Raw genomic sequence first — 115,343 nt, 5'->3', positions numbered from 1 at the left:
ACGGTCGAATCGCTTCTGCGCACCCAGTCGAACGCCTTCGATGCGATCGTCTTCCATCGTCTTTCCAACGCATCGCGCTACCTCGCCCTCGCCAGTCTTTACATGCCCGGCGCACGACTGGTTTCCAGCGTGGCGGATCTGGCCTCTCTTCGGCTTGAGCGTCAGTCTGTCGTTGAAAACCGTCCCGAACTTCGGACAGCGGCCGCACAGGAAAAGGTGCGCGAGCATATGGCGGCATGGGCCTCGCACGCGACCATCACCCATTCACCTGTGGAAGCCGATCTGCTGGGCACCGCCGTGCCGACCGCCAGCATCCATGTCGTTCCCTGGCATATTCCTCTTGCCCCCGCTCCACGCCCTTTCGCGGACCGCAGCGGCATCGCCTTCGTGGCGCATTATGGACACGCTCCCAATCTTGACGCGGCAAAATGGCTAGTGGAGGACATCCTCCCGCATTTGCGCAACCATGCGCCCGAGGCTGAAATTCTGCTGGTGGGAAGCGCCATGCCGGATTCCATCATGCGCATGAACGAGATTCCGGGCGTGCAGGTGCTGGGACACGTTGCCGATCTTGCCGAACTGCTGCGCTCGGTGCGGCTGACCATCGCACCGCTGCGATTTGGCGCCGGAATCAAGGGTAAAGTGCTCGAAAGTTGGGCGGTCGGTCTTCCTTGTGTGGCCACTCCCGTCGCAGTCGAAGGCCTTCACCTTTCTGACGAACTGAAAACCGCTGTCGTGGCGGGGGCGGCTGGTCTCGCGCGCGTCGCCGCAGATTTTTATCGCAACCGGGACAAGGCGGACGCCATTGGTGAGGCGGGCCGTGAATACATTCGTATTCATCAGTCTGAGGCCACCGTGTGCGCCGCCCTTGGCCGCGCATTGGGTCTTGGGCCCCGTGCCCTGCTGGGACATCCGCACCGGCAAACGACGGAATAACTCTCTAAAGCGTTTTCACCTCGCGCGGATGTCATCCCTACGGTTGCAATCACGTCCGATGCCCTGCATCTTCCCGCCGCAATACGACGCACCGGACAGGCGGGGCATTCGGCTTTTCCGAACGCATGAAACAGCCACACCCTACCTTGCCGGCCCGACGGAGAACGGTCGCCCACACGATGATGTATTACAGCCGGATCAAACTGCTCTCCGTGGTGGCGGTGTGCCTTCTCGGCGCCCTCCTCTGCGTGCCTAATTTCGTGCGCAAGCCCGCCCTCAATATCCCATGGCCCCAGATTCACCTTGGTCTCGATCTGCGAGGCGGCTCCTATCTGCTGCTTCAGGTGGATCTCGATTCTCTCACTCATGACCGGCTTCAGAGTCTGTCGGACAACATGCGTCAGGCACTGATCTCCGCCAATCTTGGCTATCGCAACATCAGCATCGACCAGAAGGGGGCCTCCCTCAGCTTCCAGCCGCGCGATCCGTCTGAAAAAGATCGAGACGTGAAGGTAGTTGAAGGCCTTCCTCGTCTCGTTCCCAACGAATTTGCCGTCACTTCACGTGGTGATGGGACGATTGTTCTCGCACTTTCCCCAGATGCGACCCGCGCCCGAGCGCACGACGCCGTTTCGCAGGCAATCGAGATCGTTCGTCGTCGTATCGACGCGACCGGAGCGGTCGATCCGCAGATCACCCGCCAAGGTGAGGATCGGATCGTTGTCGAACTCCCCGGTATCAGCGACCCGGAACGCATCAAGGCGCTTCTCGGCACCACGGCGCGGATGACGTTCCGGCTTGTCGACGAGATGCCTCCGGGCACAGCCGTGGCCCCGCCGGGTGACACCATGCTGCCGCTGGCGGATCATCCAGACCAGACACTGGCCGTGCGTGACCATATCGACGTGGATGGTGCGGACCTGACGAACGCCGGGGCCACCACTGACGAGCAGACCGGTGGCTGGGCCGTGAGTTTCTCGCTCAACTCGATTGGTACACGTGCTTTCGGTGATGTGACGCAGGCCAATGTCGGGCGCCGCTTCGCCATTGTGCTCGATAACAAGGTGATCGAAGCGCCCGTCATTCGCTCTGCCATCACAGGCGGCAACGGCATCATCACCGGTAATTTCGATGCCCATCAGGCGACGGATCTCGGTCTGCTGTTGCGTGCGGGCGCCTTGCCCGTGCCGCTGTCGGTGGTGGAGGAACGCTCCATCGGGCCGTCTCTGGGAGCTGACTCCATTCGTGCGGGTGCCATGAGCCTTGCCGTCGGCTTTGGGCTCGTCATTGTCTTCATGGCGCTGTTTTACGGTCTGTTCGGCTGGTATGCGAACGTGGCGCTCTTTGCCAATCTCGTGCTGATGCTGGCCATTCTCTCCCTGTTCGGCGCGACACTGACGCTGCCCGGCATGGCCGGCATGTTGCTCACCCTCGGTATGGCGGTGGACGCCAACATCCTCATCATCGAGCGTATCCGTGAAGAACTGAAACGCGGCCGCACGCCACTGGCCGCCATGCAGGCCGGTTTCGAGCGCGCCACCTCCACGGTGCTGGACAGCAACGCCACGGCTTTCCTCGCCCACGTCATGCTGTTTGTGTTTGGAACAGGGCCGGTGCGCGGCTTTGCCCTGACTATCACCATCGGCATTGCGACCACGCTGTTCTCCACACTTTTTCTCTCTCGGATGCTGATGGTGCGCTGGTACGCCCTCACCCGTCCTTCCACCCTTCCCGTCTGAGAGGCACGCGACATGTTTGGACGTCCCCTGCTGCGCTTTGTCCGCAATGACACGCATATCAACTTCATGCGCGGGCGCTTTGTCGGGCTGGCCACATCGGCCGTGCTCTCGCTCGCCTCGCTCATCCTGTTCTTCCATCCCGGCCTGACGCTCGGTCTCGATTTTCGTGGCGGTATTGTGGTGGAGGCGAAAACCAGCGGTCCTGCGGATTTCGGAAAAATCCGCTCCGCGCTGGCGGCGCACAATCTCAAGGCCGAAGGTGTGCAGGCCTTCGGCGGTCCGGACGACGTGTTGATCCGTCTGGACGCGGACGAGACAACCAACACCAACGCTGTCGTCGATGAGGTCCGCCACGCTGTAGCGGAGGCTCAGCCGGGTGCCACCATCGTTCGGGCGGATGCTGTCGGAGCTTCGGTCTCTGCCGAACTTCTGCGCAACGGCCTGCTGGCTCTGGGCATCAGCCTGCTGATGATCCTCGCCTATATCTGGTTCCGGTTCGAATGGGAGTTCGCGCTCTCGGCTGTCATCACACTGGTGCTGGATCTGACCAAAACGGTTGGGTTCCTCGTGCTCACGCATATCGAGTTCGATCTCGTCATGGTGGCCGCCATCCTGACTATTCTGGGCTACTCCACCAACGACAAGGTGGTGGTTTATGACCGCGTGCGCGAAAATCTGCGGCGCTATCGCACGATGCCTCTGCGTGAGCTGCTGGACCTATCCATCAACGAAACGCTGAACCGCACGCTCGGCACCTCCTGCACGGTCTTTCTGGCAGCACTTCCACTGGCCATCTTCGGAGGCGCGAGCCTGTCCGGGTTTGCCTGGGTGATGCTCTTCGGAATCGTCGTGGGAACCTCTTCCTCCATCTTCATTGCCGCCCCGCTGTTGCTGCTCATGGGCGAAAAGAGGCTGCGCAAGGACACACGTCCGGCTGTCCAGCAGGAGGTCTGAGCCTCCTCCGTCAGGGAGTGAGAGGCGTCCGCGGCGGTGCGGGTGCCTGCGGCTTTCCATCGATGGGCTGCGTGAGTGCCAGCAGCCGTATGATGGCGTCATTGGCGGCATGCATGTTCTCACCGCTCGGCTCGGCCATTTCATGGGCCACGGCCAGCAAGGCGGCATGATCCACAACGATCAGTTCCATGATCTGGCGTGGCGTCATACCGCCTGACATCACAGCACCTCGCGCCATGCCGTGCGCCATCATGTAACTGTAAATGAGACTGTGCGGCGTCGGCCTGAGACTGATAGCCGGAGAAGCCTGACAGGCTGCCAGAGCAAGACATAGCGCAACCGCGCGAAGGCGGTTTTTCCATTGTCTGCGTGGCGTTTCGGTCGCTGTTTCGATGCCGTCTCTCGCGACCGCCATGCCTGCTCCTGCCTCTATCTTATGCGTTTTGCCTTCTCCCTATCAGCCCCAGCATGTCTTGACCAAATGGCCTTACCGCCGAACAGCCCAGAGAATCACTGAAAGCAGCACACTTGCGATCAGGCCGGTCATGAGAGGCGCATAGAAGGTGACGTCACCACGCCGGATCAGAATATCACCCGGAAGACGACCGATTGGCAGGCGAGAGAGCCACGGCCACAACAGCCCAACTATCACCAGCGCCAGGCCGATCGTCACCAGTGTGCGTGTCATCCTACTCGCCTACAGCCTTGCGCACGGAAAGCCCGATCCGCGCATCCACCATCAATAACAGGAATAGCGTCAGAGACGCCCCGCCCACCACCAGCATCAGGGCCGGCGGCAGTCCCTTTCCAAATACACCCGCCAGATGATGCTGGATCAGCGCATTGCTGGCCGCGATCAGATTGCCGAGCTGATAGGCCACTCCGGGGAAAGTGGCTCTTACGGACGCGGGCGAAAGCTCGCTCAGATAGGCTGGCACTACACCCCATGCTCCCTGAATGCAGAACTGGATGCATACGGCTCCAACCGTCAGCCACAAGAGAGAATGTGGGAGTGTCCACAACGGCAGGATCGGCAGCACGAGAAGAGCTGCCAGCATGATGGTGCGACTGCGCCCAAGACGCTGCGAGAGCCAGCCGAAGAAGAGACCACCACTGATGGCCGCAATGTTGTAGCACACCACGATCATGGTCACGTGGTCATGCGGAATATGCCGCTCGATAGCGAGAAACAGCTTCGGATACAGATCCTGAGAGCCATGGCTCATGAAGTTGAACATCGTCATGACCGCCACCGCGAAGGCGGACAACGCCATATGACCTCGCACCACCGTCCACAGGCCCACCGGCTTTTCCGTGCGACTGCGAGCAAGCCATTCGGGACTTTCAGGGACACGCAGCCCCACATAGATTGCCGAGACGATGGCGACACCTCCCAGGATGAACAGCCCCCGCCAGCCCAGAACGGGCAGCAGCAGGAACATCAGGGAGGCGAGCAGATAGCCCGCTGGATAGCCTGCCTGAAGAAGCCCCGACGCCATGCCGCGCCATGATTTCGGCACGCTCTCCATGACAAGCGACGTGCCCACACCCCACACGCCGCCCAGCGCCACGCCGAACAGGGCACGACAGGCGAGAAAGACGCCGATCGAAGGCGAGAAAGCCGACATCACCTCGATCAGAGAATAGACCACGATTGTGCAAATGAGCGTGGGCTTGCGTCCGAATCGATCCGCGCTGCGCCCGCAGAGAAACGCGCCGATAGGACGTGTCATCAGCGTGAGTGTGGGCGCCCAGAGTACATCTTCCAGCGGCACGCCGAATCCGTCCGCGACATTGTCAAGCGTGAAAAGGACGATGAAGAAATCGCAGGCATCGAGCATCCATGCGAGAAAGGAGGCCGCCAGTACATGCCGCGCCGTGCGGACATCCACTTCTCTCGTGGCTGAGACGCCAGCCACGCTTGTTCCATCACTCATGCACAACTCCAGATCCCCTCAGGTCTTGCAGCATCAACAACCGCTCTGGAGAAAGGTCGCCAATCACGATCACGCCATGCCACTGTTTCCTATGCGGAACAATATGTAAGCTCGCCTGTTGACGGTCGTTTTCCCGGCAGGGTATCGCCGTGCCATCTCCAATCGGCGGACAGGAAAACCCGGAAACATGACACGCTCGGCACCCGTCATCGCCGTGGACGGCCCGGCCGCCGCCGGCAAAGGCACTCTCTCGAAACGACTGGCCGAGGTTCTGGGGCTTCCGCATCTCGACACCGGCCTGCTCTACCGTGCGGTTGCCCGTCGGATGCTGGATGCCGCCATGGACCCAGCTTGCTCATCAGGCGAAACTGTCGCCCGCGCGCTCGTTCCCGATGACCTCAAGCGCACCGATCTGCGCACGCCCGATGTCGATGCCGCCGCCAGTCTGGTTGCACGCGATCAGGGCGTGCGGCAGGCTCTCGTGGACATGCAGCGCCTTTTTGCACGCGCGCAGGGCGCTGTACTCGATGGCCGCGACATCGGTACTGTCATATTCCCCGACGCGGATGTGAAGCTCTATATCACCGCGTCCGCCCGCACACGCGCGGTGCGCCGCTATATGCAGAATGGCGGCTCGGAAACGGCTCCTGATCGGGAAGCGCATATCTGTGAGATCGAGCAGGCGCTGATCGCCCGCGATCATGCAGATAGCACTCGAGCTTCCGCTCCTCTACGCATGGCGGACGACGCCGTGAAAATCGAAACCGATGCGCTCAACGCCGCAGAGGTACTGGCGGAAGCCTTGCGTATTACGAAGGCTGCATTGGAAAGGCAGAAAGCGTAGGATACGTGGCTCCGGTCATTACCCAGCGCGAAAGCCTTTCATGACTTCCTCTTCCCACGATCATGATCACGACCATTCTGCTCACGCGGATCACGGACATGGCTGTGCTCACGCTCATGAGCATGATGAACATGGTCATGGAGAGCAGGGATGCGATCACGGTCATGGCCTCTTTGGCCATCATCATCACGCCCCAGCTTCTTTTGGAACGATCTTTGCCGTCGGGATGGCCATTAACACGCTGTACTTGGTGATCGAGGCGGTCTGGGGCGTGCTGGCTCACTCGCTGGCCCTGCTGGCCGACGCCGGACACAATCTCTCCGATGTGCTGGCGCTGGGTGCTGCGTGGCTCGCGCATAATCTGAGCCAGCGCGCACCTTCGCAGCGTTTCACTTACGGCCTTCGCCGCTCCTCGATCCTTGCCGCTCTTACTAACGCCGTGATCCTTCTGCTCGTCACGGGCGGCATCGCGTGGGAAGCGATTCTGCGTTTGTTCCATCCCGAACCCGTTGCGGGGCGAACTGTCATGATCGTCGCCGCCATTGGTATTCTGGTGAACGGTGCGACGGCGCTCATGCTGATGAAGGGTCAGAAGGAGGATCTGAACATTCGGGGAGCCTTTCTCCACATGGCAACGGACGCCCTCGCGTCGTTTGCCGTTGTGGTGACGGGCGCCATGGTGCTGCTGACAAATCTCACATGGCTCGATCCGGCCATCAGTCTCGCCATTTCCGTTCTCATTGTGGGGGCAACCTGGGCACTTTTGCGGGATTCGTTGGACATGGCGCTCGATGCCGTTCCCCGCGATGTAAATCCCGGAGAGGTCGAGCAGTATCTGCGGACATTGCCGGGTGTGACGGAGTTGCATGACCTGCACATCTGGGCCATGAGCACCACCGAAAACGCACTGACTGCGCATCTCGTCCGGGCTTCCAGCACCGACAACGACCGTCTGCTTGAGACGGTCGGAGAGACGCTCCGCTCCCGGTTCGGAATCGTGCATCCCACGATTCAGATTGAAACTGCCCGCTGCGATGCGGGCTGCACCCTACAAGGAAGTGGTGTTGTCTGAGACCCTTACCTCCTCCACCGCGACCACCATAGAAAACGCCCATCAAAAGCATCTCGTTGCCTGGGTCAGCCTCGGGGTCAGCATCGTTGCACTCGGCCTGAAATATGCGGCCTGGCATGTCTCAGGCAGCGTGGCCCTGAAGTCCGATGCGTTGGAGACGATCATCAACGTAGTGGCGGCTGCCGGTGGCCTGTGGGCTATCCGACTGGCCGAGCGTCCGGCGGACCACAATCACACTTATGGCCACTACAAAGCCGAGTATCTCTCCGCCATCATCGAAAGTGCGATGGTTTTTGTCACTGCGCTGTTGATCGGCAAGGCATCGTGGGACGGCTTTCAGCATCCGCACAACGAAATGGACTCGCCCTGGCTGGGCATCGCGCTCAATGCTGCGGCTACAGGTGTAAATCTTGCTTGGGGGCTGACGCTTTTGCGCATTGGACAGCGCATGCGCTCTCCCGCTCTGGTGGCGGGCGGCCAGCATGTTCTCTCGGATGTCTGGACCGGCATCGGGTTGGTCGCAGGACTATCACTCATTCCATTGACGGGCTGGCACTGGCTCGATCCGGCCATTGCGGCGTTGATCGCCGTGAACGTGCTGCGTGTGGGTTGGGAAATGCTGCGTCAGTCCGTTGCCGGCCTGATGGATGAAGCGCCGGATTCCGCAACACTCGAAAAACTGCATGACGTGATCGCAAGTCACGCCACGGGTGCGATCGAAGCGCATGACATCCGCATCCGTGAGGTGGGAGCCATCACATTCATTGAGTTTCACCTCGTAGTGCCCGGCACCATGACGGTCTCAGTGGTGCATGACATCTGTGACCGGATCGAAGCGGGACTGCGTGAAAATCTTGGCCGTTGCGTCATCCACATCCATGTGGAGCCGGAGAATAAGGCCAAGAGCGAAGGAATCGTGCTGGCGCACCCCGCGCAAATCCATTGATGGAACCGGACAATTTCACAAAACATTCCATTTTGTGTTGGAATGACGGTGTTGCGGGCGTAGCGTAAGCTGGGTCATGCGCATTTCGCATGAACTGCAAGACGTTCACAGGTTGCAGATCATTCCAACCCGCCAAGGCATCATGTCCTCCACAACGACCGGCCGTATCCGTCATTTTCGTGAAACCGCCCGCATGACGACGGTCGAATGGCGACGAAAGCTTATCGTGTGGACCGGCTCCATCATGGTTGGGCTTGTGGCGGTAGCTTTCGCCGAACTGGCTGATGACGCCGCGCATCTGCGTTCGCATATTCTCAAAATCAGCCCCTGGTTGATGCTGTTCATCACACCGGCGGGCCTCGCCCTGTCCATCTGGCTGACACGCACCTTTTTCCGGGGCGCACAGGGTTCGGGTATCCCACAGGCCATCGCCTGCATGCATTTGTCCAATCAGGTTGTCGTGGACCGCATCCTCTCCCTGCGGATTGCAGCCGCCAAGATCGCCCTCACCTGCCTTGGTCTTCTCGCTGGCGCTTCCATCGGGCGTGAAGGGCCAAGCGTGCAAATCGGTGCCGCCATCATGAACGCGGCGGGACGTTTCCTGAATCTGAGCGAAACGATTTCGCGGCGGGCGCTCGTGCTGGCAGGTGGGTCCGCCGGTGTGGCGGCGGCTTTCAATACACCGCTGGCCGGCATTGTGTTCGGGATCGAGGAACTGGCTCACTCCTTCGAGCAACGTACAAGCGGCGTGATGCTAACGGGCGTTGTGCTCGCCGGTGTGACCGCCATCGCCCTGACGGGAAACTACACTTATTTCGGCCATACCGATTCAGTGGTGCCGCTGGGCGTCAGTTGGCTGGCGGTGATTGCCTGCGGTCTTCTCGGAGGTGTTGCCGGTGGCTCCTTTTCCGCAATCCTCATTCGTGCGTCGAAGGGACTGCCGGGGAGTGCTGGTCAGTTTGTCGCGCGGCGCCCCATTGCTTTCGCTGCGCTGTGCGGGTTGGCTCTGGCCATTATCGGCCTTGCTTCAGGTGGGATGACGTATGGCACCGGCTATGCTCAGGCCCGTTCCATCATTCAGGGTGAAGAACACTATCCCGCTTCCTATTTCGTGCTGAAATTCCTCGCCACTATCATCTCCTATTGTTCCGGCATTCCTGGAGGACTGTTTGCGCCTTCGCTATCGGTCGGTGCGGGTATGGGAGGCTGGATCGCGCAGTTCCTTCCCCACACCACACCCGGAGCCGTGGTGCTACTTGGCACGGTGGCCTACTTCGCGGCGGTCGTGCAGGCGCCTCTTACAGCCACCGTCATTGTTATGGAAATGTGCGATAACCAGCAGGTGACACTCGCCCTTCTGGCCAGCGCGTTCCTCGCCTTCGGTGTCTCACGTACCATCTGCAAGCAACCGCTTTACGGTGCGTTAGCCGAGCGTTTCCTGCGAACGGTGTCATCGTCCAGCCCGCCGCCAGAACAGCCTACTGAGATTTCGCCGAAACCCGAAAGCCTGACACAACGTAGGAGCAACCTTTTTATGCGACAAGAGACCCACAGGCTGAGCTTCCGCACGCATGGGAAAGGATTGCTACCTGTAACCCGCCCTGTGCTTGAGTGGGTGCATCAGACCGGCATTTCCACCGGTCTGCTGACGTTATGGTGTCCTCACACCTCCTGCTCTCTCACCGTGCAGGAGAACGCCGATCCCAGCGTGCGCGAAGACATCGTCCATTACTTCGAGCATCTAGTTCCGGAGGAGAAAGGCCTCTACCGCCACACGGACGAAGGGCCGGACGACATGCCGGCCCATCTGCGCACGATGCTCACTCAATCGGGTCTTAGCATTCCGGTTCTGGAAGGAGCGCCTTCACTGGGTGTCTGGCAGGGCATTTACCTGTTCGAACATCGGCGCATGCCTCATCACCGCGAGATTGTCCTGCATCTTCTAGGTGAATGAGGAAGGCTGCTCCTACGATGTTTTGGGAGCCTGCTGTGCGTTTGCAGGTTCGTTGACGGAAATGACAGCCTCATCGGAAATCGACACCACATCCGTTGGACGCTCGCTGTTGGCGCGTTCCTGTTGGGCGATGCCTGCCGTCGTGTTGCGCAGACGCGCCATTTCTTCACGGACATCGTTGAGGATTTCTATCAGGGCCGCATGGTCTTCCGCCGCCCTCTGATCGCTGCCCCGCGCAAGAATGGCGCTGCCCACCATCAGCGCCGGTAGGGCGACAAGCTGGATGCAGTTGCTGATATAGAGCAGCGGTCCCTGCCAGTCCGGCTTCAGAATGGGGATGAGCGAAAACAGGAAGAAGGCGTAAACACACCAGATGCTGCCAAAGATGATCGTCATGCGTACGGCAAGACGATCATTGAACCGGTCCACCAATCCCGGCGTGGACGGAGTGTCGTCATTCCGATGGCGGTCACGGTAGAACCAGCTAAGCGGATGCCAGATATTATGATGGTTTTTCACGAAACAAGAACCTGACTGTCAAAATTGCAATTCTCTTGTGAGAGTGAGCACAGCAGGAGGCAGGGTCAACCATCCCTGCCCTCATGTCAGGTCATCGTCTCAACCTGTCAGGCATCGGCCTTGCCGGTCAGACGGCGATACACCGCCAGATAATCCTCCGCCATGCGACGAGCGGTGAAGCGCCGCTCGAACTCACGACGGATCACCCCCCGATCCAGCGCCTCCACCGCCGGATACGCTGCGATCGCTTCGGCTTCGCTCGTGACAATCGCCCCCGTCAGACCGTCTTCCAGAATCTCCGGCACCGAGCCGTGCCGAAAGGCTATGACCGGCGTTCCGCATGCCATGGCCTCGATCATCACCAACCCGAAGGGTTCCGGCCAGTCGATGGGCATTAGAAGCGCTCGCGCTCCCGAGAGAAAAGCCGGTTTCTCCGCGTCTCCGATCTCTCCGATCATTTCCACGCCTTCTCCCAGCATGGGAATAATTTCACGTTCGAAATACTCTGCGTCAGCCTTGTCCACCTTGGCAGCGATTTTCAGCGGCAGCCCCACGGCCCGAGCAATGCGGATTGCCTTATCGATGCCCTTTTCGGCGCAGATACGCCCAAGAAAGGCGAGATAATGACCCGGCCCCTGTTGCGGTGTCAGCAAGTTCTCAGGGAGGCCATGCAGGACGGTCGCCGCGTAGTTGGCCTGAGGCAACGGGCGACGCTGGCTGTCCGAAATAGAGACGATGGGCACTTGTGGAAAAGCATTGAAAACGGGCTGAAGCTCCGGCAGATCAAGCCGCCCGTGCATGGTGGTGACAAAAGGCACGGACTGACGGCTGAAATAGGTGAACGGCCAATAATCCATATGAAAATGCAGAACATCGAACTCATGCGCGCGGCGCGCCACGTGCTCCATGAGCAGCATATGCGGGGCGATCGGGTCGCGAATTGTCGGGTCGAGGCGCAGTGCGCGCGGCCAGACCGCATCCAGTTCCGCCGAGGTCACACTGTCACCACTTGCGAACAGCGTCACATCGTGGCCCATTGCCGTGAGTTCGTCCGTGAGGAAGGCCACCACCCGTTCCGTTCCACCATAAAGTTGCGGTGGAACCGCCTCGTGAAGAGGTGCAATCTGGGCAATACGCATGGACCGGTTTCTCCGCGTTCTTTTTTGTATTTTCAATGCACGACAGAACGGGTGCCATCCCCCGAAAGCTGGAGAAAGTCCACCGCCGTCCCAACACTTCGGATGACGTGACGAGCACAGACTGTGCGAATTTCTTCCCACTTCACCAAACGCCTATACTCCCTGAAAAGTTGACAGGCTCATGACGCATGGACAGTCCCGCTTGAAACGTGACGAGGATATGACCATTCTCGACAGCGAACTCCCGCGCTATGCGGGCCATCCTGTCCGTTTCCTCTTCCGCTATATCCGCCATCGCCTTGCTCCACACGTCGTGGTGTTTGGATTCGTAGCGCTGGCCGTCGGGTGCGCTGTGTTCGCCTCCTCCGCCATCCGGCATCTGGTGGACATCATGAACAGCCATCCGCACGGCCCTTATCGCCCGGTCTGGATGGCCGTTGCGTGGCTTGCCGGGGTGATCGCGCTCGACAATCTCTCATGGCGCGTCGCGGGATGGTACGCCGCCAGAACCTTCGTGGCCGTGACAGGCGATGTAAGACGCGACCTGTTCCGGTTTCTGACCGGTCATTCCGCCGGCTATTTCTCAGACCGGATGCCCGCAGCCCTTGCGTCACGCATTTCCACCGCCGGTGCCGCCACGTTCACTCTTGAGAGCCTGCTGGCGTGGAACATTCTGCCGCCCTGTCTGAATGTACTGCTTTCCATCGGACTGATGGTGAGCGTCAGCCCTCTTATGGGCAGCGTCATCAGTTGTCTGGCGTTCGCTCTTGCCGCTGTAATGTTTCGCATGGCGCGCGCGGGGCGAAAACTTCATGCGGCCTATGCTTCTTCCGCGGCCGGTGTGGATGGAGAGATTCAGGACGTCATCGGTAACCTACCACTCGTCCGCACTTTCGGGATGCTGGGTTATGAGCGCAGCCGTCTGGGACGTATTCTGGATAGCGAAATGGGGGTGCGGGGCGTCTCCTTGCGCAACATGGAAAAGCTGCGCCTCGTTCACGCTTTTCTCACCGCCGTCCTGACGGCGGGCCTGCTCGTATGGGTGGTGACACTCTGGCAGCACGGCAGCGCCACCGTGGGCGACGTGGTGATGGTCGTAACGCTCGGCTTTCTGATCCTGCACGGTACGAGAGATCTCGCAGTGGCACTCGTGGAGACGGTGCAACACACTGCTCGTCTCGGCGAGACGCTTTCCACCATCCTGCTGCCCCACGAAATGGATGACCACGCCGACGCCCACGGTTTCCCGCAGGCCCCGCAGGGTGAAATCTGTTTTCGCGACGTGACGTTTCACTATCCAACAGGCCCGAACGTGCTGGAGCACTTCAATCTGCACGTCACACCCGGAACGCGCGTGGGGCTTGTCGGGCGCTCCGGCTCGGGCAAGAGCACGGTTCTCGCCCTGCTTCAGCGGCAGCGTTATGTGCAGGGTGGCGCGGTGCTTATCGATGGACAGAACATCAACGACCTGTCCGAAGAATCCTTGCGCGGCTGCATGTCCGTAGTGCCTCAGGATGTCTCGCTGCTGCATCGCTCGGTGGCCGACAACATTCGCTATGGCAAACCGCAGGCCACCGAAGAGGACGTACGAGCAGCCGCCGACGCGGCGGGCTGCACGGACTTCATTCTTGCCCTGCCGGAAGGTTTTGCGACACAGGTGGGCGATCGTGGAGTGAAGCTTTCGGGTGGGCAGAGGCAGCGTCTGGCCATTGCCCGCGCCTTTCTGCGCAACGCACCGATCCTGATTCTTGATGAGGCCACCAGCGCACTGGACAGCGAGAGCGAGCATCATATCCAGCTAGCGCTGCATCGACTGATGAAAGGACGCACCGTGATCGCGGTGGCGCATCGTCTCTCGACACTCAAGGATTTTGACCGGATTGTCGTGATGCAGCAGGGCCGTATCGTGGAGGACGGCTCCCCCTTCGCGCTGGAGCGGCGTGAAGGCCCCTATCGCGAGTTCCTCTCGCTTCAGGCGTTTGACATTCCGCCTCTGTGATTTCCGGTCATGGAAAGCCCGCCCATCTTGCGACGGGCGGGCTCCAGACTGGATGCACAAAAAGAAACGACGTTTCAGAAAGCGATATGAGCGCGGTTGCCCGAAATGGTCGGGCGAGGTGTGCCGATCGGCAGGATCGGATGACCGAGTTGGGCTTCCAGCACTTCCGCCATCGCGAGATAGAGTGCGGACGCTCCGCACAGGAGTCCTTCAAAGCCGGCAAAGCGGGTGATCGCGATGTTGCCCGTGAACTCTCCGGCCGCAAGCAGCCCGAACAGCACCACCAGTGAAGCGAACACGAATTGCAGCACACGGTTAGAGCGAAGGGTTCCGATGAACATGAACGCCGTGAAAATGCCCCACAGCGAAAGCCATACGCCCATCCCCATGGGATCGGCTGCAGCGATCAGACCCAGTTTCGGCAGGAAAATGAGCAGCACCAGCGAAATCCAGAAGGCGCCATAGGATGTAAAGGCCGTCATCCCGAAGGTGTTGCCCTTGGGATATTCCAAAAGGCCTGCACACATCTGCGCTATGCCCCCGAACATGATCCCGGTGGCCAGTACTGAAGAGTTCAGCGGCAGAAAACCCGCGTTACAGACATTGAGCAGAATGGTTGTCATTCCGAAACCGGCAAGTCCAAGCGGTCCGGGATTGGCGAACTGACCCATGATGGATTCTCCCCTTCAGATGGGGTTGAAACAGCGGGGAAAGCCAGTCGAGCCAGCACCCCTTGCTGCAATCCTTCCGCTTTGATCGCCAGTTAATCAACAATAATGATAACTGAGATACGATATTATAATATCACGTTTCCGTGTCGGTTCAGGGCGTAACGGCGCCGGTATCGATCAGCGGCACGGCGGCCCCTCCTCGCCCATAATTTGCCAGTGCCTGCACACCAAAAACCGTCCACCCGCCGTTCTGTCGCCCCAGAAGAGGCGCGCCGCTGCTGCCGCGTGTCGCATCGCAGTCATGATCGATCAGGACATGACCGTTTGTCGTTCGATTTATCCCGAGAATCTGACAGTTCAGGTCAGAGCGCACGACCTCGCTGAAGTCCTGTTCATAACCACCAAGAACCACGGCTGAACCCGGCACCGGCAGGTTTTGGGCAACGGGCAGAGTCTGCGCGCGGGTGGCTACAGGCGCTTCAAGAAACAGCGTGGCGCGATCGAACGCGGCGGTCGCTGCTTCACGGCGGGGATCGTATTCCGGCGGAACGAGAAACCGGATAGCTCGGGCGTGAGCGGCGTAGTGTCCCCGATCATAGGCACGAAGGAAATGGACATCATGTGGCCGAATGAAGTGACCAGTCCGAGCGATGAACAGACAATGCGCAGCCGTTTCCACGACATTCGGTGCAATCAGGAAGCCCGTGCAACGTCCGCCAAGTTCTGTCTGCACCCGCCCGATCGCGCTCCACGGCAATTGGGACATATCCACCGATTGACGTGCATCGCTCGCTCCGATCCCTGGTCGAAGCGGCATGACCTGAGCCGTGGCGGGTGTCTCTGTCACCAACATGACGGTGAGAACCAGCCCAATAAAAGAAAATCCTTTTGCCCACTTCGTCATTATTTCACGACAGGAGCAGTCTGTAACAACGTCGTCGGACCGAAGCTGTCTGGCAACAGTTCCGCCAATGTGCGCACGAGCAAAACCCGACCTACCGGATCGACCATACGCACCCTTAAATCCGGCTCTCCAAATTCACGCAATTTCTGGCGGCAACCGCCACAAGGTGCGCAAGGTGCCGGTCCAGTCCCGCACACCACGACTTCATCGATCCGTCGCCCGCCCGCTGCCACCATTGCCGCAATGGCGCCACCTTCGGCGCAGATGCCTTCCGGATACGCGGCATTCTCAACGTTGCAGCCTGAAAACACGCGCCCATCGTCACAGCGCAAGGCCGCCCCTACGGCAAAGTGCGAATATGGTGCGTAGGCCCGTTCCCGCACGGCCACCGCCGCAGCTATGAGTGGATCGGCGGGCGCTGCCGTCATGGCTCAGGCGCCGTAACCCTTTGGATGCGTCTTGCGCCATGCAAGAGCCGTCTCCACCGTTCGGTCCAGATCGGTGAACTCGGGCTTCCAGCCAGTCGCCGCCATCAGGCGTGCGGGGCTTGCAATCAGACTGGCGGGATCACCCGCACGGCGTGGGCCTGCTTTCCACGGCACCGGAAGACCGCTCACACGCTCGACGGCACGAATGACTTCCAGATTGGAATTGCCGCGTCCGGTGCCCACGTTGAAGGTCACACTACGATCAGTCAGCAGTGGTAGAACCGCAAGATGCGCCTGCGCCAGATCGGTGACGTGAATGTAGTCGCGCACGCAGCTTCCATCCGGAGTGGGATAATCGTCCCCAAACAGGGTCAGAGCCGGGCGACGCCCCAGTGCCGCGTCAATCACAAGCGGGATGAGGTGAGTCTCGGGGCGATGATCCTCGCCCGCGCGGCCTTGCGGGTCCGCTCCGGCGGCATTGAAATAACGCAGGCATGCGCTACGCAGACCATGAATGCGATCCGCCCAGTACAGTGCACGCTCCACAACGCGCTTGCTCTCTCCATAGGCCGAGCCGGGATCAACGGGCGTGTCTTCGTCGATTGGCCCATCTCCTGCCGTTCCGAACAATGCAGCGGTGGAGGAGAAGACAAAGCGCTTCACGTCATTACGCACGCAGGCGTCGATCAGTCCGAAACCCAACCCACCATTGGCGGACATGTACATCATCGGATGTTCCATGCTTTCGCCCACCAGTGAGAGCGCCGCAAAATGGAACACGCAGTCCCATGGACCATCGCCCAGCACACGGTCCAGAAGCGGCAAATCCGCCAGATCGCCTTCAATAAAACACGCGCCAGCCGGCACAGCCGCACGATGACCTGTGCGCAGGCTGTCGAACACCGTCACTTCATGTCCAGCGTCCAGAAGCGCCAGCACCATGTGGCTGCCGACATAGCCGGCGCCGCCGGTCACAAGAAAACGACTTGCCATGATCTCACCTTAATCCTTGATCTCTGACCGGCGCTCAGCAGGCCTTCTGTCGGACTTTAATGACGTTTTACGTATCACATTGTTTCGTCGTCATTAACCTTCAAATGCCCGCAAGACCCAACCGTTTCCCTTTCGGATCGATCTGCTCTAACCACCGATAGCTTCTGCTCCTTCCGGAATGTCCCCTCGTGTCGTCTTCGTCAGTCCTATCACGTCATGATCGCTGCCCGGCCGGGTCCTATGGCTGGCCTCCGTTGATCGCAACGGCCGCGCTCTTTTTCCTCATCGGCTTCGTGACATGGTTGAACGGTCCGCTCATCGCTTTCGTGAGAGTGGCTTTTTCCCTCTCCGACACGGGCGCCTTTCTGGTTCCGTTCGTCTTTTATCTTTCCTATCTGTTTTTTGCCCTACCCGCCGCGTGGATCACCGACAAAATGGGACTCAGGCGTGGACTGGCACTCGCTCTTGCCATCATGAGCATTGGCACCGCTCTGTTTGGACAGTTCGTGGCAGCACGCTCCTATAGCGGGGCATTAGCCGGACTGCTGGTGCTTGGCTGCGGCCTTACCCAGCTTCAGGTCACGGTCAATCCGTATGTGAGCCTTCTCGGCCCGCACGATCGGGCTGCACAGCGCATCGCCATCATGGGGTTGTGCAACAAATGTGCCGGCATTCTTGCTCCCATCGTGCTGGCGGCCCTTGTCATGCGCGACATCGGCGGCGTGGTCGAGGCTGCGCAGAACGCCCCCTCTGCAGCCGCGCGGGGAATCATTCTTTCCGGGTTCGCGCAGGCCATCTACCTTCCCTATCTCATCATGGCGGGCACGCTTTTTCTCGCATCTCTGGCCGTCGCCTTTTCGCAGTTACCGGATCCGGTGTGCCCTGACGGAAACGCTCTTTCGTCCAGTCGCTTTTCCATGTCTCCGCGCCTGACATTCGGCATACTCACAACTTTTCTTTATGTCGGCGTAGAAGTGTTGGCTGGCGACGCCATCGGGACATATGGACAGGGTTTCGGGCTGCCACTCGAACAAACACGGTTTTTCACAGCCTTCACGTTGACCGGGATGATGGTAGGTTACGTGCTAGGTCTTGTCTGCGTGCCCCGGTTCCTCTCCCAGCAACACGCGATGATGCTTTCCTCTCTGGCTGGCGTGTTTTTTGCCCTGACAGCCCTCTTCACTCATGGATATCTTTCCGTGCTGTGCGTGGCCTTTCTCGGTCTTGCGAACGCCATGATCATGCCAGCGCTTTTCCCTATGGCCATTCGGGACAGTGGTCCGCATGTGGCACGGGCTTCTGCGCTTCTGGTGATGGCTTTCTCAGGCGGTGCTTTTGTTCCGCAGATATTCGCGTTGCTGAAGCCCTTGATCGGTTTCCAGGATGCGTTCACGGCGCTCGCTCTAACTGCCTATGTTATTATTTTGTTTTATAATCTTATATTTGGAGGCGAAAAAATATGATGGTGCATGATGTAATTTATATAATACATTGTTTTTAAAATATATTTTTATCAAATAACCAACTGCGTATTTTTCGTGGACGATTTTTATCTCAGATATGGCCTTACATTTCTTATTTAACAAGTTGATATTAAAACATTCTCAAAGAAAGAGACGATGTTCCTTCGGCAACTGACCTATCTCGTGGCGCTGGATCAATACCGGCATTTCTCCCGGGCTGCCGAGCATTGTGGCGTGTCTCAGCCCGCCCTTTCCGCGGCTATACGGCAGCTGGAAAACGAACTCGGACTCACTATCATCCAGCGTAACCGACGCTTTCAGGGGTTCACGCCCGCAGGAGAACGTGTGCTGGCCTGGGCACATGAGACCTTGGCCGATCTGGGAAATCTCAGACAGGAAGCGTCCTTTGCTCAGGATATCGCGGGAGGCTCCATCAGCCTGTGCGCCATACCGCCCACCGTGCTCGTCCTGCCTCTATTGCTGGAAAGTTTTCGGGCAGTGCTACCCGCTCTGCATGTGAACGCCACCATCTGTCCCAATGCAGACGCCTTGCATCATCTTCAGGAGCACCGCAGCCAACTGGCTCTGATGTATCTCGATCAGGTGCCATCCGGTGGTCTTTTCGACACTCATCCTCTCTACGATGAACAGCAGGTTCTCGCTGCGGCTCCAAGCGTTGCTCTTCCCGGCACACGGCATATTGGCTGGGAGGATTTGAGCGACCTGCCGCTGGGGCTGTTGAACAACGATATGCGCTGCCGCCAGTTCGTAAATGCAGCCTTTCAGTCAGCCGGCATCACACCCACCATCACTCTTGAAACTAATTCCGTGACGCTTCTGCATGCGGAACTGCTCAACGGACGGATTGCCACGATACTGCCAATTGCCGCCCTTCCACTTCAGGCGACACCCGATGGCCCTCTCCAGATAAGAAAACTTGCACCGACCAACGGAAGTACGATCGGTCTCGTCAGATTGGCCCGTCCGATGCAGACCGCACTGACAACCCGCATGTGGGAAATTGGCTGCCGGCTTTCACTGGATGATGTTTTCACCCTCTGACGCCCTTCATAAACAATGCTTATGAAGACATCACAACAAACGCTTGGACCCGGACGGTCTGTGTGAGGCACCGGGGCCATTGTCATGCCCGCTCTCTCCAGCCGCACCTTTTTTCATTTCAACACATGGGAGTGGCTACTCGCCCCGACCTTTCCCTCCTTCGTGTTTGCGATACGGACGTCTTTCGCCGCCGCCATCTCGCTTCTTATCGCCATGTGGATGGAGTTGGACAGTCCGGCGTGGGCGCCACTCACCGTATGGGTTGTCGCTCTTACTTCCCGGGGAGAAAGTCTTGCCAAGGCCCGGTGGCGTGTTGTGGGAACTGTCATCGGTTGTATGGCCGCCATGGCGCTGATTGCCGCTTTTCCCCAACAGTCCGGTCTTTTCTTTCCTGTCCTCGCACTCTGGGTGGGCACATGCTGCGCTACCGCCACCCTGCTGGACGGATATCCAACCTACGGTCTTTTGGTGGCAAGTTTCACCTCCACCATTGTGGCCACAGGTGCGGCCAGCAACCCCGACACAGTGTTCGATGTGGCGGTGTCTCGCGGCACCTACATTATCCTCGGCGTGCTTTGCGAGACGCTTCTGGCCATTCTCTCCATGCCCAATTTGCAGGCAAAAGCGCACCTTCGTCTGCTCAACCGGCTTTACGCTCTCCGTTCCTCCGTAAGCGAGATCATTCTCCATGCCCGTGAACGGAAGGATGACCCGACCGTCCGCTTCCAGCTTTTGGGAGAACTTGCGCAAGCCAATAACCGCTTGACCTATGACGCTATGGAAATGGGGCCACATCTTCGCGTGGCAGATCATGCGCGGGCCGCCCTCGCCTGTCTCGTGGCGCTACTTGCCCGAAGTCGGGTGGAGGTTTTGGCTGGAGAGCCCGCCGAAAACCACTGGCTTGCCCATGATTGGAACAGGTTGGAGGAACATATTCACGCCTGCGAAGTGCCGCGCCACGGTGACCGCTTCCGCTTTCGTGTGTTCTCCCGGCGTAGCTTCAACGACGCACGCGACAATGGACTTCGTGCCTGTGGCGGTATTCTTGGAGCATGGCTCATCTGGGAAACCACAGCGTGGCCAGCAGGACTAAGTTTTGTTTCGTTCGTCTCGCTGGTCTATGGCCTTCTTGCCACCCGAGAAAATCCTCTGCTGGCATCATCCAGTTTTCTTGCAGGAGGCATCTTCAGCGTGGCGGCGGCCACCCTGTGCGCCTTTCTTCTCGTTCCGGCTGTCACATCCCCGGAACTGCTTGTCGTTGTGCTGATGCCCTTCATGGTCGTCGGCGGTCTCGCGGCCACACGTGCGGAAACGTCAGGCTACGCCTTTTCCTTCAACATGTTCCTGCCTGTGCTGATCGGTCCCTCCAATCAGGGACGTTACGACGAAATCGGTTTTCTCAATGGCGCAATGGCTTTTCTGTGCGCCATCCTGTTTGCTCGCTGGACCTACCGCAGCATCATGCCATTCCAGCTCGACCACCATATGCGCAGCACGGAGCGCTGGATCGGAAGCCAGTTGCGCGCTTTGGCACGTAACAGCAATCGGCTCGATCCGCATGAATGGCTAGTACAGAACGCCAACAGTCTGGTGCGTCTGACACGCGTGGCCTCGCGCATCCCCGCGCCAGCACTCCTGCCCTATATGGAGCGCTCTCTGACCATTTTAGAGCGTGGGTTGATCCTTATCACTCTGCGTGACGTCCAGCGTGCGCAAGAGACCTCTCCCGCCCTCAAAAATGCGCTTACTCTCTTTCTGCACCACTGGCAGAAGCATGGGTTTCGTGAAGCCGATGTTCGCGCGCTTCTGAACGCCTCTTCTCCAACGAGCCGCGCGAGAGATATCGTCACCTCACACTGTAACGCCCTGCTGGCCAGCAGCCATGCCTCTCAGAACGACTTGAGCAGTCGGTCCAGATAATCGAGTTCCTCTTTCGGGCGTGTGCGGTCGGAGTCACGACGGCGCAGTTCTTCCTCGATTTCATGGGCCCGTTCACGCGACAGCGTATCGGGCAGCTTTCCTCCCTGATCGACGGCTGAGTCCTTGCCCTCACCCGTTGCCCGGCCCAGTGGGTCACGATCGGTCTCCTGATCGCGCTCTGAACCTCCATCATGTCCAGAGGTGTTGTCCTCGTCTCCGCCGCCCTGCTGTCCCTCGCCTTCCTGACCCTGCCCTCCGAAAGAAGGCAGAAACGTCGTGGAGCCAGATCCGCCCCCGCCATTGCTCTGCAACGCCTGCTTCATTTGTCCGCGCCCCTGCTGCAGAGCCTTGAGAGCCGCAGATTGTGCTTGAGAAGCCGCCTGATCGTCTCCTTGTGCCAGAGCATGCCGTGCATCCTTCATGGCTTTCTCAGCCGTGGAAAAGGCTGGGACATCCTTGCCGGAAAGCTGCTTAAACTCGCTGCCGAGTTCCTGCGTGGCACGTGTCAGAGCGTGCTGCGCCGCTGCGTCATTATGCGTCTGTTCCGCAGATGCCTCTTTTTCCTGCTCCGATGATGGAGGGGGCGGAGGTGTCGGCACCTGTTGTGTGGGCGCAGGCGAACTCCCAGCGTCGGGAGGGACAAGTCCCAGTTTCTGCAAAAGTTCGGTCGTGGACATGCTTCCCATGTCCTCTTCGCCGCCACCCTGCGACGGCTGCCCTTCCCCTGCCTGACGTCGCGCTTTGTCCAGACGCGACTGGGCATGATCGAGCAGGCCGGACTGCTGGCGCACCAGATCGTCCAGCCCGGCCGCCTGCTCACGCAGTTTCTGTTGCGCCACCATTTGCTGGGCGAGCTTGGCCATGTCCTGCGGCGTGGCGTTACGCATCTTCTCGATGGAATCCTCCAATTGCTGGAGTTTCTCCATCGCATCGCCCCCATGCCCCTCAGCGGCGTCGTTCTGCAGCCGCTCCATCAGCTTGCGGAAAGCCTGATCCCCCGATTTCGTGAGACCCGGCAGATCGGGAATTGCAGAGCCATTGCGAATGGCCTGTTCGGCCAATGTCTGCATCTTGCGCGAAATGGCGCTCCGCAGATCATCCATCCGCTTCTTCAGTTCCGCCTGATCCTGCTGTCCATGCGCATTATCCTGACGCATATGCTGCAACTGCTGCGACACGGCTTCTTGGGCCGCCCGGACATCAATCGACGCGAGCGCGGCTTCACGTCCCCCGTGCAACTGATCCTCAATGTCGAGCGCCAGATCCCACAGGCGGCCGACCGCTTCATCACGGGCCGCTGGATCGTCCACATCCGCGTTGTTCAGCAGGGCTACGATGGCCGCCAGATTGAGAAAGGTTCCGGTGTTCTCGGCAATGGGACCGGGGGTGTCACCCAGTGCGGCCAGATCCTGCGCTGCTTCGGACCGACCTTCTCCACCCAATGCAAGACGTCGCCGCAGATCCAGCACAGCCCGCGCAACGGGAGAGCGGAATGTCCGCGATCCCAACCGGAATGTCGCAGCGTTACTGCGCGCCTCCTTGCCACTGACACTCTTTGCCACCAGTACGCCAACCACCTCTTCCCCTGCCCATGGATCGTCCGAGAGATCGGGGGTGAGCGCACCTTTCGCTTCCAGAGGATGACCGGACAGAGGCACGGGAACCTTGAAAACACGTGAGCTACCCAGCAATCCGGGATGGGCAAGCCGCATCTCAACCGTCAGCGTGTCGAGACCGTAGGCATGGGCCGCCCGATAGGGCAGCCGCGTCCGACGTCCTCCTTTTTCACCGCCCGGATGCCCGCCCCATGCGACCTGCGGCATCCGGTCAGGCGCTACATTCAGTTGCCATGACGCGATGGTACGTCCCCGGCTGGTGAGCGCTAACGAACCGGATCCACTCAACACGGCCTGCACACGCCACGACTGGTCTCCCAGTGGTTGCGTAACCAGATTACGAAAATCGCCGCACACCCGCGGTGCTGCCGGCAGTCCGCTGATCGTCGCCACAAGCATAGAACTTTCCGGCACGACACCAGAAGGTGCCCCATCTTTCCCAAGAAACACGGGAGCCGAGGGCGCGTAGGAAGGCGGCGTGATCCACGCTTCGACACGTGGCAAGGGCACATCCGGGTCGTCGATACCCGGAACAAGAGCCGCCACCAGCCGTCCCGGAGCATGAGAACCCGCGAGTACACCGGCGCCCGCACAGGCAAGCAGCACGATCGCAGCACTGCTCGCTCCTTTGAGGGATGCGAGCCGCACCCCGCCCGTTCGCAACGGACCGAGAGCGGCCAATATTCTTTGCTGATGAACGCCCCACAGACCTTCCGCACCGATATGTGCTGGATGATCGGCCAGTGCTTCGAGAGGACGATTTTTCAGGTCGGAGGCCATCTCAATACGTCGATCGGTAACGGCACGCGATGGTGGCACAAAGCCACTCAGCCCCCGCCGCACCAGCCACACGACCACTCCAGCAGTTCCGATTTCCACACACGCATGCAGCCAGTCCGGCAAGGACTGGGGAACACGCAGGAGCCCCGAAAGACCATAAAGACCGGCAACGGACACAGCAGGGGACAACCTGACAATCAGACGCTCGCCTGCAACCAGACGCCGAGCACGCTGCCGCACGGCTGCCAGTCCTGCCTCCCGTGGAGGCGTGAGTGTTGTCGCGTTTGTCAGATGCTGCGGTCCGGCTTCACTCATGCCACCTCTTCAGAACCATTTGGAAAGCGCTCGTTCCCCCACAGTTCCTCAACCGTCTGCCTCGGGCGGATCACGCTCCATGTGTGACCGTCCACCAGCACCTCTGCCGCCAGGGGACGGGCGTTATACGTGGAACTCATCACTGAGCCATAAGCTCCCGTATCGAGAATGGCCACATGCGCGCCCCGCTGAAGATGAGGCAGCAGCCGTGCCTGCGCAAAGGTATCCCCGCTTTCGCACACCGGCCCGACAACGGAAACCATTTCCGGCTTTCCCATGGCGTCATGGGCTGAGAGAGGCAGAATTCCATGCCATGCGTCGTACAGCGAAGGTCTCAACAGATCGTTCATTGCGGCATCGAGCACGAGGAAAGACGCCCCTCCCGTAACGGCCTTGCGCAGCACGACACTCGCCAACAGCACACCTGCAGGAGCGGCTATCCAGCGTCCCGGCTCAATGGCCAGTCGCACGTCCAGATGACCCAGTTCCGCACGGATCGCTCCTGCCCACGCATCTGGCGATCCCTCGCCCTCGTCACGGTAGCAAATGCCCAGTCCACCGCCACAATCCACGACCGAAACAGCCAATCCTTCCGCTCGTGTGGCGCGCACCAGTTCGGCGATCCTGGCGTAGGCGGCCCGATACGGCGCAACCGTGAGGATCTGGCTCCCGATATGCACGGCATAACCAACAGCTTTCACCCCCGGCAATTTCTGCGCACGGCGATAAAGCGGCAGTGCCTCATCATAAGGGATGCCGAACTTGTTGCCCGCGACGCCCGTGGTGATTTTGGCGTGTGTCTTGGCGTCCACATCCGGGTTCACGCGCAGAACGATATTGATCTCGCGGTCCATGCTACTGGCCAACGCGGAAATGATTTCCAGTTCCTCAACGCTTTCAACATTGATCTGGGCGATATTTTCTTCCAGAGCCAGTCGCAGTTCCACGTCTGTCTTGCCCACACCGGAAAAGACTATTTTCGACGCCGGAATCCCTACCTTGCGCGCGCGCAGAAGCTCACCTCCACTGACCACGTCCGCACCAAGCCCACATTCCGAAAGAATGCGAAGCACGGCAAGGTGATCGTTGGCTTTGACGGCGAAATGCGCTGAAACGGAGAGACCTGCGGCCTCCATCGCACCAAGAAGCCGCGCGGCACGCTTGCGCAATGTGCCAGCGCTCATCACCCAGCACGGCGTGCCGACATGGTGGGCAATCGCCTCCAGTGGGATCTGTTCAAACAGAAGCCCATCATGCGCATCCAATGAGAGATCTGGATGCGTTGCCAGCAATTTCTGAACACTCGGGTCGGGTGTGGAAAAATCAATCGGGTCGGCCATTCCGACAGGTTACCGCCTTGCCTCTTCCTTGCCAATCAGGAGCAAGAGAAAGCTCATCATCAAAAATCTTACCTTTGAAGCAAGAGCGAGATTCTTAAAAATTCGTTGATATTCGCTAAAAAACGGCCGACATCTTTCACAGATATCGAGACAAAAACGGACTTTGCATCAAGATGACTTCACTCAAGATCTTTACTCTCCTGCATCAGCCTCCTCGTATAAAGCGGTCATCTCTCCTCTTCTCAGATCTCGTAACGGGAAGCTACAGTTGTTCCGGCGGTTCGTGGCTGGGCGATCTGGACGGAATCAATATCAGTCGAAAGAACACGCATTCTGAAATGCGCGGACAATACTTTGTCTGGAAAAATCTCTGTGACCGTTACGAATATATCGGTTTCGAGCACCAGCGAAGAAAGTTCTTCCTCGATTTCATGGGACGTAATCTGACACAGGACATAAATAGCGAGTTGTTTAATGTTCGTCGGCGGGAGGCCGTCCAGAAGTCAGAGCAAACTTATCCGGTTTCTTCAGAAACATTCTCTTTCTATGTCGCTCAACGTAGCACGATGGCTTCCGAAGAAACGGATCACATCATCAACTTTGTCGGCTCACATGACATTATCTGCCAACGTCCCCATCGAGGGGTGCTTGTACAGGATCTTTTCGCCGGTTTTTTAGGGCAGGAAGGCTGGGATGACCTGATCGCGGCTATTCGTCATGTCGATATAAACAACTGCTTTGATCTTGACGCCATTTCAGACACGGAGATGGGTTGTTATTGCAATATGTATATCATGAAAACGTCCATTTTTCACGAATACATGACATTGTGGTGGGGCGTGATGAACCATCTCATCGAGAAACGTGGCGAACCGGATCGTCAAATGGGACATTTTGCCGAAAGATTGTTTACACTCTTTCTAACGCAAAAAATGCTGTCCAATCCTATGCTAAAAGTCGGCTTCCTGCCCCTTCTCTTCTGTTCCAATCCAGAGGGATATTAAGCCCTCCCTTCCTTCCATCTAGATGTGCAGAGATGGAAGGAAGGATCGTCCTTCAGTTCTGGAGGATTCCGTTTTCCTTCAGGATTCCCAACGCCTGCCGAATGCGATGGCCATATGTGTGATCCGCCATGGTGCGTGCCTGCGCCTTTTTAGCGGTTTCCAGCCGGAGGGCATCGTTGTCGAGATAGGTCGCAATCAGCTTGTCGAACTCGCGACGGTTCGAAAAGGAAGGAATCTCGTCCTTCGTGTAGTAACGACGGATTTCATAGGTATCCTCGTGAAACACCTGAAGAGCCCCCGCAGCGGCTGCCTCGAAGGTACGCGGTCCGGGTGTGGACGGCGCGATCATGAAGCGCTTGTTCTCGAAGTTCAGGCTACGTCCCAGATTAAGAACCAGTTTGGAGCGCTGGTAAAACTGGACAAGCTGTTCTTTTTCAAGCCGCGCATCCGAAAAACCGATACCCAACTCGCCCCAGCCCGGTCCGATGATCTTGATGTTCAGGTTGCGCAGGCTCGGGAGAAGACCACGCACGATGTCCTTACGATTGGTAAAGGCCACGCCGCAGAACAGCACGTCGATGGTGCGCTCGACGGCCTCATCAATGGGGCGGTAATGCAGCTTAGGGCAGGCAGCTAGGGGAAGATGCCAGACATCCTTGCGGGTGTAGAAATTCGATCCCCATCGTTCGCATGAAAAGATCGCATCGAAATCATTGGCAATGCGATAATTCGCGTCCTGCTCATAAGGGTCTTCCGTCGCCCAGAAGACGGTAGCCGCGCTAATTTTCTTGGCTTCGCGGTTGACCTCGCCAAAATAGGTGCTCTCAGGAAGATAGGAGCCGATACCGAACACGATGGTGGGTTTGAGGTAACGGATAGCCGCAGCCGCACCGCTGATATTGGCGGCCACCACATTTTCCTCGCCAAAGCACTCCGCCCAACCCGCCATGATGGATTCACGGATCTGCGCATTGGCCTGGGATTCGAACCGGCCACCACTGCAGATCAGAACCCTTCCGGAATACTCACCCGTCTTTGTCATCTCTTCTCTCCAGCCCGAGGCTTCTCGGTTCATCCAGCTCGCAACAAGGCGTCAGCCCGGCGCACGTTTTTCAGAATTCCGGCAACAGCAGCATCGAACCGGGCCGGATCGCATTCCTGTTCCACCCTTCCGATCGCAGCGTCCCGCACGTTTTCCCACAGAGTCTGATTGCGGTACAATTCCACGATCGATGCCGCAAAACGCTGCGGATCGGGCTTGCCGCCGGAGAGAATATCCCTCCCTGCTGTCCAGCCGAGTTGCTCGATCAACAGATCGCTCGCTACGACCGGCAGCCCCAGAGCAGCGCTTTCGTGAATCTTGTAGGGGATACCTCCAGCGAAGCGAGTCGGTGCGACAAAAACCCGGTGGCTATCATGGAAACCACGCAGATCCTCCGCTTCTCCGACGATTTCCAGCCCTTCGCATGCGTGTAACGGACGCATATCCACGCCGCGGGAGCACGATCCCACCACCGTCAGGCGCGTATCCGGACCAAGTTCCGCACGCACAAGCGGCATCACTTCACGCGCGAACCACAGCAGCCCATCCAGATTGGGTGATTCCTCGTCAACAATCGCACCTACGAAGAGCAGGCCATGCCGCTCACCGAAAGAGCGCGGCGTGGGAGACGGACGCAGCGAATGTCCCAGAACGGTGACATTTCCATGCCCCGCCTGTCGGATCATCTCGGCTTCGCGCTCATTTACAGCCACAACCTGCTGGCAGAAATACGCGCACTCGAACTCGCTCCGAAGTTCGTCCTCCAGCGCCGGACGCGCGGCATCAGACCCCTTCTCCAACACCTCATCACGCAGACGCAGACGCGGGCTGACAACCGCTTCCGTGTCGAGCACGAAGCGCGTTCCGGGAAGATAGCGGTGGTTCTTGTGAAGAACAGGCAACAACCGCGCCAGATTATGGGTGCGCCCGATCCAGACCAGATCGAAAGCCCCCGCACGCTCTTCCAGAAAACCGTCCAGATCCCGTGCGGAACGGTCGAACAGAACTTCTACCGTATCCGGAAAATCACCATAGATATTACCAAGTGAGTGGTAATACGCATCCACCGGAAAGATTGTTACAGCGCACCCTTGGCGCGCCATGCTGCGCACGATGTCGTTTGACCGCACATATCCCGATCCGAGCCGCCGCAACGGTACGCGATCCTCGATAAATAGAACCCGCGGCCGCGTGGGTGGACGCGAACGCGCCATCACGACGTTACTCAGATGCGCCGGATACTGATTGCGCAGGAAGTCCGCCTGTTTCGAGAGAAAGATGCGTCGGTTGCGTTGCATCAGCGCGTGGGAGGCCGATGAACTGGACGATCCGAATTCCAGATGTTCGATCACGACAGAAGGATCGTACACCACGCGGTATCCACTGCGGATCAGCCTTACGCAGAAATCGGACTCCTCGAAATACGCGGGCGCATAAGCCGTGTCGAAACCGCCCATATTGCGGGCAAGCTGCGTCGGCACGAGCAGGAACGCTCCCGAACAATAGTCCACGTCCCGCACAAAATTCGCTTCGGGACAGTTGGGATCGGCATCGCGCAGATACCCGTAAGCCCCACCGTCACGCCAGATGATCGATCCAGCTTCCTGAAGTTTTCCATTCGTACGGATGATCTTGCCGCCGACCGCGCCAATACGTCCATCGGAGCCAAGACGGCGCAGGCCGTTTTCAATCGCACCGGGTGCGAGCCTGACGTCATTGTTCAGATACAGAACCGCCTCGGCCTTCGCCATCTCCAGCGCCATGTTGCACGAGAGGAGGAAGCTCGCATTATGCTCCAGATGGCGGATGGTCGCGCCCTGCACGTAATGTTCCAGATCGCGCGTCTCATCACGCGAGCCCGAATCGATAATGATGAGATCGATCGCTCCACGGAAGCATCCGCGCAGAGCCGACAGCGCCATCATGGTCAGAGGGAACTGATTGTGCAGCACCATGAGAATGCTGACTGCCGGACGCCCTTCATACGAGAAGTCGAGAGGCTCCCGTCCCGCATCCACAAGCAGTCCTGCCGCTTCCCGACAGAACATCATCTTGGTGTGGATCTCATCGGGAACAATGTTTTTTCGATGTTCCTCATGCGCCACCCAATGCGCAAAAGGATCACGGAAGATGCCGCTGTCTACGTCTTCACGCACAAACGCCTGTGAAGCATAGATCGCAAGAGGCACATCCTGTGCAGGCTGACGGCCCTCCATCGCACCAGCAGCCAGAAAATGATCGTAGCCGGAGCGGAAGTGGCCGGCGACGATACACTCCTGCACGTCGGGATATGTCGCGCGATAGAAATCTTCCGAAAAACCCGCCTGCGGCGAGAGTCCGTCCCGCTCTCCGGTCGTCAGATAATGGTGAAGGGCGTTACGGTATTTCCCGCCTTCCACCTCTGCTCGCGCCTGAGGATAGTGTTCGAGGTACCAGTGGGGATCGAAATACCAGGAGCACCGCTTCTGGTCGGCAACCTCTTTCGGACTTCTCAGGAACTCACCGAATGGTCCGGCATTGTCATTTTCCAATGCGGGATGATTGGCTCCATTTCTGGATTCAAGCCGCCGCACCGATGGATCGAAAAAAAGAGAACCCGTGCGAAAATCCGCTTCACTACCGGACAGGTAATGCGCATAGCCGTTCGCATGGCCAGCAGCCTTGAGCGCCTGTTCTGTCAGTTCGGGATTGGCGGCACGATAAAATGCTTCGGAGAACAGCCAGTGAGGAGACCGGTCTGGATAACCGTAATGCAGATAATGCTGAAAACCTGAAAGCAGGTCACCGGTTTTGATCGCAGCTACGACATCGGGATTGGTTTTCCGATACCAAGCCTCATCGAACCATATATTGGGAGAAAACCCTTTGGCCTGTCCCAGTCTGCGGTAGTGATCGAGAGCGTCTTCGCACACATCGCTTGCAATGGCGTCTTTCGCTTCCGGGTACGATGCCACGTACCACGCCGCCTCGAAGCGTGCCCACTGAGGCACACTGGAGGCAGCGTCGTTCCATTCCAGAGCGCAGGGCAGCACGTCCTCATCCGCCATCATGCACAGCCTTGCTCAGACAGGAAAACGCTCATGTCCTTAGATTTCGACAAGAGCCCGGCCAACATTATCGCAGAACCCCACGACGACCTCTTCCAGCCCGACCTGTTCAACAGATCGCACCTCATTGTCCTCACAGAGCACGCGGATATTGGTTGGACGCATGCCGCCATCTTCTCCCACCACGTTCAGCAGGCACACGCGATACCAGCCGTTGAGCTTCTCGTTATAGCCCCGCTTCAGCGAGAGGTTGCCCACGAAGCCAACACAGAGAGGCGCATCTGGGAAGATCGTCTGCACGTCTTGACGGATCAGACGGGAAGTGGCGAAGAACAGAACGTCTCCATTCTCTTCATTCACGAAGGCGACATAGACCTGACCAGCCCGTGAAAGACCGCGCAGGAACGCCCAGCCACGAATGATGATGTCACTGGTCTCATCATCACGCTCATGACGGCCGCCATCCTCGATCAGACCGCTGAAGTGATCGATGTAGAACTCCAGATCACCTTTGAAAGCCTGAGTGATGGGCTGCGCAAGAGTGCTGAGCTTTACGCCGCGCAGCAGACCGTCGCTTTCCGATATCCGCTCGAAGTCGCGCAGGATCTGGCCATTGGAAGGAGGAATTCGTGCAATTCCAATGATCTGACCGCCCTCAACCTCGATCTGGATCGAAGTGAGCTGGAAAGACCCCTTGCCGTGTACAACATTGACGAGTCCGATCCGGAACACGCCCTCACACCATTTGCCACGTAGCGCGACCTGCGCGAAGAAGCCCGAACGCCGTGGTGCGCCGGGGAACAGTCCCCCCACATCGGAACGCACCTCCCGATGCGTTGGGATGAAGATAGGCGCGCTGTCTTCGTCACCGATCAGCGTGGCATAGAGATGTCCGGAACCGGAAACGCCGGGCACCACATACCAGCCACGGATGTGGAAGTCGGAAGCCGTGACGAAATCCTCGTCATCCACTTCTGCGAATACATGGCGGCAGACGTCATCGATGTAGTACTCGGCGCCCTGAATGGACGACCAGTCAGACACAACTTCCGGCAGTTCGATCGAAAGATCGCGGGTCGTCGGCGGATCGAAGATATGACGCGGGGGCGCCTGATGCTTCCATGACGGATGCGGCAGGAGATGCACCTGCCCCACATCGAACTGGACGTTGCTGCTTCCCATATCCCGTCGCGGCGCGACGTCGCGGTACACATTCAGCAACGCTGCTCCGTAATCGCGTGCGTTCGTCCACAGTTGCGGACCGATGTTCTCCATCAGGCTTTTGCGCGTGGTCTCGCTGCACCGGATCAGCTCCAGTCGCTGGAGCACATCGGCGGGTGCGCCGATGGGCACCTTGAAGCCGTTCACACCGTCAATCACACGATCTCCCAATGCGCCGACATCGGTGACGATGGGAATCAGGCCGTTCTGCCACGCTTCGGACAGCGAGATGCAATAGGTCTCGGGCCAGATGGACAGGTTGAGCGCGACATCCGCTACCTTCAGCGCGTCGATGTCACCGGCGGAATAGCGGCCATAAACGTGCACGTTGGAACGATGAAGGTTGTTGAGAATGCCTTCATATTCAGGATGGACATATCCAAAGATATGGAACTCAAAAAGATCCGGGTTCGCCATCTCGATCACGCCCAGCACGGCGTCCGCACCCTTGGTGCGCAGGAAATTGCCGATGATCGCGACAGAAAGCCTACGCCCCTCAAGCGGTTCATAAGGCTTGGGCAGAACGGGAGCCGTCGTCTCGGGCGAAGGAATGCCGAGGGTCAGACTCTCCTTGTGATCGAGATGCGGATAGACCTCGTGCATGAGATCGTGTGAGTGCTTCGTGCCGAAAAGGATCGTGTCGATCGAATTGAGCATGGTCGCCACGAAGGCGCGACGGGTCTGCTCGCCACCAAACTCGACATTATCAGAACGCTTGAGTGAGTTATCCGCCGCCAGCACCCATTTCACGTCTTCCTCGCAATAGCGAAGCTCGTGGTTGAGGAGATTGTAACGCGAAGAAATCAGGAAAAAATCGTGCGCCGAGAACACCACGCCCACACCATTGGCCTTGGCGATAATGGGCAGTGACAGGCAGTGATGCCCAAGATGCTGGAAGTGCACGATATCGAAATTGTACTGACTGAGAGCGGCGGAGAACGCCATCTCCTCAGCGCCGTCACACAACGTGTCGAGCCACCCCGTATCCGGCACATCGAAGCTTTCGATCTCCCGGCCGCTCGCATCCGTTAGACGGCACATGCCATCACGGTGGAGCCAATAGAAGAACTCCACATCACGCAGAAGCATGGAGGCGATGGTCTGCTGATAGACCTCCACACCGCCCCATGTCTGCTCATGAATGGTGGAATGCGTGCACATCAGCACGCGAAGACGACCGCGACGCGCGGGAACCGAAGCAGCGGTTTTCGGATGACGAAGGAAATCGGCCCCCGTCACTTCCATCATGCGACGCAGACGATGATCGTAGAGATGGCTTTCCAGAACAGCCTTCTGGGCTGCGACTGCCTGCTTGCGACGCAGGCTCTTGTTGGACAGCAGGGCGTCGATATGCGCCACAACGCCTTCCACCGAACGTGAGAGCGCCACACCGCCCACTTCATTGATGTAGCGCTCGTCCAACTGTTCGCCCGCTTCGACAACCTGTGCAGTGCCCGCAAGGCCAAGCTCATAAAAACGTGGACCCGGTGCTGTTGCCTGCCCCACGTCGCCATGACTGGCGTAGTCGCGGAACATGGTCAGCGTCACGGCGCTGGCATTGGCAAAGTCGATGAACGCTTCATGACTAATGGGGCGCTGAATGGCCAGATCGGCCAGATCGGCCGGCAGCGGAGGCAGGTATTCGTTGCCCGGGCAGACCAGCTTGATCCGCGCCTCGGGAAACGCCGTGATGACGCGCCGCAATGTTTCCACGCGGTTGGGCCACATCGTGCCGGCAAAGAAGATGTCATAATCGAGATCTGCGGCAGATTTAACCTTGCGCTCATGCAGCGAGAGACTCGCGGCCAGCGGCAAATAGTGTCCTTTGCTGCCGTAGAATTCGGTACAGGACGGATCGTTCGTGAAGACGTAATCGAACACGCCCATATTATCGACGTTGAACGGCACCATGAATGGATCTTCGAACGCCCAGAAGATCATCGTCTTGAAGGCCGGACGTACACGGCGCATCAACTCCATGTTGATGCGCTGGCCGTCGATGCAGATCAGCACGTCATGCTCACCCGCAGCGGCCAACCCGGCCAGTGTCATGTTGTCCGCAACGACAACGTTTTCATCGCCAAGAACGGTTCTAGCGGCCCGCTCGAACGCCAGCGTCAGATAGTAGTTCGGGTTGTGCGTGTAGTTCGTGTTGTAGATGACTGCCATTGATCTACGCGGACGTTGCCGTCCCGCCTTCCCTATTACTGCCCAACCGCACATCACGTCTATGTGCGCGGACCCTACCGCAAAGTAAGGTCTGACAAAAGACCTTCATTCCAGTCGTTTGAGACTGATATCACAAAAAAAATGGCATCTCCTAAGAGATGCCATTCCTTTGTCACAACGTCTGGGACGTTCCGATCAGCTGTCGGTGTTCCGACGACGGATCGCAGCACCCAGAATATCGCCCAGCGACGCGCCGCTGTCAGACGAGCCATACTCGTTGATCGCCTGCTTGTCCTCGTCCTGCTCGCGGCCACGGATCGTGAGCGCCAGCTTGCGGGAAGCACGGTCAACCGAGACAACCTTCGCATCGACCTTCTCGCCGACAGCGAAACGCTCCGGACGCTGGTCGGCCTTGTCGCGAGCAAGCTCGGCACGACGGATGAAGCCGGACAGAACGTCGTCAACCTTGACTTCGATGCCGTTGGCCTGAACCGCCGTCACCACGCAGGTCACGATCGCACCCTTCTGGACATGCGACAGAACGCCCGCAGCCGGATCTTCATGCAACTGCTTGATACCCAGCGAGATGCGCTCCTTCTCGACGTCCACGTCGAGAACCTTGGCCTTCACGACCTGGCCCTTCTCGTAGTTCTTCATGGCCTCTTCGCCAGCGTCGTCCCACGACAGATCGGACATGTGGACCATGCCATCGATGTCCGCGGACAGACCGATGAACAGACCGAACTCCGTGATGTTGCGGATCTCGCCCTCGACCTCGGAGCCAACCTTGTGCTCTTCGGCGAACTGCTCCCACGGGTTGCGCTGAACCTGCTTGAGACCAAGCGAAATGCGGCGCTTCGCGCTGTCCACATCCAGAACCATGACGTCCACTTCCTGCGAAGTCGCCACGATCTTGCCCGGATGGACGTTCTTCTTCGTCCAGGACATCTCGGAAACGTGCACCAGACCCTCGACGCCCGGCTCCAGCTCCACGAACGCACCGTAATCGGTGATGTTCGTGACGCGACCGGTGAAGCGTGCGCCCGGCGGATACTTGAGCGCCACATTCTCCCAGGGATCGGCCTCGAGCTGCTTCATGCCCAGCGAGATGCGCTGCGTCTCGGGATTGAAGCGGATGACCTGCACGCGAACCGGCTGACCGATCTGCAGAGCCTCGGACGGGTGATTGATGCGCTTCCAGGCGATGTCCGTGACATGCAGCAGGCCATCGACGCCACCCAGATCCACGAACGCGCCGTAGTCGGTGATGTTCTTGACCACACCGTCAAGGATCATGCCTTCCTTGAGGCCCTGAATCAGCTCACTGCGCTGCTCGGCGCGCGTCTCTTCGAGAACCGCACGACGGGAAACGACGATGTTGCCGCGTGAGCGGTCCATCTTCAGAATCTGGAACGGCTGAGGGATACCCATCAGCGGCGTCACGTCACGCACGGGACGGATGTCCACCTGGCTGCCCGGAAGGAACGCCATGGCGCCACCCAGATCAACCGTGAATCCACCCTTCACGCGGCCATAGATCGTGCCGTTGACGCGCTGGTTGGCTTCAAAAGCCTTCTCCAGATTCGTCCACGCCTCTTCACGACGAGCTTTCTCGCGCGACAGCACGATGGAGCCATCACGATCTTCGTAACGCTCGATGTAGAGTTCGACGAGATCGCCCGGCTTGACCTCGGAGGCCGCACCGGCCGGTCCGAATTCGCGCAGGGCGACACGCCCCTCGCTCTTGAGGCCAACATCAACAATAGCGAAATCATCGGTCAGACGGACAACGCGTCCCGTGACCACCGAACCTTCAAAACCGCTGTCCTGACCAAGGGTCTCGTCCAGCAGGGCGGCGAAATCCTCGCCATTGAAATGGTCGGCTGTCTGTGTGGCTGAAGCCATGTGGAAACTTTTTCCCAGCCGGAGCGAAAAGCTCCGACATGCCTGCGCTCCGCCAATATGCGAAACGACTTGCCCGCGATCGCATCCCTGAAGGACAGCGGCGGGCCAGGTTCATAAATCAGGCGTCCGCGATCACCGCGAACGATGGCGCTCATGAAAGACACTCACCCCCTGCACTTGTCAAGCGTCATGATCCGGTTCAGACGGCAGGCAACCGGGAAAAACGTGAACACGTCTTCCTTATCGTCGCCAATATGTCACCCGAGGATCGACTTTCATGCCGCGTTGGCGCTGGCTGCTGCTCCACATGACCCGCCGCCTGTGGTTCCGCGCCTCTCTCATTGCTTTGGCGGGCGTCATCACAGCCATCGTGGCAATTTTCGCGCAATATCACTTGCCATGGGACATCCCAGGTTCCATCGGTGCAGACGCTGTAGGCGACATCCTCAATATCATCGCTACAAGCATGCTGTCCGTCGCCACCTTCTCGCTGAGCGTGATGATAACGGCCTATGACTCGGCCACCAGCGACGTCACACCCCGCGCCACGCGATTACTGATGGAAGACAGCACCACACAGAACGTCCTTTCCACCTTTGTGGGTGCGTTTCTGTTCAGCATCGTTGGCATCGTGGCGCTCAAAACAGGACTTTATGGCGATCGAGGACGGGTCATCCTTTTTGTCGTCACGATTGCCGTCATCATTCTGATTGTCGTGAGCCTTCTGCGATGGATCGATCATCTCACGCGTTTCGGTCGTGTCGGGGCCACGACAGCCCGCGTTGAAGAAAAAGCGCGACATGCCCTTGAAGAGCGTCTCGCCAATCCCTGGCTCGGCGGCGTGCCATTACTAAATCCAGGCGACGACGTTCCGTTCGGGCTCGTTTCGGTGCCCGCCAATGTGGTGGGGCATGTTCAGCATGTCGATATGGATGTCCTCAGCCTCACCACGGCAAATGGCGCGCATCCTATCCATGTCGTGGCGCCACCCGGCACAATGGTCTATCCGGACAGCCCGTTAGCATGGATCGCACCTTCAAGCGACGTGGACGAAAACGTGCGTCTGATCGCGCGGGCGAGAACGGCTTTTTCCATCGGTAATGAGCGCGACTTCGATCAGGATCCACGCTTCTGTCTCGCTGTTCTGGCAGAAATCGGTGAGCGCGCCCTTTCCTCCGCCACCAATGATCCGGGCACGGCATTGGATGTGATCGGAAGGCAGACCCGGTTGCTGGCGTTGTGGTCCACCATGCAGATGGAGCGTGTGGGATACGTTCCCAAGCACCCACATGTTCATGTGCCCGCGTTGCGGGATATCGATCTGTTCGACGATGCTTTCACACTGATCGCCCGCGACGGTGCGCATCTGATCGAAATCCAGCTTCGGCTCCAGAAAAGCCTGGAGGCTCTCGCGCGGATGGGCAGCGAAAGCTTTCGCGCCGCCGCGCGCCATCAGGCTGACAACGCACTAATGCGTGCAAAAACCGCGCTGGTGGACCCGCTCGACCGCAAAAGGTTACTTGAACTCATTCGCCCTGCCGATACGTTCGCCACCGTGCCACCGCACACGGAATGCTGAGTTTTCGGAGGCAATTTGCATGACGCCCGAGGGTCACTCTGCACTTCGCGTTCTCGCGCTGGCCACGACGGCCGGCTATGTAGACGCCATCGGTTTCGTTGAACTGCACGGTATGTTCACCGCCGCACAGACCGGCAACACCACGCAGGTCGGTGTGGCCATCGGCAACGGAGACACAGCCACCATCGCAGCGCTGGGCACCGTCATCCTCCTCTTTTTCGTGGGAGGCGTGCTTGCCAGCGTGTTTCGACGCTCACTCGGCGCGCCCCGTCATGCGTGGCTGGTGGAGGCCGTGTTTCTTGCCATCATTCAGGGAATGCAATGGTGGCAGATCGGCTTCGAAGGCAGCCTGTTCGAGACCGTTCTTCTGTCCGTAACGATGGCACTTCAGGCCCAGACCCACTCCCGCTTTTCCGGCGTGTCGATGCAGACGATCGTGGTGACGTCAAACCTGCTCAAATTCGCCGACAACATTGGGGGCTATCTGTGGAAACGCCGCAATGGGAGCGCCACCTTCCCTCTCACCGCAGCGCTTCCCGGACTTGGATGGGCCGGTTATTTCGTGGGAGCCTGTCTGTCCATGCCCGCCCGCCACGCAACCTCTGCTTTTTTCCTGTTGCCCATTCCGCTTCTGATCGCTGTGGCCTGTATCAGCACACGCGATCTCGACGCGGAATAAGCAGCGTGACGCTCAGTCAGGCGCGGGATAAGTCTGCGGATAGGTGATTCTGTCGTCCGGACCGGGGGCCTTGGGAGCCCCCTTCTTGCCACAGGCGGCAAGCGGCAGGACCAGCGCGCAAACCAGCGCGAGGGCGGCAATCCGCTTCATCATACCGCGCCCTCATTCTTCTTCAGACGCGCAAGCCAAGCCTCAGCCTCGCGCTTCACATTCGCACCCGCCGTGCCGCCCTTGCTGGTGCGTGAAGCGATGGACGCTTCCACCGTGAGCACGGAATAAATGTCAGACGTGATCCCCGGTTCGACCGACTGCATGTCCTCAAGACTGAGATCAGGCAGATCCACGCCTTTTGCCTCTGCCATGGCCACCAGACGCCCAGTGACATGATGCGCCGTGCGGAACGGCACCTTGAGAACACGCACAAGCCAGTCCGCCAGATCGGTCGCTGTCGAGAAGCCTGAACCTGCATAACGGCGCATCTGCTCCGTGTTCGCCTGAAGGTCGCGCGCCATCCCGTCACAAGCGGCAAGAGTCAGCGCCATGGCCTCCGTGGCCTCGAACACCGGCACCTTGTCCTCCTGCATGTCTTTGGCATAGGCCAGCGGCAGCCCCTTCATGACCGTCAGCAGCCCGACCATGCAGCCCAGCACGCGGCCGACTTTCGCACGCGCCAGTTCGGCGGCGTCCGGATTGCGCTTCTGCGGCATGATGGAGGAGCCTGTCGTGAAGGCGTCCGACAGGCGAATGAAACTGAACGGTGCCGAGCACCAGATCACAATCTCCTCGGCAAAGCGCGAGAGATGCATGGCCATGATCGAGAGTGCGGAGAGATACTCCAGCGCGAAGTCACGGTCAGACACGGCATCGAGCGAATTGGAGGTCGGGCGATCAAAACCGAGAGTCTGCGCCGTCATGTCACGGTCGATGGGAAAGGATGTCCCGGCAAGTGCCGCTGAACCGAGCGGGCATTCATTCAGACGCTTGCGGGCATCCATCAGACGCCCAAGATCGCGCGAGAGCATTTCGACATAGGCCAGCAGATGGTGTCCGAATGTCACGGGCTGCGCTGTCTGGAGATGTGTAAAGCCCGGCATGGCCGTGTCGGCATATTCCAGCGCCCGCTCGGCCAACGAACGCATCAGCGCCTTTACCTGCTCCGAAATGCCGTCGATGGCGTCGCGCGTCCACAGACGGAAATCGGTCGCCACCTGATCGTTGCGCGAGCGGGCGGTGTGCAGACGTTTGCCCGCCTCTCCGATGCGTTCGCTCAGACGTGCCTCGATGTTCATGTGGATGTCTTCGAGAGCCTCATCGAAAACAAACGTGCCCGCTTCGATCTCTGAGCCGATTTCGCCCAGTCCTTTGCGGATGGCCGCTTCATCTTCCCCGCTGATGATGCCGACCTTTTTCAGCATCGCGGCATGAGCGAGCGAACCGGCGATATCCTGACGCCACATCGCCTTATCGAAACCGATGGAGGCGTTGATTTCGCGCATGATAGCTGACGGACCGTCCGCGAAACGACCGCCCCATTGCACGTTCGCGCCGCTCTCGACCGGCTTGCCCGCTCCGCCCTGCTCGTCCACACTCATCGTATGCCTCGACATCATCCTGGCCGCCGCGAGCCTGTCACGAAGCTGCGGCGACGTTGCGTTCTCGTGATGGGCGGCACCCTAATCGCTGGCCTTGCCCCGCGCAAACGCCTTCATGCGGCCGATGTGATGAGCGACCCGCTGCCTCCATCCAGCCTGCAACGTGGCACGCCGCAGCCGTTGCCCACGCTGAGTGTCACGGATGCGGATGGAATGGAGCATGAACTGGCTGACTGGCGCGGTCGGCCAACCATCGTGCATCTGTGGGCAACATGGTGCGTTCCCTGCGTAAAAGAGCTTCCCGAACTGGCCCATGCCCGGACTGCGCTGGAAGCCGCAGGACTGGTCGTTGTGCCCGTCGCCATCGATCATCGTGGCCCAGAGGTGGTGCAGCCTTTTCTGGAAAAGCTGGGGCTTGCCGCGTTTTCCACATTCTTTGATGAGCGACGCGCCATTATGGGAACTCTGGAAGAAGAAGGGTTGCCCACGACACTTTTTCTCAATCCGCAAGGATTATTGGTAACAATTCACGCTGGCTCCATCCTGTGGAGTGCCCCGGATGCCGCCGTCTCTCTGCAGCATCTACTGACCTAATTAGCCCAATTCGATCACTTTGGCTCATATTGCATCGCGACGACCATGGAGAGGGGTCAATAAAATAAATATAATAATACACACGCCACCCTATCTACAGGCACGAAGCATGATTAAAGTGTTTCTCTCAATAATTATATTCTCTGCAGTCCACTTAATAAAAATGTTTGAAAAAAAGGCTCCAAAGGCTCCCATGACAATAAATCCCGATGACATTCGATACGTCAAAACCGCATGTTTCCCCCCTCTGCGCCAATGCCAGGGAATCGCAATATCGCCTTCCGGAAAGTATATTGCTATCATTGGCCTCTTCGGGCGTAATATCTTAATCTATAAGCCTGATGGCACGCTGGTTCGCGATATTCCGCGCAACCAAACTTATGTCGTGCGAGATCTCTTTTTTCGAAATGATCATGAACTGATCGCACCGGCGGGAGCCAATGCTGGCCCAGATGCCATGCTTGAAATCTGGAATGTTGAAAATGATTCTCCCTCTATTGTCATCAATGGGCAGCATCCGGGAGAAGGATCCAGATATAATCGTGTGAAGAGATACGCATCTTCTGGTGATATTGTTGTTGTCAAGCCAAAAGGTACATTAGATGAAGTGGCGCTCATCAACTTATCAACAAACACCTCACGTCGTATTGATGTGGCTAAGTTATTGGGAGGGCCGCTAGGTATTACAGTTGTTACTATCTCTAAGGACGGAAAATTTATAGCGACGCAAGATTTTCGTGCAAATATACACATAATAGATGCCGAAAAAGGAAAAGTTGTGAAAACTATACCTGCCTACTCTGTTGGTGGTACAATTTTTTCTTTGGCCTTCAGTCCCGACGGAACAAAGCTTGTTTCTGGAGAAGGGCCCGCGTTTAACAAAACTTCGAATGAAGTGACAGCAAAAGAACGAAGTCAGGGGATAAAGATATGGGACACAAGAGATGGACGGCTGCTGCGCTCAATCGAAACTGGAGTAATGGATATCATGCAACTTTCATGGTCGCGTGACGGGGAGGTTATAGTTGGTATCATGATAGAAAAGTCGCTTTTTTTATCTCTGGAAACGAACACTCCACAGAGAAATTCCGCATAATAGATGAATTGCCACACGTAGTTTCAGCTATGTTTGCCAGCAACAGCGATGTTTTGTCGCTTCTCTCTGTAATAGAGGTGATGCTGTACAAGAAAATGCTATAGATATGATAATTTATAGAATGTTTATTTAAATAATAATTCCCTATAAATTATGTATTTTTCCCATAAGAATCCGTCCTGAACTTGGAAAATATATCTTTAGACAGGTCGCATCGACCGCGTTTTTCTAATTATTTAGTACCTTGACTGCCAGATCATCGAATGTCCGCACAAAATATTCCATGTTGTTTTGATATTTCCGACGATTATAAAACGTCTTGCATACCCCATACCTCTGGGAGCACAGCACGCGAACATAGTTCTTTCTGATCGACGAAAATGATCCCATTCAGTACGAGAGGGATCATCATCACAAAGCCCGCCCTTAAAGATGAGGAAAAATGTTCATGAAACTCAGCGCCCGCAACCAGATTCCCGGAACCATCACCGCTATCGAAAAAGGCGCGACCACATCGCATGTCTCCATCGACATCGGCGGAGCTATCGTCATGGCCTCCATCACCAATGAGGCCGTGGCCGATCTCGGTCTGGCCCCAGGCAAACGCGCCTACGCTGTCATCAAAGCGTCGGACGTGATGGTGGGTGTGGAGGGCTGATGCCAGCGGGGCTGCCTTGACCGGCCCCGCACCTCCTCTCCATAACGGCTACATTCTTTTCCGGCGGAGCTTGTCTCACAAGCACCGCCTTTATTCTGACTGACCGCAGGCACGATGACCGGATCCGACAAGACGAACACCAACGGCGCAGCAGCGGACGGTTATCGTGACACCGTCTTTCTGCCGACCACCTCCTTTCCCATGCGGGGCAATCTGCCCAAGCGTGAGCCGGAACTGCTCGCGCGCTGGAAGGAGATGGATCTCGACGGCAAAATTCTGGCCGCGAGCGAAGGTAAACCGTTGTTCGTCCTGCATGACGGACCGCCTTACGCCAACGGGCACCTGCATATTGGTCACGCCCTGAACAAGATCCTCAAGGACGTCATCAACCGCAGCCACCGCATGAGCGGCTATGCGGTACATTACGTGCCGGGCTGGGATTGCCACGGCCTGCCCATCGAATGGAAGGTCGAAGAGGAATACCGCAAGGCCAAGCGCGACAAGGATTCCATCCCTGTCCTGCAGTTCCGCGCCGAATGCCGCGCGTGGGCCGCGAAATGGCTCGACATCCAGATGAGCGAGTTCCAGCGTCTGGGGGTGCAGGGCGAGTGGTCGCGCCGCTATTCCACGATGGATTACTCATCTGAGTCCGCCATTGCCGAGGAAATCGGACGCTTCCTGCTCAACGGCGCGCTCTATCGCGGCCTGAGACCGGTCATGTGGAGCCCCGTCGAGAAAACGGCACTGGCGGAAGCCGAGATCGAATATCACGATCACACCTCCACCACGATCCACGTCGCGTTTCCCATCATCAAAGACCCAACGCCCAATCATGCACTGGCGGGAGCGTCGGCCGTTATCTGGACCACCACGCCGTGGACCATTCCGGCCAACCGCGCGATCGCGTTCAATCCAGACATCACCTATGTCGTGCTGGAAGTGGACGACGCCGCTCCGGAAGCCTTTATCGCACCCGGTGCACGGCTGATTGTCGCGGCCGATCTGGTCGATCAGGTCTGCGCGTCCTGCGGTATCGCGGCGCATCATATCCTGCACTCCCTGCCCGGCTCCGCCCTGACCGGCGCGGTTGCCGCCCATCCGCTGCGCGGTCAGGGCTATGATTTCGATGTGCCGCTCCTCCCCGCCGAATTCGTGACGGCAGACGCCGGAACGGGTCTCGTTCACCTAGCGCCCTCCCATGGTGAGGACGATTTCGCGGTCTGTCGTGCCAACGGGATCGAAGTGCCGGAGCTGGTGGCCGATGATGGCCGTTATGTGGAACACACGCCCCTGTTCGCAGGCGTGCATGTGTTCAAGGCCGCTGATCCGGTGTGCGACGCGCTTCGCGCCGTCATGGAAAAGAGCCGTGAGACAGGAGCCCCCGCTGCGGGCCTCGTTTCGCGCGGTGAATTGGTTCACTCCTATCCGCATTCATGGCGTTCGCGGAAGCCGGTGATCTACCGCGCCACGCCGCAGTGGTTCATCCGCATGGATGGCGAGACGAACATTCGCACGAACGCTTTGCGTGCACTCAATGACGTGACCTTCGTGCCTGCGCAGGCACGCAACCGTCTGACCTCCATGGTGGCGGATCGCCCCGACTGGTGCATCTCGCGCCAGCGGGCATGGGGTGTGCCAATCGCTGTGTTCGTCAACCGCCGCACAGGTGAAGTGCTGCGCGACGCGGTGGTGATGGAGCGCATCGTGGCGGCTTTTCGCACGGAAGGCGCGGACGCCTGGTATGACAGCGAGCCTTCACGCTTCCTCGGCAACGAATACGATGCCGCCGAGTATGAGCAGGTGTTCGATGTTGTGGATGTGTGGTTCGAGAGTGGCTCGACCCATGCGTTCGTCCTTGGTCAGCCCGGTCTGCGGTTCCCGGCGGACCTCTATCTGGAAGGCTCGGACCAGCATCGCGGCTGGTTCCAGTCCTCCCTGCTGGAGAGCGTCGGCACACGTGGCGTGGCGCCCTATCGCACCCTTGTCACGAACGGCTTCGTTCTGGACGAGCAGGGCCGCAAGATGTCCAAGTCACTGGGCAACGTCATTGCCCCGCAGGATGTGAACGACACGCTTGGCTCTGACATCCTGCGTCTGTGGGTCATGAACTCGGACACCAACGACGACCTGCGGATTGGTAAGGATATCCTCAAGCAGCAGGGCGAACTGTATCGCCGTCTGCGTAATACACTACGCTGGCTGCTCGGTGCGCTCGAAGGCTTCAGCGAAGAGGAAGCTCTCCCTTATGAGCAGCTTCCCGAACTGGAACAGTGGGTGCTGCATCGTCTGACGGATTTCAATTCCATGATCCGCAAGGCTGTGGACACCCATGAATGGGTGGGCGTCTACCCTGCCCTTCATGGTTTCTGCACGACCGATCTGTCCGCGTTCTACTTCGACGTCCGCAAGGATACGATCTACTGTGACGCACCCGACAGCGTGCGCCGTCGCGCCGCCCGTACCGTGCTGGACGTGCTGCATCGTTGCCTCACCACATGGCTTGCGCCGGTGCTGGTCTTTACCGCCGATGATGCCTGGACAGCGCGCTTCGGACAGGACAAATCGGTGCACCTGGAAGCCTTCCCCGAGCTGCCGGAACAGTGGCGCAATCCGGAACTGGAGGCGCGCTGGGCCACCCTGCGTGCGGTGCGGCGTATCGTCACGACCGAGATCGAGACTGCGCGGCGCTCGGGGCTGATCGGCTCCTCCCTGCAGGCTTCCGTGGAACTGCCGGTCTATGAAGATCAGGTGGACGCGCTGGCCGGAATCGACTGGGCGGAGCTGGCCATTGTCTCGCAGGCCGAAATCTCGGTCATCGCGGACAAGGCGCCGCGTGACGAGCACGACAACATCGTCATGCCCTGTGGCGTGCCAGTAGTGAGCGTGGCCGATGGCGCGAAATGCGAGCGGTGCTGGAAGGTTCTGCCCGAGGTCGGACAGGACAGCACGCCTCCGACCCTGTGTGTGCGCTGCGCGGATGTGGTCTCGCATGCGCACAGCTGTTCGTCTGTGGGCGGCTGACGCCGTATGCGCCTTCATTACCGTTCGCTGGCACTTGGGTTGTTTGCGGCCTGCGTGGTGTTCCTGCTCGACCAGCTTTCCAAGTTCTGGATTCTGTTTGATTTCCGTCTGCCCGAAAAAGGGTCGGTGGCGATCTGTCCGGGCCTGAACTTCACCATGGTGTGGAATCACGCCATTACGTTCGGAATGTTCGGTGGAGCAGGCGGTGCGGGACGGATCATCTTCTCCGTCATCTCCCTTGCCATCGTCTCGGCGCTGCTCGTATGGATGGCGCGCACGCCACGTCCGTTTATTGCACTCACCGTAGGCGCCATTACGGGAGGTGCTGTGGGCAACGTGCTTGACCGCCTGCGGTATGGTGCGGTGGTGGATTTTATCCATGCGCATGCTTTCGGCTGGTCGTGGTATGTGTTCAACGTGGCCGACGCAGCCATTGTGTGCAGTGTGACGGCGCTGGTACTGGACAGCCTGCGCCGCGAGAGACACGATGCGTTACACGGCCACACAAAAGCCGGATCATGAGGGCGCACCCGCCGTTCTCATGGAAATCGTCATGCGGGAGAACCGCCCCCGTGTGTTTCGCAGGGAGCACCGGAGACAGGTGAGGCAGGGAAGAATGCGAGTGATTGTCGGATTTCGACATGTGGCACTGGGTCTGGGGCTTGGCGCCCTGCTGAGTGGGTGTTCCGGTGAGGACGTGAACCGGGCGTTCGGGCTGACGCGCAGCGTGCCGGACGAATACACCGTGACCACGCGGGCGCCTCTCTCAATGCCTCCCACTTCGGAACTCGTGAAGCCGGGTAGCGGGGCTGCCGTTCCCCATGACGAGAACGAGAGCCTTCAGGCACTGGAAACCCTCTCTCCCGACGTCGCTCTGCATGGTGTGGGTGGCACCAACAGCGACGGCCAGACCATGCTGATCAATGAAGCTGCAGCTTCGGCCGACCAGCCGGACGAGGGCGAACTGGGCAAGGCTGGCGAAGGTTATGTCGACGCCCTGCTGTTCTGGAAAGGTGGTGGCGCTGGTTCCGTGGTGGATGGCGATGCCGAGAATCGTCGTCTGAAAGCCAACGCAGCGCTGGGCAATGCGCCCACAAAGGGAGCCACCCCTACGATGAAGGCCAAGAAATCCAAGGTGCTTGGCGTTTTCTGAGACCCTTACAACATAAAGAATCAGAGGCCGGAGCGGGTTTCCCCCTCCGGCCTTTTTCGTCTTTTACGGCCCTTCGAATGGAATGGGGCGCATGATCTTCTGGTTCACATCCGGCGTCAGTCGGTGCGCGACAGGAGGAAATGCCCGTGAGCGACAGTCTTTCCAGTCACACAGATGGCATGAAATGCCGATAGGCGTGGGCTTCGCCTCCAGATTGAGGCGATCCGCATAGACCACCTCTCCAGCCCGCGTGATGTCACAGCCGACCACGACATTCTGCATCGGCCGCGGTTCGCCCCACTGAGTGACGGCCCCCACCTGACTGCGGGCAACGGACAGGAACGTCTGGCCTGTGGTGAACGCCACCACCTGCGTGCGTATTTCGCCTGGTGTGGTGAAGGCCGTGCAGGCGTTCCATTGCGGGCAGGGATTGCCCTGTCGAGGCACGGGAAAGCCGCAGGAGGAAAAGCTTTTGGTGATGTTTCCGGCCGGGTCCGTGCGCACAAAGAAAATAGGAATACCGCGTGCGCCCGGCCGCTGCAGACTGGCCAGTCTTTGCGCTGCCTGTTGATAGGAAACACCGAATCGCAACGACAGAACCTCAATGTCGTAGCGGCAGGCGGTCGCCATTTCGAGAAAGCTCATATAGGGCATGAGCAATGCTGCCGCCGCGTAATTGGTCAGGCCGATTTCGAGAAAAACCCGCGCCTCCCGCGTGCTGGGCACTTCCTGACGCAACACCTTGTCGATGGCCTCCCGAGCCTCGAACTGCATGAGTTGGAAAGCAAGTTGAAACCCACGGCTTTCACGCGGAAGAAGGTCGGACAGCACCAATTGACGCAGGGCCGGATCGTAACGTCGCAGCACATCGCCTGACGGCAGCACCTGTACCACCACACCGTGCTGCTGACGCAGGCGAGAGGCGACCGCGTGATTAACTTCAGATTGGGGCAATGTGGCTCCACCGGCAAAACCAAGCGCGTGCGCCATGTCATCGCGCACGCTTTCCGCCACCTTCTCCAGTTCGGGAAAGTAATTCATGCGCTCGTCATGAATGCGGCGCACTTCCTCATGTGGCAGGATCAGCCGTCGGCCACCGGGAAGCGCCATGCCTTCCGCATCATGCCGAGCCGCGCGATAGGCCTGATGCAGCGCAAGAATGGCGCGGGCGACGTTGGGCTGGGCCGCGACCGTCGTGACCTCGTGCGCTGCCCCTTCCATGTCCGCTCCAAGCTCCGGGTCGGACAACGCTTCGCGCAGTTGCGCCTCGACCTTCTGCTCCTCCGTCCCTGAAAGCGTCTCGATGCTGACATCGAGCGCACGGGTAAACTTGATGAGCAGAGCCGCCGTCACGCCTCTCTGGTCGTGCTCGATCAGGTTGAGATAGCTGGCCGAGATGCCAAGCCGTGTGGCGAGAGCCTGCTGGGAGAGGCCGCGTTCCTGTCGCAGCCTGCGGATGATGCGCCCGATACGGGTCGAAGATGCGCCGCTCATGACATTTTTTACAAATAACAGAACATTTTTGTAAACATATTTACAGCATTCACAACAACAGACCTCTTTCCTGTAGAAGTAATTCCGGATGTGACCTTAACTGAAACTCTACTGAACCAGAAGGGAAACACGGTCATGTCCGTCAACGACATCGAGAAATTCATCAGCGACAAGACCCGCTTCGGCGGCATCCAGCGCGACTACACGGCGCAGGATGTGGCCAAGCTCTCCGGCTCTTTCTCCATTGAGCACACGCTTGCGCGTCGTGGTGCGGAACGCCTGTGGAAGCTCCTGCATGAAGAACCCTACATCAACTCCCTCGGTGCGCTGACCGGCAATCAGGCCATGCAGCAGGTCAAGGCGGGTCTGAAGGCCATCTACCTTTCCGGCTGGCAGGTCGCGGCCGACGCCAACCTCGCAGGACAGATGTACCCGGACCAGTCACTCTACCCTGCCAATTCGGTTCCGAATGTGGTGGCGCGCATCAACAATGCGCTACGTCGCTGCGACGAGATCGCGACGCAGGAAGGCAAGGGCGACAAGACCTACTGGATGGCCCCCATCGTGGCCGATGCCGAGGCCGGCTTCGGCGGCGCGCTGAACGTGTTCGAACTGATGCGCGCCATGATTGCGGCTGGCGCGGCTGGCGTTCACTTCGAGGACCAGTTGGCGTCCGAGAAGAAGTGCGGCCATCTGGGCGGCAAGGTGCTGATCCCCATCTCGCAGCACCTCCGTTCGCTGAATGCTGCCCGTCTGGCCGCCGATGTCGAGCGTGTGCCCACGCTTCTGGTCTGTCGCACGGACGCTCATTCTGCGCAGTTGCTCACTTCGGATGTGGATGAGCGCGACCGTCCGTTCCTCACCGGTGAGCGCACGGCAGAAGGCTTCTTCCGGATCAAACCGGACATGGGTGTGGAATATGCCATCGCCCGTTGCGAGGCTTACGCACCCTATGCCGACCTTCTGTGGTGGGAGACGTCCGAGCCGAACCTGAAGGAAGCCGAGCAGTTCGCAGAAGCCATCCACAAGAAATATCCGGGCAAACTGCTGGCCTATAACTGCTCACCCTCTTTCAACTGGAAGAAGAAGCTCTCCGAGCGCGATATCGCGGAGTTCCAGAAGACCATCGGCAAGCTGGGCTACAAATACCAGTTCGTGACGCTCGCGGGCTTCCACGCGCTGAACTTCTCGATGTTCAAGCTGGCGAAAGGCTACGCCGAGCGCGGCATGGCAGCCTACTCCGAACTCCAGCAGGCCGAGTTCGCGGCCGAGGCCGAAGGCTACACCGCCACGCGCCATCAGCGCGAAGTTGGCACCGGCTGGTTCGACGCGGTGGCCACCACGGCGGCGGGTGGCGAGTCCTCCACCACGGCCATGCACGGCTCGACCGAGCATGACCAGTTCCATGGGGGTCATCACTGACCTCGAAGGAGCGTCCCGACAACGAACCCGAGACGCTCCGTCCTAATTTATGAAGACGACCGCGCTGTCTGCTCCCTGTGCATCCCCATGCAGGCAGCGCGGCCAAGGAGACAGGCCATGACTTCTCACATCCAGCTTGATGGCATCAGCGTCGATCGCGATCTTCATGCCTTCGTCAACACCGAGGTTCTGCCGGAAACCGGCGTCTCCCCGGAGACGTTCTGGACGGGAGTAGCGGGCCTCGTCGCCGAATTCGGCCCTAAACTCCGGCACGCGCTGGCGCAGCGCGATCGGCTTCAGACGGCCATCGACAATTTTCTGATCGGCAGCAGCGGCACCGACATGGAAATCCGCACACGCTTCATGCGTGAAATCGGTTATGTCGAAGAAACACCTGCCAAGTTCACCGTCTCGACCCAGAACGTGGATTCTGAAATCGGACGTGTGGCCGGCCCTCAGCTTGTCGTGCCGGTGAACAATGCCCGTTACGCCCTCAATGCCGCCAATGCACGGTGGGGGAGTCTGTACGACGCGCTCTACGGCACCGATGCCCTGCCCCAGACCCCGCCCTTCCAGATGGGCGAGAGCTATAACCCTTTGCGCGGTCGCATTGTCGTCCGGCGTGCGCGGTTGTTTCTCGATGAAACCGTGCCGCTGCTGATCGGCAGTCACGCAGAGGCGCTGTCCTACTACGTTCAGCATGGTGAACTGCATGTGAAGCTGGAATGCGGTCGCACAAGTGGCTTGCGCCATCCCACGCAGTTCGCGGGTTTCAATGGACCGCCGGGAGAGCCGAACACCGTGCTGTTCGACAATCGCGGCCTACACATCGAACTGCGTTTCGATCGTGAGCATGTCGTGGGCAAAACCGACAAGGCCGGAATCGCGGACATCCAGATCGAATCCGCACTCAGCACGATCATGGACTGCGAGGACAGCGTGGCCGCCGTGGACGCGCAGGATAAGGTTCAGGTCTATCGCAACTGGCTCGGCCTGATGCGCGGCACCCTCACCGCTCAGGTGCCCCGCAACGGACGTGTGTCCACGCGGAGTCTGGCATCTGATCGCAACTACACCACGCCCAACGGCGCACCGCTCACCCTGCACGGACGCAGCCTGATGCTGGTGCGCACGGTCGGTCATCACATGTTCACCGACATGGTGCTGGACGCTGAAGGACAGGATGCGCCCGAAGGCGTGATCGACGCGGCTATTGTCTCGGCCATTGGCATGCATGATCTGCGGCGCAACGGCGCATTCCGTAACAGTCGCACCGGCTCGATCTATCTCGTACGACCCAAGATGCACGGTTCGCAGGAAGTGGCACTGTCGGATGCGATCTTTGCGAAGGTCGAGGACATTCTCTCCCTGCCCCGCAACACGCTCAAGATGGGCATCATGGATGAGGAACGCCGCACAAGCTGCAACCTTGCCGGTTGTATTCACGCCGCCCGGGAGCGCGTGTTCTTCATCAATACGGGCTTCCTCGACCGCACGGGCGATGAAATCCACACCTGCATGAAGGCTGGCGCCGTCGTGCGGAAAGGCGAGATGAAAAAGCAGCCGTGGATCCGGGCCTATGAGCAGCGCAATGTCGCCATCGGGCTGGAAACAGGTCTGATGACCGGCCCGCGCGGACACGGGCAGATCGGCAAGGGCATGTGGGCCATGCCGGACCGGATGGCGGACATGCTGGAGCAGAAAGGCGCGCAGCTTCGCGCTGGTGCCAGCACGGCATGGGTACCCTCACCCACGGCGGCTACGCTGCACGCGCTGCACTACCACGAGGTCGATGTCACAGCAGTCCAGCACGAGATGACGTATCACGCGCCGCTGCCGATGGAAGATCTGCTCTCCCTGCCGCTGGCGCAGGGCGCGCACTGGTCGGAGGAGGAAATCGCCGCCGAACTCGACACCAATCTCCAGAGCATCCTTGGCTATGTGGTGCGTTGGGTAGACATGGGCGTGGGCTGTTCCAAGGTGCCGGATCTCAACAATGTCGGGCTGATGGAAGACCGGGCCACACTGCGCATCTCGTCCCAGCATGTGGCGAACTGGCTGATGCATGGAGTGGTGACGCAGGCACAGGTGGAAGCTGCCCTCATCCGCATGGCGCGGCTGGTGGATGAACAGAATCAGGACGAGCCGGGCTATATCCCGCTCGCCACCCATCAGGACGGTCCGGCCTTCATGGCGGCGCGTGAACTGGTGTTCGACGGTGCCCGTCAGCCCAATGGTTACACGGAGGAAATCCTGCACAGACGTCGCCGGGAGGCGAAAGCCCGTCACCGGCGTCCCGAGGTCGCGCCGTCGGATGTGGAGTTTGCCGCCGACTGAGCGGTTTTCCACTTCGACCCACGACAGACCGCCGCCCGGTGTTCCGGTTGTTAACAGGTCAACCGGAACACCTCGGGCAGAGCTTCGTGACATCGCTTTTCTTTGCGTTGCGCCTATCGGGAGATACGCGCAACGTTTCTGTTTCTTGCCGGGATGGACGGTCCGCCCGGAGGTTTTTCTTCCGCCAGAATCTTCCGTCCGCTTCCATAAAAAGAAGAAGAACCATGCCGGAAGCCTTTCTCACTCTCCTTCTGTTTCAATTGCTCGGCTCAGGCTTGCAGATGCTGCTGCATCTTCCCATTCCCGGCCCTGTGATCGGCATGTTTCTGCTGGCCGCCGCCCTTCTGTGGCGACGCAGCCGCACATCGGTCAATCAGGCCGACACGGCCCGGGCGGGTTTTGATTCTCCAGCCCTTGGTGCGCTCGCACGCGCTCTGATCGCCTGTCTCGGTCTGCTTTTCGTTCCAGCGGGCGTGGGGCTGGTAACGCAGATGCCGCTGCTCATGGCCAATCTTCTCCCCATTGCCGTCGCTCTGTTCGGCTCCACGCTTCTCGGTCTTCTGGTCACGGCGTTTGTCATGCACAGAGCGACGCATGATCGACCGGCACCAGAGAAGATCGCCGATACTGGTGGACAGGTGCTGTGATGGACATCGCCCATACTCTGCACGGGATTTATGCCCGCTTCCTGCCCGAGCCAAACATGGAAACCCTGTTCTGGTTGTGTGTTACGCTGGGGATGTTCGCACTGGGCATAAAGCTCCAGTTGCGTCTCGGACGCGCCCCATGGGCCAACCCGGTGCTGTTTGCCATCGTCATGGTGGCACTGGCGCTGTTTGCGACGCAGACGCCTTATGCCACCTACTTCCATTCGGTGCAGATCATCCACTTCCTGCTCGGTCCGGCCACAGTGGCGCTGGCCATTCCTCTGACAGACTCAATCCGGCTGGTGACACGCAGTCTTCCCGCCATGACGTTGGCGCTTCTGGCTGGTTCCATCACATCGGTGGTCAGTGGAATCGTGTTTGTCCTGCTGCTGGGAGGCTCTCATGAGGTCGCGCTGTCCATGGCACCCAAGGCTGTGACAACCCCCATCGCCATTGCCATCACGGAACAGATCGGCGGCATTCCGGCTTTAACGGCGGCGTTCGCCATCCTTGGCGGGATCATCGCGGCGATGATCGGGGAAAGCACCTTGCGGCGGCTAGGCATTACCGACTGGCGGGCGCACGGGCTGGCGGCGGGAATTGCAGGCAGTGGGATTGCGGCGGCACAGGTAGCGCAACGCGATCCGGTGGGCGCGGCGTTCGCGGCTTTGGGTATCGGTCTGAACGGACTGGTGACGGCGCTTATCGTGCCGCTGGTGCTCTACTTTCTGCCAAGCTGAAAGACGCGCAACGCAGAACGCCTGTTCCTTTCCCGATAAGCATGGGGTTCAGGGGCACAAATCCACCGGTCTTGAAGAAATGGCGGAAAGGGGCGTAAGGAGTGCGGGCATTGTCGCTCCACGCCATTCATAAGGATGTCCGCCGCTTCTCCTTCTCGCTGTCGTGACACTCCACCATGCTCCGGTTGCGCATGGAGGTAGACGCATGGTTCAGCACGCTGTTTTGGAATGACCGGCCGCACGTCCATTCGGGAAACCGGACCTCTTGATGAAGATTGCCTTTCTTTATCTCTCGCAACCCTATGAATGTTATCACATCGCTTCTGTTGCGAGCGCATTGGCGCAACATCCTGACGTGGAGGTGGTGGAATATTATCTTTTCGATGATGTTCCCGAACATCTGCGGATCATCCGCGAAGCCTTGAACGCCCCGGCTCTTCCGGCGAAGAAATTGAAAGCCGACTGGAAAGCGGCTTTCCTGCGCTCTTTCAAAAACATAAATGACTACAGACTTGCCGTTCTGAGCCAATACATTGAAGAATTCGAGCAGTTCGATGCGCTTCTTTCAACGGAATTTGTAACCGGATTACTGAAAGATCGCGGTCTTGTTTCGCCAAAACTGATCTGGATGGCGCATGGGGCGGGCGATAGATACATAAAACGCGAATATCTGGTCAGTAAATTCGATCTAGTCGCCCTCTCTGGCCCCAAACTGGAGCGCTATTATCTCGAACAGGGACTGGTCGAAGCCGGAAACATACGAGTTGTGGGATATCCAAAGTTCGACGTCTTCGAAGCGGTCCGACAAAAGAGTTACGCTCCCTTCCCCAATGGTCATCCGTTCATTCTCTACAATCCGCATTACAAACGCGGACTGTCTTCTTATGAAAAATACGTCCGCACGGTCGTTGCGGGCATCAAACAGCAAAGCCGCTACAACCTGATTGTCGCCCCACATATTGAAATGTTCGACAAGAAAATGGGGCTGAGAAAGCACTTCCTGAAACGATTGGAAAGCCCGCAGGTTCTTGCGGATACAGGATCGCCCCGGATGCTCGACATGACCTATACGGCTCACGCCGCCGTCTATTTGGGCGACATCAGCAGTCAGGTGTACGAGTTCCTGCTTTTCCCGCGTCCCTGTGTTTTTCTCAATGCCGCCAAAGTCGCATGGCGCGACAATCCCGCATTCCGGCATTGGGCGGCCGGAGAAGTTGTGGATCGACCGGAAGATGTCCTGCCCGCGATCGCACGCGCCCAAGAGCGTCATGTGGAGTATAAACCTGCGCAGGAAACACTGTTTCGGGAAACATTCGGCGATCTGCCACCTTTCGGTGCGTCAGAACGTGCCGCCGCCGCCATTGTAAATTACATGTCCTGCGCAGCCCATGTCTGAACAACGCTCGGTTTTCAGTTCCATTCTCCAGAACGCAGGGCTTTTGACGGCGGGGAAAATAATCACTGCCTGCTGCGGCTTTGTCTATATTGCCTTTACTGTTCGCACGATCGGTCTGAGCGATTATGGATTTCTCATCCTTATCCATTCGCTGGCACTCATGGGATCACGCCTTTCTCGCCTTCAGTCGTGGCGGACACTTATCCATTTCGGGAGCAACGCTTTCCACGAGAAACAATATACGTTTCTAAGAAAAGTCGTTTCCTTCAGCATCCGGCTGGATGTCATCTCCGCCTTTGCCGCACTGCTCATCAGTCTGATGGGCGCGCAGATCTATACTGTTTTTGCCCATTGGCCTTTCAAGATATGGGCTCTGGCAACGCTGTACGCCTGCGTGTCTTTTCTCATGTATACGGGTTGGTGCGTTGGCGTTTTCCGGCTTACACGGAAATTCTACATTGTCACCGTCAAGGATTCTCTTCTGGCGCTGCTCCAGATGATTGGCGTTTTGATCGGTTATTTCTTCAAGTTGAAACTGGCTTACTTTTTGATGGTGTGGGCCGGCATCGTCATCTGCGACTTCGTCGTGTCCGTAACCACTGCCGTCGTCATTCTGAACACGTATTTTCCCTTCCATTTCCTGCACGCATTCAGGAACTGGAAATGGGCGCTGCCCGACATGTGGAAATTTACGAAAAATACCAGTGTAAGCCAGACGCTTTACGCCATTTCCAATAACATCGCGATGCTCATCGTGGGCGGAATACTCGGACCCGCTGATGTGGCCGTGTATCGGGTGTGCCGGCAAATCGCCAATGGAATTGTCACGCCCGCTCAGTTGACCGCGCCCGTCATCTACCCTGAGCTTGTCAAATTACGTGATGACAGGGATTGGGACGGTCTACGGAAGGTCATTACACAGATATTTCTTTCGCTGATTTCCATATCGGCAGTGCTGCTGTTGCTGTCCATCTTCGCGGGCAATCACATCTTTGCCTATCTCGTGCACACCAAGTCGATCCACTCCACCTCCTACATCCTGATCATGCTGAGTTCGGCCATATTCGATCTTCTAATGGTGCCGGTCGAACCGCTTCTGATGGTATCCGGATATACAAAGGTGCTTGTCCGAAACCGTACAGTCATAATCGCCATTTATTTCCCGCTTCTCTACCTGATGACCGTTGAGTTCGGACTGAATGGCGCCTGTCTTTCAACGGCATTCTCCAACCTGCTTGCACTTATCGTGTGCGCCGCGTGGCTTCCGCGCGTGTTCAGGAAATAACCGCGTCGATATGTCGGATGGGCGTCGTCATAAATGCGTCTTGCCTCGGACATAAACCTTCGAGCAACACGTCCCTTGGCTGCAGTTCTTTGCAACCATTCAAACCGATTGGCACACGCGCACGGCATTTCCCTTTTGTCCGCCGAAGTCAGAACCTGAATGAGGATCAGAAACAAAAAAAGGGAGCCGAAGCTCCCTTTCCTCGAAACATTCCCTCATGAATAGGGAAATGCTCAGGCGCCATGCTGCTCCTGATGAACCAGCGCGTCGCGGATCTCCTGCAGGAGAACCTCGCTCTTCGTCGGAGCTGGCGGAGCCGCGGGAGCTGCATCCTGACGGACATGCATCTTTGTGAGCAAACGCACCATCCAGAAAATAACCAGCGCAATGATCAGGAACTGGATGATGGTGTTGAGGAACATGCCGTAATTGATGGTGACGGCACCCGCCTTCTGCGCGGCATCCAGAGTCGGCTCAACCGGCCCTTTCAGCGTAACGAAAAGATTGCTGAAATCGATGCCGCCCGTGGCCAACCCCAGAATCGGGTTGAACACATCCTTGACCAGGCTGTTGACGATGGACGTGAACGCCGCGCCGATGATGACACCGACGGCCATATCCACGACATTGCCACGCATGATGAAGGATCGAAAATCGGCAACCCAGCCCGGGGTGTGCACGGCAAGTTTCGGTTCTGCCATGATATTCCTCAAAAACTAAAGTGTTCCGGGCTCTTATCCGGTTTTCCGTCAGCCATTACAACAACGGATTAACCTCCCCGCAAAAATTAACGGTTCGTTACGCCCCTGTTAACGCTTTTCTTCAGAAATTGTGCACAAAAGATGGCCGGATCGTGACCCCGCCGCCTTAAGGCAAGACCGCCATTGCAAGAGAAGGTCGATGCGCCTATACGAGCGCGCAACGTGTCCCGGTCGGCATCGGGGCCTCATTTTCGCGGAAAGTCCCCCTCATGAAGTCCAACATCCATCCTGACTACCACGAGATCAACGTCATCATGACCGATGGCACCGAATACAAGACGCGATCCTGCATGGGCGCGGCCGGTGACACGCTCCGTCTGGACATCGATACGAAATCTCACCCGGCATGGACCGGCGTGCAGCGCATGCTCGACACCGGAGGCCAGGTGGCGAAGTTCAACAAGCGCTTTGCTGGCATCGGCAAGCGCAAGCAGGATGCCGAGTAAGACATTTTGTTGTCTCCCGCCTGACGAAAACCCCGGCAGTATTACACTGCCGGGGTTTTTTCGTAATCGCGACCAGTCTGTCACTCCTTATCCGTATCAGTGCTGTGTGATTATCGCTTGACCCCGTGCTTCTCGCCCGCCATTACCCATTCCAGAGATGCGGGCCAGCAGGCACGCTGGGTTGGAGCCAGGCTCCGTCCATAAAACCGGTTCCGGTGCCTGCGTGAGCACCGCAAGCACACGCAGCAACAGGATCGATCGATGACGACGCTCCCCCTCATGCCGAAAGCGACGGCCGTCTGGCTGATCGAGAAAACCGCTCTGACGTTTGAACAGGTGGCGGCTTTCTGCGGAATGCATCCTCTGGAAGTGCAGGCCATCGCCGATGGTGAAGTGGCGCAGGGAATCGTAGGCTACGACCCGATTGCCAACCACCAGCTCACACAGGAAGAAATCACTCGTTGTGAGGCCGATACGACGGCGCGTCTGAAAATCCTTCCCACCGCCAATCAGGTGAAACGTCGGGCCAAAGGGGCGCGGTACACACCCGTCGCCCGTCGTAACGACCGACCGGACGGAATTGCTTTCCTGTTGCGCAATTTTCCGCAGCTTCAGGATCAGCAGATATCCAAGCTGCTTGGCACCACCAAGGACACTATCGCCAAGGTGCGTGATCGCCAGCACTGGAATAGCCAGAACATCAAGCCGCGTGATCCCGTAACACTCGGTCTGTGCAGCCAGATGGACCTCAATGCCGCCGTCGCAGCCGCCAACGACAAGCTGACACGCGAAGGACACGAAGTCCCTGTTCCTCTCCCTCTCGGAAACGACGAAGAGGGCTGAGAGAGAATGGAGAGCAGCTCGCTAGAAGCCGCTCTCCCCTTCTTCACGAACGGGCGCGAAGACGATCCATCTCTTCTTTCACACTGAGTTTCTTCAGTTTGAGGCGCATCAGTACACGCTGGTCCGGTGAGGGGCGCAAACCTTCCGAATGAATTTCGCTATCGAGAGCGGAATGACGACGGCTGAGGCTTTCGAGACGTGACTGCATGCTCATGGTCTGAATCTCCAGCTTGATTATTGCAACGCGATGACGGTAGCGCCGGGAGAAACGGTTTCGTCATGAAAACTTGCTCATTTCCCGGCAATATAACGGCAACGAAACGGTATACTCCCCGGAGAGCCTCTGGCGTCTGGCCGCGGACTGCCCTAACGTGACATGGGCGTCATGACGGCACGATGTGTGTCCTGCCATGGAGCCAACAGAACCGATACTGGGCAGACAGCCGGAGGTGTGATGCTGCGTGACAACGACAGTATGCTTCGCAGACTTCACGAACTGCGAAGCGAACACCGGGATCTCGATACGGTCATCGACCGTCTTTCCCTTGAACCGATGGACCAACTCCAGATCCAGCGCCTCAAAAAGCGCAAGCTGGTGCTGAAAGACGAAATCGCATGGATCGAGAACCGTCTCATTCCAGACAACATAGCCTGACTTGAAACGGCCCCCGAACAGGGCCGACGGAACCAACGGATCAATGGATAACATCGAAGACCAGCCGATCACGGCGAACGAAGATGTCGCGACTGCTGTAGCAGGCGAGGATAGCCGCCCGCGTGTGGGTGTGATCATGGGCAGCCAGTCCGACTGGGAGACCATGCGCCACGCCACCGCCACGCTGGATACGCTCGACATCCCCTTTGAAGCCAAGATCGTCTCGGCCCACCGTACACCAGACCGACTGGCCGAGTATGCACACACGGCTGTCGATCGTGGCCTGTCCGTCATCATTGCCGGTGCAGGCGGTGCGGCTCATCTGCCCGGCATGTGCGCAGCGTGGACGCGCCTGCCCGTGCTTGGCGTGCCGGTCGAATCCAAGGCGCTCAAGGGCATGGACAGCCTGCTTTCCATTGTCCAGATGCCCGGCGGTGTGCCGGTCGGCACGTTGGCCATCGGCAAGGCTGGCGCAATCAACGCAGCCCTGCTGGCGGCCTCCATTCTCGCCATTGGCGACAAGGATCTTGCCGCGCGTCTGGACACATGGCGCGCCCTTCAGACAGCCTCGGTGCGCGATGAACCCGAAGAATGACACGACCTCCCTGCCCCCCAACGCCGTGATCGGCATTGTGGGTGGCGGGCAACTCGGACGTATGTCCGCCATTGCTGCGGCCCAGCTTGGCTTTCGCACACATGTTCTAGCCGCCACGCAGGATGAACCGGCGGTACAGGTCTCGCATTCCGCCACCATCGGCTCCCATTCCGATCCTGCGACGCTGCGCGCATTTGCGGAAGCGGTTGATGTCGTGACATTCGAGTTCGAGAATGTCTCAGCGGATGGGCTGGACCTTCTGTCATCCATCCGTCCCGTGCGGCCCTCCGGGGCTATCCTGCGCATCAGTCAGGACCGTGCGCAGGAAAAGACTTTTCTCGGTTCCGTGGATGTGGACGTCGCTCCTTGGCGGCTCGTCACGGACGAGGCCAGTCTGCATGAAGCGGTCGAAGTTCTGGGCTATCCTTTCATCCTCAAAACCACGCGCCTTGGCTATGACGGCAAGGGACAGCGTCGCGTCATGAAGCCCGAGGATCTGATAGCTGCCTTTGACGCGCTCGAACCGAAGCCTTTGGTGGCCGAAGGTATGGTCGATTTCGGCATGGAAGTCAGCGTCATGGTCGCGCGGGGGCTGGACGGCACCGTGCGCTGCTTCGATGTCACCGAAAACAGGCACGTCAATGGTATCCTCGACCTCAGCCTCGCTCCTGCGCGGATCGACCCGGAGGTGGCGCAGAACGCACAGGACATGGCGCGGTGCATTGCCGAAGGGCTCGATCTTGTCGGTCTTCTCGGGGTTGAGATGTTCGTGGGGCGCGATGGTCGTCTGCTGGTAAACGAGATTGCCCCGCGTCCGCATAATTCTGGCCATTGGACGATGGACGCCTGCCCGGTGGACCAGTTCGCCATGCATGTCCGCGCCGTCACGGGGCTGCCTCTGCCGGAACCGGTGCGCCATTCGGACGCCGTGATGAAAAACCTCATCGGCCCGGATGACATGACCCTTTGGCCCGAAATTGTCGCGGCTCCTCGTCTGATCCCGCATCTCTACGGCAAAGCGCAGGCACGACCGGGCCGCAAGATGGGGCATGTGAACGTGATCTTCCCGCGCGGCAGTCTCCCCGGCGAGTTCGGTGTCGCAGCCGTGCTCAAGCCACTTGCGCCAGGCTAGATGAGAAATCACCGGGGCAGAGAGCACTCTGCTCCCGGTTGTTTTTCCTTGGTGTTCAGCACTGCCGCGTCTCTCTAGACTGGACGCATGACGAATACCCCTTCCGATCCGACACGCCGCCGTGCCCTCTCCTCATTTGTAGCGTCTTCGCTGGCAGCAATCGGCACTGTCGGGCTGAGCAGCAAGGCGAGCGCAGACGTGTCCTCCCCCACCTCTACCAATGCTCCCGGAAAACCCACTCCCGCGCAGGCACCTGATTCATTGCGCAAGGATGAGCCGAACGCCTCCCATCCTTCACCGGCCGATCAACCCGGAGCGACGGTCCGTCCCATCGTGAAAACCGGAAGCGATGTGTTTTATCGCCCGACGGTGCATTTCTCCCCCACCACCGGCTTCATGAATGACCCCAACGGGCTGGTATTCGATGGTGAGCGCTATCACCTTTATTACCAGTACGATCCTTTTGCGCCGTATGCGGGCCACGTTCACTGGGGACACGCCAGCAGCACCGACATGCTGCACTGGAAGGACCAACCCATCGCCATTCCCGAAACGGAGGCGGGTGAGGCTTTTACCGGCTGTGCCGTGATGGATCGCGCCAACGCCTCGGGTCTGTTTGAGAACAGCAAGGGCGGCATGGTGGCGCTTTATACCCGCGCCAGCCCCGACAGGCAGGCGCAGTATCTCGCCACAAGCCATGACAATGGACAGAGCTTTACGGAATACACGCATAATCCGGTTCTGGATATCGGAAGCAATTCTTTCCGTGATCCTCAGGTAATCTTCCACAAACCCACCAATCAGTGGGTGATGGTCGTCGCCAAGTCACGCCTGCACCAGATCGCGTTCTATGCGTCCATCGATCTAATTCACTGGGTGCATTTGAGCGATTTCGGGCCTTCAGGATTGTTCGGTGTCGATTACGAATGTCCAAACCTGATCGAGGTTCCGGTCGAGGGCGGGGGCTCACGTTGGGTTCTGTTTGTATCGGTCAATCCGGGTGGACCGACCGGCGGCAGTATCACCCAGTATTTCGTGGGGCAGTTCGACGGCACACGTTTCATTCCAGATGACACGGTGATCGGTCTGACCGATTTCGCCAAAGACGCCTATGCCCTGCAGGTCTATGGCAACATGCCCAAGGCAGAAGCCGTCAGCATCGCGTGGCTGGGCAACTGGCAATATTGTCAGGAACTTCCCACTCAGAGCTGGCGGGGCTGCATGACGTTGCCTCGCACCATGACACTACGGCGGGATTTCGCAGGCTGGCTGCGCCTCGCCCAAACACCGCGCGGGCTGGAAACGCTGCGGGATACGGCCATTGCGTTTGAGGTGAAACGCATCGCCGCCGGATCGAGCGCGCAGGTTGCGCTGCCACCCGGCAAGGCGCTGGAACTGCTGCTGTTCGTGACCGTGGATGAACGCCCGCGTGATCTGCCGTTGGGCGATAAGGGGCGCACGGGGCGCTTTGTCATCACCTTCGGCAATGATCAGGGCGAGACACTGACGATCGGCTTCGATGCTTTCTCCGGCCAACTCTGGCTGGACCGCGATGAACTCAAGGGATTTGCTCAACCCTTCTTCACCGGTCAGTTCTCCACCGTGCTCAATCCGGATGATCGGCATTTCGAAATCCGTGTCGTTCTGGACGCCTGCACGCTAGAGATTTTCGCCAATGGTGGCTTGTCGGTTGGCACAGCGTTGATCTTCCCTGTCAGTCCACTGGATTTCCTCCGTCTTGAGGCAAATGGCGCGGGTGCCACAGTGGAGCGGGTGGAGCTTTTCCAACTGCGAAAGGTGATGGAGCGGGAAACGGCTGTTTGAGGGCGGCCTAAACCTCGCCTCAGCCATCGAAACAGGAACAGTCCGGGCTCGTCCGACGTTAATATGGAGATCGTTGTCCGTATGTCCGGACAATATCTTTCCTTCGGACACAAACCATGTCGAAGCCCGTTCTTGTCGTCGGCGCAGGACCTGTCGGTCTGACCATGGCTATCGAACTGGCCCGTTACGGCGTGCCAGTTAGAATTATCGACAGGTTGGCGGCGCGCACGACCCAATCCCGGGCTTTGGCCATCTGGCCGCGCACACTCGAATTGCTTGATGCATCTGGTTGTGCGGATGCCTTTGTGGCCACCGGACTGCGTGCCAATACCGTCAATATATATGTAGGCAACACAAGGCTTGCCCGAATACCGCTTGGGACAATCCCTTCTTCCTTCAATTACCTCCTGATGATTCCGCAGTTTGAAACCGAACGGCTTCTAGAAGACCGTTTGAGAAGCCTTGGACAGGTTATCGAACGCGAAATCGAACTTACAGACTTCGTTGACACGCATGACGGTGTTTCCTGTACGCTCACGCATGCAGGAGGCAGGCGCGAGATCCTTGAAACTACGTGGCTTATCGGGTGCGACGGCGCGCATTCCTTTGTTCGCAACAGACTGGGGCTTGCGTTCGAAGGAGATACGCTGCCCACGGCTTTTGTCATTGCGGATGCCCATGTGACGGGTCTTGCCATCCCGCCTGACGAACCGACGATTTTCTGGCACTCGGACGGGCCCGTGATGTTCTTTCCGATATCGCGCAACCACTATCGTATCATCGCCGATCTGGGTTCGGTTCCATTGCATACGCCGGATCTGCGGGAAATGCAGACGATTGTGGATCAGCGTGGACCGGGCAAAATTATTCTGTCCGATCCCGTGTGGCTTTCAAGCTTTGGAATCAACGAACGCAAGGTCCGAGACTATCGCAAGGGCCGGGTGTTTCTGGCCGGTGACGCGGCCCATATCCATAGTCCTGCCGGCGGCCAAGGCATGAACACAGGCATGCAGGATGCCTTCAATCTCGCTTGGAAACTGGCGCTTGTGGAGCGGCAAGAAGCCAAGCTGTCACTGCTGGACAGTTACAGTATCGAACGCAGCGGTGTTGCACGACAGATATTGTCAGAGTCCGGTCGTATGACCAGAGTTGTTCTGCTGAGAGGTAGTCTGAAGCAGATGATACGCAACGTCATCGTAAAATGGATTTTCAGCATTCCGGCGATCCGTCGCGCCATCGCCAATCGGCTTTCCGGAATCAGGATTGGTTATCCTAATAGCCCCCTCAATATGGGTTCAACCCGAGGATTACGTGGTCCCGCACCGGGGCAGCGATTGATTTTCAGGCGAGGCTCTGACGGAGACACTGTTCCCCGCTTTGTACTCGCTGCCAAAGACAGCGTCCAAACGCGGACTCTGATCGCGCGTCATTCATCCTTACTGAAACCCGAACTATGCCTGCCGCCGGATGAAAACGGTATCTGGCTGGTGCGACCCGATGGTTACGTCGCGGCTGTCGCACGGAAGGGAGACTGGATAGCAATCGACGCAGTTCTGAATGAAATAGCCATCGAACGTCATTACATGCATGAGATTGAAGCACATTGATGAGATATCATCATGAAATCGGACAGACAGGGTGTGCCTCTTTTGAGACGAAAAGACACTGCGCCATTATTCCTTAAAGCGGACATGGTAACTAACATTGGAGTGATGGCGTCTGGCTCGGCCTGTCGTTTCACAAGCCTATGATAGCGTTCGACGTGGTCTAAAATCTCAAGTAAAGCAGGTCAATGGAGAACAAGCAGGCTCTTTCCGTAAAAGAAAAGATAGCTTACGGCTGTGGTGATGCTGCCTCCAACATGATGTGGGGCATGACGTCATCCTACCTAATGTATTACTATACGGATATATATGGGATTCCGCTGGTTGCCGTATCATGGATACTTCTTGTGGCTCGCGTTGTTGATGCCTTCTGCGATCCAGCCATCGGCTATATTGTTGACCGTATTGGCGGGTTGATCGTGCCGCGTCTGATCCGCTTCCTTGCCATTCCCTTCGGCATAACAGGTTTCCTGTGCTTTCTGGCCCTGCCGCTTTCGCCCACGGGGAAAGTTGTGTGGGCCGGAGCGACCTATATCGTGTTCGGTGCCATCTATTCCTGCATCAATACACCCTATGGTGCACTGGCCGTCACGATGAGTCGCTCTGCCACAGGACGAGTTGGCCTCAATGCGTTCCGCATGATGGGCTGTCAGGCCGGATCGCTGCTTGTGGCGCTGCTGACCATTCCCGCCATCACATGGTTGGGTGGAGGCGAAAGCCCGGCGCAGCACCGGTACGGCATGGCGGTCTATGTGCTGGCACTGTCGGTTCTGGGCACTATCCTGTGGCTATGTGTGGCGCGTGGGTGCACCGTAAGACATCCGCCATTACCCGTCCGACAGGATCTTTTGGCCACGCTGCGCCATCTTCTGAGAAACCGGCGATGGGTGCTGAGCAACCTTCTCGCGTTCTTCTATTTCGTGGGGCAGGCGGCCCTGTTCGGGTTTGCCCTGTATTACGCCCGGGTCGTTCTTGGCGGCACGGAGCAACTGGGCGCCAATATCATTACCTTCATCACCGTCCTGCTGTTTGCGGGCGTGCCCGTGTGTCTCCCGCTGACCAGACGTCTGGGGACTGCCCGCAGTGGGATCATATGCCTGATCGCTCAGGGAGCAGCCTATTTGGCGATGGCTGTGGCGGGTGCATCCATAACGGGCTTTTTCCTGTCCATAGCCCTTCTGGCACTGGCTCAGGGCGTGATGTCTCCGCTGTATTACACCTTGCTGGCGGAAGCCGTGGATGATGGTGATCCGCGGACCTCGACCGGATCGGCCGGGCTGGCGTATTCGATCAACACATGGGTCACGAAGCTGGCAATGGGTCTAACCGGCTTCGTTCTGGCGCAGTTCCTCTCACAAGGCCATTACGTCGAGGGTGGAGTTACACAGCCACCGGAACTGTCCGCGTGGATTACGACTGGATTTGTCTGGCTACCGTTGGGAGCGGTATGCATGCAGGTCTTCTGCCTTCTGGCATGGCGTGACAGAGAATGAATATTCCACTGCCCCCAGACATCACTCCTCCGGTGCCATCTTTCCAACATCCACCGTCCCATTCCCCCAAGCATCCCGCACAAAGCTCACCACATCGGCGATCTCCCGCTCCGACAACCGTTTCGCAAAAGACGGCATCGTGAACGCTGACGGCGCGGTCTGCATCGCAGGCAATGTAGCCCCCGTGTGAAGCAGCATGATGAGCGAGTCCGGCTTCTCGCTCATCACCACAGGATTACCCGCCAACGGCGGAAACACGGGCGGATAGCCGCGTCCGTCCGTACGATGACAGGCCGCGCAGTTATCCACGTAAAGCCGCGCTCCACGTGCGCTCACATCCCCCTTGCGGAGCACGAGGGCGGTGCGGTCATCATAGCTCCACTTCGGATCAGGCTGACGGGCGGGCGGCAGAGTGCGCAGGTAACGAGCAATGGCGTGCAGATCATGGTCCGTCAGATATTGGGTGCCGTGCAGGATCGCGTTGGTCATGCCGCCGAAGGCCGAGCCGCTCTGCGCGCGCCCACTGCGCAAGAAGGACACAATGTCGTCTTCACTCCAGCGTCCTAGCCCCGTACGGTTTTCCTGCCGCAACGAAGGTGGGATCCAGCCGTCCACGGCATCGCCACCCGCGAGATAGGCGGGGCCGTCGCGTGCTGTCAGGGCTTTTTCCTGCAAAGTGATGGCACGGGGCGTGTGGCATGCGCCGCAATGTCCCGGCCCTTCTACGAGATAGGCCCCTCGCGCCACGTCCGGATCGTCGAAAGAGCGTTCGCTCATCTGGCGTGCCTGCATGGGCTTGGGCGCAAACATCCAGCGCCAGACGGTCATGGGCCAGCGCATGGACAGCGGCCAACGCATGGTGTTGGCAGGTGGCACCTCAGACGAAGGAGTGACGCTGTAATGAAACCACGCATAGAGCGCCTGCATCTCGTAGTCGCTCATCCGCGCGTAGGAAGGATACGGCATGGCCGGATAAAGCGAGGCACCATCTGCCCGCACACCTTCCCTCACCGCACGGGCGAACTGCTGCTCGGTGTAGCGACCGATGCCATGCTGCGGGTCAGGTGTAATATTGGGACTGTAGAGCCGTCCGATCGGCAAATCGAAAGGCACCCCGCCCGTATAGGCCGCCTTCCCTTCCACCGAGTGACAGGCGCTGCAATCGGCGGCGCGGGCGAGGTAGCGGCCTTCTTCGATCAATGCAGCGGAAGACGCGGGTTCAGCATGCGCGATACCAGCGAACACGAGTGTCAGCGCACATGAGAACGCCAGCCGCCTCATGATGGCACCAATGGGCCAGGTGCTTTGAGATAGGTGGTGCGGATGTGATGCGCCGCCCAATACGCCAAAGCCGCCACCATGCCGGTGGGATTGTAGCCCATACCCTGCGGAAATGCGTTGGAACCGATGACGAACACGTTCGGTACATCCCAGCTCTGGAGATAGCGGTTGAGGGCGCTGGTCGTCGGGTCATCGCCCATGACCGCACCGCCACCGAGATGGGTGGTCTTGTACACACGGGTGTCAAAAGACTGACCGGGCTGCAACATGCCCAGTTCATATTTCGTGGCCCCGAGTTCTTTCATGATCGGCTCGATACGGCTCACCACATAGCGGTTCATGCGGATGTCGTTGTCGTGCCAGTCATAGGTCATGCGGAGAAGCGGCTGGCCGTAAGCGTCTTTCCACGTCGGGTCCAGATCGAGATACGCATCGCGATAAGCCATGTTGCTGCCGTGTGCGTCGATGGCGAACGTATGACGGTAAGTATCAGTGAAAGCCCGCTTGAACCCCTTGCCCCAGCGCGGTGCGTCCCTGCCACCACCGAAGGATGAGGCAGCAATGGGTTTCACCCCGGCCTGATTGACCCACACGGGCGAACCACCAATGAAGCCATGCGGTCCGTGATCGAAGTTCATACTGTTGAAATCGTCAATCGCCACACCACCACCGCCGGTGCCGATGAACTGGTTGGTAAAATGATCCTTCGGCATCCACGCGTGCGACGTCGTGATGGTCTGATAAACGAAGTTGCGCCCCACCACGCCTTCGTTCTTCGCAGCATCATAAGGGCGACCGATGCCTGAAAGCAGCATCAGATGGACATTGTGAAACTGGAACGCGCCAAGAATGACGAGAGCGGCCTCGACCTTCACTTCCCGGCGCGTGTCCAGATCGAGATAGGTCACGCCGCGCGCATGTTTTTTCGCGCCGTCCAGATCGACACGCAGCACATGCGCGCGACTGATGAGACGAAAGCCCGCATCCTGCCGCAATGCGGGCAGAATGTTCACATTGGGCGAGGCCTTGGAATACATGTAGCAGTCGTAACCGCTGCAATAGCCGCAGAAATTGCACGGTCCCATCTGTGCGCCATACGGATTGGTATAGGGACCGGACGCATTGGCCGCCGGCAGGGAATAAGGATGATACCCTGCCCGCTCGGCCGCTCCTCGAAACAGATGCGCAGTATAGACATCCTTCAGGGCCGGCAGAGGAAATGCATCCGAGCGCGAAGGCGAAAAGACGTTTCCTTTGCCCACGATTTTGCCGTTGATTCTGTAAGGTTCACCCGACGTACCAAAGACTTTCTCGGCCTTGTCGAAAAACGGCTCCAGTTCCTCATACGTCACACCGTAATCCTGAAGATGCATGCCTTCAGGAATGAACTTGCGGCCATACCGGGCGATGATATTGCTTCTGAGTGCCAGATCATCGGGGGCCACACGGAAATGCACCCCGGACCAGTGCAGGCCCGCGCCACCGACGCCTTCTCCGGGCAGAAATGTCCCAAGGGAGCGGTAAGGCAGCGCACGCTGATCCATGCGGTTGCGGATGGTCACTGTTGTTTGTGACAGATCCTGATAAAGCCGGTGCCGGATCGCACCGCGCAACTCGTCGATTGAGTCCGGATAGGCACCCTCCACCGCTGTCGAGCGATCCGGTCCACGTTCGAGCATGATGACGGAAAGCCCGGCTTCCCTCAGTTCCTTGGCGAGAATGGACCCGGCCCAGCCAGATCCGACCACCACAGCATCGGCACGCAGGATGTCCATGCTCAGGCTCCCTTCGCCGTCTCGCCGTTGATGGCCACACTGCCCAGCGGATAGGACGGGCCATACTGGTCCACCCAGTCCATGAAGTCAGCCCGTGCGCCGGGAAAACCGAGCATCACCCATCCCCCCAGATGCCGGTTGCCTCCGTAAAGTGGATCGCTGAACGCCCCTTCCAATGTATTGGCGAGGAGTTGCTCGAAAAACAGAGAAGCGGGCAGTCCCTCGTCAAGGTCGATCGGGTCTTTCTCGAAGGACGTCAGGACGACGATCTGCGTGTCGGTATCCAGATCGGCAAAAGATTTTCCATATGCCTTGGCGCAGTAGCGCTCCGCCCCCGCGATGCCTGTGCGATAGAGATCGCGGGGTGCGAGCGGCAACTGATAGCCAAGATTGGGTGGCCCTGCCTCAAAAGGCGCCATCATGTACCACAAAGCGCCCCTGCCCCATGGCGTGTCCATCTGCCGGTCGATGAAACGCGGCACGGCCAGATCGCGAGCGCCCGGCCCCACTTCATCACGCGGAAAAAGACATTCACAGGAGGCTTCGATGAAGCGCCATTCCTCGGTCGTAAAGAAACGCGGGGTATAGGGACCATTCGTCTCAGCGGCGATGGCCTGACGCCAGCCTTCCAGCCCTCCCACCGTCCAGAACGCCGTCGTACCGGCAAGAGCAGTCACGAAGCGGCGTCTGGTCGTCTCTGGCAATGGGCTGCGGTCCCTGGTTCCATAGGAGAAAAACGTTCCGATACGTTACCGGAAAATACGCGGCATTGTTAAGGGCACAGGAGTGATCTTTGTCTTACCCGGCCGCAAGATAGGCAGGCAGAACCTCGTCCACTGGCCCGTCCATCCGGATCCTGCCCTGCTCCATCCAGATCAGGCGGGTGCACCATTTTTCCAGCACAGTGGGCAGATGACTGGAGATGACAAGGATTTCCGCCCCCTCCACCAATCCGGCAATGCGGCCTGCGGCCTTTTGCATGAACGCCGCGTCGCCCGCCATGAACCATTCGTCCATCACCAGCACGTCCGGCAGGATCGCCGTGGCCAACCCGAAGGCCAGCCGCAGCCCCATGCCGGAACTGTAGGTCTTGAGCGGCAGGTCCATGAACGTGCCGAGATCGGCAAAGGTCTCGACATCGTTCTCGATCTCGCGGATGGCGGTCTTTGAAAGACCGGCAAACAACCCCCGCAGGCGAATGTTCTCACGCCCCGTCAACTCGATATCCATACCGAGAGACGTATCGAGCAGCGTGCCCAGGCGCCCCCGCACCAGCACGCGACCGTCTACCGGCTCGTAAATACCGCCTAGCGCCCGCAGCAACGTGGTCTTGCCCGCGCCATTGCGCCCCACCAGCCCGAGCCGTTCTCCCGGTTTTACGGTAAAGGAGATATCGGAGAGGGCGCGCACCACCACGCGGTTTCGGTCGTCGCGCTGAAAGCGTGAAACCTTCAATCCTCCGACGAGCTTTTTTGTTCGCTTCTTCAGGCTCCGAGCATCACCGTGATAGAGCGGGAAAGAAATGGAGAGGTTCGAAACCTCGATGCCAGCCGCCATGCGCTCTACACCCAATAGGCCAGACGGCTGCGCATCCGCGCGAACAGCCCAAAGGCGACGCTCCACAGCGCGACGCTATAGACTATCGCGGTCCACCAGATCGAAGGACGCACCGCGCTGCCCATAAACGGTCCTCGAAGCACCTCGATCAAGGGATAGCACGGGTCCAGAAGTAGGTACTGCCGTCCCAGCGTGATGAGATCCGGTTTCCACAAAACAGGCGTGATGAAAAAGAGGATCTGCATGACGTTGGAGGCGATCGGCGGCATATCGCGGAACCGCGCACCCAGCACTCCCATGAGCAGCGTGATCGCGAACAGATCGAGCAGCCAGAGGCCCATTCCCACCGGCAGTTGCCAATCCAGCGTCGGACGGACGTGGAAGATGAGAAACAGGATCACGATCACGCCCACACTGTGCAGGAAGGTCAGCACATTGCGCACCACGCTGCGCTCGACATGCACGAAAAATGGCATGCGCATAGCGTGGATAAGCCCCGAAGCGTTGGTGAAGGTGGCACAGCCCTCCGTCACGGTCCCCGCGAGGAAGGACCACAGCACCAGCGAGAAACACAGGAACGGGAGATAGACCGCAAGATCGATATGAAAGAGCGTGGCGTAGAGCACACCCATCGCGCTTACGAGAATGGCGGTCGAAAGCGTCAGCCAGAACGGTCCCAGCAGGGAACCGCGATAGCGCTGACAGATATCGAGCCAGCCCAGAGTCCAGCCCAGCCGAAGCAGGCTCACACCCTCACGTATGTCGCGCAGAGCGTGTACGATATGGCCAAAGCCGCGTTCGGGCCGAAGATCGAGAACGGGCATTGCCCCAGCCAGTTCGGCCTGAACGTGCGGCTCGTCCGTAATGGGCGCAGGTGTGGAAGAAAGAGGACGCTCTTCCACCGCAGATGCGTTCTCAGGTGATGACCCGTTCGTACTGCTCATGAAAGGGCGATAGACAAGGGCGACAGCGGACGCAAGCGGTTGTCCTTCAGGATGCGTTCTGCGCCAGCCGCGCGAGGTCCAGAACGCCTCGACTGCTCTGTCCCGCCATCTGGGCGATTTCGTCGAGTGTGAACCACTTCGCCTCAAGCGCATCGTCATTAGCACGCGGCGTGATCGTGGTCGCGTCTTCGGGCAACACGCAGCGGATGGCCACAATAACGTAATGGAACAGGAGCTGGCCATCGGGCGCGTGATGAATGGAATCCAGCGCCGTGAGCACGGAAGCCGCTCGTGCATGTACGCCGGTTTCCTCGACCAGTTCGCGGGAAGCGGCTGTGAACAGGTCTTCCCCCGGCTCAATCCGCCCCCCGGGAAATCCCCACAACCCGGCATCCGGCGCATTGGCACGTTTTACGAGCAGGAACCGCCCGTCGGCAAGATTGCGGCAGACCGCCAGAACGCCGCCGCGTGGCTCAGGTGGGTTTGATGTCATTGAGACGGTCCAGATCACGCAGGCCGGGGAAGAAACGCATCCACACCGCCGTCACCACAAGCGTGCCGACACCGCCGAGGACCACAGCCGGAACAGTGCCAATGGCTGCTGCCAGCATTCCACTCTCGAACTCCCCAAGCTGATTGGAGGAACCGATGAACAGCATATTCACCGCCGAAACGCGCCCCCGCATCTCATCGGGCGTACCAAGCTGTACCAGAGCGCCGCGCACCATCACGCTGACGACATCCGCCGCTCCCAGCACCATGAGAGCCGCAATGGAGAGCGGAATCGAATGCGAGATGCCGAAGACGATGGTGGCCATACCAAAAATCGCCACGGCAAGAAACATCGCCCGCCCGGCATGCCGGTTCAGCGGCCACCGCGTGAGAATGGCCGCCATCAACACGGCTCCCATGGCAGGACCGGCCCGCAGAAGCCCCAGCGACACCGGACCCGCATGCAGGATGTCGTAGGCATAGACCGGAAGCAGAGCCGTGGCGCCTCCAAGCAGAACGGCGAACAGATCGAGCGAGATCGCTCCCAGCATGGCCGGACGACTCTTGAGAAAAGAGATTCCCCCCAGCACGGATGCCAATGTGGCGGGTTGGCGTGGCCGTTCGGATACCTTGAATGTCAGACTGGCGGTGGCAAAGGCGGAAATGGCGAACCCGATAGCGCACAACGCGTAACAGACATCCGCACCCAGTCCGTACAGCACGCCCCCAAGAGAGGGACCGGCAATGCAGGCCACCTGAAAGAGCGAGGACGAAAGGGCCGCCGCTTGCGGAAAGAGTGCAGGCGGCACGATGGACGGCAGAAATGTCTGTTGCGCGGGCATTTCGAACGCCCGGCAAGCGCCGAACAGGGCCACGAGCACATACAGCGCCCAAGGTGCGATCCAGCCCTCCCATGAGCCGATGGCCATGAACAACGCCGCACTCGCTTCAATGGCCTGACATGACAGCACGATCCTGCGTCGATCGAACTGGTCCGCCACATGACCGGCCGGCAGCGTGAGAAACAGCATGGGCAGGAACTGCGCGAGTCCGACAAACCCGAGCACCGCAGCGCTATGGGTCAGCGCATAGATCTGCCATGCAACGGCCACAGCCTGCACCTGAGAAGAAAAGGCCGCTACATTGCGACCGACCAGACAGGGCATGAGACCGGGATGGCGCAGAAGCGCTGCTGTCGAGTTTGGCATGGAGGTGTCTCTAGCAGCCCCCTCCACTCTTGGCACGAGGGGGAGCGTTGGTAATCCTTCACATCATGCTTGAGCCGGACGTTGCCACCACGGAACCATACGGCCATACCATCTTCGCTCCCTTCATGGAGCGGACACATGACAGCCTGACCATAGAACGGAAGACAGCGGCCAATGGCGACGAACTACGCAACCGTGACCTGGGACCAGCTCCATCGGGATGCCCGCATTCTGGCCGAGACCCTGATGCCCAAAGGCCCGTTTCGCGGTGTTGTGGCTGTGACACGCGGAGGCCTGATTCCCGCCGCCATCATCGCCCGCGAACTCGATTGCCGTCTTGTGGAAACCATTTCGGTCGTGACCTATGACGAGCAGGAACGCGGTGAACCGAAAATCATCAAGTCACCGGAAGCCGCCGGAGACGGTGAAGGCTTTTTAGTCATCGACGATCTGGTGGATTCCGGTGTCACGGCGCGGATTGTGCGTGAGAGACTGCCCAAGGCCACCTTCGCTTGTCTGTATGCCAAACCAAGCGGCAAACCGCTGACCGATCTGTTTGTGGTGGAAGTGCCACAGGACACATGGGTGCTCTTTCCATGGGACACGGCCCCTCTGTTCATTCCGCCGCTGGCCCGCAAGGCCGCTCAGGAAAGCTGAAGTCACGATGTCCGCTTCCCTCCCCGCCACCGAAGGATTCGACTCCGCTTTCGATGAATTTGACACGTGGCCCGTCGGCACGCAGCTCAATGCCCTGTGGCAATCACAACTCGCCGCCGCCGCCGTGGTCTCGGGCGCTCTTCCCGCACTTACCCGCGCCGTGGAAGCCGCTCTTCCCCGTCTGAAGGCAGGCGGTCGCCTGATCTATGCTGGAGCGGGAAGCTCGGCCCGATTGGCGGCACAGGATGGCGCGGAACTGGAGCCAACCTATAACTGGCCCCCCGAACGGATGATCGTGCTGATCGCAGGTGGTACCGGCGCTCTGCTTCAGGCCGTGGAAAATGCCGAAGACAACGAGGCCGCCGCGCAGGATGGCGTGCGGGAGGCGCATATCGGTGCGCAGGACGTTGTAGTGGGCATCGCAGCCAGTGGCCGGACGCCTTACACCATTGCCTGTGTAAAGGCTGCGCGCGAACGTGGTGCATTGACCATCGGCCTTGCCAACGTGCCGGACACCCCTCTGCTGACCGCAGCCGAACATGCCGTGACAGTGGAGACAGGCGCGGAGCCGATCTCCGGTTCCACCCGCATGAAGGCCGGCACAACACAGAAGATCGTGCTGAACCTGCTGTCCACCACGCTCATGACCGGGCTGGGCCGCGTCTATCGCGCCCGAATGGTGGATATGCACAGCCGTAACGCCAAGCTGCGGACCCGGGCCGTGCGGATGGTCACGGCACTGGCAAACTGCGACGATGAGCAGGCGCGATTCGCACTGGATGCCACCAACGGTCATGTGAAGCCGGCAATTCTCGTGGCCTGTGGTATCACGGTGGAGCAGGCGCAGGAGGCGCTCGCGCGCACCGACGGCAACCTCCGAAGGGCGCTGAAGAATTTGGGACTTGCCACCGCGCGGCGAGCCACCTAGTTTCCGCCACAGGTTCGGGGCGTGGCGCAGCCTGGTAGCGCGCTTGTTTTGGGTACAAGAGGCCCCCGGTTCGAGTCCGGGCGCCCCGACCATCTCGTGACACGGTGGCATCATCACACGGAGAGATGACCATGACGGCCCGTATCTACAGAAAACCGAAAAGTGCAGGCCAGTCCGGTCAGGCTGGAACGCATGACTGGATTCTTGAATACGGCCAGTCCGTCCCCCATCGCCCTACTCCGCTTATGGGTTGGACCGGAAGCCAGCACGATACGCAGTCGCAACTGCGTCTGCGCTTTCCCAACGAAGAAAGCGCTGTAGCTTACGCCAACCGTTACGCCATTGCCTATGAAGTGGAGCGTCCTGTCGCCCGTATTCGCAAGGCAAAAGTTTACGCGGACAATTTCGCAGCCAACCGCATCCAGAACTGGACGCACTGAGACGTCCATGGTCGCCTCTTGACGTTTAAAGGGCGGACGCCCGATAAGGTCCGCCCATGGAGCGAGTTTTCTTCGCCCCCTGCGCGCCCTTAGCTCAGTTGGATAGAGCAACAGCCTTCTAAGCTGTGGGTCATTGGTTCGAATCCAATAGGGCGCGCCAAATTCTTCTGCGGCATGATAATTTTGCACACATACACAACAAAACAGTCAAGATTTGGATTCAGTAAATATAGTGTGTTTTTTCTGGATATCTTCCAAGGACATACCTGTAAGTTTTGCCAGCCTCTGCTCCAGACTCGAAACAGTTTTTGACGCGTTATTATATTGCAAATACACCGAAATAGAAGAAATCGTTTGTATCAAGAATACTGATCCTGCAATAGATGATATCAGAAACTGAATTGCTGGACCTATTTTGGGATTATTGAAATCGTTTATATTATGTGATTTTCCATATATTCTATAAATTACAGATACATAATCCAATCCAACTAGAGCCCATATAGAAATAACAAAACACAAAAATGCCATGCAAAATGAAATAACGATATTTGCGTGCGATTGTCGCAGCCAATAGAGTTTTTCTTCATTTCTTATACTCGCAACATAGTATCGTTTTATTTTCTTCTCTGTGTTCGCAATGCGTCTTCTTTTTGACCATGGCAAAACTTCCAATATGGAGTCAATTACACGTGGCACTATATACCAAATATATCGTGTTAAACTTCCAGAAGTAATTCCCACAATCAGGCCAATTACAATAGAACCTAAAGCAATATGCGTGCCAAGAAAATCAAATCCACTCATGACCACCTCACCTCATCAATATCGATTATATAATTATTTATTACCCAAAACACTCTGGAGCGCTTCCACTGTCATATCAAAGACGTAAGCAATACAGCTCATGGCAGAATCACCCGGCAGCATCTCCCAACTCCAGCCGCACCACATGCTGCCGGTCGTCCACCAGAACCAGCCCAGCAAGCGTCAGCACGCCACCATTATCGCGGAACTGGAGCGTCAGCAGACCGTCCGTCATCCGATCCGTTTTCGCCATGGAAATCTGCATCCATCCCGGCTGACGTTGCACGGCCGTGACCGTGACCGGACCCGACAAACGGATTGGGCGGACAAGAAGCAGCCCCAGCGGCGTATGGGACAGGCCCATGCGCGTCACTGCCCCGGATTGCGGATTGGTGAGAACCAGATGTCCGTCGCCCGCAACCAACGTCATGCCGCGCGGCACGTCATAATCGAGCCGCAGGTGCCCGGGCGTATAAGTGAGTGTGCCCGATCCACGGCTACCATCGGGCCAGATTTGGGTGAAAGGCAACTGCAGTCCGTTCAGTGCGTTGAGCCACGCTTCCACGCGGGCACTGTCCTGCCGATCCTGCGGAGACATCGGCGCCAGTCCAGATCCGGCGCAGGCGGTGACAGCCAGTGACGACAGCAGAACAGCCCGTCGTGAGAAAATGCCCCTCATCGTACAGCCTCGGCGGGTGTTTTGAGCGTCAAGGCCAATGCGTGCAGACCGTCGCCAAATTCGGCGTCGAGCAGCTTATGCACGAGGCGCGAACGCGCCACCCGCGACAGTCCCTCAAAGGCGTCACTCACCACCACCAACTGGAGATGTGTCTCCGTGGCGCCCGCCTGCGGTCCACGCGGACGATCGAGGTGCCCGGCGTGACGGTGACTGTCGTCCACAAGCTCAATCAGTGTGGGAGAAAGCTTTTCCTCGAGCACACGCAGAACACGCCGCGCCCGCGGCCCCGTTGCCGTATCCGCCATGTCGCCACCTTTTCCTTCGTTGCCACCCACACCAGAAATCCCTCTTGCGTCAGGCTGGAAGTGGCACACATAACAGGTGACATGAGGAGACGAAACACACGTCCCCGGGCCTTCGATCCGGACCCGGACGCACCAAAGCAGTGCTGTGACGCGCCCGGCTGCACACAGGAAGCGGGGTACCGCGCGCCGCGTTCACGTACGACATTGAATCAGTATTTCTGGTTCTGCCTTGAACACGTTCGGGAGTACAATGCCCGGTGGGACTTCTACAAAGGCATGAGCGCGGCCCAGATCGAGGCGCATCTGCGCGCAGATGTGGCGTGGGACCGGCCTTCATGGAAGATCGGACACATGGGACGCCAGCCTTTCAGCGAGGAGGACGTGCTCGACCCGCTGGACATTCTCAATGCCTCCCGTGCGGCCCGTGCCAACCGCCACAAGGAATCACGCGAACCGAAGACGCCCCCGCCCTTGCGTGATCCTCTGGAGACGATGGGCCTGCGCTGGCCCGTCTCGCTCGATGAGGTGAAAGCGCGCTACAAGGCACTGGCGCGCGAGCACCACCCTGACGCCAACAATGGCGATCTGGACGCAGAAGAACGATTCAAGATTATCAACGTGGCCTACGCTGCCCTGCGCGCGCATTTCACGGCGAACACCACCGAGGACTTTGAGCGATCCGCCTGAGCATGGCAGGGTCACCCCACGACAACGAAACGGACATATCATGAGCGCTGCTGCGACTGACGAACTGCCCCCCACCTCCGCCATTTCAGTCCCCGATCGGGAGGTCTCGGCCCGCGAGGTCTTCGGCATCGACAGCGACATGATGGTGCCCGCATTCTCGATCCGCACCGAGCATGTGCCCGACATCGACACCAGTTATCGCTTCGACCACGATACGACCATCGCCATTCTCGCGGGTTTTGCCTTCAACCGCCGCGTGATGGTTCAGGGCTTTCACGGCACAGGCAAGTCCTCTCATATCGAGCAGATCGCGGCACGTCTGAACTGGCCGTGCGTGCGCATCAATCTCGACAGCCATGTCTCTCGCATCGACCTGATCGGCAAAGACGCGATCGTCCTCAAGGATGGTCAGCAGGTGACCGAGTTCCGTGAAGGACTGCTGCCGTGGTGCCTCCAGCATCCCTGCGCGCTTGTGTTCGACGAATATGACGCGGGTCGCCCGGACGTGATGTTCGTCATCCAGCGCGTGCTGGAAGTGGAAGGCAATCTCACCCTGCTCGACCAGAACCGCGTCATTCGTCCCAACCCAGCTTTCCGTCTGTTCGCGACGGCCAATACGGTCGGTCTGGGTGACACGACAGGCCTGTATCACGGCACGCAGCAGATCAATCAGGGGCAGATGGATCGCTGGAACATCGTGACGTCACTGAACTACCTGCCGCATGAGCAGGAAGTGGCGATTGTCGTCTCCAAGCTCAACATCGCCCCCGACGACAAGAAGATGCGCCAGACCATCGACAACATGGTGGCACTGGCCGGCCTCACACGCGCAGGCTTCATGGCGGGCGACATCTCCACTGTCATGTCGCCACGCACGGTCATCGCGTGGGCTGAAAATCTGCGCATTTTCGGTGACATCGCGTTCGCGTTCCGCGTCACGTTTCTCAACAAGTGCGATGAGGCCGAGCGGTCGATGGTGGCGGAATATTATCAGCGCTGCTTCAACGCGGACCCGATGGGCAAGCGCAAGAACTGACCGTCCGGAGAGACATCATGGTTGAACGCCCCCGCTCCCCACGCGAAGCCCCCTCCGCGCCCGACACCGCCGAACAGGCGGAAGCCTTTCGTCGCGCAACGGTTGGCGCCATTCGCGCTCTAGGCGGTCGGCCGGATGCCTCCGTCTCCTTCCATGCGGGCAATATGCCACCCGGCCCGCTGGATCAGGACACCCCTATTCGCCTCTCCCAGTTGTCCCGTCATCCAACAGACGAAGAAACCACGCGTCTGCGCGGTGCAGCCGACGCTGAGGCATTGAAACTTCGTCACCATGACGTGGATCTGCACCGTGGGCATCAGCCCGAAGAAGCGGTCGCCCGTTCGGTGTACGACGCCCTTGAACAGGCGCGGATCGAGGCCGTTGGCTCACGCTATATGCAGGGCGTTGCAGCCAATCTCGAACAGAAACTCGAGCAGGAACTCCGCGATGCCGGCGTTCCTCACATGACGAGCCGGGACCAACTCTCCACGCCCATGGCTCTTGGACTTCTGGCACGTGAAAAACTGAGCGGACGTCCGGCTCCCGCGATGGTGCGCTCGCTGCTGGAGGATTGGGGGCGCTCCCTTCCCGATGCCGCCCTCAAGGCGCTGGATGAAATGGCGCTCGCTCAGAACGATCAGGCCGCCTACACCCGCGCGGCCCGTCATCTGATGGCGGCCTGCTCACTCGTGGAAGCCGAGGAAGAACAGCCGGAGAATGATGAGAACGGAGAGGACGATGCTCCCGTCCCCGAAGATGCCGGCGATGAAGAGCCGCCGCCACAAACCGAGGAACAGCCTCCCTCTCCCGAAAGCGAGGAGGAAGAAGCCGGTCCAGAACCGCAGCTTATGGACAGCACGGGCGAATCCGGTTCGCCCGATGACGCCTCCGAGGCCGAAGGCGATGACCCGGAAGGCACTGGCGAGCCCTCTGGTCCCACCAATGGTCGCGATGCCGCGCCCGGAGACACGGCACGTGGCTATCACGCCTACACCACGCAATTTGACGAGGAAGTCGCGGCGGAAGATCTGTGCGACGAAGACGAACTGGCCCGCCTCCGCCAGCAACTCGATCTCCAGCTTGCCAATCTGACCGGCGTCATTGCGCGGCTTGCCAATCGCCTTCAGCGCAAACTTCTGGCGCAGCAGACCCGCGCATGGAACTTCGATCTTGAGGAAGGCATTCTCGATGCGGGACGTCTCTCGCGCATCGTGGTGAACCCCATGCTTTCGCTGTCCTACAAGCAGGAACAGGAGACCGATTTCCGCGATACGGTGGTGACTCTGCTGATAGACAACTCGGGCTCCATGCGCGGACGTCCGATTTCCGTGGCTGCCATGTGCGGCGATATCCTCGCACGCACACTGGAGCGTTGCGGAGTGAAAGTGGAAATCCTCGGGTTTACCACTCGCGCATGGAAAGGCGGACAGAGCCGAGAGAAATGGACAGCGGACGGAAAACCGGCAAACCCGGGCCGTCTGAACGATCTGCGCCACATCATCTACAAAGCTGCCGACACCCCGCTACGTCGCGCCAAGCGTAATCTTGGGCTGATGCTGCGCGAAGGGCTCCTCAAGGAGAACATCGACGGAGAAGCTCTGCTCTGGGCAGCCCGACGCCTGCGCGCTCGGCCTGAACAGCGTCGCATTCTCATGGTCATCTCCGATGGCGCGCCGGTCGATGACAGTACGCTGTCGGCCAACCCGAGTTCCTATCTGGAAGATCATCTGCGAGAGGTCATTTCTAGTATCGAAAACCGCAGTGAAGTGGAGCTTGTCGCTATCGGCATCGGTCATGATGTAACGCGCTACTACAAGCGCGCCGTGACCATTACCGACGCAGAAGAACTCGGCGGAACGATGATGAAAAAACTCTCGGAGCTATTCGATGAAACCGGAGGGCGCCGTTCACGCGCCGCCTGATCGACGGCGTTCAGCACACGCCAGCACGGTATCGACCAGCCGATCCACATCTTCTTCCTGTGTACGATGGTTGACGATGGCAGCCCGAATCACGAGGCGTCCATTGATCCGTGTGGTGGAGGGCGCCGCCAACCCGCTTTCTTGAACGTCCTTGACGATCTCACCGTTAAACACGTCGGCGTCTTCGTCCGCCATGCCGGGCACAACCATCCGGAAACACACGATATCGAGCGTAACCGGTGCCATCAGTTCCAGCGCCGTCTCACGCTCCACCCGTGCGGCCAGATACTGTGCCACGTCACAGCATCGCTCCACCATATGACCAAGACGCTGGGTGCCGTACACGGACAAAGTCGCCCAGACCTTGAGCGCCCGGAAACCTCGCGAGAGATCCGGTCCGAAATCACAGAACCACGGCGCACCTGCCGCCAGTCCACGGTCTTCTCGTGAGAGATAATTCAGGTTCTGGGCAAAAGCCGCAGCATGCTTCTGAGCATCGCGCACGAGAATACAGCCCGCGTCATAGGGTACCTGTGCCCATTTATGGAAATCGAAAGCAAGGCTGTCGGCTTGTCCAATAGCGGCAAGGGACGCTTCAAAGCGTTCCGACAATCGCGCCAATGCCCCGAAAGCTCCATCCACATGGAACCAAAGTCTTTCCGCTCGTGCGATGGCTCCAATTTCATCAAGAGGATCAATCGCCCCGACATCGACCGTTCCGGCCGTTCCCACAACAAGAAAAGGCTCGCACCCAGCTTTGCGGTCAACCGCGACCATTTCCTGAAAGGCCGCGGTATCCATCCGAAAATCTTCATCGACCGGCACTAACCGGAGCGCTTCACTCCCAAGTCCCGCCAGATCGAAAGCCCGACTGACACATCCATGTGCACTGGTTGCAGCATATCCCACGAGAGGACGCTGTCCTACGCCACTGTTTCGTAGCGCAAGCCCACCTTCAACAGCGCGGCTGGCGACAATCACGGCGATGAAATTCGCCATGGATGATCCTGTCACCAGAATGCCTGAAGCCGTATCGGGCATTCCCATGAGAGCGGCGGCCCAGCGTAAGACCATGCGCTCCACCTCGACCGGAGCATGGTCCCGTCCCCCGAGATTGGCATTCAGTCCACCTGCCAGCATCTCAGCCAACATACCTACAGGCGTGCCGCCACCATGCACCCACCCCATGAAACCGGGGTGGCGATTACCTACGGAATAGGGCAGCACATCCTCGCGGAAGGCCTTGGCAAAAGCATGAACATCCTGCCCTTCCCTCGGCACATCGATGTTGCGAAAACTTTCACGGATGGTGTCGGGAAGAGGCTGCCACACCCGCTGCTCCCGCAAAGTCATGAGATTGTCGAACATCTCATCCAGCATCTCATGACCAATACGACGCAGATCATCCCATTGTTCCCCCACTGGATCGAGAGAGGACGGCAAGATGGGAGAAGAGCAATCAGCCATGATCAAAGCATCCGGAATGATGAAAAATACATCATCCCACTAGGCCGCTTTTTCTGGAAGGACGTCAAAAATATCCTGTGTCGCATTTTCTCACTGGGACACCGCGATAGTGAGAGAACGCAAGAACACACCCTCTACAAACGAGGGGCAGATTAGCCATAGAGGGCCGATACCAGAGACGTACTGGACGATACGCCAAACAGGCTCAACACGCTGCTCCCGGAACCATCTGCCCCATACAATGACAGAAGCGTCGCAGGTTTATCGGTTGTTTGCGGCGTGATCTGTAACATTGTCAGATATTGCTCAGCGTATTTCTGGACCTTTGCTGGTGTCGAAAAATCCGAGAGATCCACCTTTTTGGAGAGAAGACGCTTTTGCTCGTCATAATCAAGAGCGCCGAATTGGGTAGGATTATACCCACTCACCGTTTCCACGACTTTCAGAAGACTGGAATCCGACATGATGTCGTTCAACGTCATGCTGGAAGTCATTGTCCGCGTAAAATACAGTGCATTGCCAACCCCCGAGGTGCTGTCCGAATCTTCAAGGGACGATTCGTACTGGGTTTCTTCGTATTTTGCGGCCAATGTTTCTACGGTCGAAGAATCTGCAAAAGGTGACGTGGCTGTGGACGACGAGCTTGTTTCGTTCCAAGCCGAGAATGCCTTGGCAAAGGCCAGCCATGCGGAATTGCCAGATTTCGCTGCAACGGATGTAGAAGATGTTGGATCCTGCGTCAGCAGATCCTTCACCAGCGCCGTTTCATTCTGGATCGAACTCAGTCCGTAAGCGCCCAGAACCACAGACATGGCCTTGTAGTTTTTCATGAGAGCGCTTGCGGACGTGATATTGACCGCATCATTTTCAAAAGATGTTACATAGTTGGCGATCGTGCCATTGGTCTTTGCATAAATTGCTGCGGACTGGTCCTCATCTTTCATGCTCGCGAGATAAGTGGAGACGGGCGAAAGACCGGAAATGGCACCTGACATGACCAGGACCTCCTAACTTGCAACAACACCAAAGAAAACAGAGCAATTCATCTGAACATGAGTCTATTCACAATTATATTTCCAATAAGTTAAGGAAAATATCCTTTTAATTCTTTATGATTGCCTGCAATACCGCCCAAACTGAATTCCACAATGAACATCGATAAACCCGAATTTCTCTCCTACCGCACATCACAGAATCACAAAGATCCCATCACCTAAAAGATGGAATGTAATTGTCACGGATGGCAGATCGTGATGGGCAATTCATCCCTCGATTCCGTAAGATGGCGCCATGAACATGGTTGCCGCCACTCACCCTCGAGTCAGGGTCGAAATCGTCTTCGATTTCGTCTGTCCGTGGTGCGCCATTGGGATTGATCGTCTAGTCTCCACTTTGTCACGCCGTAATGACGTTCATATCGAGTGGCAATGGCGCTCTTTTCTGCTCAACCCCACCTTCCCACCTGAAGGCATGTCGCTTGAATCGTATTTGCGGATCAAACAGGGCGACGACACCCGAATTGCCCGCCTCCTGCACCTTATCGAAAAGCAGGCGCGGGAATTCGATACTGCAATTCATTTCGACCGGATATGCAAAGTTCCCGCCACCCTGAATGCTCACCGACTTTTGACATGGGCATCCGCACGGGGCGATGCCACGCCGCTCGTGCTGGCTCTGTTCGAAGCCTTTTTCCGACGGGGAGAAGACATCGGTGATCCTGTGGTTCTTGCTCACACCGCAGAACGGCATGGCTTCGATCCCCAGTTGGTTCTGCAACTGCTTGCAGGCCAAACTCTTTCAGGAACGGTCCTGTCGGAACAAAGCCTGCATCAACGCAACGGGATCAACGGCGTTCCCTCGATCATTATCGCCGGCATGGCCCTGACAGGCGTTCATGACTCGCCAGTGATCGACCGTCTGCTCGATGTCGCCTTACAAGCCACTTACAGGAGCGGCATCCCACAATTCAGTTCGACACTCCGAAGAGAAGCCGATCATTCGTGACTTTCCGCTTCACGCGCGAAGCGACGGGCCAGAATAGCGCACACGAAAAGCTGGATCTGGTGATACAGCATCAGCGGCAACACCACGAGCCCCACCGTGGCGGATGGAAACAGCACGTTGGCCATCGGAACACCCGAGGCCAGCGTCTTTTTCGAGCCACAGAAAATGATGGTGATCTCATCTTCGCGTGACCAGCCCATCATCTGGCTACCATAGCGCGTGACCAGAAGCACCGCCGCCAGAAGACCGCAATCCACAGCCGCGATAGCCGCAAGCTGTGTAGGAGGAAGACGGTGCCACAACCCATTGACCACGGCTTCACTGAAGGCGGTGTACACCACCACCAGAATCGACCCACGATCCGAAAACGACAGCAGCTTGCGGTTGCGTCGCGCCCATTCACCCACCCATGGCTGAAGCACCTGTCCCGCCACGAACGGAAGCAGAAGCTGCAAAACGATGGACAGGCCACCTCCGGTCTGACCGCCTTGTTTGGCAAGAACGAGTCCCACCAGAATCGGCGTGATGAAAATCCCTGCGATGTTGGATGCCGTCGCCGAACACACGGCCGCTGGCACATTGCCACGCGCGATGGAGGTAAACGCGATGGAGGACTGCACGGTGGACGGCAAGCAGCACAAAAACAGCACGCCCATCCACACATCGTTCGACAGCAAGCCGGGCATCACGGCACGCAGACCAAGACCGAGCAGTGGAAACAGAAGAAAGGTGCATCCAAGAATGGTCAGATGCAGTTTCCAAGCCGTCATGCCTTCCACGACAGCCGCACGGGAGAGACGCGCTCCCTGCAGAAAAAACATCAGCGCAATCAATACGACCGCCAATGTAGTGAAAAACGGAACGGCTGCCCCTCGGCAGGGCAACACAGTGGCCACACCAAGAGTGGCCAGCAGGCAGAGAAGAAAGGGATCTGGGCGAAAAGACATGCAGGATTTCCGGGGCTTGCGGAAGATTTCCGACATCATGCCGTCCGGCACCCGATTGCGCACCGCCGTCACTTGCGCCACCCTTAGCCACAAATGATACGCTCCACCATGCAACTTGCCGTGCTGCCGTCCTTTTCTCAGGGACAGCGTCTTCGATTCCTCGTGATGTTTCTGGCAGCCTCCCTGTCGGGAATGGAAGTGGCTCGGGCTGCTTCCGTTCCCGCCGGATGCGCCACAATTCATCATGCCGCGCAAACCTCTGCCACAGGCGTGACGCTGGACCATGTGACAGTCACCGCGGGAGGCGCCAGTTTGCAGGCCTCACGTCAGACGCTTTCCGGCCCGGACAACGGTTCAGCGCAGGATCTTGCTGACGCTGCTTCCGTGGTGCTGCTGTCCGCCCTTGTGGGGCGTCATGAAACCGCCTGCTCCAACTGGCTCGAAAATGAAGGTCGGCTGGCTGAACAACAGCTTGAAGCCGGCCGCAAACTTGCCGTTGCATGGAAAAACGTAAATGTTCGGCGAAACACATTGAACATACGGTCGGACACAGCGCAGCTTGCTCTCGCTACCACCGGCACCAATGCGACCGCCACACTCTCCCTGAGCGGCGTCACGACGGCTGGAGTCGATGCGCCCTCCCTACTTCCCTCTGACGCTCGGGCGAATTTCTCCCTTCCCGTCAGTGAACTGGCAGCACTCATGGCCTCCACAGGCGGAAAGGCGAAACAACTTCCCGCCGTGCATGTCACGATCAATTCTCTCACAGCCCAACGTGATACGGTCACATTGTCTGGAAATGGACGCGCCACACTCACAGGCGAACATGACAGCGCCTCCGCCAGTGGCCATCTGGAAATTCAGGACATTTCCGGTCTCATCGACCGTGCGCGACAGGACAGCCAGATGAAGGTGGCCGCCGCCCTGATCCTTGCCCGAGTGGTCAGCCACCGCAGCGGCAATGTCAACACATGGGACACGACATGGGAGGGAGGTGTTCTGACCGTGAACGGCGTTCCTCTTCCGCTGCACTGACTGCCGTTTTCCATTTTCGGCCACGAATTGCGCGAGAAGACGCTCTCCGCCATTGTGCCGCCACAGATTCAGGCGATTCGATACGTCTCGCCCCCGTGACAGGAGACTTCCCAATGCGGGTTCGCCGCCCTACCCGGCTTTTGCTTGCGTCCGCCACCGTGCTTGGCTTCCTCGGTCTGTCCCACTCCGGGCACGCTGCTGACAACACTCAACAGACTCTGGTGGACAAGGCCACGCTTGCGGTTCAGGACGTGTTCACCGGTGCCAAAACCACCGACCGCGTCTATCGCTATCTGGCGAAAGCCCGCGCCGTGATGGTCTGCCCTTCTGTGTTTCGCATGTCGTTTGGCATCGGTGGGTCCGGTGGCGGGTGTGTGCTGCTTTCGCGTGATGCACGGGGCTCGTGGTCAGACCCTGCGTTCTACAAACTCAGCTCCGGCTCGCTCGGCTTTCAGCTTGGCGTAGACTCCTCCGAAGTCATGTTCTTCGTGATGAGCGATCGCGGCCTTCAAGCACTTCTCGACAGCCAGTTCCAGTTTGGCGCCAACGCGGCAGCATCCTTTGCTTCCATGGGCGGCGGACTGGAGAGCGGGACGGCCGGACGATCCAACACGGACATCATGGCTATCCAGAAATCACAAGGCCTGTTCGCTGGCGCGTCACTCGGCGGCTCGAAGCTGACAGTCGATAGCGACAGCAACCGCGCCTATTACGGTCAGATCATCGGTCCCGAGGACATCGTCATTTCGATGCGCGTCAACAACGCGGGAGCCGATCCCCTACGTTCGATCCTGACCCGTTACGCCTCGTCCGCCGCCGCTGTACCCACCACGACAACCAGCACGGGTTCCACCACCACGGACACGCAGGATACCGGCGCTCAGATCACCCCGTATACACCGCCGTCTTCAAGCGGGATCCAGAGTGAGTCTCTCTCCTCCGGCACGAAATCTTCTTCCCGGAGCTACTGAGCGGGCTTCTGATCCGTGGGATGGCTTTCCCCGTTCGTTCCACGGATTGCCCGCAACGCCCTGACATTGCGATTATGATCGTCGAGCGACACCGCAAAGCGGTGCTCACCATTACCTGACGCCACGAAATAAAGATCGTCCCCCGTTGCCGGATGCGTCACCGCCTCCAGTGCGGCCGTGCCGGGCGCGCAGATGGGCGTGGGCGGAAGACCCGCGCTGACATACGTGTTGTACGGGCTGGCCACGGCCAGATCGGCATGTGTCAGGGGACGTCCGAGAGGCGTCACACCTTTTGTCAGCGCATAAATGGTCGTCGGGTCGGACTGAAGCTTCATCCCACGCGCCAGACGATTGAGAAAAACCCGCGCAATCCGTGGGCGTTCGCTGGCTATACCAGTCTCCTTTTCCACGACAGATGCAAGAATCACCAGTTGCTGGGGAGTGGTCAAAATGAGAGCGGTATCCCGCCCCTGCCATACCCGTTCCACCTCACGCTGCATCGCCTCCTGCATCCGTGCAATAAGCGCTGTCCGGTCCGTCTCGCGAAGGGACCGATAGGTCTCGGGGAGAACCGTACCTTCTTCCAGAGCCTCCACATGACCGGTCAGAAAGGGAGCTGCGTTCACAATCGTCAGAATCTGGGACGCTGTCAGTCCCTCAGGAATGGTGAGAGGATGCAGCACAGGTTTGCCATGACGGAGAACGTCTAGCAGCGTCCGTATGGACGCATGTGCCGGAAAAGCCAGCTCTGCCGCATGAATCTGTCCGTCATGTCGCGTCAGACGCAACGCAGCGAGAAAAACAGCCCGGTCCAGTTGTGTGCTTTGCAGAGCGTCCGCCTGCTGAAGCGCCGCTACTGTCGAAGCGTAACCGCCATGTGGAATGACAATGGCACGGCTCTCTAACAGGGGACCGGGCATCGTGTAACGCCACCAGCCAATCCCGGCCGTCGTCCCCGCAACCAGCATCATGCCGCCCAGCGCCCAAGCCGCCACTCTCAACCACGGCCTGCTCCGACGGGAAGCCTTTTCAGGTTTCCTGCGCTTTTGCCCTCCTGCCACCCGGCTCAAGCGTCAACGGCCTCCACCGACCAGAACGCCGACCATTCCTGCTGAGGCTGAAGACAAAGCTGCCCCGGCTTGTCACGAAACTCGCCATGGAAACCATGAGGGGAAGCAAAGCCGTGCCATGGCTCGATGCACAAAAAATGTGCGCTGGGTTTGGTCCATATCCCAAGCTGCGGGAAGCCATTCCATGCCACATGCAGCCCTCGGGAGCCGGGCTTGCCGAAGACGACGGATCGGCTGCGCACACGGTCCATGATGATCGCATCGTCCTCGAACAAGGCATCCTGCAACGCCAGTTCACGACCTTTGATCGGGGTCGGACGTGGATCGGCCGCCAGCAATCCGCCTTCAAGACGACGGATGGGCTCCGGTTCCGCCTCCTCGAACGTCAAACGATAAGCCTCTCGATCCTCATCCTTCCGCAATGGCCAGCGAAAAGCCGGATGGGCGCCGAGAGAGGCAAAAAGTTCACGTCCTTCTTCCATGTTGCGGAGAGTGTATGTGACGGTCAGACGACCATCCTGCACGCGATAATCCAGCCACAACCGAAAATGGAACGGGAAAACCGCCAGCGTTTTTTCGTCGCTTTCCAGTTCCAGCACACATCCGTCATCGCGCGTTTCCACCCACCGAAAACGCCGATCCCGCGCAAAACCATGCTGGGTCAGATGATAGGACTTGCCATCAATAAGGGCCGTGTCGTCAGGCAGACGCCCCACAATGGGAAAAAGCACCGGCGAGTGACGTCGCCATGCCTTGCCCGCGTCCCACAGCACATCTTCCCCGTCCGCACTCAACGCGACGAGTTCCGCTCCCTGCGCTGCGACGGTAGCCCGCATGTGGGCGTCGCCGAACGTGTGTGTCTGCGTTTCCATGACGGCTCCTCTGGAGAGTTTTCCCGCACACCATAGAAAAACTCTCCGAACTCCGCAAAACGCCAAACCTCAATCGTCCAGCAATCTTTCCTGCGGTGGAGGTGCAGGGCGAACCGGAATTTCACTGGCGGCAGACCCTCTTCCCGACAGCGAAGGATGCGTCATAAACCACTCATGAGCCGAGAACGGCTTTGACCCCGGATCGAGACGACGCCAGACGGCGTTGCGCTCCAGTATCCATGACTGAAGGTTGTCCTTGAGATCCGTCACCATGATCTGATCCAGTACCTGCGCGTGCACCGTCGGATTGGTGATCGGCACAAGACTTTCCACGCGCCAGTCCATGTTGCGCGTCATCCAGTCGGCCGACGAGATAAACACCTTGGCCGCGCGGGATGGCAGACGGTGTCCATCGCCAAAAACATAGATACGGGCATGTTCAAGGAACCGGCCCACGATCGACTTGATATGGATGTTTTCCGATAGCCCTGGCACGCCCGGACGAAGGCAGCACATGCCACGTACCACGCCCATGACCTTCACACCCGCACAGGACGCCTCATAGAGCTTGTCGATCAACTCCGGGTCCACCAGCGCGTTCATCTTTAGCCAGATGTTGCCCGGCCGCCCCGCGCGAACATGGGCGATCTCGCGATCGATCAGATCCACCAGCGTCTTGCGGCATGTCAGCGGCGAGAAGGCGATGGCCTCCATCTTCGCCGGCATGGCGTAGCCAGTGATGTAATTAAACAGGCGCGCGGAATCCCGGGCAAGCTCGGGATTACAGGTGAAGAAGGACAGATCCGTGTAAATCTTCGCCGTGATGGGATGATAGTTGCCCGTCCCGAAATGCGCGTAAGAACGCACGGTGTTGCCTTCGCGGCGAACGACGAGGCTGAGCTTCGCATGCGTCTTAAGGTCCGAGAAGCCGAACACGACCTGCACACCCGCCGCCTCCAGGGCACGGGACAGACGGATGTTCGCTTCCTCATCGAAACGGGCGCGCAATTCCACCATTGCGGTCACGGATTTGCCGGCCTCTGCGGCCTCGATCAGCGCCTTGACGATCGGGCTGTCTCGCGACGTGCGGTAGAGCGTCTGCTTGATGGCGATCACGTTCGGATCGAGTGCTGCCTGTCGCAGGAATTGCACCACCACGTCGAAGCTTTCGAACGGGTGATGAACAATCAGATCCTTCGCGCGAATGGCAGCGAAACAGTCGCCACCAAAATCCACGATCCGCTCAGGAAAACGCGGGGTATAGGGAGGAAACAGCAGGTCGGGCCGATCATCGACGATCATCTGCTTGAGATCGACCACGCCAATCATGCCCGAATGAACCGACACCTCTTCAGGAGGCAGGTCCAGTTCATCCACGATGGCAGCCGCCAGTTCAGCGGGCACTTTTTCTTCCATGTCCACATGGATGACGACGCCGCGCCGCCGCTGCTTGAGCGCGGTTTCATAGGAACGAACCAGATCCTCGGCTTCGTCTTCGAACTCCACATCCGTGTCGCGCACCACGCGCACCATGCCACTCTCGACAACCGACAGCCCCGGATAGAGCCGATCGATGCACAGTGTGATCAGGTCTTCGAGCAGCACGAACCGCACGGATGTCGGTTTGCCGGGCGGAGACGGCAGACGCACGAAACGGTCCACCTGTGCTGGCAAAAGGATAAGACCATTCATGACGAACAGCCCCGTCTCCGCGGAAACAAGCCGCAGCCCAAGCGCCAGCCCCATATTGGGAATGAACGGCAGAGGATGCGCGGGGTCGAACGCCAGAGGTGTCAGAACAGGAAACACCCGTTCCATGAAGAGATCCGTCAACCAGCGCTGATCGTCCTCATCAAGCTGATCGAGACCACACAGCGTAACCCCTGCCGTTGCCAGCAAGCCCCGCAGGTCTCGCCATACCCGCTGCTGGTCACGCAGAAGAAGCACGCAGCGCTCACGCACAGCGGCAAGCTGGAGAGCGGGCGTCAGACCATCGGGAGAAAGGGAAACCAGACCCTCCCTCACCTGCCCCACAAGACCGGCCACGCGCACGGAATAGAACTCGTCCAGATTGCTCGCGCTTATCGAGAGGAAGCGAAGCCGTTCCAGCAGAGGATTGTTGGGGTTCTCCGCTTCATCCACGACGCGCTGGTTGAACGCGAGCCATGACAATTCGCGGTTGATGAACCGATCCGGCGAATCGCGGCGGATCGCGGGCAGGGCTGGCTTTGTCGTGCGTCGAGTGGGCGCGCGGGTCGGAACTTTCGTGGTTTTCTGCGCCGCGGGGCTTCGTGTGGTCCGGGCAGATGGTTTGGCTGTTGTCGAGCGTGTCCGACGTCTTGTCGTCGCCTGTGTCTTGTCACCGTCTTGCGCCACGAACCATTCCCCGCTTACCCGACCGCCCCTACAGGCAGCCCTTGTGATTCTGATTGCTGCTCTCAATCACTGTCTTACGGCAACACTCGGCAGCGCCAAACCGAGGACGCCTCTCTCACCGCAAAATTCTTCAAAACTTAATATTGCGGAGAGATCCCTGCTTGCGACCAGACATTTTTCAAATTTCGATGCGCATGTCCCGCAGAAGACCTTCCGCCTGTCGGCGATCCAACGCCACACCGGAGGCCAGTGTCAGAGCATCGATGCGTTCCACCAATTCCAGAACCGCTGCCGCCTCACGCGGCAGGCGCTGCAATAGCCACTCCGTCAATCGATGCGACACGGTTAACTGTCTCTCGGCCAAGAGACGAAACATCAGTCGCTCCAGCAGCACATCCTCGGCGGCCATGATCTCAACCGCCATGGTGGCCCGCAGGCGACTGTTCAAATCAGGCAGAGACACCTGCCACCGACTTGGCGGCAACCGTGATGCCATCAGCAGAGGCATCCTACGCTCACGTGAAAGATTGATGAGCCGCAGCAACGGCAGTTCGTCGCACTCATTCACCACCACGGAATCGAGCGCCAGAGCTGGCGGCTGGTGCTCCACAATCTCCATGATGTCGGGCATCTGCCCCTGCGCCATATCCACCAGCAAAGCGTTGTGACACGTGGCCCACAAGCTCAACATATGCGTCTTGCCGCACCCGGCCCCACCCCACAGAAGCAGGCGACCTTCCGGCCATGCGTGAGGATCGGTGCCGGACATGACAAGGGTACGGGCATGCGCGTTGGAAGGTGCGGGCACAAAGCTGCCCATATCGAATTTCCGCCGATGCACGAACGGAAGCGCCATCTGCGCGCGCCCGTCCTGCTGAAGCGATGTGGCGGTTGGCGACCCATCGTCGCGCGGGACCGGCGGCCCTTCCTGCTCTGTCACCGCTATGCGCGCCGCCCTACCTGTCCTAAAGGAAACCCTGAACCTGATTACCCGAAACGTCGGGGATGTTCGACCCGCGATGTCGGACCTCCCGCAGCCGAGACGAGCCGCACCATGAGCACACCCACCCCGGACGCCGCCAGCAACGGCCTCACCTATCGCGAGGCCGGCGTGGACATCGAAGCAGGCGACGCGCTGGTCGAAGCGATCAAGCCCGCCGCGAAAGCCACGACCCGCAGCGGCGTCATGGGCGGCCTTGGCGGTTTTGGCGCGCTGTTCGATCTCAAGGCCGCAGGTTTCACCGATCCAGTGCTTGTCTCCTGCACGGATGGCGTGGGCACAAAGCTCAACCTCGCCATAGACAGCGGGCTGCACGAGACGGTTGGCATCGACCTTGTCGCCATGTGCGTCAACGATCTGGTCGTGCAGGGTGCGGAGCCGCTGTTCTTCCTCGATTACTTCGCCACCGGCAAACTGGCCGTGGAAGACGCGGCCAAGGTCGTACGCGGCATTGCCGAAGGTTGCCGTCTGTCCGGCTGTGCGTTGGTGGGGGGTGAAACCGCCGAGATGCCGGGCATGTACGCCGCCGGTCATTACGACCTCGCCGGCTTTTCGGTCGGTGCGGCCGAGCGTGACAAGCTCCTGCCCGGCACGATCCGCCCCGGTGACGCGCTGATCGGCCTTACGGCCAGTGGCGTTCATTCCAACGGTTTCTCGCTGGTGCGCCGCATTCTGGAAAAAAGCGGCCTTACGCTGAATGACGCGGCCCCCTTCGCTCCCGGCCAGACCATCGCGCAGGCATTAATGACGCCCACGCGCCTCTATGTCGAGCAGGTGCTGACTTTGCACCGCGATGGCCTGCTGAGCGGTGCGGCCCATATCACCGGCGGTGGTCTGCCCGGCAACCTGCCCCGCGTGCTGCCCAAGGGCACGAAAGCCGTAATCGACGGACCATGGGTGCCCAACCCCGTCTTTGGATGGCTGGCCAAGGCTGGGAATGTTGCCACCGATGAAATGCTGCGCGTGTTCAACTGCGGCATCGGCATGGTGCTGATCACACCCAAGCCCGACCTCGTGATGCAGCGTCTGAGCGAACTTGGCGAAACACCTGTCGTGCTGGGTCAGATCGAAGCTGCCGCAACATCTGATGCCGCACCCACGCTGGAGATGATCGTATCTCCTGACTTCCCGCACGCCTGAGGACAGAGCGTCGTGACGATCCACAAGACCCCGATCGCTATCCTCATCAGTGGCCGCGGCAGCAATATGCGCTCGCTGATCGCGGCCTGTGCTGCGCCGGATTTCCCGGCGCGCGTGGCGTTGGTGCTGAGCAACAAGGACGATGCCGCCGGACTGGATTATGCTCGTGAATGCGGCATTGCCGCAGACGCCATCCCTCACAAAGCATTCGGTAAGGACCGTGAGGCGCATGAACGCGCCGTTGACGCGCGCCTACGCGAAGCGGGTGTCGAGTTCATCTGTCTGGCTGGCTATATGCGCCTGCTCACGCCTTTCCTTACGGACACATGGGCAGGGCGAATGATCAACATCCATCCCAGCCTGTTGCCTCTGTTTCCGGGCACGCACACACATGAGCGGGCGCTGGAAGCAGGCGTGCGTATCCATGGCTGCACGGTGCATCATGTGACGGTAGGAATGGACGAAGGCCCGATCATCGCTCAAGCGGCCGTGCCGGTGTTCCCGCAAGCCGATACGCCCGATGATCTAGCTGCACGAGTGCTTGTGCAGGAACATCTTCTCTATCCGGCGGCACTTCGAAAAGTTCTTGAGAAGACAGAAAACAGCAAGAACAAAGCGGCCTCCCTTCTCGTCTGCTGAGCCGGAAAAGAGAGCCGCCATCGGCGTATGCTGTGGAAGCATGTCCCCCGCAACATACGCCAAAAAAGCTATTCAACTAGAAATGCAGCGCCCCGCCATAGGCCGCCAGCACCGCTTCATGCATGGATTCCGAGATGGTCGGATGCGGGAAGATTGTCTCTTTCAGTTCCGCTTCTGTCAGTTCGCCCGTTCGCGCAATGACATACCCCTGAATCATCTCCGTCACTTCCGCGCCAATCATATGCGCGCCAAGCAATTCCCCCGTCTTGGCGTCAAAGACGACCTTTACCAAGCCTTCAGGCTCACCCATGGCAATTGCCTTGCCATTACCGATGAACGGGAAGCGTCCCACACGCACCTCATACCCGGCAGCCTTGGCCTTCGCTTCCGTGTAGCCCACGGATGCCACCTGCGGGCGACAGTAAGTGCAGCCCGGAATCTTCGTCACGTCGATGGGATGAACGTGCAGTCCCGCAATCGCTTCCACGCACATGACCGCTTCATGACTTGCCTTGTGCGCCAGCCACGGTGCACCGGCTAGATCGCCGATGGCATACACCCCGCCCTCACCCGTGCGGCACAATTCATCCGTGACCACATGCGTACGGTCCACGACGATCTTGGTACCCTCAAGCCCAAGTTTTTCGACGTTGCCCACAATGCCAACCGCCGAGATCACGCGATCGACCGTGATGGTTTCTTTCTTGCCGTCTACCTCGATCTCGACCGTCACATCCTTGTCGGACTTTTTCAGCGGACCAAGCTTCGCGCTAGTGAGGATCTTCATCCCCTGCTTTTCGAACGCCGTGCGTGCGAGCTTGCTGATGTCCTCGTCCTCAACCGGAAGCACGCGATCGGCCACCTCAACCAGCGTCACCTCGGACCCCATGTTGCGGTAGAATGAGGCAAACTCCGTACCGATGGCGCCAGAACCAATCACCAGCAGGCGCTTGGGCAATTCATCCGGCACCAAGGCCTCACGATAGGACCACACGAACTTGCCGTCAGGCTCCAGCCCGGGCAACACACGCGCACGCGCACCCGTTGCGAGGATAACGTGCGGCGCTTTCAGCGTGACGGACTTCCCGTCCTTGAGCGCCACCTCAATCTTGCGCTTCTTGCCCTCAGTGCCGGCCAGTTTGCCGAAACCGTCGAACACCGGCACCTTGGCCTTCTTGAGCAGATGGGCCACACCACTGGAAAGCTGCTTCGAAACAGCCCGCGACCGTCCGACCACCTTGCCAAAATCGAAGCGCGGGTTGTCTACAGCAAACCCGAACTGGCCCAGATCGTGCAGCAGGTGGTTGATTTCGGAGGCCCGCAAGAGCGCTTTCGTCGGAATGCAGCCCCAGTTCAGACAGATGCCACCCAGATGGTTGGCTTCCACGACCGCCACCGAAAGCTTGAGCTGGGCTGCGCGCAACGCCGCCACGTAGCCGCCGGGACCGCCTCCCACAACAATCAGATCAAAATCGGTGGTGCTCATATTCAATGTCCTGATCGATGGCTTCGGACGCGGACGGCCGCATGACAGTCCGCGCAGGAGAGGTCAGATGACGAGGGTGATCGGGTTTTCCACCACGTCGCGGAACGCTTTCGTCCACTGGGCAGCCAGCGCACCGTCAATTGCGCGATGATCGACCGACAACGTGGTCGTCATCACCGTGCCAACACCCAAAGAACCATCGGCCTTTACGACAGGACGTTTCTCACCCGCCGCGATGGCCAGAATGGCGGCCTGCGGCGGATTGATGATGGCCGAGAAGGAACTCACGCCGAACATACCCATGTTGGAGACCGAGAACGATCCGCCCTGAAACTCTTCCGGCTTGAGCTTGCCTGCCCGCGCCCGCTTGGCCAGATCCTTCATCTCCACACTGATCTCGCGCAGGGACTTCCGATCCGCCTGACGGATGATCGGCGTGATAAGGCCATCGGGGATCGACACGGCCACCGAGATGTCCACGTCGTTGTATTCAAGGATCGCGTCATCGGTGAAGGAGACGTTCACGCCCTTTACACGACGCAGCGTGACCGCAGCAGCTTTGATCAGCATGTCGTTGACCGACAGCTTGAAGGCGTCCGGTCCGTCTTCTGGAGACGCCGCATTAAGCTGTGCCCTCAGCGCCAGCAACGCATCAAGCTGCACGTCCACCGACACATAGAAATGCGGGATCGTGCTCTTGGATTCCGACAGCCGCCGCGCGATGACCTTGCGCATCGTGGACAGCGGATGCGCTGTCGTGCCACCCACAGGGGCCGCACTGGCCGTCGCCTGCGCAGGCCCAGCCGATTTCGTGGCCTCTACATCCTTTTTTACGATGCGCCCATTCGGACCTGTCCCCTTTATGGCGGACAGATCGAGACCCGCGTCCTTCGCGATACGCTTTGCCAACGGAGATGCAAAGACACGCGCGCCTTTGCTGACAGTTGGAGCAACCACAGGAACAGGCGCGGCTGCGGAAGGAGCCTCAGCTTTGGGCGAAGAAGGTACCTCATTAGGTTGTGCCGAAGATGCCTTCGGCACCGCCTCACCTTCCTCCACCAGCACCGCAATCGGCGTATTCACCGCCACGCCTTCGGTGCCTTCAGGGACAAAGATGCGGCCAAGAACGCCCTCGTCCACGGCCTCGACTTCCATCGTGGCCTTGTCCGTTTCGATCTCGGCAATCACGTCACCCGACGCAATCTTTTCGCCTTCTTTCTTGAGCCAACGCGCCAGCTTGCCTTCCGTCATTGTCGGAGACAGGGCGGGCATCAGGATTTCGATAGCCATTGCTGCCTGCTCCTCAGACGATTTTGGCCACGGCCTCAACAACCCATTCGGGCTGCGGCAGCGCCAGCTTTTCCAGATTGGACGCGAACGGCATCGGCACGTCCACACCCGTCACGCGCACAGGCGGGGCATCCAGCCAGTCAAAGGCGTGTTCGATCACCTGCATCGCCACTTCCGCGCCGATGCCGGCAAACGGCCAGCCTTCTTCGACAGTCACCAGACGGCTTGTCTTCTTCACGCTTTCCACAATAGTCGCAGTGTCCAGCGGGCGCAGGGTACGCAGATTGATGACTTCCGCCTCAATCCCTTTCTGCGCCAGAAGATCGGCCGCCGCCAACGCCGTGCCAACGCTGATCGAGAACGCCACGATGCTCACGTCCTTGCCCGCGCGCTCGACCTTCGCCTTGCCGATGGGAAGGATGAACTCCTCATCCACGGGACAGGAGAACTTCTGACCGTAGAGAATCTCGTTCTCAAGGAAGACCACGGGGTTCGGATCGCGAATGGCCGCCCGAAGAAGCCCCTTCGCATCCGCAGATGACCATGGCGCGACAACCTTCAGACCCGGCACATGCGCGTACCAACTGCCATAACACTGCGAATGCTGGGCACCCACGCGCGAAGCCGGACCGTTGGGGCCACGGAACACGATGGGACAGCCCATCTGGCCACCGGACATGTAAAGCGTCTTGGCGGCCGAGTTGATGATGTGGTCGATCGCCTGCATCGAAAAGTTCATGGTCATGAACTCAACGATAGGTTTGAGACCTGTCAGCGCCGCACCCACAGCCATGCCGGTGAAACCATGCTCCGTGATGGGCATGTCCATCACACGCTTTTCACCGAACTCGTCCAACAGGCCCTGAGAGACCTTGTAAGCCCCCTGATACTGACCGACTTCCTCACCGATCAGGAACACATCCTGATCGCGCCGCAATTCCGCCGCCATGGCGTCACGCAGCGCTTCACGCACGGTGATCTCGGACGTCTCCCCCCAGTCTTTCTCAGGCTCGGGAGCGGACAGTGGGGCCGGCGCCGTGGGAACCGCTGTTCTTGCGGCGCCTGCGGAGGCTTCTTCACGAGCTCCCTCTGCGGCAGGCGCACTTGGAGAAATGTTTCCCTCCGGCACAGCCTCACCTTCTTCCACCAGCACGGCAATCGGCGTGTTCACCGCCACACCTTCTGTGCCTTCCGGCACAAGGATGCGACCGATAATGCCCTCGTCCACAGCCTCGACTTCCATCGTGGCCTTGTCCGTTTCGATTTCGGCAATCACGTCACCGGAGGACACCTTGTCCCCATCCTTCTTGAGCCAGCGGGCAAGCTTGCCTTCCGTCATGGTGGGCGAGAGGGCCGGCATCAGGATTTCGGTAGCCATCCGAGTTATTCTCCCACCAGGACGTCAGTATACAGTTCGGACGGATCAGGCTCCGGCGAGGTCTTGGCGAACTCTGTGGCGTCGGCCACAACGGCTTTCACCTTGTCCTCAACCGCCTTGAAGGCCGCCTCGTCCACACCCGCTTCTGTCAGCAGCTTGCGAACGTGCTCAATCGGATCGCGCGTCTGGCGGATTTCATCCACTTCGCTGCGCTGGCGGTATTTCGCCGGATCGGACATCGAATGCCCGCGATACCGATATGTGGACATTTCCAGCAGATACGGTCCCTTGCCTTCCCGGCAGTGCGTGATGGCTTCTTGCGCAGCGGCATACACCGCTTCGACATCCATACCGTCCACCTGCTTGCCCGGGATGCCCCACGGCTCTCCGTTGCGCCACAGTTCCTTGGAAGCGGACGCGCGCTCGACGCTTGTGCCCATGCCGTAACGGTTGTTCTCGATGATGAACACGCACGGCAGCTTGTGCAGGGCCGCGATGTTGAAGCTCTCGTACACCTGTCCCTGATTGGAGGCACCCTCACCAAAATAGGTCAGGGAGACTTCATCCGTCCCACGATACCAGTTGGCAAAGGCCAGTCCGAGACCAAGCGCTACCTGTGCTCCGACGATGCCGTGCCCGCCGTAGAAGTTCTTCTCACGCGAGAACATGTGCATCGAGCCGCCCTTGCCATGGGAATAGCCCGTCTCACGGCCCGTCAGTTCGGCCATCACGCCACGCGGGTCCATGCCAGCGGCCAGCATCTGGCCATGATCGCGATAGGACGTGATCACCTTGTCGCCGGGTTTCTGGGCCAACTCAATGCCCACAACCACAGCTTCCTGACCGATATAAAGGTGGCAGAACCCACCGATCAGTCCCATGCCGTAAAGCTGGCCTGCCTTTTCCTCGAAACGGCGGATCAGAAGCATGTCGTAATACGCCTGCTTCAACTGATCCGTCGTCAGCCCCGGATCGTTCCGGCCTGCGCCAGGCACCTTGCTTTCGTCCATGAGACCGCGCTCCATTCAAACACACATCAACACGAAGGGCTGCATCCATCCCGGATCGTGCAGCCCTTTCACCAGAATTCTCACTTGTGGGCCGCTCGAGCTTCGAACGCTTCCGAGCGACCTCCGGTTTTCGAAACGAGACAGATGTCCCCAATCCGCATTTCACGATCGAGTGCCTTGCACATGTCGTAAAGCGTCAGGGCGCAGACACTCACAGCCGTGAGCGCTTCCATCTCCACACCGGTCGGCCCCGTCGTCTTCGCGGTCGCTTCGATCACGAAACCTTCCGTATCAGATTCGATCGTAACCACAAGAGATGTAAGGGCAATCGGGTGACAGAGCGGGATCAGATCCGAGGTTTTCTTGCCAGCCATGATCCCGGCAATCCGGGCCGTGGCCAGAACATCGCCCTTCGGCATGTCGCCGCGCGTGATGCGTTCGATCACAAAGGCCGCCATGTCGATGCGTCCGCGCGCCACCGCGACACGCGCAGTGTCAGCCTTGGCCGACACATCGACCATCACCGCACGCCCCTGCGCGTCGAGATGCGTGAAGCCATCGGCGTTTTCGATGGGCTGTCCAGTCTGCACTGCGGTCATCCCGCGCTGGTAGCCTCATTGCCCGTTGCCGGTTGAGGGGCGGTTTCCTTGCCCAGAAGGATTTTCAATCCTTCCCCCGGATCGGCATTGCGCAGCAGCGATTCACCCACAAGGAAACCGCTCGCACCCACTTCGGAAAGACGCACAATGTCCTGATGCGTCTTGATCCCACTTTCGGAAACGATGATCCGGTCAGGGGGGACCAGCGGCGCAAGCTTCACCGTCGTCTCCAGATCGGTCTTCAGCGTCTTGAGGTCACGATTGTTGATGCCAATCAGCGAGGCATCCAGCACTAGCGCCCGGTTCAACTCCTCTTCCGAGTGAACCTCCACCAGCACATCCATATCGAGCCCCTTGGCGTGATCGACCAGCGAAGCCGCTTCCTCATCGCTCAGGATCGCCATAATAAGCAGGATGCAGTCCGCGCCGATCAGGCGGCTTTCGTAAACCTGCCATGGATCGATGATGAAATCCTTGCGCAGGACCGGCAACGAGCAGGCGTTGCGCGCCGCCACCAGATCCTCATTCGTGCCATGAAAGCAGGAGCTTTCCGTCAGCACAGACAGGCAGGCCGCCCCCGCCGCTTCATAGGACTTGGCAATCGCCACAGGATCGTAGGGATCACGCAGCAGGCCAGCCGAAGGCGAGGCCTTCTTGATCTCGGCAATCAATCCCGGCACCAGATCGGCCGTCTTTTCCTTCAGCGCGCGTCCGAAACCACGTGGCGTAAATTCGGCTTCGCGGGCTTTGGCGGTGATGTCACGCAGACTGAGCAACGTCGAACGATGTCCGACCTCCACCCGCGTGCGCGCCACGATCCGGTCAAGGACATCACGCTGGGTTTCACCAGTTTCTGCCGCCGGAGCCGCAACCGGCGCTTCGGTGGACGTCTGATCCGATGTCTCGTTCATCATGTCTCCGTCTCGCAAATTCGATTGAGTGAAGCAGCCTGCCCGCATTCCGCCCATTTCGAACGAAACGCTCCCACCAGCCCTACGAAGTTCATTGCACGCTGCCCTCGCGTGCCCTTTCGAGCACGGCAAGAGCGCCACCTCCGTCGATGGCCTGCGCCGCCATGCCGACCAGTTCCTGCAAGGCTGCCGGATGAATGGCTCCAGCCTGAACCGCCTCACCTCGCCCCGCTACATGCAAGGCACATGCAGCATTGAGAAGCACTGTATCACGATACGCGCCCCGTGAACCACGAAGAAGCGCATCGAGAGCCGCGGCATTCTCAACCGGTCCGCCACCCGCAATGGCGGAGATGGGGGAGCGTTGGAACCCCGCCATTTCCGGCTCCAGAACAAGCTGATAGCGCTGACCGTTTTCCAGCGCTTCGATCCGTGTCGGACCGGCCAGCGTCACCTCGTCCACGAAACCATTCGCTTCTTCATCGAGTTCGCCGCACACCGCCCAGATCCGTTGAGAGCCCAGTTGCGCCAGCGTATCCACGATAGGCGCCAGCCAGCGCACATCCGGCACGCCGACAAGCTGATGCGTCACGCGCGCGGGATTGGCGAGCGGGCCGATCAGGTTGAACAAGGTCCGCACCCCGAGCGCTCGCCGCACGGCCGCCGCATGACGCATGGCGGGATGGTGGTTGGGAGCAGCAAGAAAGGCCAACCGTCGGTCGCGTAGATCGGCGCCTAGCGTGGCCACATCGTCTTTCAGCGGCACTCCCAACGCACCGAGCACATCGGACGCCCCGGATTTCGAGGACAGCGCACGATTGCCATGCTTGGCCACCGGCACATCCAGAGCCGCCAGAACGAACGAGACCGCCGTGGAGACATTGAGGGTTCCGTGTCCATCGCCTCCGGTACCGCACACATCGATCGCATTGGCGGGCGGATTCTCCAGCGCCTTCATGCGGGCGCGTACAGCTTTGACCGCGCCCAGAAGTTCATCCGGACTTTCGCCACGCATTCGCAGCGCCATGAGAAAACCCGCAATCTGCGACTCACTGACACGCCCATCCATGATGAGGCCGAAAGCCGCTTCAGCTTCATCCGCCGTCAGCGGAGCGCCCGTGACGACGCGCGCAAGAACCGCGCGGAAAGACATATCTTCCGCTTCCTCAGGCCGCACGACGACCCTCGTTCCATTCGCGCGCAAGCGTCAGGAAATTCTTCAGGATTTCATGACCACATTCGGACGCAATGCTCTCGGGATGAAACTGCACCCCATGAACCGGAAACTGCCGATGTTGGAGGCCCATAATCAGGCCATCATCCGTCCATGCCGTACGGCACAACACATCCGGCAAAGTGTCCACTTCCACAATCAGGCTGTGATAGCGCGTGGCCATCAGCGGGTCGGGCAGACCCGAGAACACTCCGGTGTTTGTGTGATGAATGGCGCTGACCTTACCATGCACCGGCATGGGCGCACGGCCTACTTTGCCGCCATAGACCTGCCCGATGGCCTGATGTCCAAGACACACGCCAAAAATCGGGGTGGTCGGCCCAAGGGCACGTATCACATCGCAGCAGATTCCCGCCTCATCCGGGGAACATGGACCGGGTGAGAGCACGATGGCTTCCGGCGCGCGCGCGACAACGTCATCCACGCTCAGCGCGTCGTTGCGGTGAACCTCGCACTCTTCTCCCAACTCCCCGAAATAATGCACGAGGTTGAAGGTGAAGCTGTCGTAGTTGTCGATCAGAAGGATCATGGCAGCATGATGACGCTGCAACGGGTTTCGGTCAAACCTTCGCGAGAAAGGCACGAAAAACCGCCGCTTACGCCTCCTTCTTTTTGAGGACAGCGGCAAAGAACCCGTCCGTTCCGTTGACCGCCGGCGTGAGTGAGAACATCGGTGCACCGCGCAGGATTTCCGGCAGTTCGTCGCCTTCGGGCAACACAGCCTCAAATTCAGGGTGTCTTTCGAGGAACGCCGTGATCTGGGAGCGATTCTCAGCGTCCAGAATGGAACAAGTCGCATAGACCATTCGTCCACCCGGCCGCACGAGGGCGCTGGCCCGATCGAGAATCTCCGCCTGCTTCACCACCAGTTCCGAGAGATCCGTCTCACGCAACCGCACCCGCGCGTCCGGATTGCGCCGCCACGTTCCCGTGCCCGAACACGGCGCATCGACCAGCACGCGATCGAAGGACCCCGCACGACGCTTGGCCCATTTATCGCCTGCAACGAACAGATGCCGTTCAACATTGTGCACGCCCGCCCGACGCAGACGCTTCACCGCCCCATCCAGACGTGGCGCTGACACATCGCACGCCACGATGTGCCCCCGATTCTGCATGGTCATGGCAATGGCGAGCGTCTTGCCTCCCGCTCCGGCGCAATAGTCCAGAACACGCATTTCAGGCGCAGCCCCCAGCATGGCCACGACAAGCTGAGATCCTTCGTCCTGAATTTCCACAAGCCCATCGCGGAACGCCGCGCTTGACGTCACCGGCAAACGGGAAGGCAGACGCAGCCCCCAGGGCGACAACGCGGTCGGTTCGGGATGCAGTCCATCGCGTGCCAGCGCCTTGCACGCCGCTGCCCTGTCGGTCCGCAGCGTGTTGATCCGAAGATCCAGCGACGCTTCACCGCTCATGGCGGCAAGTTCCTCTTCCACGCGTTCCCCGAATGTTGCTTCCAGATGCGGAAGCAGCCAGTCGGGAATCTCCAGCCTTACGGCGCGGGGAAAGGTTTGCTCATCGGGGATATCCCGTGCCAGCACGTCCACCGTATGCCGTTCGTCCCGATCCAGCGCACCGGGTGCGAAACGTCCCTCCACGAAGGCCTGCGCTACATCGCCCGCTGTCATGCCTCCCGCAACCTGACGCGCCGCAACACGAAGACGCGGCGTCGCGTCTCCACCTGCCTGCGTGATCCACCATTCCGTTCGCCGCCAGTGGTGCAACACGTCCCACACAATGGCGGAGATAGCGCGACGGTCTCCCCCACCGATATAACGGCGCTCGCGAAAAAAACTGTTGGCGGTCGCGTCAGCTGGACGACGGGGTGCTGCGTCCATTTCCGCCAGAAGATCGATCGCGGCGGCAAGCCGGGCAGACGGCGTCATGAAATATTCCGGATTCTGTGGGGCCGATGAGCGCAACAGGCAGAGGCTCCACGCCCCTGCCGTCTCACCTCAGTCGCGACGATAGTTCGGGGCCTCACGGGTGATGGACACGTCATGGACATGGCTCTCACGCAGACCTGCGTTGGTAATGCGACGAAAGCGCGATTTCGTCTGAAGATCGGCAACCGTGGCCGATCCCGTGTAACCCATGCCCGCCTTCAGACCACCGACCAACTGATGCACGACGGCCGCCATGGTGCCCTTGTAAGGCACGCGCCCTTCGATGCCCTCGGGCACCATTTTCTGCGCATCACGCACATCCTGCTGGAAATAACGATCCGCCGAACCACGCGCCATCGCGCCGAGGCTGCCCATGCCGCGATAGGATTTGTAGGAACGTCCTTCGTAAAGGAACACCTCGCCGGGCGCTTCGTCGGTGCCGGCCAGCAGCGAGCCGACCATGACCACATCGCCACCGGCGGCAATCGCTTTCACCAGATCGCCCGAAGTGCGCACGCCACCATCGGCGATGGCCGGAACATTCAATTCATGACATGCGGCGGACGTCTCCAGCACGGCGGAGAACTGCGGCACACCCACACCAGCCACGACGCGCGTTGTGCAAATTGAGCCGGGGCCAATTCCCACCTTCACGCCATCCGCACCGACATCGATCAGCGCGCGCGCCGCTTCCGGCGTCGCCACGTTGCCCGCGATGATCTGCACTTCCGCGTTGAACGCCTTCACGCGCTCGACAGCCCGCAACACACCTGAGGAATGGCCGTGCGCCGTATCGATCACCAGCACGTCCACGCCCGCTTCAATGAGCAGTTTGGCGCGATTGAAACCGTCATCCCCCACACCCGTGGCGGCGGCGCAACGCAGACGCCCCATGCCGTCCTTGATCGCCAGCGGGTGCGCCACCGCCTTGTCCATGTCCTTGACAGTCACGATGCCCACGCACCGGCCCGCATCGTCCACGACCAGCAGCTTTTCGATGCGGTGCTTGTGCAGAAGCTGACGCGCCACATTGGCGTCCGCTCCATGACGGACCGTGACGAGGTCGTCCTTCGTCATCAGTTCGCTGACCTTCTGATTCGGGTCATTGGCGAAGCGCACATCGCGGTTGGTCAGGATGCCGATCAGCTTCTGGGACGACGGCTCCACCACCGGCAGGCCACTGATGCCGTGATGCTGCATGATGGCGCGCACCTCGGCCAGCGTCTGCTCGGGACCGACCGTTACCGGATTAACCACCATCCCGGATTCGAAGCGCTTGACGCGGCGGACCTGCTCGGCCTGTTCGGTGGGTTCGAGATTCTTGTGAATGACACCGAGACCGCCCTGCTGCGCCATCGCAATCGCCATGGCGTATTCGGTCACGGTGTCCATCGCGGCGGAGACGAGCGGAATGTTGAGGTCGATGGAACGCGTCAGGCGCGTGCGCGTATCCGCGTGGGCAGGCAGCACATCGGATGCCGCCGGGACGAGCAGGACGTCATCGAAAGCGAGGGCGTCGGAGATGCGATCGTAGAGCGAAGGTGTGGAGGCCATGACGCGGGGAACCCTCAAATGCTGCGTTCTGCGGGTATCCCGAGTTCAAGCATGAGCAAGGCGTTGAATCTGCCGACAGACGCCCTCTCGCCGTTTGCAAAAAGCATCCGGTTTTCGAAGGGCTGAGACCGTCGTAGCAGTGAGCCTCGGGTTCCCGACCGTTGGCGGCTCCTCATAAGCACTCGAACGCACCCTGACAAGTACAACTCGTGCCTCTACCCACCGTTCGCTTTTTTCAGGCAGATTTGTCCTTCGCTGGTGTGCCACACTATCCGCCGGACGCATTCCGTGGAAAAACGGCGCACCACCAAAACAAGGGCCAACCCAACGGGCGGAGAAACCGGCGTGACCCTTCTGCATCATCACCGGAATCGGCGGGACGAACCCACCCTCCCTTCCGACCGGCCCGACGCATTGCTGGCCGTCGTGCTCGACTGCGCCCTCGACCCCGCGACAGATGCGCATCCCGAACGCAGAAAGGATCGCGAGCAGGCGATCCTCGATCTGTGCCAGACCGCGCATTTCCGTCCCCATGGCCTGACCGGCCCTTTCATTCTGCACATCGCCGTCAGCGGCAATTCGGGGCTTGTGTTCGACATCCGCACCGAGGAAGACGTAGCACTGCATGCGCAGGGGATTTCCCTCACACCGTTTCGAAGCCTCATCAAGGACTACGCCCTGATGATCGAGAGCTTCGAAGCGGCCATGGAGGAAGGCAACCGGGCAAAAGTGCAGGCCATCGACATGGGACGCCGGGGCATTCATGACGAGGCCGCCGATCTGCTGATCGAACGGCTGTCTGGCAAGATCGCTCTGGACCGCCCCACCGCACGGCGCATCTTCACGCTGGTCTGCCTGCTGGCCAGCCGCAACTGACCCATTCGGAGACGACTGACCGCATCATGGTCGAGCACAACAGCCTGACGCCTTCATCTCACAGCCCCTGGTTCCCTCTCGTCATGCGGATGGATGAGGCGGCCTGCGCGCTGGTCGTAGGCGGCGGCACCGTGGCCGCCAACAAGGCCGCCCTTCTGCTGGCCACCGACGCCCGGCTGACCGTCCTTTCTCCCACGCTGTGCCCGGAACTGATCCAGCACGCACTCAACGGACGCATCCATCATGTTGCGCAAGGCGCAACACCGGAACTGGTGGCCGACCACGCACGTCATTGCCGCGTAGTCTTCGCCGCCACGGACGATCGGGCGGTCAACCGCATGGTCGCAGCCACGGCCCGCGAACTGAATGTGCCTGTCTGCGCGGTGGACGATCCGGAGCCCTCCACCTTCATCACCCCCGCTATCGTGCGACGTGGTTCCGTGCAGGTCGCCATCTCCACGTCGGGGGCGGCTCCCGTTCTGGCCCGCCGTCTGCGTGAGCAGATAGAGGCGCTCCTGCCGGCAGGGCTAGATCGGCTCGCCCGATTCATGCAGGGCGCTCGCGAAATGGTGGGCGCGCGCCACCCCACCCCTGACACCCGCCGCCGCGTCTGGGAGCGCTTTCTCGATGGCAAGGGCGCAGAACAAGCGCTGGCGGGTGAAGACGACGCCGCGCGCGCCACGCTGGAGCGACTGGCGGGCGAGGATACGGGCGGCGGCGAAGTCTGGATCGTGGGCGCAGGGCCGGGCAACCCGGATCTTCTCACCCTTGGCGCGCTCAGGCTGATGCAGAACGCCGACAGCGTGCTTTATGACCACCTGCTTCCCGCTGACATCCTCGACCGCGTGCGCCGCGATGCCGAGCGTATCTTCGTGGGCAAGCAGCGCAACAATCACGCCCTGCCCCAGCCTTCCATCAATGACGAACTGATCCGCCGCGCCAAGGCGGGCGAGCGGGTGCTGCGTCTCAAGGGGGGCGATCCGTTCATCTTCGGACGCGGCGGCGAGGAAATCGAAGCGCTGATGGAAGCGGGCGTGCCGTTTCGCGTCATACCCGGCATTTCGGCCGCCAATGGCTGCGCGGCGGCGGCGGGGATTCCACTGACACATCGCGACTGTGCCCAGTCCTGTCTGTTTCTGACGGGCCATGCCCGAGCGGACGGCACACTGGACCTGCCATGGCACACCATCGCCCAGCGCGGACAGACCGTCGTGATCTATATGGGCCTCGGTGGCGTGGAGAGTCTGTGCTCACGACTGGTCGAACATGGTCTTCCCCCCGATTGGCCCGCAGCCATGGTCGAACACGGCACACGACCGGATCAACGGGTTATCACGGCGGATCTTGCCACACTGGCCGCAAAGGTTACGGAAGAGAACTTCCGCAGTCCCTCCCTCATTATTGTGGGCGAGGTGGTGAAGCACCGGGTCATTTCATCCAATTCTCCCGAGGCATGACGAAAAGAGCAGTGCGCATCATCATCTTGCCACTGGTCCGATCACGGCATCTCGCGGTATAGCGGGGCCATGCTTTCACTTTCCTTCCTCGGCGCTCTTCTGCAGGTCGTCCTGATCGACATAACCCTTGCCGGAGACAACGCCGTCGTTGTCGGTCTGGCTGTCCGGCGTCTGGAGGGAAAACAGAGACGCATCGCGGTTTTCGTCGGTGTCGCCGCCGCCGCCCTCATCCGTCTCGGGCTGGCGCTGGTGGCCACCCAATTGCTTGGTATCATCGGCCTGCGGCTGGCGGGCGGATTGCTGCTGCTCTGGGTCTGCTGGAAGATGTATCGGGAACTGCGCACGCCCGATACGCACGCCGAGGATGGCGGCACAGCCCCCGGCGGTCTGTGGCCCGCCATCGGACGGATTGTCGTGGCCGATCTTTCCATGAGCCTCGATAATGTGCTGGCCGTTGCCGGTGCGGCGGGTGAGCACATGGAGGTTCTGGTCGCAGGGCTTGCCATTTCCATCCTGCTCATGGCCTTTGCCGCCACGATCATCGCCCGACTGCTCGATCGCTATCGCTGGATTGCGTGGATCGGTCTACTCGTGGTGTTCGGCGTGGCCATCGAACTGATCTTCAATGGCGGCAGCGAAGTTCTTTCTCATGTGGGATAACACCACGGAATGAAGCCCAGCCGTCGCAGCCTCGCCCTCACCTGCGTTCTCACACTCTCCGCGTGTGCCCCATCGAGCGCGACCAGTACCGCGCCTCCGCAAACATGGCCGCAGCCTCAACAGGCGGCAGCAACTGGGCCGGTCGATGACGTGGCGGCCCGCCTAACCACGTGGCTGCGTCTTGTTGGGCCGAATGCGTCCACCATTCCCGCCCGTGACTACGCCAACTTTCTCGCCACCCGCCCGGTGTGGCCGCGCTGGGCTGTCATACGCGCCCGCTACGAACACGCGCTTGTCAACGAGCCGGACGACAATGTGGCGGCCGATCTTTGCCGGGCCGAGCCGCCAAAGACAGCCCCTGCCCTGCTGCGCTGCGTTTCCATTGCTGGTGGCATGGACGCCTTTCGCGACGCCGGCCGCGCGGCGTGGCGCAATGGTAATGACGCTCCACAGGACGCGGCCGCTGTCAAAGCCACCTTTGGGCCCGCGCTTACGGCAGACGACAGTTGGGCGCGTTTTCAACGAGAGATCCGCAACGGCCACCTGACAGCAGCCGCGACCACCATTTCCTCGCTGGACCCGGACAGGGCTGCATTGGCTCAGGCTGAACTGGCCTTCCGGCGCAACGATTCCACCGCCGAATCCCTTCTCGCCGCTGTGCCTGAGCGCTACGCGGACGATCCCTCCCTCATCCTTGCCCATGCGCGTTGGCTGGCGAAAAACCAGCGCCTCGACGATGCACTCGCATTGTGGAAACAGCGGGGGTTCGATGCCGAGAGCCGCGCTACCACTGCGGAACAGGGGCGTTTCTGGCGCGAGCGGGATACGCTGGCGCGCGCACTTCTGACGCAAAATCGTCCCGGCGACGCGCTCACAATGGCGAATGATCCGACACGCATCGAAGGACGCCAACGCTCTGATTCGGCCTTTCTCAGCGGATGGATCGCTCTGCGGGCGCTGCATGACCCGCAACAGGCGGACAGCTTTTTCCGCGAGCTAGCGGCCTCGCCCTCTCTGAACACCCATGCTGGCGGCTTTTACTGGCTGGGTCGGGCACGCTTAGAAGCCAATGATATGACAGCGGCCCGTGCCGACTGGCAGCAGGCGGCTCTCCAGCCCCAGACATTCTACGGCCAGATGGCGCTCGCCCGTCTGTCGGACAGCGGCAACACCCTGCTCGCACCCGCCCGGGTGCCGGACGCGCTGCAATCCGCCATTCGCCAGTGGTTCGCAGCAGAAGCTCATAACGAGCACGATCCCACAGCCGTATCCGTGCGGCTGGATGGCAGCGACCTCGCCCGTGCGGCCCAGATCCTCGTGTCATGGAACGACCGCACGCACGCTCGCGACTTTCTGCACGTATTGTTCGTACAGGACACTGACCCGCAAGATCGGGAAGCTCTGGCCGTGCTCGCCCAGCGCATCGGCCTGCCTGACATCGGCGTGAGTGTCGCCCGCGCCGCGAGCCGCACCGGCACAGCTTTGCCCGATTATGGCTGGCCAGCGCCTTATCGACCTCCCGGCAGCACGCTGCCCGATGGGTTGGTGCCCTCGCTCATGCGTCAGGAAAGCAATTTCGATCCGGACGCCGTCAGTCCGTCCAACGCCATCGGCCTCATGCAGCTTCTACCGGCTACGGCAGAGGAAACGGCACACAGTATGGGACTGGGGCCGATCAGTATTGCCGCGTTGCACGATCCCAGCCTCAACATGCAACTCGGCACAGCCTATCTCTCAAAGGTCGCCACCCGATTCGATGGTGTCGTGCCTTACGCTACGGCAGGCTATAACGCCGGACCGCACCGCGTCTCCCAATGGCTGGAAGAGCGAGGCGATCCGGCTCGGACCGGCGCGGATCAGGATACTCTGATCGACTGGATCGAACAGATCCCCACCGATGAGACGCGCAACTACGTCAAGCGTGTGTGGGAAGGCATCGCTGTCTACGCTAGCCATCCGAAAGGCTGACCCCGCTCCCTCTGTCCCCATAACCGAACAGGACATCACCGCCGACATGACTGACGAGCAACCCGCCCGGACCGGCGCCAGCAAGCGCCCCTCTCCCGAAGGTGCCTCGCCCGCCATGGCGCAATGGTTTGCGCTGAAAAACGAAAACCCTGAATTTCTCCTCTTCTTTCGAATGGGCGATTTCTACGAACTGTTCTTTGACGACGCGACGGCTGCGGCCTCGGCGCTCGACATCGCCCTGACGGCACGCGGTTCGCATGGTGGAGAGCCGATCCCCATGTGCGGCGTGCCGGTTGGTGCGGCACAGGCCTATCTCTCCCGCCTCATCCGACGCGGCTTTCGGGTCGCCGTCGCGGAACAGACGGCCACTCCCCCCTCCAAAATGAAGGGAAAGGGTAAGGTTGCCGCCCAGAAGGGGCCTCTGCCGCGCGCCGTCGTCCGCCTGATCACGCCCGGCACCCTGACCGAAGATGAACTTCTGGAACCCGGCCGCTCCAATCTCCTGCTGGCGCTGGTGGCCGAACCGTCGCGACGCGGCTTGCCAGAATGGGGCGCGGCATGGATCGACATTTCCACCGGCCAGTTCGAGACTGCCCGCTGCACGGACGCGGAACTGGGGCATCTGCTGGCGCGGCTGGACCCCGCCGAGATCCTTGCCCCGCCAGACCGTGATCTGGGTGAATACGACCTTCGCCGCACGCCAGGCGAACCGCCTTCCTCCCCGGACACGGCACGGGCACGGCTGGCGGAGAGCTTTCATGTCGCCAGCCTCGACGCTTTCGGCACCTTCAGCGATGCCGAAACCACCGCCGCTCTCATGGCCGTGGACTATGTAAAGCGCTCGCAAGCGGGAGCCATGCCGCGTCTCACGCCGCCCATGCCGCAGGAGGATCAGGACACGCTGGGTCTCGATCCGGCAACCCGCGCGAGCCTTGATCTGCTCCGCGCTCGTGACGGCGGCACCGAACACACTCTGTTTGCCACCGTGAACCGCACTAGCACGGCCGCCGGCGCGCGGATGCTCGCTTCATGGATTGCAGCTCCGCTCACAAATCCAGCGCGGATTGCCGCACGTCAGGCCTGCTGGGACTGGCTGCGCCATGACAGCGTGCGAGCGGAAAATCTCCGCACGATCCTGCGAAGCGCCCCCGATATCGACCGCGCCTTGGGACGCCTGTCCGTGGGCCGTGGCCAACCGCGCGATCTCGGCGCGCTGCGCGATGGCATCGCCGCCGCTCACCTTGCCGCCACGGAACTCACCCGAATCAACGGCAGTGACGAAAAACGACCGGAACTGATCAAGCGCGTTCTTGGAGACCTGCAGGAATGTGCGGCCCTGCACGACGAACTCAATGACGCGCTTGCCGATGAATTACCGGCCCGACTGGAAGATGGCGGCATCATTGCCCCGGGCTATGACGAAGAACTCGACACACATCGCACGCTGCGTGACGATTCGCGCCGGATCATCGCCTCTCTACAAGCCGATTATGGTGAGCGGTTCGGCATAACCAGCCTGAAAATCCGGCATCACGCCCAGCTTGGTTATGTCATCGAGGTGCCGGCTGCCGTCGGCGCCCGTCTGCGCTCGCGCGAAGATCTTCAGTTTCGTCAGGGCACGGCCAGCCTCGCGCGTTTCGCCACGGAGGAACTCTCGGCGCTGGACGCTGAAATTGCCGCTGCTGCGGAATGTGCCGCGACACGCGAACGTCAGGTTTTCGCAGCGCTTGTCGCCCGCGCTCTGGATGACGACAAGCTACCAGCGCTTGCCCGCGCTTTGGCGTTGACCGATGTCATCCGCTCCTGCGCCTCTCTGGCAGCAGGCGAGACATGGTGCCGGCCAGTGGTGGACGAAAGCGAGGCGTTCGAACTTGTCGCCTGCCGTCATCCCGTTGTGGAAGCGGCCCTTGGCTCTGGCGTGCGCTTTGCGGCCAATAGCTGCTCCCTCTCCCCTGAAAAGCGCGTTATGTTGCTGACAGGGCCCAACATGGCCGGCAAATCCACCTTCTTGCGACAGAACGCGCTGGCCGTGATTCTCGCACAGGCCGGACTGCCTGTGCCTGCCACCTCGGCCCATCTTGGGACGGTAGACCGGCTGTTCTCGCGTGTGGGGGCTGCGGACGATCTGGCGCGGGGTCGCTCGACATTCATGGTGGAAATGACGGAAACGGCCGCGATCCTCAATCAGGCCGGTCCTCGATCTCTGGTGGTGGTGGATGAGATCGGGCGCGGCACCTCCACGCTGGACGGTCTTTCGATTGCATGGGCCGTGCTGGAAGCACTGCACTCCAATCTGCGATGCCGTGCCATCTTTGCCACACATTTCCACGAACTTGCCCGGCTGACCGAAAGCCTCCCCCGGCTGTCTCTCCACACCATGGCCGTGCGGGACTGGAAGGGGCAGGTTGTGTTCCTGCACGAAGTCGTATCCGGCAGCGCCAAGCGGAGCTGGGGTGTGCATGTCGCAAAACTTGCCGGCGTTCCCGCTCCCGTGGTGGAGCGCGCCTCCCGTTTGCTCAAGGAACTGGAACGTGAGCACACAGCGGGGCCGCAGCCACTCCCTCTTTTCGATGCGGCGTCTTCCTCTCAACCGGCGCACAACGAACCGTCCAGCGAAGTTTCGATCCCGGACGAACTGCGCGAAAAACTGGCCGATATCGACCCCGATGACCTTTCCCCGCGGGAGGCTCTGTCCGCGCTTTATGCTCTGAAAAAAATCGCCACTTGAAGCGAAGGCGCGTTCCGTCGGAGAATGAAAGTTCTGATCCCTCTCTTGCCGAGCCAGACCTGATCGCATGTCCCGTCTCAACGTCGATACCCGTCCCGCAGTTGCAGGCGTTTCTTCTCTCACTTCGGGAGATGAGGCTTTGACGCCGGAAATGCTGAGCGTATCCCTTAGCGAGGCTCTGCGAGCTGCAGGCAAAGACGGCCAACCGCCTACACGCGACGATGCGCTGGCGATTTTCCGCCGCCATCTCGGGCGTTATCAGGCCGACGTGCGCCAGCGCTTCGAGGCACGGCAGCTACGCGGCGTGCAGGCAGCGAAACTTCTCGCCGCTCATGCCGACGAACTGGTGAAAGCGCTGTTCACCTTCGCCACGCAGGCAACGTCCTGTCCCCCCACTGTTGCCGGTCGCATCTGCATCGCGGCGACGGGTGGCTATGGTAAAGGTCTTCTCGCACCATTCAGTGACATCGATCTGCTCTTTCTCACTCCCGAGGAACCTTCTCCCCCCATGCTCACGCTGGTGGAGTACATTCTCTATTTTCTGTGGGATCTTGGCCTGAAAGTCGGCCATGCTACCCGCTCGATCAATGATTGCATTGCGCAGGCCGAGCAGGACACGACCGTTCGCACGGCCCTTCTGGACGCCCGGCTGCTGAGCGGCAGCTTCGCCCTGTTTGCCATGTTCGAGGCGCGATTTATCGTCGCCTGCGTGGAGGCCGGCTCCGCGCGCTTCATTGCCGACAAGCGCCGCGAGCGTGCCGAACGACATCGCCGGTTCGGTGAAAGCCCCTATCTAGTGGAGCCGAACATCAAGGAAGGGCGCGGCGGTCTGCGTGACATGCAGACGCTCTACTGGATGTGCCGCTATACGTTCGGCACACGCCACGTCTCGGATCTGCTGGCGCCCGAATTCACCCGTCTGGGGTTCCTCACGGAGCAGGAAGCCGCCCGTGCCCGTAGGTCATGGGATTTCCTGTGGTCCATCCGTCTGCATCTGCATTACGTCGCAGGACGCGGCGAAGATCGTCTGACATTCGACATGCAGCCCGTGCTCGGCGGTCGCATGGGGTACACGCGTCACGGTCGCCAGAATGGCGTCGAACGCTTCATGCGCCACTATTTCCTGACGGTGCGGGAGGTTATGCGCCTCACGCATGTGCTGGAGCCGACCATCGTGCGTGTGGCCCTTGGTCCCGCCGCCCACGTCATGAAAGCGGACGAAGCCATGCGCGAAGCAGGCTTTACCCTGCTCGATGGCCAGATCCTGGCTGACCGGGGCGTCAGCTTCGAAGCCGATCCCATCAAGATGTTCGAACTTCTGGACTGGTCTCGCAACCGGCATGTGCCGGTTCACCCGCTCGCCCGTCAGCAGCTCATCCGCTGGGAGCGTCGGGCTTCCACACTTCGCACCAATGCCCGCGCCTCCGAAATTTTCCTCAATCTCTTGTGCGACGAGCGGCCCGGTCCTGCACGCCAAACACGCCGCCCGCCGCATCTTCGTGCCGAACCAAAGGGTGAACTGGCTCGGGTGGAAGAGACGGACCGTCGCCCCGATTATGTCCACTGGCTGCGTGTGCTCAACGAGACTGGGCTGTGGGGCGCGCTGATCCCGGACTGGTCTCGCATCGTCGGACAGATGCAGTTCGACACGTACCACATCTTCACGGTGGACGAGCACACCATCGAGGCTCTGCGTATCCTGCGCTGCGTGGAAGACGGCACAATGGCCGACGAGATTCCCGTCGCCTACGAGCTGGCCCGCAACCTCCAGTCCCGACGCGCGCTCTACATGGCCGTCATGATGCATGACATCGCCAAGGGACGCGGTGGCGATCATTCGGAACTTGGCTCCGAACTGGCGCTGGAGCTGTGTCCCCGCCTCGGTCTTTCGGGAGAAGAAACCGAAACCGTGTCGTGGCTCGTGCTGCAGCACCTTCTGCTCAGCCACACAGCCTTCCAGCGCGACATCGACGACCCTAAGACGATCCTTGATGTGGCCGATGTCGTGCAGTCTCCCGAGCGACTGCGTCTGCTGCTTCTGCTCACCATCGTGGACATGCGCGCCGTTAGTCCGCGTGTGTGGAATGCGTGGAAAGCCACGCTCCTGCGCGAACTTTACACCCGCGTGGCTGAAGTTCTCGAAGGTGGTCTCGCCACAGCGGAACGCGACGCGCGCGTCGCTCACAGCAAATCCATGATGGCCGAACTTCTGGCCGAAGAAGACGTGACACAAGCTGACATCGACCACTTTCTCGATCTGGGTTACGCCAGCTACTGGCTGTCCTTCGATCAGGAAACCCTGCTGCGCCACGCCAGCCTGATCCGCGAAGCGGAAGCGCGCGGGGCGCCTATCGTAATCGAAACCCAGCCGCTACCGGCGCGCGGCGTTACGGAAGTGACGGTCTATACACAGGATCATCCTGGCGTCTTTGCCGCCATCGCCGGAGCCATGGCGCTGGCGGGCGCGTCCATCGTCGATGCCCGCATCCATACGCTCACGAACGGCATGGCTCTCGATACATTGTGGGTGCAGGATGCGTCGGGCGAAGCGTTCGATGAACCTCATAGGCTCGCACGTCTTTCCGCCATCGCGGAAAAAGCGCTCCGCGGAAAAATCAACATAACGGACGAAATCAACCGAGCCATCTCGCCCGGACAGCTCCTTTCCCGCACCCGCGCAATCCATGTTCCGCCCCGCGTGGTGATCGACAACCGGGCCTCCAATTCCCACACTGTCATCGAAATCAACGGGCGGGATCGCCCCGGTCTTTTGCATGACGTCGCAAGTGCTCTGAACGATATGCGCCTGCAGATTTCCTCAGCCCACATCACCACTTATGGCGTGCGGGCGGTGGACGTATTCTACGTCAAAGATCTCTCCGGCATGAAAATTACGGACGAGGGACGGCTGGGTCGCATCCGGGAACGTCTGATGACGGGCCTCAAGCGCGTGGAAGAGGCCTTGAACTCCGTATATCGAGAGCCTGAACTCACGGCTGCACAGCCAGAATAAGCTTCTTTCTTATCCCCAAAAACATCAGAGCGCGAGCAATGGGCGTGGATCGCGATATATCCGCACCTCCGGCTTTTTCTTGCGGC

The 115,343-nt window shown here is 59.4% G+C and carries 99 protein-coding genes, 2 tRNA genes and 1 pseudogene (2 of these 102 running past the window's edge); 54 read left to right on the top strand and 48 right to left on the bottom strand.

Annotation, left to right across the window (positions count from 1 at the left end):
- From KUA11_RS03820 to secF, 3 genes are all read left to right on the top strand, one after another.
- On the top strand, positions 1–936 hold the end of the coding sequence (locus KUA11_RS03820) for a glycosyltransferase (protein WP_217409060.1). Its footprint begins 1,086 nt before the window's first position; the window shows 936 of its 2,022 coding nt (coding positions 1,087–2,022); its start codon lies beyond the left edge, outside the window; the stop codon is at positions 934–936.
- A gap of 179 nt (positions 937–1,115) precedes the next feature.
- Positions 1,116–2,675 (top strand): protein translocase subunit SecD, encoded by a 1,560-nt coding sequence (gene secD / locus KUA11_RS03815; protein WP_475638913.1) that lies wholly within the window; start codon positions 1,116–1,118, stop codon positions 2,673–2,675.
- Positions 2,676–2,687: 12 nt separating this feature from the next.
- Positions 2,688–3,629: a protein translocase subunit SecF gene (gene secF / locus KUA11_RS03810; protein WP_217409059.1), complete on the top strand. Its 942-nt coding sequence runs from the start codon at positions 2,688–2,690 to the stop codon at positions 3,627–3,629.
- Between the two features lie 10 nt (positions 3,630–3,639).
- Here the strand turns inward: secF and KUA11_RS03805 are convergent, their stop codons facing one another.
- The 3 genes from KUA11_RS03805 to KUA11_RS03795 form a co-directional block, all read right to left on the bottom strand.
- Positions 3,640–4,044 (bottom strand): hypothetical protein, encoded by a 405-nt coding sequence (locus KUA11_RS03805; protein WP_217409058.1) that lies wholly within the window; start codon positions 4,042–4,044, stop codon positions 3,640–3,642.
- Positions 4,045–4,116: 72 nt separating this feature from the next.
- Complete coding sequence (locus KUA11_RS03800) at positions 4,117–4,317, bottom strand: DUF2905 domain-containing protein (protein ID WP_166312815.1); 201 nt, start codon at positions 4,315–4,317, stop codon at positions 4,117–4,119.
- A 1-nt stretch (position 4,318) separates the two neighbouring features.
- Positions 4,319–5,566 carry an MFS transporter gene (locus KUA11_RS03795; protein ID WP_217409057.1) on the bottom strand — a complete coding sequence of 416 codons (1,248 nt, stop codon included), beginning with the start codon at positions 5,564–5,566 and terminating at the stop codon, positions 4,319–4,321.
- Between the two features lie 187 nt (positions 5,567–5,753).
- On the opposite strand from KUA11_RS03795, the gene KUA11_RS03790 reads away from it, so the two are divergent.
- The 5 genes and pseudogenes from KUA11_RS03790 (at position 5,754) to KUA11_RS03770 (ending at position 10,382) form a co-directional block, all read left to right on the top strand.
- Entirely contained in the window at positions 5,754–6,410 is a 657-nt protein-coding gene (locus KUA11_RS03790) for a (d)CMP kinase (protein ID WP_217409056.1), read from the top strand.
- Between the two features lie 40 nt (positions 6,411–6,450).
- Positions 6,451–7,482, top strand: a complete 1,032-nt coding sequence (locus tag KUA11_RS03785) for a cation diffusion facilitator family transporter (protein WP_254454634.1) — start codon at positions 6,451–6,453, stop codon at positions 7,480–7,482.
- Positions 7,483–7,510: 28 nt separating this feature from the next.
- Positions 7,511–8,428 carry a cation diffusion facilitator family transporter gene (locus tag KUA11_RS03780; RefSeq protein ID WP_368040929.1) on the top strand — a complete coding sequence of 306 codons (918 nt, stop codon included), beginning with the start codon at positions 7,511–7,513 and terminating at the stop codon, positions 8,426–8,428.
- 142 nt (positions 8,429–8,570) lie between these two features.
- A pseudogene (locus tag KUA11_RS03775) lies at positions 8,571–9,908 on the top strand (chloride channel protein); the annotation flags it as partial.
- A 54-nt stretch (positions 9,909–9,962) separates the two neighbouring features.
- A complete protein-coding gene (locus KUA11_RS03770) occupies positions 9,963–10,382 on the top strand; it encodes a secondary thiamine-phosphate synthase enzyme YjbQ (protein WP_217409207.1) in 420 nt (139 codons plus the stop codon).
- A gap of 12 nt (positions 10,383–10,394) precedes the next feature.
- On the opposite strand, the gene KUA11_RS03765 is transcribed toward KUA11_RS03770, so the two are convergent.
- Positions 10,395–10,778 (bottom strand): hypothetical protein, encoded by a 384-nt coding sequence (locus tag KUA11_RS03765; protein ID WP_254454667.1) that lies wholly within the window; start codon positions 10,776–10,778, stop codon positions 10,395–10,397.
- Between the two features lie 230 nt (positions 10,779–11,008).
- On the bottom strand, positions 11,009–12,040 hold the full coding sequence (locus KUA11_RS03760) for a glycosyltransferase family 4 protein (RefSeq protein WP_217409054.1): 1,032 nt from the start codon (positions 12,038–12,040) through the stop codon (positions 11,009–11,011).
- Positions 12,041–12,221: 181 nt separating this feature from the next.
- Between KUA11_RS03760 and KUA11_RS03755 the strand changes: the two genes are divergently transcribed.
- Complete coding sequence (locus KUA11_RS03755; RefSeq protein ID WP_217409053.1) at positions 12,222–14,039, top strand: ABC transporter ATP-binding protein; 1,818 nt, start codon at positions 12,222–12,224, stop codon at positions 14,037–14,039.
- Between the two features lie 74 nt (positions 14,040–14,113).
- On the opposite strand, the gene KUA11_RS03750 is transcribed toward KUA11_RS03755, so the two are convergent.
- The 4 genes from KUA11_RS03750 to galE all read right to left on the bottom strand — a co-directional run bounded on the left by KUA11_RS03750 (position 14,114) and on the right by galE (position 17,035).
- On the bottom strand, positions 14,114–14,710 hold the full coding sequence (locus tag KUA11_RS03750) for an acetate uptake transporter (protein WP_217409052.1): 597 nt from the start codon (positions 14,708–14,710) through the stop codon (positions 14,114–14,116).
- Between the two features lie 151 nt (positions 14,711–14,861).
- Positions 14,862–15,563, bottom strand: a complete 702-nt coding sequence (locus KUA11_RS03745; protein WP_254454631.1) for a trypsin-like serine peptidase — start codon at positions 15,561–15,563, stop codon at positions 14,862–14,864.
- Between the two features lie 50 nt (positions 15,564–15,613).
- A complete protein-coding gene (locus KUA11_RS03740; protein ID WP_217409050.1) occupies positions 15,614–16,042 on the bottom strand; it encodes a cytidine deaminase in 429 nt (142 codons plus the stop codon).
- Between the two features lie 3 nt (positions 16,043–16,045).
- Complete coding sequence (gene galE / locus KUA11_RS03735) at positions 16,046–17,035, bottom strand: UDP-glucose 4-epimerase GalE (RefSeq protein WP_217409049.1); 990 nt, start codon at positions 17,033–17,035, stop codon at positions 16,046–16,048.
- A gap of 188 nt (positions 17,036–17,223) precedes the next feature.
- On the opposite strand from galE, the gene gluP reads away from it, so the two are divergent.
- From gluP to KUA11_RS03720, 3 genes are all read left to right on the top strand, one after another.
- Positions 17,224–18,498, top strand: a complete 1,275-nt coding sequence (gene gluP, locus KUA11_RS03730; RefSeq protein WP_217409048.1) for a glucose/galactose MFS transporter — start codon at positions 17,224–17,226, stop codon at positions 18,496–18,498.
- 156 nt (positions 18,499–18,654) lie between these two features.
- Positions 18,655–19,560, top strand: coding sequence for a LysR family transcriptional regulator (locus tag KUA11_RS03725; protein ID WP_217409047.1), 906 nt, complete (start codon positions 18,655–18,657; stop codon positions 19,558–19,560).
- An 84-nt stretch (positions 19,561–19,644) separates the two neighbouring features.
- A complete protein-coding gene (locus tag KUA11_RS03720; RefSeq protein ID WP_217409046.1) occupies positions 19,645–21,480 on the top strand; it encodes an FUSC family protein in 1,836 nt (611 codons plus the stop codon).
- On the opposite strand, the gene KUA11_RS03715 is transcribed toward KUA11_RS03720, so the two are convergent.
- Entirely contained in the window at positions 21,450–24,191 is a 2,742-nt protein-coding gene (locus tag KUA11_RS03715) for a DUF4175 domain-containing protein (protein WP_217409045.1), read from the bottom strand. The two genes, KUA11_RS03720 and KUA11_RS03715, sit on opposite strands and share 31 nt — an antisense overlap.
- Positions 24,188–25,531, bottom strand: a complete 1,344-nt coding sequence (gene lysA / locus KUA11_RS03710) for a diaminopimelate decarboxylase (RefSeq protein ID WP_217409044.1) — start codon at positions 25,529–25,531, stop codon at positions 24,188–24,190. Before lysA ends, KUA11_RS03715 begins: the two co-directional genes overlap by 4 nt.
- 173 nt (positions 25,532–25,704) lie before the next feature.
- Here lysA and KUA11_RS03705 point away from each other — a divergent pair, with 173 nt between their 5' ends.
- On the top strand, positions 25,705–26,535 hold the full coding sequence (locus KUA11_RS03705) for a DUF4422 domain-containing protein (RefSeq protein WP_217409043.1): 831 nt from the start codon (positions 25,705–25,707) through the stop codon (positions 26,533–26,535).
- Between the two features lie 52 nt (positions 26,536–26,587).
- Here the strand turns inward: KUA11_RS03705 and KUA11_RS03700 are convergent, their stop codons facing one another.
- The 4 genes from KUA11_RS03700 to rpsA form a co-directional block, all read right to left on the bottom strand.
- On the bottom strand, positions 26,588–27,577 hold the full coding sequence (locus KUA11_RS03700) for a CgeB family protein (RefSeq protein ID WP_217409042.1): 990 nt from the start codon (positions 27,575–27,577) through the stop codon (positions 26,588–26,590).
- Positions 27,578–27,606: 29 nt separating this feature from the next.
- Positions 27,607–30,627: a glycosyltransferase gene (locus KUA11_RS03695; RefSeq protein WP_217409041.1), complete on the bottom strand. Its 3,021-nt coding sequence runs from the start codon at positions 30,625–30,627 to the stop codon at positions 27,607–27,609.
- Positions 30,628–30,663: 36 nt separating this feature from the next.
- Entirely contained in the window at positions 30,664–34,014 is a 3,351-nt protein-coding gene (locus tag KUA11_RS03690; RefSeq protein WP_217409040.1) for a glycosyltransferase family protein, read from the bottom strand.
- A 195-nt stretch (positions 34,015–34,209) separates the two neighbouring features.
- A complete protein-coding gene (gene rpsA, locus KUA11_RS03685) occupies positions 34,210–35,919 on the bottom strand; it encodes a 30S ribosomal protein S1 (protein ID WP_166312836.1) in 1,710 nt (569 codons plus the stop codon).
- Positions 35,920–36,196: 277 nt separating this feature from the next.
- On the opposite strand from rpsA, the gene KUA11_RS03680 reads away from it, so the two are divergent.
- Together KUA11_RS03680 and KUA11_RS03675 are read left to right on the top strand one after the other, a co-directional pair.
- Positions 36,197–37,498, top strand: a complete 1,302-nt coding sequence (locus KUA11_RS03680; RefSeq protein ID WP_217409039.1) for a DUF2254 domain-containing protein — start codon at positions 36,197–36,199, stop codon at positions 37,496–37,498.
- Between the two features lie 19 nt (positions 37,499–37,517).
- Positions 37,518–38,177, top strand: coding sequence for a YoaK family protein (locus tag KUA11_RS03675; protein ID WP_217409038.1), 660 nt, complete (start codon positions 37,518–37,520; stop codon positions 38,175–38,177).
- Between the two features lie 12 nt (positions 38,178–38,189).
- On the opposite strand, the gene KUA11_RS03670 is transcribed toward KUA11_RS03675, so the two are convergent.
- The gene (locus KUA11_RS03670; RefSeq protein ID WP_217409037.1) at positions 38,190–38,330 is read right to left on the bottom strand and encodes a hypothetical protein; all 141 of its coding nucleotides are present in this window, start codon (positions 38,328–38,330) and stop codon (positions 38,190–38,192) included.
- Positions 38,327–39,769 carry an argininosuccinate lyase gene (gene argH, locus KUA11_RS03665; protein ID WP_217409205.1) on the bottom strand — a complete coding sequence of 481 codons (1,443 nt, stop codon included), beginning with the start codon at positions 39,767–39,769 and terminating at the stop codon, positions 38,327–38,329. Before argH ends, KUA11_RS03670 begins: the two co-directional genes overlap by 4 nt.
- A 3-nt stretch (positions 39,770–39,772) precedes the next feature.
- Here argH and KUA11_RS03660 point away from each other — a divergent pair, with 3 nt between their 5' ends.
- From KUA11_RS03660 to KUA11_RS03635, 6 genes are all read left to right on the top strand, one after another.
- On the top strand, positions 39,773–40,363 hold the full coding sequence (locus tag KUA11_RS03660) for a TlpA disulfide reductase family protein (protein ID WP_217409036.1): 591 nt from the start codon (positions 39,773–39,775) through the stop codon (positions 40,361–40,363).
- A 109-nt stretch (positions 40,364–40,472) separates the two neighbouring features.
- The gene (locus KUA11_RS03655; RefSeq protein WP_217409035.1) at positions 40,473–41,459 is read left to right on the top strand and encodes a WD40 repeat domain-containing protein; all 987 of its coding nucleotides are present in this window, start codon (positions 40,473–40,475) and stop codon (positions 41,457–41,459) included.
- A gap of 448 nt (positions 41,460–41,907) precedes the next feature.
- On the top strand, positions 41,908–42,117 hold the full coding sequence (locus KUA11_RS03650) for a TOBE domain-containing protein (RefSeq protein ID WP_217409034.1): 210 nt from the start codon (positions 41,908–41,910) through the stop codon (positions 42,115–42,117).
- A gap of 114 nt (positions 42,118–42,231) precedes the next feature.
- Entirely contained in the window at positions 42,232–45,138 is a 2,907-nt protein-coding gene (gene ileS / locus KUA11_RS03645; RefSeq protein ID WP_217409033.1) for an isoleucine--tRNA ligase, read from the top strand.
- Between the two features lie 6 nt (positions 45,139–45,144).
- Positions 45,145–45,660 (top strand): signal peptidase II, encoded by a 516-nt coding sequence (gene lspA, locus KUA11_RS03640; RefSeq protein WP_217409032.1) that lies wholly within the window; start codon positions 45,145–45,147, stop codon positions 45,658–45,660.
- A gap of 94 nt (positions 45,661–45,754) precedes the next feature.
- Entirely contained in the window at positions 45,755–46,291 is a 537-nt protein-coding gene (locus KUA11_RS03635; protein ID WP_166312890.1) for a DUF3035 domain-containing protein, read from the top strand.
- Between the two features lie 63 nt (positions 46,292–46,354).
- On the opposite strand, the gene KUA11_RS03630 is transcribed toward KUA11_RS03635, so the two are convergent.
- Positions 46,355–47,785, bottom strand: a complete 1,431-nt coding sequence (locus KUA11_RS03630) for a helix-turn-helix domain-containing protein (protein ID WP_217409031.1) — start codon at positions 47,783–47,785, stop codon at positions 46,355–46,357.
- A gap of 135 nt (positions 47,786–47,920) precedes the next feature.
- Here KUA11_RS03630 and aceA point away from each other — a divergent pair, with 135 nt between their 5' ends.
- From aceA to KUA11_RS03600, 6 genes are all read left to right on the top strand, one after another.
- Positions 47,921–49,207, top strand: coding sequence for an isocitrate lyase (aceA, locus tag KUA11_RS03625; protein WP_217409030.1), 1,287 nt, complete (start codon positions 47,921–47,923; stop codon positions 49,205–49,207).
- Between the two features lie 117 nt (positions 49,208–49,324).
- Positions 49,325–51,544: a malate synthase G gene (locus tag KUA11_RS03620; RefSeq protein ID WP_217409029.1), complete on the top strand. Its 2,220-nt coding sequence runs from the start codon at positions 49,325–49,327 to the stop codon at positions 51,542–51,544.
- Positions 51,545–51,768: 224 nt separating this feature from the next.
- Complete coding sequence (locus KUA11_RS03615) at positions 51,769–52,191, top strand: CidA/LrgA family protein (protein WP_217409028.1); 423 nt, start codon at positions 51,769–51,771, stop codon at positions 52,189–52,191.
- The gene (locus KUA11_RS03610) at positions 52,191–52,931 is read left to right on the top strand and encodes an LrgB family protein (RefSeq protein ID WP_254454630.1); all 741 of its coding nucleotides are present in this window, start codon (positions 52,191–52,193) and stop codon (positions 52,929–52,931) included. The genes KUA11_RS03615 and KUA11_RS03610 overlap by 1 nt, the downstream gene beginning before the upstream one ends.
- Positions 52,932–53,199: 268 nt before the next feature.
- Entirely contained in the window at positions 53,200–54,327 is a 1,128-nt protein-coding gene (locus tag KUA11_RS03605; RefSeq protein WP_217409026.1) for a hypothetical protein, read from the top strand.
- Positions 54,320–55,612 carry a lipopolysaccharide biosynthesis protein gene (locus KUA11_RS03600; RefSeq protein WP_217409025.1) on the top strand — a complete coding sequence of 431 codons (1,293 nt, stop codon included), beginning with the start codon at positions 54,320–54,322 and terminating at the stop codon, positions 55,610–55,612. The genes KUA11_RS03605 and KUA11_RS03600 overlap by 8 nt, the downstream gene beginning before the upstream one ends.
- Before the next feature lie 233 nt (positions 55,613–55,845).
- Here the strand turns inward: KUA11_RS03600 and mscL are convergent, their stop codons facing one another.
- On the bottom strand, positions 55,846–56,313 hold the full coding sequence (mscL, locus tag KUA11_RS03595) for a large conductance mechanosensitive channel protein MscL (protein WP_217409024.1): 468 nt from the start codon (positions 56,311–56,313) through the stop codon (positions 55,846–55,848).
- A gap of 269 nt (positions 56,314–56,582) precedes the next feature.
- Here mscL and rpmE point away from each other — a divergent pair, with 269 nt between their 5' ends.
- A complete protein-coding gene (gene rpmE / locus KUA11_RS03590) occupies positions 56,583–56,819 on the top strand; it encodes a 50S ribosomal protein L31 (RefSeq protein ID WP_217409023.1) in 237 nt (78 codons plus the stop codon).
- Positions 56,820–57,080: 261 nt separating this feature from the next.
- Positions 57,081–57,662 carry a DUF1013 domain-containing protein gene (locus KUA11_RS03585; protein WP_166312853.1) on the top strand — a complete coding sequence of 194 codons (582 nt, stop codon included), beginning with the start codon at positions 57,081–57,083 and terminating at the stop codon, positions 57,660–57,662.
- 43 nt (positions 57,663–57,705) lie between these two features.
- On the opposite strand, the gene KUA11_RS03580 is transcribed toward KUA11_RS03585, so the two are convergent.
- Positions 57,706–57,876 (bottom strand): YdcH family protein, encoded by a 171-nt coding sequence (locus KUA11_RS03580; RefSeq protein ID WP_166312854.1) that lies wholly within the window; start codon positions 57,874–57,876, stop codon positions 57,706–57,708.
- A gap of 240 nt (positions 57,877–58,116) precedes the next feature.
- Here KUA11_RS03580 and KUA11_RS03575 point away from each other — a divergent pair, with 240 nt between their 5' ends.
- The 6 genes from KUA11_RS03575 (at position 58,117) to KUA11_RS03550 (ending at position 64,965) form a co-directional block, all read left to right on the top strand.
- Positions 58,117–58,317: a YdcH family protein gene (locus tag KUA11_RS03575; protein ID WP_217409204.1), complete on the top strand. Its 201-nt coding sequence runs from the start codon at positions 58,117–58,119 to the stop codon at positions 58,315–58,317.
- A 43-nt stretch (positions 58,318–58,360) separates the two neighbouring features.
- A complete protein-coding gene (gene purE, locus KUA11_RS03570) occupies positions 58,361–58,912 on the top strand; it encodes a 5-(carboxyamino)imidazole ribonucleotide mutase (RefSeq protein ID WP_217409022.1) in 552 nt (183 codons plus the stop codon).
- Positions 58,896–60,044 carry a 5-(carboxyamino)imidazole ribonucleotide synthase gene (locus tag KUA11_RS03565; RefSeq protein WP_217409021.1) on the top strand — a complete coding sequence of 383 codons (1,149 nt, stop codon included), beginning with the start codon at positions 58,896–58,898 and terminating at the stop codon, positions 60,042–60,044. The genes purE and KUA11_RS03565 overlap by 17 nt, the downstream gene beginning before the upstream one ends.
- An 87-nt stretch (positions 60,045–60,131) precedes the next feature.
- Positions 60,132–61,868, top strand: a complete 1,737-nt coding sequence (locus KUA11_RS03560) for a glycoside hydrolase family 32 protein (protein WP_217409020.1) — start codon at positions 60,132–60,134, stop codon at positions 61,866–61,868.
- A gap of 116 nt (positions 61,869–61,984) precedes the next feature.
- A complete protein-coding gene (locus KUA11_RS03555; protein WP_217409019.1) occupies positions 61,985–63,475 on the top strand; it encodes an FAD-dependent monooxygenase in 1,491 nt (496 codons plus the stop codon).
- Positions 63,476–63,660: 185 nt separating this feature from the next.
- The gene (locus KUA11_RS03550) at positions 63,661–64,965 is read left to right on the top strand and encodes an MFS transporter (protein WP_217409018.1); all 1,305 of its coding nucleotides are present in this window, start codon (positions 63,661–63,663) and stop codon (positions 64,963–64,965) included.
- Positions 64,966–64,986: 21 nt separating this feature from the next.
- Here KUA11_RS03550 and KUA11_RS03545 read toward each other — a convergent pair whose 3' ends face one another.
- From KUA11_RS03545 to KUA11_RS03515, 7 genes are all read right to left on the bottom strand, one after another.
- The gene (locus tag KUA11_RS03545; protein ID WP_217409017.1) at positions 64,987–66,246 is read right to left on the bottom strand and encodes a cytochrome c; all 1,260 of its coding nucleotides are present in this window, start codon (positions 66,244–66,246) and stop codon (positions 64,987–64,989) included.
- A complete protein-coding gene (locus tag KUA11_RS03540) occupies positions 66,243–68,021 on the bottom strand; it encodes a GMC family oxidoreductase (RefSeq protein WP_217409016.1) in 1,779 nt (592 codons plus the stop codon). Before KUA11_RS03540 ends, KUA11_RS03545 begins: the two co-directional genes overlap by 4 nt.
- A gap of 2 nt (positions 68,022–68,023) precedes the next feature.
- A complete protein-coding gene (locus KUA11_RS03535) occupies positions 68,024–68,698 on the bottom strand; it encodes a gluconate 2-dehydrogenase subunit 3 family protein (protein WP_408744138.1) in 675 nt (224 codons plus the stop codon).
- Between the two features lie 121 nt (positions 68,699–68,819).
- Positions 68,820–69,578 carry an ABC transporter ATP-binding protein gene (locus KUA11_RS03530; protein ID WP_217409014.1) on the bottom strand — a complete coding sequence of 253 codons (759 nt, stop codon included), beginning with the start codon at positions 69,576–69,578 and terminating at the stop codon, positions 68,820–68,822.
- 5 nt (positions 69,579–69,583) lie between these two features.
- Positions 69,584–70,522 carry an ABC transporter permease gene (locus tag KUA11_RS03525; RefSeq protein WP_254454628.1) on the bottom strand — a complete coding sequence of 313 codons (939 nt, stop codon included), beginning with the start codon at positions 70,520–70,522 and terminating at the stop codon, positions 69,584–69,586.
- A 46-nt stretch (positions 70,523–70,568) separates the two neighbouring features.
- On the bottom strand, positions 70,569–71,015 hold the full coding sequence (locus KUA11_RS03520; protein ID WP_217409013.1) for an NUDIX hydrolase: 447 nt from the start codon (positions 71,013–71,015) through the stop codon (positions 70,569–70,571).
- A complete protein-coding gene (locus KUA11_RS03515) occupies positions 70,996–72,222 on the bottom strand; it encodes an MFS transporter (RefSeq protein WP_217409012.1) in 1,227 nt (408 codons plus the stop codon). The genes KUA11_RS03520 and KUA11_RS03515 overlap by 20 nt, the downstream gene beginning before the upstream one ends.
- Before the next feature lie 174 nt (positions 72,223–72,396).
- Between KUA11_RS03515 and gpt the strand changes: the two genes are divergently transcribed.
- The 5 genes from gpt (at position 72,397) to KUA11_RS03490 (ending at position 74,407) form a co-directional block, all read left to right on the top strand.
- Complete coding sequence (gene gpt, locus KUA11_RS03510) at positions 72,397–72,879, top strand: xanthine phosphoribosyltransferase (protein WP_166312865.1); 483 nt, start codon at positions 72,397–72,399, stop codon at positions 72,877–72,879.
- A 7-nt stretch (positions 72,880–72,886) separates the two neighbouring features.
- Positions 72,887–73,807 (top strand): N-acetylmuramic acid 6-phosphate etherase, encoded by a 921-nt coding sequence (locus tag KUA11_RS03505; protein WP_217409011.1) that lies wholly within the window; start codon positions 72,887–72,889, stop codon positions 73,805–73,807.
- A gap of 15 nt (positions 73,808–73,822) precedes the next feature.
- Positions 73,823–73,899 (top strand) — tRNA-Pro (locus tag KUA11_RS03500).
- Positions 73,900–73,938: 39 nt separating this feature from the next.
- On the top strand, positions 73,939–74,247 hold the full coding sequence (locus KUA11_RS03495; RefSeq protein ID WP_217409010.1) for an ETC complex I subunit: 309 nt from the start codon (positions 73,939–73,941) through the stop codon (positions 74,245–74,247).
- An 83-nt stretch (positions 74,248–74,330) separates the two neighbouring features.
- Positions 74,331–74,407 (top strand) — tRNA-Arg (locus KUA11_RS03490).
- A gap of 47 nt (positions 74,408–74,454) precedes the next feature.
- Here KUA11_RS03490 and KUA11_RS03485 read toward each other — a convergent pair.
- The 3 genes from KUA11_RS03485 to KUA11_RS03475 form a co-directional block, all read right to left on the bottom strand.
- Positions 74,455–75,054: a hypothetical protein gene (locus tag KUA11_RS03485; RefSeq protein ID WP_217409009.1), complete on the bottom strand. Its 600-nt coding sequence runs from the start codon at positions 75,052–75,054 to the stop codon at positions 74,455–74,457.
- Between the two features lie 109 nt (positions 75,055–75,163).
- Positions 75,164–75,733, bottom strand: a complete 570-nt coding sequence (locus KUA11_RS03480) for a LolA family protein (RefSeq protein ID WP_217409008.1) — start codon at positions 75,731–75,733, stop codon at positions 75,164–75,166.
- On the bottom strand, positions 75,730–76,038 hold the full coding sequence (locus KUA11_RS03475) for a BolA family protein (protein ID WP_217409202.1): 309 nt from the start codon (positions 76,036–76,038) through the stop codon (positions 75,730–75,732). The genes KUA11_RS03480 and KUA11_RS03475 overlap by 4 nt, the downstream gene beginning before the upstream one ends.
- An 81-nt stretch (positions 76,039–76,119) precedes the next feature.
- Between KUA11_RS03475 and KUA11_RS03470 the strand changes: the two genes are divergently transcribed.
- The 3 genes from KUA11_RS03470 to KUA11_RS03460 are packed head-to-tail and all read left to right on the top strand — an operon-like array spanning position 76,120 to position 79,683.
- Positions 76,120–76,725 (top strand): J domain-containing protein, encoded by a 606-nt coding sequence (locus KUA11_RS03470; protein WP_217409007.1) that lies wholly within the window; start codon positions 76,120–76,122, stop codon positions 76,723–76,725.
- A 40-nt stretch (positions 76,726–76,765) separates the two neighbouring features.
- Positions 76,766–77,761 (top strand): cobaltochelatase subunit CobS, encoded by a 996-nt coding sequence (gene cobS / locus KUA11_RS03465; RefSeq protein WP_166315108.1) that lies wholly within the window; start codon positions 76,766–76,768, stop codon positions 77,759–77,761.
- Between the two features lie 17 nt (positions 77,762–77,778).
- Positions 77,779–79,683: a cobaltochelatase CobT-related protein gene (locus KUA11_RS03460; RefSeq protein ID WP_217409006.1), complete on the top strand. Its 1,905-nt coding sequence runs from the start codon at positions 77,779–77,781 to the stop codon at positions 79,681–79,683.
- On the opposite strand, the gene KUA11_RS03455 is transcribed toward KUA11_RS03460, so the two are convergent.
- Positions 79,669–81,150, bottom strand: a complete 1,482-nt coding sequence (locus KUA11_RS03455; protein WP_217409005.1) for a pyridoxal phosphate-dependent decarboxylase family protein — start codon at positions 81,148–81,150, stop codon at positions 79,669–79,671. The genes KUA11_RS03460 and KUA11_RS03455 overlap by 15 nt on opposite strands.
- 152 nt (positions 81,151–81,302) lie before the next feature.
- Positions 81,303–82,094: a DUF1217 domain-containing protein gene (locus tag KUA11_RS03450; protein ID WP_254454627.1), complete on the bottom strand. Its 792-nt coding sequence runs from the start codon at positions 82,092–82,094 to the stop codon at positions 81,303–81,305.
- A 346-nt stretch (positions 82,095–82,440) separates the two neighbouring features.
- Between KUA11_RS03450 and KUA11_RS03445 the strand changes: the two genes are divergently transcribed.
- Positions 82,441–83,154, top strand: a complete 714-nt coding sequence (locus KUA11_RS03445; RefSeq protein ID WP_217409003.1) for a DsbA family oxidoreductase — start codon at positions 82,441–82,443, stop codon at positions 83,152–83,154.
- On the opposite strand, the gene KUA11_RS03440 is transcribed toward KUA11_RS03445, so the two are convergent.
- The gene (locus KUA11_RS03440; RefSeq protein ID WP_217409002.1) at positions 83,145–84,101 is read right to left on the bottom strand and encodes a bile acid:sodium symporter family protein; all 957 of its coding nucleotides are present in this window, start codon (positions 84,099–84,101) and stop codon (positions 83,145–83,147) included. The two genes, KUA11_RS03445 and KUA11_RS03440, sit on opposite strands and share 10 nt — an antisense overlap.
- A 108-nt stretch (positions 84,102–84,209) precedes the next feature.
- On the opposite strand from KUA11_RS03440, the gene KUA11_RS03435 reads away from it, so the two are divergent.
- Positions 84,210–85,136, top strand: a complete 927-nt coding sequence (locus KUA11_RS03435) for a hypothetical protein (protein ID WP_254454626.1) — start codon at positions 84,210–84,212, stop codon at positions 85,134–85,136.
- 113 nt (positions 85,137–85,249) lie between these two features.
- On the top strand, positions 85,250–86,107 hold the full coding sequence (locus KUA11_RS03430) for a lipid-binding SYLF domain-containing protein (RefSeq protein WP_217409001.1): 858 nt from the start codon (positions 85,250–85,252) through the stop codon (positions 86,105–86,107).
- On the opposite strand, the gene mltG is transcribed toward KUA11_RS03430, so the two are convergent.
- The 4 genes from mltG to KUA11_RS03410 form a co-directional block, all read right to left on the bottom strand.
- A complete protein-coding gene (mltG, locus tag KUA11_RS03425; protein WP_254454625.1) occupies positions 86,101–87,108 on the bottom strand; it encodes an endolytic transglycosylase MltG in 1,008 nt (335 codons plus the stop codon). The genes KUA11_RS03430 and mltG overlap by 7 nt on opposite strands.
- Before the next feature lie 65 nt (positions 87,109–87,173).
- Complete coding sequence (locus KUA11_RS03420; protein WP_217409000.1) at positions 87,174–88,049, bottom strand: aldose 1-epimerase family protein; 876 nt, start codon at positions 88,047–88,049, stop codon at positions 87,174–87,176.
- A 69-nt stretch (positions 88,050–88,118) separates the two neighbouring features.
- A complete protein-coding gene (locus KUA11_RS03415) occupies positions 88,119–90,269 on the bottom strand; it encodes an RNA degradosome polyphosphate kinase (protein ID WP_254454663.1) in 2,151 nt (716 codons plus the stop codon).
- Between the two features lie 334 nt (positions 90,270–90,603).
- Complete coding sequence (locus tag KUA11_RS03410; RefSeq protein ID WP_217408998.1) at positions 90,604–91,365, bottom strand: P-loop NTPase family protein; 762 nt, start codon at positions 91,363–91,365, stop codon at positions 90,604–90,606.
- Between the two features lie 114 nt (positions 91,366–91,479).
- On the opposite strand from KUA11_RS03410, the gene purM reads away from it, so the two are divergent.
- Positions 91,480–92,565: a phosphoribosylformylglycinamidine cyclo-ligase gene (gene purM / locus KUA11_RS03405; protein WP_217408997.1), complete on the top strand. Its 1,086-nt coding sequence runs from the start codon at positions 91,480–91,482 to the stop codon at positions 92,563–92,565.
- Positions 92,566–92,577: 12 nt separating this feature from the next.
- A complete protein-coding gene (gene purN, locus KUA11_RS03400; RefSeq protein ID WP_217408996.1) occupies positions 92,578–93,204 on the top strand; it encodes a phosphoribosylglycinamide formyltransferase in 627 nt (208 codons plus the stop codon).
- A gap of 76 nt (positions 93,205–93,280) precedes the next feature.
- Here the strand turns inward: purN and lpdA are convergent, their stop codons facing one another.
- The 10 genes from lpdA to guaB form a co-directional block, all read right to left on the bottom strand.
- Complete coding sequence (gene lpdA, locus KUA11_RS03395) at positions 93,281–94,690, bottom strand: dihydrolipoyl dehydrogenase (protein ID WP_217408995.1); 1,410 nt, start codon at positions 94,688–94,690, stop codon at positions 93,281–93,283.
- Between the two features lie 63 nt (positions 94,691–94,753).
- On the bottom strand, positions 94,754–95,980 hold the full coding sequence (locus tag KUA11_RS03390) for a pyruvate dehydrogenase complex dihydrolipoamide acetyltransferase (protein ID WP_217408994.1): 1,227 nt from the start codon (positions 95,978–95,980) through the stop codon (positions 94,754–94,756).
- A gap of 13 nt (positions 95,981–95,993) precedes the next feature.
- Entirely contained in the window at positions 95,994–97,358 is a 1,365-nt protein-coding gene (locus tag KUA11_RS03385; protein WP_217408993.1) for a pyruvate dehydrogenase complex E1 component subunit beta, read from the bottom strand.
- A 5-nt stretch (positions 97,359–97,363) separates the two neighbouring features.
- Positions 97,364–98,368 carry a pyruvate dehydrogenase (acetyl-transferring) E1 component subunit alpha gene (pdhA, locus tag KUA11_RS03380; RefSeq protein WP_166315063.1) on the bottom strand — a complete coding sequence of 335 codons (1,005 nt, stop codon included), beginning with the start codon at positions 98,366–98,368 and terminating at the stop codon, positions 97,364–97,366.
- Positions 98,369–98,448: 80 nt separating this feature from the next.
- The gene (gene moaC / locus KUA11_RS03375; protein ID WP_217408992.1) at positions 98,449–98,967 is read right to left on the bottom strand and encodes a cyclic pyranopterin monophosphate synthase MoaC; all 519 of its coding nucleotides are present in this window, start codon (positions 98,965–98,967) and stop codon (positions 98,449–98,451) included.
- Positions 98,964–99,881 (bottom strand): indole-3-glycerol phosphate synthase TrpC, encoded by a 918-nt coding sequence (gene trpC, locus KUA11_RS03370; protein WP_166315057.1) that lies wholly within the window; start codon positions 99,879–99,881, stop codon positions 98,964–98,966. The genes moaC and trpC overlap by 4 nt, the downstream gene beginning before the upstream one ends.
- A gap of 88 nt (positions 99,882–99,969) precedes the next feature.
- The gene (gene trpD, locus KUA11_RS03365) at positions 99,970–101,031 is read right to left on the bottom strand and encodes an anthranilate phosphoribosyltransferase (RefSeq protein ID WP_217408991.1); all 1,062 of its coding nucleotides are present in this window, start codon (positions 101,029–101,031) and stop codon (positions 99,970–99,972) included.
- A 13-nt stretch (positions 101,032–101,044) separates the two neighbouring features.
- Positions 101,045–101,641, bottom strand: coding sequence for an anthranilate synthase component II (locus KUA11_RS03360; RefSeq protein WP_217409199.1), 597 nt, complete (start codon positions 101,639–101,641; stop codon positions 101,045–101,047).
- Positions 101,642–101,708: 67 nt separating this feature from the next.
- Positions 101,709–103,001 (bottom strand): RsmB/NOP family class I SAM-dependent RNA methyltransferase, encoded by a 1,293-nt coding sequence (locus KUA11_RS03355; protein WP_217408990.1) that lies wholly within the window; start codon positions 102,999–103,001, stop codon positions 101,709–101,711.
- Positions 103,002–103,070: 69 nt separating this feature from the next.
- Positions 103,071–104,555, bottom strand: coding sequence for an IMP dehydrogenase (guaB, locus tag KUA11_RS03350; protein ID WP_217408989.1), 1,485 nt, complete (start codon positions 104,553–104,555; stop codon positions 103,071–103,073).
- 345 nt (positions 104,556–104,900) lie between these two features.
- Here guaB and KUA11_RS03345 point away from each other — a divergent pair, with 345 nt between their 5' ends.
- The 6 genes from KUA11_RS03345 (at position 104,901) to KUA11_RS03320 (ending at position 115,257) form a co-directional block, all read left to right on the top strand.
- Positions 104,901–105,431, top strand: coding sequence for a UPF0262 family protein (locus tag KUA11_RS03345; protein ID WP_166315042.1), 531 nt, complete (start codon positions 104,901–104,903; stop codon positions 105,429–105,431).
- 44 nt (positions 105,432–105,475) lie between these two features.
- Positions 105,476–106,888, top strand: coding sequence for a siroheme synthase CysG (gene cysG, locus KUA11_RS03340; protein WP_217409198.1), 1,413 nt, complete (start codon positions 105,476–105,478; stop codon positions 106,886–106,888).
- A 69-nt stretch (positions 106,889–106,957) separates the two neighbouring features.
- Complete coding sequence (locus tag KUA11_RS03335; RefSeq protein ID WP_217408988.1) at positions 106,958–107,548, top strand: YjbE family putative metal transport protein; 591 nt, start codon at positions 106,958–106,960, stop codon at positions 107,546–107,548.
- Between the two features lie 9 nt (positions 107,549–107,557).
- Positions 107,558–109,516: a lytic transglycosylase domain-containing protein gene (locus tag KUA11_RS03330; RefSeq protein WP_217408987.1), complete on the top strand. Its 1,959-nt coding sequence runs from the start codon at positions 107,558–107,560 to the stop codon at positions 109,514–109,516.
- Positions 109,517–109,562: 46 nt separating this feature from the next.
- On the top strand, positions 109,563–112,244 hold the full coding sequence (gene mutS, locus KUA11_RS03325; protein WP_217408986.1) for a DNA mismatch repair protein MutS: 2,682 nt from the start codon (positions 109,563–109,565) through the stop codon (positions 112,242–112,244).
- Between the two features lie 67 nt (positions 112,245–112,311).
- A complete protein-coding gene (locus KUA11_RS03320) occupies positions 112,312–115,257 on the top strand; it encodes a [protein-PII] uridylyltransferase (protein WP_217408985.1) in 2,946 nt (981 codons plus the stop codon).
- Positions 115,258–115,281: 24 nt separating this feature from the next.
- On the opposite strand, the gene KUA11_RS03315 is transcribed toward KUA11_RS03320, so the two are convergent.
- Positions 115,282–115,343, bottom strand: the 3' portion of a protein-coding gene (locus KUA11_RS03315; protein WP_217408984.1) for a hypothetical protein. 1,234 nt of this gene lie beyond the right edge of the window; only the last 62 of its 1,296 coding nucleotides appear in the window; its start codon lies beyond the right edge, outside the window; its stop codon occupies positions 115,282–115,284.

Origin of the sequence: Acetobacter estunensis (assembly GCF_019083805.1) — a bacterium.
GTDB lineage: Bacteria > Pseudomonadota > Alphaproteobacteria > Acetobacterales > Acetobacteraceae > Acetobacter > Acetobacter estunensis_A.
Note: the sequence above shows the minus strand (reverse complement) of the source record. Positions and strands in the feature narration are given on the sequence as shown.

Bases quoted from the DNA above. Each gene is read 5' to 3' on its own strand.
- rpsA (WP_166312836.1), bottom strand. From the start codon at position 35,919: ATGGCTTCAGCCACACAGACAGCCGACCATTTCAATGGCGAGGATTTC.
- KUA11_RS03390 (WP_217408994.1), bottom strand. From the start codon at position 95,980: ATGGCTATCGAAATCCTGATGCCCGCCCTGTCTCCGACAATGACGGAA.
- ileS (WP_217409033.1), top strand. From the start codon at position 42,232: ATGACCGGATCCGACAAGACGAACACCAACGGCGCAGCAGCGGACGGT.
- lspA (WP_217409032.1), top strand. From the start codon at position 45,145: ATGCGCCTTCATTACCGTTCGCTGGCACTTGGGTTGTTTGCGGCCTGC.
- KUA11_RS03355 (WP_217408990.1), bottom strand. From the start codon at position 103,001: ATGACGCCGTCTGCCCGGCTTGCCGCCGCGATCGATCTTCTGGCGGAA.
- lysA (WP_217409044.1), bottom strand. From the start codon at position 25,531: ATGGCCGACCCGATTGATTTTTCCACACCCGACCCGAGTGTTCAGAAA.
- KUA11_RS03555 (WP_217409019.1), top strand. From the start codon at position 61,985: ATGTCGAAGCCCGTTCTTGTCGTCGGCGCAGGACCTGTCGGTCTGACC.
- KUA11_RS03610 (WP_254454630.1), top strand. From the start codon at position 52,191: ATGGACATCGCCCATACTCTGCACGGGATTTATGCCCGCTTCCTGCCC.
- KUA11_RS03705 (WP_217409043.1), top strand. From the start codon at position 25,705: ATGACTTCACTCAAGATCTTTACTCTCCTGCATCAGCCTCCTCGTATA.
- trpD (WP_217408991.1), bottom strand. From the start codon at position 101,031: ATGTCTTTCCGCGCGGTTCTTGCGCGCGTCGTCACGGGCGCTCCGCTG.
- KUA11_RS03790 (WP_217409056.1), top strand. From the start codon at position 5,754: ATGACACGCTCGGCACCCGTCATCGCCGTGGACGGCCCGGCCGCCGCC.
- guaB (WP_217408989.1), bottom strand. From the start codon at position 104,555: ATGGCCTCCACACCTTCGCTCTACGATCGCATCTCCGACGCCCTCGCT.
- secD (WP_475638913.1), top strand. From the start codon at position 1,116: ATGATGTATTACAGCCGGATCAAACTGCTCTCCGTGGTGGCGGTGTGC.
- KUA11_RS03460 (WP_217409006.1), top strand. From the start codon at position 77,779: ATGGTTGAACGCCCCCGCTCCCCACGCGAAGCCCCCTCCGCGCCCGAC.
- KUA11_RS03660 (WP_217409036.1), top strand. From the start codon at position 39,773: ATGCCTCGACATCATCCTGGCCGCCGCGAGCCTGTCACGAAGCTGCGG.
- KUA11_RS03765 (WP_254454667.1), bottom strand. From the start codon at position 10,778: ATGACGATCATCTTTGGCAGCATCTGGTGTGTTTACGCCTTCTTCCTG.
- KUA11_RS03770 (WP_217409207.1), top strand. From the start codon at position 9,963: ATGCGACAAGAGACCCACAGGCTGAGCTTCCGCACGCATGGGAAAGGA.
- purM (WP_217408997.1), top strand. From the start codon at position 91,480: ATGAGCACACCCACCCCGGACGCCGCCAGCAACGGCCTCACCTATCGC.
- secF (WP_217409059.1), top strand. From the start codon at position 2,688: ATGTTTGGACGTCCCCTGCTGCGCTTTGTCCGCAATGACACGCATATC.
- purE (WP_217409022.1), top strand. From the start codon at position 58,361: ATGGATAACATCGAAGACCAGCCGATCACGGCGAACGAAGATGTCGCG.
- KUA11_RS03690 (WP_217409040.1), bottom strand. From the start codon at position 34,014: ATGGCAGTCATCTACAACACGAACTACACGCACAACCCGAACTACTAT.
- KUA11_RS03795 (WP_217409057.1), bottom strand. From the start codon at position 5,566: ATGAGTGATGGAACAAGCGTGGCTGGCGTCTCAGCCACGAGAGAAGTG.
- KUA11_RS03320 (WP_217408985.1), top strand. From the start codon at position 112,312: ATGTCCCGTCTCAACGTCGATACCCGTCCCGCAGTTGCAGGCGTTTCT.
- KUA11_RS03470 (WP_217409007.1), top strand. From the start codon at position 76,120: ATGAGGAGACGAAACACACGTCCCCGGGCCTTCGATCCGGACCCGGAC.
- KUA11_RS03480 (WP_217409008.1), bottom strand. From the start codon at position 75,733: ATGAGGGGCATTTTCTCACGACGGGCTGTTCTGCTGTCGTCACTGGCT.
- KUA11_RS03505 (WP_217409011.1), top strand. From the start codon at position 72,887: ATGTCCGCTTCCCTCCCCGCCACCGAAGGATTCGACTCCGCTTTCGAT.
- KUA11_RS03495 (WP_217409010.1), top strand. From the start codon at position 73,939: ATGACGGCCCGTATCTACAGAAAACCGAAAAGTGCAGGCCAGTCCGGT.
- mutS (WP_217408986.1), top strand. From the start codon at position 109,563: ATGACTGACGAGCAACCCGCCCGGACCGGCGCCAGCAAGCGCCCCTCT.
- KUA11_RS03540 (WP_217409016.1), bottom strand. From the start codon at position 68,021: ATGGACATCCTGCGTGCCGATGCTGTGGTGGTCGGATCTGGCTGGGCC.
- KUA11_RS03805 (WP_217409058.1), bottom strand. From the start codon at position 4,044: ATGGCGGTCGCGAGAGACGGCATCGAAACAGCGACCGAAACGCCACGC.
- KUA11_RS03800 (WP_166312815.1), bottom strand. From the start codon at position 4,317: ATGACACGCACACTGGTGACGATCGGCCTGGCGCTGGTGATAGTTGGG.
- KUA11_RS03700 (WP_217409042.1), bottom strand. From the start codon at position 27,577: ATGACAAAGACGGGTGAGTATTCCGGAAGGGTTCTGATCTGCAGTGGT.
- KUA11_RS03605 (WP_217409026.1), top strand. From the start codon at position 53,200: ATGAAGATTGCCTTTCTTTATCTCTCGCAACCCTATGAATGTTATCAC.
- KUA11_RS03585 (WP_166312853.1), top strand. From the start codon at position 57,081: ATGACGACGCTCCCCCTCATGCCGAAAGCGACGGCCGTCTGGCTGATC.
- KUA11_RS03750 (WP_217409052.1), bottom strand. From the start codon at position 14,710: ATGGGTCAGTTCGCCAATCCCGGACCGCTTGGACTTGCCGGTTTCGGA.
- trpC (WP_166315057.1), bottom strand. From the start codon at position 99,881: ATGATGAACGAGACATCGGATCAGACGTCCACCGAAGCGCCGGTTGCG.
- KUA11_RS03485 (WP_217409009.1), bottom strand. From the start codon at position 75,054: ATGAGTGGATTTGATTTTCTTGGCACGCATATTGCTTTAGGTTCTATT.
- KUA11_RS03515 (WP_217409012.1), bottom strand. From the start codon at position 72,222: ATGCCAAACTCGACAGCAGCGCTTCTGCGCCATCCCGGTCTCATGCCC.
- KUA11_RS03575 (WP_217409204.1), top strand. From the start codon at position 58,117: ATGCTGCGTGACAACGACAGTATGCTTCGCAGACTTCACGAACTGCGA.
- KUA11_RS03755 (WP_217409053.1), top strand. From the start codon at position 12,222: ATGACGCATGGACAGTCCCGCTTGAAACGTGACGAGGATATGACCATT.
- KUA11_RS03440 (WP_217409002.1), bottom strand. From the start codon at position 84,101: ATGTCTTTTCGCCCAGATCCCTTTCTTCTCTGCCTGCTGGCCACTCTT.
- KUA11_RS03475 (WP_217409202.1), bottom strand. From the start codon at position 76,038: ATGGCGGATACGGCAACGGGGCCGCGGGCGCGGCGTGTTCTGCGTGTG.
- KUA11_RS03335 (WP_217408988.1), top strand. From the start codon at position 106,958: ATGCTTTCACTTTCCTTCCTCGGCGCTCTTCTGCAGGTCGTCCTGATC.
- gpt (WP_166312865.1), top strand. From the start codon at position 72,397: ATGGCGACGAACTACGCAACCGTGACCTGGGACCAGCTCCATCGGGAT.
- KUA11_RS03600 (WP_217409025.1), top strand. From the start codon at position 54,320: ATGTCTGAACAACGCTCGGTTTTCAGTTCCATTCTCCAGAACGCAGGG.
- KUA11_RS03620 (WP_217409029.1), top strand. From the start codon at position 49,325: ATGACTTCTCACATCCAGCTTGATGGCATCAGCGTCGATCGCGATCTT.
- KUA11_RS03785 (WP_254454634.1), top strand. From the start codon at position 6,451: ATGACTTCCTCTTCCCACGATCATGATCACGACCATTCTGCTCACGCG.
- KUA11_RS03435 (WP_254454626.1), top strand. From the start codon at position 84,210: ATGCAACTTGCCGTGCTGCCGTCCTTTTCTCAGGGACAGCGTCTTCGA.
- KUA11_RS03615 (WP_217409028.1), top strand. From the start codon at position 51,769: ATGCCGGAAGCCTTTCTCACTCTCCTTCTGTTTCAATTGCTCGGCTCA.
- KUA11_RS03675 (WP_217409038.1), top strand. From the start codon at position 37,518: ATGACGCCCGAGGGTCACTCTGCACTTCGCGTTCTCGCGCTGGCCACG.
- KUA11_RS03580 (WP_166312854.1), bottom strand. From the start codon at position 57,876: ATGAGCATGCAGTCACGTCTCGAAAGCCTCAGCCGTCGTCATTCCGCT.
- KUA11_RS03560 (WP_217409020.1), top strand. From the start codon at position 60,132: ATGACGAATACCCCTTCCGATCCGACACGCCGCCGTGCCCTCTCCTCA.
- pdhA (WP_166315063.1), bottom strand. From the start codon at position 98,368: ATGGACGAAAGCAAGGTGCCTGGCGCAGGCCGGAACGATCCGGGGCTG.
- moaC (WP_217408992.1), bottom strand. From the start codon at position 98,967: ATGACCGCAGTGCAGACTGGACAGCCCATCGAAAACGCCGATGGCTTC.
- mscL (WP_217409024.1), bottom strand. From the start codon at position 56,313: ATGGCAGAACCGAAACTTGCCGTGCACACCCCGGGCTGGGTTGCCGAT.
- KUA11_RS03725 (WP_217409047.1), top strand. From the start codon at position 18,655: ATGTTCCTTCGGCAACTGACCTATCTCGTGGCGCTGGATCAATACCGG.
- KUA11_RS03420 (WP_217409000.1), bottom strand. From the start codon at position 88,049: ATGGAAACGCAGACACACACGTTCGGCGACGCCCACATGCGGGCTACC.
- KUA11_RS03630 (WP_217409031.1), bottom strand. From the start codon at position 47,785: ATGAGCGGCGCATCTTCGACCCGTATCGGGCGCATCATCCGCAGGCTG.
- KUA11_RS03670 (WP_217409037.1), bottom strand. From the start codon at position 38,330: ATGATGAAGCGGATTGCCGCCCTCGCGCTGGTTTGCGCGCTGGTCCTG.
- KUA11_RS03455 (WP_217409005.1), bottom strand. From the start codon at position 81,150: ATGGCTGATTGCTCTTCTCCCATCTTGCCGTCCTCTCTCGATCCAGTG.
- KUA11_RS03550 (WP_217409018.1), top strand. From the start codon at position 63,661: ATGGAGAACAAGCAGGCTCTTTCCGTAAAAGAAAAGATAGCTTACGGC.
- KUA11_RS03430 (WP_217409001.1), top strand. From the start codon at position 85,250: ATGCGGGTTCGCCGCCCTACCCGGCTTTTGCTTGCGTCCGCCACCGTG.
- lpdA (WP_217408995.1), bottom strand. From the start codon at position 94,690: ATGAGCACCACCGATTTTGATCTGATTGTTGTGGGAGGCGGTCCCGGC.
- KUA11_RS03760 (WP_217409054.1), bottom strand. From the start codon at position 12,040: ATGCGTATTGCCCAGATTGCACCTCTTCACGAGGCGGTTCCACCGCAA.
- KUA11_RS03695 (WP_217409041.1), bottom strand. From the start codon at position 30,627: ATGATGGCGGATGAGGACGTGCTGCCCTGCGCTCTGGAATGGAACGAC.
- aceA (WP_217409030.1), top strand. From the start codon at position 47,921: ATGTCCGTCAACGACATCGAGAAATTCATCAGCGACAAGACCCGCTTC.
- KUA11_RS03565 (WP_217409021.1), top strand. From the start codon at position 58,896: ATGAACCCGAAGAATGACACGACCTCCCTGCCCCCCAACGCCGTGATC.
- galE (WP_217409049.1), bottom strand. From the start codon at position 17,035: ATGGCAAGTCGTTTTCTTGTGACCGGCGGCGCCGGCTATGTCGGCAGC.
- rpmE (WP_217409023.1), top strand. From the start codon at position 56,583: ATGAAGTCCAACATCCATCCTGACTACCACGAGATCAACGTCATCATG.
- KUA11_RS03450 (WP_254454627.1), bottom strand. From the start codon at position 82,094: ATGAAAGATGAGGACCAGTCCGCAGCAATTTATGCAAAGACCAATGGC.
- KUA11_RS03680 (WP_217409039.1), top strand. From the start codon at position 36,197: ATGCCGCGTTGGCGCTGGCTGCTGCTCCACATGACCCGCCGCCTGTGG.
- KUA11_RS03360 (WP_217409199.1), bottom strand. From the start codon at position 101,641: ATGATCCTTCTGATCGACAACTACGACAGCTTCACCTTCAACCTCGTG.
- KUA11_RS03520 (WP_217409013.1), bottom strand. From the start codon at position 71,015: ATGACATCAAACCCACCTGAGCCACGCGGCGGCGTTCTGGCGGTCTGC.
- KUA11_RS03635 (WP_166312890.1), top strand. From the start codon at position 45,755: ATGCGAGTGATTGTCGGATTTCGACATGTGGCACTGGGTCTGGGGCTT.
- argH (WP_217409205.1), bottom strand. From the start codon at position 39,769: ATGAGTGTGGACGAGCAGGGCGGAGCGGGCAAGCCGGTCGAGAGCGGC.
- cobS (WP_166315108.1), top strand. From the start codon at position 76,766: ATGAGCGCTGCTGCGACTGACGAACTGCCCCCCACCTCCGCCATTTCA.
- KUA11_RS03715 (WP_217409045.1), bottom strand. From the start codon at position 24,191: ATGAGTGAAGCCGGACCGCAGCATCTGACAAACGCGACAACACTCACG.
- KUA11_RS03530 (WP_217409014.1), bottom strand. From the start codon at position 69,578: ATGGCGGCTGGCATCGAGGTTTCGAACCTCTCCATTTCTTTCCCGCTC.
- KUA11_RS03385 (WP_217408993.1), bottom strand. From the start codon at position 97,358: ATGGCTACCGAAATCCTGATGCCGGCCCTCTCGCCCACCATGACGGAA.
- KUA11_RS03525 (WP_254454628.1), bottom strand. From the start codon at position 70,522: ATGAGCAGTACGAACGGGTCATCACCTGAGAACGCATCTGCGGTGGAA.
- KUA11_RS03720 (WP_217409046.1), top strand. From the start codon at position 19,645: ATGCCCGCTCTCTCCAGCCGCACCTTTTTTCATTTCAACACATGGGAG.
- KUA11_RS03650 (WP_217409034.1), top strand. From the start codon at position 41,908: ATGAAACTCAGCGCCCGCAACCAGATTCCCGGAACCATCACCGCTATC.
- KUA11_RS03330 (WP_217408987.1), top strand. From the start codon at position 107,558: ATGAAGCCCAGCCGTCGCAGCCTCGCCCTCACCTGCGTTCTCACACTC.
- KUA11_RS03740 (WP_217409050.1), bottom strand. From the start codon at position 16,042: ATGACGGCAGCGCCCGCCGATCCACTCATAGCTGCGGCGGTGGCCGTG.
- KUA11_RS03655 (WP_217409035.1), top strand. From the start codon at position 40,473: ATGATTAAAGTGTTTCTCTCAATAATTATATTCTCTGCAGTCCACTTA.
- KUA11_RS03745 (WP_254454631.1), bottom strand. From the start codon at position 15,563: ATGTTGGTGACAGAGACACCCGCCACGGCTCAGGTCATGCCGCTTCGA.
- KUA11_RS03445 (WP_217409003.1), top strand. From the start codon at position 82,441: ATGAACATGGTTGCCGCCACTCACCCTCGAGTCAGGGTCGAAATCGTC.
- KUA11_RS03545 (WP_217409017.1), bottom strand. From the start codon at position 66,246: ATGAGGCGGCTGGCGTTCTCATGTGCGCTGACACTCGTGTTCGCTGGT.